The 113,996-nt window shown below is 60.3% G+C and carries 107 protein-coding genes, 6 pseudogenes and 1 riboswitch (1 of these 114 running past the window's edge); of the genes and pseudogenes, 32 read left to right on the plus strand and 81 right to left on the minus strand.

Translation table 11 applies throughout. The annotated features are described in order from the left end of the window. Positions 1 to 146: 146 nt before the first annotated feature. The 5 genes from CH74_RS02465 to CH74_RS02485 form a co-directional block, all read right to left on the minus strand. On the minus strand, positions 147 to 1,025 hold the full coding sequence (locus CH74_RS02465; protein ID WP_048305896.1) for an amino acid ABC transporter substrate-binding protein: 879 nt from the start codon (positions 1,023 to 1,025) through the stop codon (positions 147 to 149). Between the two features lie 201 nt (positions 1,026 to 1,226). Beyond that, positions 1,227 to 1,952, minus strand: coding sequence for an aspartate/glutamate racemase family protein (locus tag CH74_RS02470; RefSeq protein ID WP_048305897.1), 726 nt, complete (start codon positions 1,950 to 1,952; stop codon positions 1,227 to 1,229). Continuing rightward, positions 1,949 to 3,139 carry a DegT/DnrJ/EryC1/StrS aminotransferase family protein gene (locus CH74_RS02475; RefSeq protein WP_048305898.1) on the minus strand — a complete coding sequence of 397 codons (1,191 nt, stop codon included), beginning with the start codon at positions 3,137 to 3,139 and terminating at the stop codon, positions 1,949 to 1,951. The genes CH74_RS02470 and CH74_RS02475 overlap by 4 nt, the downstream gene beginning before the upstream one ends. 14 nt (positions 3,140 to 3,153) lie before the next feature. After that, on the minus strand, positions 3,154 to 4,470 hold the full coding sequence (gene hisD, locus CH74_RS02480) for a histidinol dehydrogenase (RefSeq protein WP_301280845.1): 1,317 nt from the start codon (positions 4,468 to 4,470) through the stop codon (positions 3,154 to 3,156). 34 nt (positions 4,471 to 4,504) lie between these two features. Further along, the gene (locus tag CH74_RS02485) at positions 4,505 to 5,482 is read right to left on the minus strand and encodes a pyridoxal-dependent decarboxylase (protein ID WP_216594696.1); all 978 of its coding nucleotides are present in this window, start codon (positions 5,480 to 5,482) and stop codon (positions 4,505 to 4,507) included. Positions 5,483 to 5,592: 110 nt separating this feature from the next. Here CH74_RS02485 and CH74_RS18910 point away from each other — a divergent pair, with 110 nt between their 5' ends. Both CH74_RS18910 and CH74_RS19915 read left to right on the plus strand, forming a co-directional pair. Continuing rightward, on the plus strand, positions 5,593 to 5,892 hold the full coding sequence (locus tag CH74_RS18910) for a hypothetical protein (protein ID WP_216594701.1): 300 nt from the start codon (positions 5,593 to 5,595) through the stop codon (positions 5,890 to 5,892). 323 nt (positions 5,893 to 6,215) lie between these two features. Continuing rightward, the gene (locus tag CH74_RS19915; protein ID WP_367379081.1) at positions 6,216 to 6,407 is read left to right on the plus strand and encodes a LysR family transcriptional regulator; all 192 of its coding nucleotides are present in this window, start codon (positions 6,216 to 6,218) and stop codon (positions 6,405 to 6,407) included. On the opposite strand, the gene CH74_RS02490 is transcribed toward CH74_RS19915, so the two are convergent. Beyond that, positions 6,377 to 7,009: a cell wall hydrolase gene (locus CH74_RS02490; protein ID WP_048305899.1), complete on the minus strand. Its 633-nt coding sequence runs from the start codon at positions 7,007 to 7,009 to the stop codon at positions 6,377 to 6,379. The two genes, CH74_RS19915 and CH74_RS02490, sit on opposite strands and share 31 nt — an antisense overlap. A gap of 225 nt (positions 7,010 to 7,234) precedes the next feature. Between CH74_RS02490 and CH74_RS02495 the strand changes: the two genes are divergently transcribed. Continuing rightward, positions 7,235 to 8,191, plus strand: coding sequence for a calcium/sodium antiporter (locus tag CH74_RS02495; protein ID WP_048305900.1), 957 nt, complete (start codon positions 7,235 to 7,237; stop codon positions 8,189 to 8,191). A 121-nt stretch (positions 8,192 to 8,312) separates the two neighbouring features. Here the strand turns inward: CH74_RS02495 and CH74_RS02500 are convergent, their stop codons facing one another. After that, positions 8,313 to 9,419, minus strand: coding sequence for a hybrid-cluster NAD(P)-dependent oxidoreductase (locus CH74_RS02500; protein WP_048305901.1), 1,107 nt, complete (start codon positions 9,417 to 9,419; stop codon positions 8,313 to 8,315). Between the two features lie 275 nt (positions 9,420 to 9,694). Here CH74_RS02500 and CH74_RS02505 point away from each other — a divergent pair, with 275 nt between their 5' ends. From CH74_RS02505 to CH74_RS02510, 3 genes are all read left to right on the plus strand, one after another. After that, positions 9,695 to 10,978 carry an SRPBCC family protein gene (locus tag CH74_RS02505; RefSeq protein WP_048305902.1) on the plus strand — a complete coding sequence of 428 codons (1,284 nt, stop codon included), beginning with the start codon at positions 9,695 to 9,697 and terminating at the stop codon, positions 10,976 to 10,978. 185 nt (positions 10,979 to 11,163) lie between these two features. Next, on the plus strand, positions 11,164 to 11,328 hold the full coding sequence (locus CH74_RS19920) for a hypothetical protein (RefSeq protein ID WP_367379076.1): 165 nt from the start codon (positions 11,164 to 11,166) through the stop codon (positions 11,326 to 11,328). Beyond that, positions 11,268 to 13,211, plus strand: a complete 1,944-nt coding sequence (locus tag CH74_RS02510; RefSeq protein ID WP_367379077.1) for an FAD-dependent oxidoreductase — start codon at positions 11,268 to 11,270, stop codon at positions 13,209 to 13,211. Before CH74_RS19920 ends, CH74_RS02510 begins: the two co-directional genes overlap by 61 nt. A 38-nt stretch (positions 13,212 to 13,249) precedes the next feature. On the opposite strand, the gene CH74_RS02515 is transcribed toward CH74_RS02510, so the two are convergent. From CH74_RS02515 to CH74_RS02665, 34 genes and pseudogenes are all read right to left on the minus strand, one after another. Then, positions 13,250 to 13,489, minus strand: a complete 240-nt coding sequence (locus tag CH74_RS02515) for a hypothetical protein (RefSeq protein ID WP_048305903.1) — start codon at positions 13,487 to 13,489, stop codon at positions 13,250 to 13,252. 51 nt (positions 13,490 to 13,540) lie between these two features. Continuing rightward, the gene (locus CH74_RS02520; RefSeq protein WP_048305904.1) at positions 13,541 to 14,374 is read right to left on the minus strand and encodes an electron transfer flavoprotein subunit beta; all 834 of its coding nucleotides are present in this window, start codon (positions 14,372 to 14,374) and stop codon (positions 13,541 to 13,543) included. Then, positions 14,364 to 15,647 carry an electron transfer flavoprotein subunit alpha/FixB family protein gene (locus tag CH74_RS02525; RefSeq protein WP_048305905.1) on the minus strand — a complete coding sequence of 428 codons (1,284 nt, stop codon included), beginning with the start codon at positions 15,645 to 15,647 and terminating at the stop codon, positions 14,364 to 14,366. Before CH74_RS02525 ends, CH74_RS02520 begins: the two co-directional genes overlap by 11 nt. Further along, on the minus strand, positions 15,644 to 17,650 hold the full coding sequence (locus CH74_RS02530) for a (Fe-S)-binding protein (protein ID WP_048305906.1): 2,007 nt from the start codon (positions 17,648 to 17,650) through the stop codon (positions 15,644 to 15,646). The genes CH74_RS02525 and CH74_RS02530 overlap by 4 nt, the downstream gene beginning before the upstream one ends. A gap of 13 nt (positions 17,651 to 17,663) precedes the next feature. After that, positions 17,664 to 19,751 (minus strand): dimethylglycine demethylation protein DgcA, encoded by a 2,088-nt coding sequence (gene dgcA / locus CH74_RS02535; RefSeq protein WP_048305907.1) that lies wholly within the window; start codon positions 19,749 to 19,751, stop codon positions 17,664 to 17,666. 12 nt (positions 19,752 to 19,763) lie between these two features. After that, positions 19,764 to 20,312, minus strand: coding sequence for a DUF5943 domain-containing protein (locus CH74_RS02540; protein ID WP_048305908.1), 549 nt, complete (start codon positions 20,310 to 20,312; stop codon positions 19,764 to 19,766). A gap of 239 nt (positions 20,313 to 20,551) precedes the next feature. Beyond that, the gene (locus CH74_RS02545; protein WP_048305909.1) at positions 20,552 to 21,529 is read right to left on the minus strand and encodes a dipeptidase; all 978 of its coding nucleotides are present in this window, start codon (positions 21,527 to 21,529) and stop codon (positions 20,552 to 20,554) included. A gap of 382 nt (positions 21,530 to 21,911) precedes the next feature. Then, positions 21,912 to 22,235, minus strand: coding sequence for a hypothetical protein (locus tag CH74_RS02550; RefSeq protein WP_048305910.1), 324 nt, complete (start codon positions 22,233 to 22,235; stop codon positions 21,912 to 21,914). Positions 22,236 to 22,373: 138 nt separating this feature from the next. Next, entirely contained in the window at positions 22,374 to 25,226 is a 2,853-nt protein-coding gene (gene fdhF, locus CH74_RS02555) for a formate dehydrogenase subunit alpha (protein ID WP_048305912.1), read from the minus strand. 12 nt (positions 25,227 to 25,238) lie between these two features. Next, entirely contained in the window at positions 25,239 to 26,969 is a 1,731-nt protein-coding gene (locus CH74_RS02560) for an NADH-ubiquinone oxidoreductase-F iron-sulfur binding region domain-containing protein (protein WP_048306004.1), read from the minus strand. 124 nt (positions 26,970 to 27,093) lie between these two features. Then, positions 27,094 to 27,813, minus strand: a complete 720-nt coding sequence (gene bluB / locus CH74_RS02565) for a 5,6-dimethylbenzimidazole synthase (protein WP_253272915.1) — start codon at positions 27,811 to 27,813, stop codon at positions 27,094 to 27,096. A gap of 106 nt (positions 27,814 to 27,919) precedes the next feature. Continuing rightward, on the minus strand, positions 27,920 to 29,383 hold the full coding sequence (locus CH74_RS02570) for a cobyric acid synthase (RefSeq protein ID WP_048305914.1): 1,464 nt from the start codon (positions 29,381 to 29,383) through the stop codon (positions 27,920 to 27,922). A 2-nt stretch (positions 29,384 to 29,385) separates the two neighbouring features. Next, the gene (gene cobO, locus CH74_RS02575; protein ID WP_048305915.1) at positions 29,386 to 29,997 is read right to left on the minus strand and encodes a cob(I)yrinic acid a,c-diamide adenosyltransferase; all 612 of its coding nucleotides are present in this window, start codon (positions 29,995 to 29,997) and stop codon (positions 29,386 to 29,388) included. Between the two features lie 21 nt (positions 29,998 to 30,018). Continuing rightward, complete coding sequence (locus CH74_RS02580; RefSeq protein WP_367379078.1) at positions 30,019 to 31,122, minus strand: cobyrinate a,c-diamide synthase; 1,104 nt, start codon at positions 31,120 to 31,122, stop codon at positions 30,019 to 30,021. Further along, entirely contained in the window at positions 31,119 to 31,334 is a 216-nt protein-coding gene (locus CH74_RS19925) for a hypothetical protein (RefSeq protein ID WP_367379079.1), read from the minus strand. The genes CH74_RS02580 and CH74_RS19925 overlap by 4 nt, the downstream gene beginning before the upstream one ends. Position 31,335: 1 nt before the next feature. Continuing rightward, positions 31,336 to 32,103 (minus strand): ABC transporter ATP-binding protein, encoded by a 768-nt coding sequence (locus CH74_RS02585; protein ID WP_048305916.1) that lies wholly within the window; start codon positions 32,101 to 32,103, stop codon positions 31,336 to 31,338. Beyond that, the gene (locus tag CH74_RS02590) at positions 32,103 to 33,050 is read right to left on the minus strand and encodes an iron ABC transporter permease (RefSeq protein ID WP_216594697.1); all 948 of its coding nucleotides are present in this window, start codon (positions 33,048 to 33,050) and stop codon (positions 32,103 to 32,105) included. Before CH74_RS02590 ends, CH74_RS02585 begins: the two co-directional genes overlap by 1 nt. A 43-nt stretch (positions 33,051 to 33,093) precedes the next feature. Continuing rightward, positions 33,094 to 33,993 (minus strand): cobalamin-binding protein, encoded by a 900-nt coding sequence (locus tag CH74_RS02595; RefSeq protein ID WP_048305919.1) that lies wholly within the window; start codon positions 33,991 to 33,993, stop codon positions 33,094 to 33,096. Positions 33,994 to 34,006: 13 nt separating this feature from the next. Next, positions 34,007 to 34,303, minus strand: a complete 297-nt coding sequence (locus CH74_RS02600; protein WP_048305920.1) for a hypothetical protein — start codon at positions 34,301 to 34,303, stop codon at positions 34,007 to 34,009. Then, a complete protein-coding gene (locus tag CH74_RS02605; RefSeq protein WP_048305921.1) occupies positions 34,300 to 34,752 on the minus strand; it encodes a MotA/TolQ/ExbB proton channel family protein in 453 nt (150 codons plus the stop codon). The genes CH74_RS02600 and CH74_RS02605 overlap by 4 nt, the downstream gene beginning before the upstream one ends. Next, complete coding sequence (locus CH74_RS02610; protein WP_253272916.1) at positions 34,749 to 37,688, minus strand: cobaltochelatase subunit CobN; 2,940 nt, start codon at positions 37,686 to 37,688, stop codon at positions 34,749 to 34,751. Before CH74_RS02610 ends, CH74_RS02605 begins: the two co-directional genes overlap by 4 nt. 50 nt (positions 37,689 to 37,738) lie before the next feature. After that, positions 37,739 to 38,578 (minus strand): cobaltochelatase subunit CobN, encoded by an 840-nt coding sequence (locus CH74_RS18915; RefSeq protein WP_216594699.1) that lies wholly within the window; start codon positions 38,576 to 38,578, stop codon positions 37,739 to 37,741. Then, positions 38,578 to 39,132, minus strand: a complete 555-nt coding sequence (locus CH74_RS18920) for a hypothetical protein (protein ID WP_216594700.1) — start codon at positions 39,130 to 39,132, stop codon at positions 38,578 to 38,580. Before CH74_RS18920 ends, CH74_RS18915 begins: the two co-directional genes overlap by 1 nt. Continuing rightward, positions 39,132 to 40,993 (minus strand): annotated as a pseudogene (locus CH74_RS02615) (TonB-dependent receptor). Before CH74_RS02615 ends, CH74_RS18920 begins: the two are co-directional and overlap by 1 nt. Before the next feature lie 207 nt (positions 40,994 to 41,200). After that, positions 41,201 to 41,579: riboswitch (cobalamin riboswitch) on the minus strand. 57 nt (positions 41,580 to 41,636) lie between these two features. After that, complete coding sequence (locus tag CH74_RS02620; protein ID WP_048305922.1) at positions 41,637 to 42,065, minus strand: bifunctional adenosylcobinamide kinase/adenosylcobinamide-phosphate guanylyltransferase; 429 nt, start codon at positions 42,063 to 42,065, stop codon at positions 41,637 to 41,639. Then, positions 42,017 to 42,658 (minus strand): histidine phosphatase family protein, encoded by a 642-nt coding sequence (locus CH74_RS02625; protein ID WP_048305923.1) that lies wholly within the window; start codon positions 42,656 to 42,658, stop codon positions 42,017 to 42,019. Before CH74_RS02625 ends, CH74_RS02620 begins: the two co-directional genes overlap by 49 nt. Continuing rightward, positions 42,610 to 43,368, minus strand: a complete 759-nt coding sequence (gene cobS / locus CH74_RS02630; RefSeq protein ID WP_048305924.1) for an adenosylcobinamide-GDP ribazoletransferase — start codon at positions 43,366 to 43,368, stop codon at positions 42,610 to 42,612. Before cobS ends, CH74_RS02625 begins: the two co-directional genes overlap by 49 nt. Further along, positions 43,368 to 43,910: a bifunctional adenosylcobinamide kinase/adenosylcobinamide-phosphate guanylyltransferase gene (locus tag CH74_RS02635; protein WP_048305925.1), complete on the minus strand. Its 543-nt coding sequence runs from the start codon at positions 43,908 to 43,910 to the stop codon at positions 43,368 to 43,370. Before CH74_RS02635 ends, cobS begins: the two co-directional genes overlap by 1 nt. Then, complete coding sequence (cobD, locus tag CH74_RS02640; protein WP_048305928.1) at positions 43,907 to 45,016, minus strand: threonine-phosphate decarboxylase CobD; 1,110 nt, start codon at positions 45,014 to 45,016, stop codon at positions 43,907 to 43,909. The genes CH74_RS02635 and cobD overlap by 4 nt, the downstream gene beginning before the upstream one ends. Continuing rightward, the gene (gene cbiB / locus CH74_RS02645) at positions 45,013 to 46,005 is read right to left on the minus strand and encodes an adenosylcobinamide-phosphate synthase CbiB (RefSeq protein WP_048305930.1); all 993 of its coding nucleotides are present in this window, start codon (positions 46,003 to 46,005) and stop codon (positions 45,013 to 45,015) included. The genes cobD and cbiB overlap by 4 nt, the downstream gene beginning before the upstream one ends. A 34-nt stretch (positions 46,006 to 46,039) precedes the next feature. After that, positions 46,040 to 47,094, minus strand: a pseudogene (gene cobT, locus CH74_RS02650) (nicotinate-nucleotide--dimethylbenzimidazole phosphoribosyltransferase). 271 nt (positions 47,095 to 47,365) lie between these two features. Continuing rightward, the gene (locus CH74_RS02655) at positions 47,366 to 47,764 is read right to left on the minus strand and encodes a DUF4168 domain-containing protein (RefSeq protein WP_048305931.1); all 399 of its coding nucleotides are present in this window, start codon (positions 47,762 to 47,764) and stop codon (positions 47,366 to 47,368) included. Positions 47,765 to 47,904: 140 nt separating this feature from the next. Next, on the minus strand, positions 47,905 to 49,245 hold the full coding sequence (locus CH74_RS02660) for a pyridoxal phosphate-dependent aminotransferase (protein WP_053070603.1): 1,341 nt from the start codon (positions 49,243 to 49,245) through the stop codon (positions 47,905 to 47,907). 39 nt (positions 49,246 to 49,284) lie between these two features. After that, positions 49,285 to 50,187 carry a MurR/RpiR family transcriptional regulator gene (locus CH74_RS02665; RefSeq protein ID WP_048305932.1) on the minus strand — a complete coding sequence of 301 codons (903 nt, stop codon included), beginning with the start codon at positions 50,185 to 50,187 and terminating at the stop codon, positions 49,285 to 49,287. A gap of 228 nt (positions 50,188 to 50,415) precedes the next feature. Here CH74_RS02665 and CH74_RS19260 point away from each other — a divergent pair. The 5 genes and pseudogenes from CH74_RS19260 to CH74_RS02685 all read left to right on the plus strand — a co-directional run. After that, positions 50,416 to 51,036: pseudogene (locus CH74_RS19260) on the plus strand (lipid A-modifier LpxR family protein); the annotation flags it as partial. Further along, entirely contained in the window at positions 51,018 to 51,428 is a 411-nt protein-coding gene (locus tag CH74_RS19265; RefSeq protein ID WP_253272910.1) for a lipid A-modifier LpxR family protein, read from the plus strand. The pseudogene CH74_RS19260 and the gene CH74_RS19265, both read left to right, overlap by 19 nt. Before the next feature lie 83 nt (positions 51,429 to 51,511). After that, complete coding sequence (locus CH74_RS02675) at positions 51,512 to 51,991, plus strand: DUF4174 domain-containing protein (RefSeq protein WP_048305933.1); 480 nt, start codon at positions 51,512 to 51,514, stop codon at positions 51,989 to 51,991. Positions 51,992 to 52,029: 38 nt separating this feature from the next. Next, positions 52,030 to 52,944, plus strand: a complete 915-nt coding sequence (locus tag CH74_RS02680) for a DMT family transporter (protein ID WP_048306006.1) — start codon at positions 52,030 to 52,032, stop codon at positions 52,942 to 52,944. Between the two features lie 104 nt (positions 52,945 to 53,048). Then, positions 53,049 to 53,837 (plus strand): EAL domain-containing protein, encoded by a 789-nt coding sequence (locus tag CH74_RS02685; protein ID WP_048305934.1) that lies wholly within the window; start codon positions 53,049 to 53,051, stop codon positions 53,835 to 53,837. Between the two features lie 77 nt (positions 53,838 to 53,914). Here CH74_RS02685 and mtgA read toward each other — a convergent pair whose 3' ends face one another. The 6 genes from mtgA to CH74_RS02715 form a co-directional block, all read right to left on the minus strand. Continuing rightward, positions 53,915 to 54,619, minus strand: coding sequence for a monofunctional biosynthetic peptidoglycan transglycosylase (gene mtgA / locus CH74_RS02690; protein ID WP_048305936.1), 705 nt, complete (start codon positions 54,617 to 54,619; stop codon positions 53,915 to 53,917). Positions 54,620 to 54,717: 98 nt separating this feature from the next. Continuing rightward, complete coding sequence (locus CH74_RS02695) at positions 54,718 to 55,851, minus strand: GlxA family transcriptional regulator (protein WP_048305938.1); 1,134 nt, start codon at positions 55,849 to 55,851, stop codon at positions 54,718 to 54,720. Positions 55,852 to 56,132: 281 nt separating this feature from the next. Beyond that, positions 56,133 to 56,987: an S-formylglutathione hydrolase gene (gene fghA, locus CH74_RS02700; protein ID WP_048305939.1), complete on the minus strand. Its 855-nt coding sequence runs from the start codon at positions 56,985 to 56,987 to the stop codon at positions 56,133 to 56,135. 47 nt (positions 56,988 to 57,034) lie between these two features. Continuing rightward, positions 57,035 to 58,144 carry an S-(hydroxymethyl)glutathione dehydrogenase/class III alcohol dehydrogenase gene (locus tag CH74_RS02705; RefSeq protein ID WP_048305940.1) on the minus strand — a complete coding sequence of 370 codons (1,110 nt, stop codon included), beginning with the start codon at positions 58,142 to 58,144 and terminating at the stop codon, positions 57,035 to 57,037. 198 nt (positions 58,145 to 58,342) lie between these two features. Next, positions 58,343 to 59,128, minus strand: a complete 786-nt coding sequence (locus CH74_RS02710; protein WP_048306007.1) for a Crp/Fnr family transcriptional regulator — start codon at positions 59,126 to 59,128, stop codon at positions 58,343 to 58,345. 254 nt (positions 59,129 to 59,382) lie between these two features. Next, positions 59,383 to 60,762 (minus strand): L-serine ammonia-lyase, encoded by a 1,380-nt coding sequence (locus CH74_RS02715; RefSeq protein ID WP_048306008.1) that lies wholly within the window; start codon positions 60,760 to 60,762, stop codon positions 59,383 to 59,385. Between the two features lie 256 nt (positions 60,763 to 61,018). On the opposite strand from CH74_RS02715, the gene CH74_RS02720 reads away from it, so the two are divergent. Then, positions 61,019 to 61,948 (plus strand): LysR substrate-binding domain-containing protein, encoded by a 930-nt coding sequence (locus CH74_RS02720; RefSeq protein ID WP_048305941.1) that lies wholly within the window; start codon positions 61,019 to 61,021, stop codon positions 61,946 to 61,948. A 70-nt stretch (positions 61,949 to 62,018) separates the two neighbouring features. Beyond that, entirely contained in the window at positions 62,019 to 62,669 is a 651-nt protein-coding gene (locus CH74_RS02725; RefSeq protein ID WP_048305942.1) for a hypothetical protein, read from the plus strand. Positions 62,670 to 62,807: 138 nt separating this feature from the next. Here the strand turns inward: CH74_RS02725 and rpoD are convergent, their stop codons facing one another. The 3 genes from rpoD to rpsU form a co-directional block, all read right to left on the minus strand. Then, entirely contained in the window at positions 62,808 to 64,661 is a 1,854-nt protein-coding gene (gene rpoD, locus CH74_RS02730; protein WP_048305944.1) for an RNA polymerase sigma factor RpoD, read from the minus strand. A gap of 199 nt (positions 64,662 to 64,860) precedes the next feature. Further along, the gene (gene dnaG, locus CH74_RS02735; protein WP_048305946.1) at positions 64,861 to 66,714 is read right to left on the minus strand and encodes a DNA primase; all 1,854 of its coding nucleotides are present in this window, start codon (positions 66,712 to 66,714) and stop codon (positions 64,861 to 64,863) included. Between the two features lie 126 nt (positions 66,715 to 66,840). Next, a complete protein-coding gene (gene rpsU, locus CH74_RS02740) occupies positions 66,841 to 67,056 on the minus strand; it encodes a 30S ribosomal protein S21 (RefSeq protein WP_048305947.1) in 216 nt (71 codons plus the stop codon). Positions 67,057 to 67,329: 273 nt separating this feature from the next. Between rpsU and tsaD the strand changes: the two genes are divergently transcribed. Then, on the plus strand, positions 67,330 to 68,361 hold the full coding sequence (tsaD, locus tag CH74_RS02745) for a tRNA (adenosine(37)-N6)-threonylcarbamoyltransferase complex transferase subunit TsaD (RefSeq protein ID WP_048305948.1): 1,032 nt from the start codon (positions 67,330 to 67,332) through the stop codon (positions 68,359 to 68,361). Between the two features lie 61 nt (positions 68,362 to 68,422). Here tsaD and plsY read toward each other — a convergent pair whose 3' ends face one another. Continuing rightward, positions 68,423 to 69,037, minus strand: coding sequence for a glycerol-3-phosphate 1-O-acyltransferase PlsY (plsY, locus tag CH74_RS02750; RefSeq protein WP_082140261.1), 615 nt, complete (start codon positions 69,035 to 69,037; stop codon positions 68,423 to 68,425). An 85-nt stretch (positions 69,038 to 69,122) separates the two neighbouring features. Here plsY and folB point away from each other — a divergent pair, with 85 nt between their 5' ends. From folB to CH74_RS19275, 3 genes are read left to right on the plus strand one after another with little or no spacing between them, the layout of a single operon-like run. After that, complete coding sequence (gene folB, locus CH74_RS02755; RefSeq protein WP_048305950.1) at positions 69,123 to 69,476, plus strand: dihydroneopterin aldolase; 354 nt, start codon at positions 69,123 to 69,125, stop codon at positions 69,474 to 69,476. Beyond that, entirely contained in the window at positions 69,476 to 69,700 is a 225-nt protein-coding gene (locus tag CH74_RS19270; protein ID WP_253272911.1) for a hypothetical protein, read from the plus strand. Before folB ends, CH74_RS19270 begins: the two co-directional genes overlap by 1 nt. 17 nt (positions 69,701 to 69,717) lie before the next feature. After that, positions 69,718 to 70,005, plus strand: a complete 288-nt coding sequence (locus CH74_RS19275; protein WP_253272912.1) for a 2-amino-4-hydroxy-6-hydroxymethyldihydropteridine diphosphokinase — start codon at positions 69,718 to 69,720, stop codon at positions 70,003 to 70,005. Between the two features lie 22 nt (positions 70,006 to 70,027). Here the strand turns inward: CH74_RS19275 and CH74_RS02765 are convergent, their stop codons facing one another. The 10 genes and pseudogenes from CH74_RS02765 to CH74_RS19935 form a co-directional block, all read right to left on the minus strand. Beyond that, positions 70,028 to 71,107 (minus strand): nitronate monooxygenase family protein, encoded by a 1,080-nt coding sequence (locus CH74_RS02765; RefSeq protein WP_048305951.1) that lies wholly within the window; start codon positions 71,105 to 71,107, stop codon positions 70,028 to 70,030. Between the two features lie 49 nt (positions 71,108 to 71,156). Then, positions 71,157 to 72,293, minus strand: a complete 1,137-nt coding sequence (locus CH74_RS02770; RefSeq protein ID WP_048305953.1) for a polynucleotide adenylyltransferase — start codon at positions 72,291 to 72,293, stop codon at positions 71,157 to 71,159. Further along, positions 72,290 to 72,616: a thiosulfate sulfurtransferase GlpE gene (gene glpE, locus CH74_RS02775; RefSeq protein WP_048305954.1), complete on the minus strand. Its 327-nt coding sequence runs from the start codon at positions 72,614 to 72,616 to the stop codon at positions 72,290 to 72,292. Before glpE ends, CH74_RS02770 begins: the two co-directional genes overlap by 4 nt. A 22-nt stretch (positions 72,617 to 72,638) precedes the next feature. Continuing rightward, positions 72,639 to 73,463 (minus strand): symmetrical bis(5'-nucleosyl)-tetraphosphatase, encoded by an 825-nt coding sequence (locus CH74_RS02780; RefSeq protein ID WP_048305955.1) that lies wholly within the window; start codon positions 73,461 to 73,463, stop codon positions 72,639 to 72,641. Positions 73,464 to 73,502: 39 nt separating this feature from the next. Beyond that, entirely contained in the window at positions 73,503 to 73,886 is a 384-nt protein-coding gene (gene apaG / locus CH74_RS02785) for a Co2+/Mg2+ efflux protein ApaG (protein WP_048305956.1), read from the minus strand. Beyond that, a complete protein-coding gene (gene rsmA / locus CH74_RS02790) occupies positions 73,883 to 74,686 on the minus strand; it encodes a 16S rRNA (adenine(1518)-N(6)/adenine(1519)-N(6))-dimethyltransferase RsmA (RefSeq protein ID WP_048305957.1) in 804 nt (267 codons plus the stop codon). Before rsmA ends, apaG begins: the two co-directional genes overlap by 4 nt. 27 nt (positions 74,687 to 74,713) lie before the next feature. Further along, positions 74,714 to 75,739, minus strand: coding sequence for a 4-hydroxythreonine-4-phosphate dehydrogenase PdxA (gene pdxA / locus CH74_RS02795; RefSeq protein WP_048305959.1), 1,026 nt, complete (start codon positions 75,737 to 75,739; stop codon positions 74,714 to 74,716). Next, positions 75,736 to 77,040: a peptidylprolyl isomerase gene (locus CH74_RS02800; protein WP_048305961.1), complete on the minus strand. Its 1,305-nt coding sequence runs from the start codon at positions 77,038 to 77,040 to the stop codon at positions 75,736 to 75,738. The genes pdxA and CH74_RS02800 overlap by 4 nt, the downstream gene beginning before the upstream one ends. A 19-nt stretch (positions 77,041 to 77,059) precedes the next feature. Then, positions 77,060 to 77,821, minus strand: a complete 762-nt coding sequence (gene lptD / locus CH74_RS19930) for an LPS assembly protein LptD (RefSeq protein WP_367379080.1) — start codon at positions 77,819 to 77,821, stop codon at positions 77,060 to 77,062. 35 nt (positions 77,822 to 77,856) lie between these two features. Then, positions 77,857 to 79,554 (minus strand): annotated as a pseudogene (locus CH74_RS19935) (LPS-assembly protein LptD); the annotation flags it as partial. Between the two features lie 77 nt (positions 79,555 to 79,631). Here CH74_RS19935 and CH74_RS02810 point away from each other — a divergent pair. The 4 genes from CH74_RS02810 to speD all read left to right on the plus strand — a co-directional run bounded on the left by CH74_RS02810 (position 79,632) and on the right by speD (position 82,842). After that, the gene (locus CH74_RS02810) at positions 79,632 to 80,672 is read left to right on the plus strand and encodes an aminoglycoside phosphotransferase family protein (RefSeq protein WP_048305962.1); all 1,041 of its coding nucleotides are present in this window, start codon (positions 79,632 to 79,634) and stop codon (positions 80,670 to 80,672) included. Continuing rightward, positions 80,669 to 81,340: an N-acetylmuramate alpha-1-phosphate uridylyltransferase MurU gene (murU, locus tag CH74_RS02815; RefSeq protein ID WP_048305964.1), complete on the plus strand. Its 672-nt coding sequence runs from the start codon at positions 80,669 to 80,671 to the stop codon at positions 81,338 to 81,340. The genes CH74_RS02810 and murU overlap by 4 nt, the downstream gene beginning before the upstream one ends. Positions 81,341 to 81,432: 92 nt before the next feature. Next, positions 81,433 to 81,852, plus strand: a complete 420-nt coding sequence (locus CH74_RS02820; RefSeq protein WP_048305965.1) for an OsmC family protein — start codon at positions 81,433 to 81,435, stop codon at positions 81,850 to 81,852. A gap of 195 nt (positions 81,853 to 82,047) precedes the next feature. Then, entirely contained in the window at positions 82,048 to 82,842 is a 795-nt protein-coding gene (gene speD / locus CH74_RS02825) for an adenosylmethionine decarboxylase (RefSeq protein ID WP_048305967.1), read from the plus strand. 22 nt (positions 82,843 to 82,864) lie between these two features. Here speD and CH74_RS02830 read toward each other — a convergent pair whose 3' ends face one another. After that, the gene (locus tag CH74_RS02830) at positions 82,865 to 83,740 is read right to left on the minus strand and encodes a LysR family transcriptional regulator (protein ID WP_048305968.1); all 876 of its coding nucleotides are present in this window, start codon (positions 83,738 to 83,740) and stop codon (positions 82,865 to 82,867) included. A 106-nt stretch (positions 83,741 to 83,846) separates the two neighbouring features. On the opposite strand from CH74_RS02830, the gene CH74_RS02835 reads away from it, so the two are divergent. Together CH74_RS02835 and CH74_RS02840 are read left to right on the plus strand one after the other, a co-directional pair. After that, on the plus strand, positions 83,847 to 85,430 hold the full coding sequence (locus CH74_RS02835) for a proton-conducting transporter membrane subunit (RefSeq protein ID WP_048305969.1): 1,584 nt from the start codon (positions 83,847 to 83,849) through the stop codon (positions 85,428 to 85,430). A gap of 14 nt (positions 85,431 to 85,444) precedes the next feature. Further along, positions 85,445 to 87,958 (plus strand): YbcC family protein, encoded by a 2,514-nt coding sequence (locus CH74_RS02840; RefSeq protein ID WP_253272913.1) that lies wholly within the window; start codon positions 85,445 to 85,447, stop codon positions 87,956 to 87,958. Here the strand turns inward: CH74_RS02840 and coq7 are convergent. After that, positions 87,955 to 88,596: a 2-polyprenyl-3-methyl-6-methoxy-1,4-benzoquinone monooxygenase gene (coq7, locus tag CH74_RS02845; RefSeq protein WP_048306011.1), complete on the minus strand. Its 642-nt coding sequence runs from the start codon at positions 88,594 to 88,596 to the stop codon at positions 87,955 to 87,957. The genes CH74_RS02840 and coq7 overlap by 4 nt on opposite strands. A 157-nt stretch (positions 88,597 to 88,753) precedes the next feature. Here coq7 and CH74_RS02850 point away from each other — a divergent pair. Then, positions 88,754 to 89,715 (plus strand): annotated as a pseudogene (locus CH74_RS02850) (carbohydrate kinase). Between the two features lie 131 nt (positions 89,716 to 89,846). On the opposite strand, the gene CH74_RS02855 reads toward CH74_RS02850, so the two are convergent. From CH74_RS02855 to phaR, 5 genes are read right to left on the minus strand one after another with little or no spacing between them, the layout of a single operon-like run. Then, positions 89,847 to 90,188: a histidine triad nucleotide-binding protein gene (locus tag CH74_RS02855; RefSeq protein ID WP_048305971.1), complete on the minus strand. Its 342-nt coding sequence runs from the start codon at positions 90,186 to 90,188 to the stop codon at positions 89,847 to 89,849. Positions 90,189 to 90,227: 39 nt separating this feature from the next. After that, a complete protein-coding gene (locus tag CH74_RS02860) occupies positions 90,228 to 91,100 on the minus strand; it encodes a phosphoribulokinase (protein ID WP_048305972.1) in 873 nt (290 codons plus the stop codon). Then, positions 91,100 to 91,549: a thioesterase family protein gene (locus tag CH74_RS02865; RefSeq protein WP_048305973.1), complete on the minus strand. Its 450-nt coding sequence runs from the start codon at positions 91,547 to 91,549 to the stop codon at positions 91,100 to 91,102. Before CH74_RS02865 ends, CH74_RS02860 begins: the two co-directional genes overlap by 1 nt. A gap of 55 nt (positions 91,550 to 91,604) precedes the next feature. Then, positions 91,605 to 92,888: a phosphoribosylamine--glycine ligase gene (purD, locus tag CH74_RS02870; RefSeq protein ID WP_048305974.1), complete on the minus strand. Its 1,284-nt coding sequence runs from the start codon at positions 92,886 to 92,888 to the stop codon at positions 91,605 to 91,607. Beyond that, on the minus strand, positions 92,885 to 93,343 hold the full coding sequence (gene phaR, locus CH74_RS02875) for a polyhydroxyalkanoate synthesis repressor PhaR (RefSeq protein WP_048306013.1): 459 nt from the start codon (positions 93,341 to 93,343) through the stop codon (positions 92,885 to 92,887). Before phaR ends, purD begins: the two co-directional genes overlap by 4 nt. Before the next feature lie 185 nt (positions 93,344 to 93,528). On the opposite strand from phaR, the gene CH74_RS02880 reads away from it, so the two are divergent. Then, complete coding sequence (locus CH74_RS02880) at positions 93,529 to 94,242, plus strand: 16S rRNA (uracil(1498)-N(3))-methyltransferase (protein WP_048305976.1); 714 nt, start codon at positions 93,529 to 93,531, stop codon at positions 94,240 to 94,242. Positions 94,243 to 94,323: 81 nt separating this feature from the next. On the opposite strand, the gene CH74_RS02885 is transcribed toward CH74_RS02880, so the two are convergent. The 3 genes from CH74_RS02885 to CH74_RS02895 form a co-directional block, all read right to left on the minus strand. Beyond that, positions 94,324 to 95,382, minus strand: a complete 1,059-nt coding sequence (locus CH74_RS02885) for a DUF748 domain-containing protein (RefSeq protein WP_048306014.1) — start codon at positions 95,380 to 95,382, stop codon at positions 94,324 to 94,326. Positions 95,383 to 95,465: 83 nt separating this feature from the next. Further along, the gene (locus CH74_RS02890) at positions 95,466 to 96,794 is read right to left on the minus strand and encodes a lytic murein transglycosylase (protein WP_048305977.1); all 1,329 of its coding nucleotides are present in this window, start codon (positions 96,792 to 96,794) and stop codon (positions 95,466 to 95,468) included. A gap of 78 nt (positions 96,795 to 96,872) precedes the next feature. After that, positions 96,873 to 97,340, minus strand: a complete 468-nt coding sequence (locus CH74_RS02895) for a DUF3429 domain-containing protein (protein WP_048305978.1) — start codon at positions 97,338 to 97,340, stop codon at positions 96,873 to 96,875. Positions 97,341 to 97,857: 517 nt separating this feature from the next. Here CH74_RS02895 and CH74_RS02900 point away from each other — a divergent pair. The 6 genes from CH74_RS02900 to CH74_RS02925 are packed head-to-tail and all read left to right on the plus strand — an operon-like array spanning position 97,858 to position 103,715. Then, positions 97,858 to 100,668, plus strand: a complete 2,811-nt coding sequence (locus tag CH74_RS02900; RefSeq protein WP_048305979.1) for a monovalent cation/H+ antiporter subunit A — start codon at positions 97,858 to 97,860, stop codon at positions 100,666 to 100,668. Next, complete coding sequence (locus tag CH74_RS02905; RefSeq protein ID WP_048305980.1) at positions 100,668 to 101,018, plus strand: Na+/H+ antiporter subunit C; 351 nt, start codon at positions 100,668 to 100,670, stop codon at positions 101,016 to 101,018. Before CH74_RS02900 ends, CH74_RS02905 begins: the two co-directional genes overlap by 1 nt. After that, on the plus strand, positions 101,015 to 102,538 hold the full coding sequence (locus CH74_RS02910) for a monovalent cation/H+ antiporter subunit D (RefSeq protein WP_048305981.1): 1,524 nt from the start codon (positions 101,015 to 101,017) through the stop codon (positions 102,536 to 102,538). The genes CH74_RS02905 and CH74_RS02910 overlap by 4 nt, the downstream gene beginning before the upstream one ends. After that, positions 102,535 to 103,032 (plus strand): Na+/H+ antiporter subunit E, encoded by a 498-nt coding sequence (locus CH74_RS02915; RefSeq protein WP_048305983.1) that lies wholly within the window; start codon positions 102,535 to 102,537, stop codon positions 103,030 to 103,032. The genes CH74_RS02910 and CH74_RS02915 overlap by 4 nt, the downstream gene beginning before the upstream one ends. Continuing rightward, entirely contained in the window at positions 103,026 to 103,295 is a 270-nt protein-coding gene (locus tag CH74_RS02920; RefSeq protein WP_048305984.1) for a K+/H+ antiporter subunit F, read from the plus strand. Before CH74_RS02915 ends, CH74_RS02920 begins: the two co-directional genes overlap by 7 nt. A 21-nt stretch (positions 103,296 to 103,316) precedes the next feature. After that, positions 103,317 to 103,715, plus strand: coding sequence for a Na+/H+ antiporter subunit G (locus tag CH74_RS02925; RefSeq protein WP_048305985.1), 399 nt, complete (start codon positions 103,317 to 103,319; stop codon positions 103,713 to 103,715). 15 nt (positions 103,716 to 103,730) lie between these two features. Here CH74_RS02925 and hemH read toward each other — a convergent pair whose 3' ends face one another. Beyond that, positions 103,731 to 104,720, minus strand: coding sequence for a ferrochelatase (gene hemH / locus CH74_RS02930; protein WP_048305987.1), 990 nt, complete (start codon positions 104,718 to 104,720; stop codon positions 103,731 to 103,733). 108 nt (positions 104,721 to 104,828) lie between these two features. On the opposite strand from hemH, the gene CH74_RS02935 reads away from it, so the two are divergent. Continuing rightward, positions 104,829 to 106,418: a cryptochrome/photolyase family protein gene (locus tag CH74_RS02935; protein WP_048305988.1), complete on the plus strand. Its 1,590-nt coding sequence runs from the start codon at positions 104,829 to 104,831 to the stop codon at positions 106,416 to 106,418. Here CH74_RS02935 and CH74_RS02940 read toward each other — a convergent pair. The 9 genes and pseudogenes from CH74_RS02940 to rnr form a co-directional block, all read right to left on the minus strand. Next, positions 106,415 to 106,717 carry a DUF6482 family protein gene (locus tag CH74_RS02940; RefSeq protein ID WP_048305989.1) on the minus strand — a complete coding sequence of 101 codons (303 nt, stop codon included), beginning with the start codon at positions 106,715 to 106,717 and terminating at the stop codon, positions 106,415 to 106,417. The genes CH74_RS02935 and CH74_RS02940 overlap by 4 nt on opposite strands. A gap of 129 nt (positions 106,718 to 106,846) precedes the next feature. After that, positions 106,847 to 107,146, minus strand: coding sequence for a hypothetical protein (locus tag CH74_RS02945; RefSeq protein WP_048305990.1), 300 nt, complete (start codon positions 107,144 to 107,146; stop codon positions 106,847 to 106,849). 12 nt (positions 107,147 to 107,158) lie between these two features. Next, entirely contained in the window at positions 107,159 to 108,547 is a 1,389-nt protein-coding gene (gene dnaB, locus CH74_RS02950; protein WP_048305991.1) for a replicative DNA helicase, read from the minus strand. Positions 108,548 to 108,649: 102 nt separating this feature from the next. Continuing rightward, positions 108,650 to 109,096, minus strand: a complete 447-nt coding sequence (gene rplI, locus CH74_RS02955) for a 50S ribosomal protein L9 (protein WP_048305992.1) — start codon at positions 109,094 to 109,096, stop codon at positions 108,650 to 108,652. Positions 109,097 to 109,111: 15 nt separating this feature from the next. After that, positions 109,112 to 109,963 (minus strand): hypothetical protein, encoded by an 852-nt coding sequence (locus tag CH74_RS02960; protein ID WP_048305993.1) that lies wholly within the window; start codon positions 109,961 to 109,963, stop codon positions 109,112 to 109,114. Between the two features lie 12 nt (positions 109,964 to 109,975). Continuing rightward, on the minus strand, positions 109,976 to 110,203 hold the full coding sequence (rpsR, locus tag CH74_RS02965) for a 30S ribosomal protein S18 (RefSeq protein ID WP_048305994.1): 228 nt from the start codon (positions 110,201 to 110,203) through the stop codon (positions 109,976 to 109,978). 24 nt (positions 110,204 to 110,227) lie between these two features. Then, positions 110,228 to 110,707, minus strand: a complete 480-nt coding sequence (rpsF, locus tag CH74_RS02970; RefSeq protein WP_082140262.1) for a 30S ribosomal protein S6 — start codon at positions 110,705 to 110,707, stop codon at positions 110,228 to 110,230. Positions 110,708 to 110,864: 157 nt separating this feature from the next. Further along, positions 110,865 to 111,580: pseudogene (rlmB, locus tag CH74_RS02975) on the minus strand (23S rRNA (guanosine(2251)-2'-O)-methyltransferase RlmB). A 116-nt stretch (positions 111,581 to 111,696) separates the two neighbouring features. After that, on the minus strand, positions 111,697 to 113,996 hold the 3' portion of the coding sequence (gene rnr, locus CH74_RS02980) for a ribonuclease R (protein WP_048305995.1). Its footprint extends 142 nt past the window's final position; 2,300 of the gene's 2,442 nt are visible here — the last part of the coding sequence; its start codon lies beyond the right edge, outside the window — the gene reads right to left on this strand; it ends in the stop codon at positions 111,697 to 111,699.

Raw genomic sequence — 113,996 nt, forward strand, 5'->3', positions numbered from 1 at the left:
AAACATCAACGGGCGGAAAACTCTAATCGGCGGTGCCACTAAAACAGGGGTGTTTACACCATGACGACATTCGCTATGCCTTCACCTTGCTGGGCTGCTCACAGGTCTGCTTCAAGCAACCCAAAAGGCAATGTTGAAAGGACTTCTTACTTCGGTAGGGCGTTGATCCTGAAGTTGGCGCGCAGGAGGTCGGACATGGGCACGCCCATGGGCTCGAACCACTCGCTGTAGATCGTCTCGATCTCACCGGTGCGAAACAGTGCGGCCAACCGGCGGTTGACCACCAGACGGAACTTGCTGTCGTTCTGCGGGAGCATAATGGCGTAGGGATCGTAGGACAGGAAATCGCCCACTACCTCGTAGGTGTCGGGGTCCCTCGCCTTCGCGATCAAACCGTAGAGCAGGATGTCATCGGTCGAATAGGCATCCACGCGGTCGGTCTGCAACGCCAAAAACCCTTCCGCATGATCCCTCACGGACACGACGTTCACGTCCTGGATACCAAGTTCCTGGATGGCGGTCTTGACCACGCGCTCATTGGTGGTGCCTTGGGCCAGCGCGATGGGCTTGCCTGACAGGTCCTCAACCGTGACGATGCCGCTACCCTTCTTGGTCAGCAGCTTCGTGCCGGTGATATAGGTGATAGCAGCGTAATCTACCTGCTGCTGGCGGGTCAGGTTGTTGGTGGTCGAGCCGCACTCCAGGTTGAGGGTGCCGTTGGTCATCAGCGGTATGCGGGTCTGGGGCGTCACCGGCACCCACCTGATGTTCAACTCGTCGACACCGATTTCGCTCTTGATCTCGTCCACGATCTGCATGCAGATGTCTATCGTATAGCCAACCGGTTGTTGGTCATCGCCGATATAGGAGAACGGAACCGAGGTCTCGCGGTGGCCGATCGTGATGACACCGCTTTGTTTGATCTTGCTGAGGGTGGGGCCGAATTCCTGGGCGCCGACGGTGCCGATGGTCGACAGGCCGATCACTGCGGCGGTAAACAATGTTCCGAGACGTGTTATTTTCATTTTCATCCCCTTGCTCGGTTGAGCAGGCAGTCAGTTATTGTTGGGTGTTCTACCATTCCTATTCAAAAGCCCGGTCGCAGGCGAGCCACCGTCCGCCACTGGCAACCTTATTCATCTTAGTACGCGCCGGCCAATGTGGCTCATGCCAAGATACTCAAGAGCAATTGGTTTATTGCATAGTCGATGGAAATCACTTTGGTTTCAGCCCTCGACGGCCCTCACCACTTCCTCCGCCAGGATCTGCAAGGAATCATGAACGGGCACGGCGGTGTTCAAGTCGCTTTGGATAACCGATAACTCGGTACAGGCCAAAACCAGCACATCGGCGCCTTGTCTATCCAGGTCGTCGGCAGCGCGATTGAAGCCATCCAGGGTAGCTGCGTGGCGTCTCTCGCCCCGCTTGACGGCGCGAATGACCTCGAGCAGCGCATCCTCATCCTGGGGATACATCAGCGTCAGACCGACATCATCCGCGTAGCGCTCATAGAGGCCGATCTTGCGCAGCGCCGGCGAGGCCAGCATGCCGATCCGTGCGCCAGGCGCTGCTGTGTGCACGGCACTCAAGGTCAACTGAATCATGTTCAGTACGGGAATGGCGACGGCTTCTTGAGCATAGTCCCAGTAGTAGTGGGCCGTATTGCAGGGCATGGCCAGAAATCGAGCCCCGGCGTTTTCGAGGCGCTGCGCCATGGCGGCGATCGTGGGGCCGGGGTTTTCGCCATCCCCTTCGATCAATGCCTTGATGCGGGACGGCACCTTAGGATTGTTGTCGACCAGCAGGTGAATATGATCCGAGTCGTCCCGGGCCGGAGTGGCGTTGATGACCCGCTGCATGAACTCGACGGTGGCATCCGGGCCCATACCGCCAATCACGCCGACGATGGGATGCGCTTTGGCAGCGGGGCTCGGAGCTCTGGCGTCGGTCATTCGCTTTCCTGCAGTGCTTCAATGATGAGCCGTGCGATTGCCCGGCAATCTTCCTCATCGAAGGTCAGCGGAATGCGTAGATCACAAAGTGTGGCCAGCATCTTTTCCGTGTTAGGGACTGATCGCGTATTGCCCAGATAGCGCCAGCTGTCGTAGCGACTGGTGTAATCCTCGGGCTCGTGCTGGCCGTACCACTTGAGCGGTATGCTGCGCCGTTCGCAACCCGCAATGAAGGCGGCGATGCGTTCACGCGACAGTTCAGGCAGACGAAATTGAATGGAGCTGCCGACGAAGCCTTCCTCCGGCGGCCTTGGAATCAGGACAACCGATTTCTCTTGGCCGAAACCTTCCTCCAGCACGCGATAGAGACGATTCCAGCGCTCTCGCCGATCCGGCATTTCTGCCAATTGAGGCCGCAGCACCGCAGCGCGCAAATTGTCCATGCGTCCGCTGCAATTGGGGGTCTGCAGGCGTACATCACCGAAGCTGTCAGCGCCTGGAGCCGCCAGATGGCGGTCATAAAGCATGTAGGAACCGGAAAGAATGACCGCGCGGCGCATGATCTCCGGATCGTCCGTGGTCAACAGCCCACCCTCGCCGGAGTTGAGGTGCTTGTAGGTCTGGGTGCTGAAACAACCGATCTTGCCGAAGGTACCGCTTGGCTGCCCTTTCCAGGAAGCGCCCATGGTATGAGCGCAGTCCTCGATCAGCACGATATCCAGTTCGTTACAGGCCGCGACGATGGCCTGCATGTCGCCGATATGACCGCGCATGTGGGAAAGCAGGAAGAAGCGGGCACCGCTTTCTTCGGCAGCTCGACGCAGGTCGTCGACATCAACCGTGGAGTCATCCTGAATATCGACCAGCACTGGGACGCCGCCGGCGCCGTGAATACTGCCCGGGACCGGTGACAGAGTGAAGGCGTTACACAGCACCTTGTCACCGAATTGCAACCCTGCAGCGCGCAGGGCGATCTGCATGGCGTAGCCACCGGAGGCGCAGGCCAGGCAATAAGGTACGCCAAGACTGTCGGCGAACTCCTGCTCGAGCAGCGCGGTTTCGCCGCGTTCCCCTTCCGCTAGGTTGTAGCGATGCAGGCGTCCGCTGCGCATCACAGCCACTGCTGCCTCGATGGCCGCCTCAGGTATCGGCTCCTGCTGGGTGAAGGATTTTGAAAAGATGTGCATGGCCGCCCCCTTGCTCAGTAGCGCTGCTGATCGTGAACCGGGAAGTCCCACTCCTGCTCGGGAAAGTACTTGCGCAGCCGCCAGTCGCAGGCGCGGGCGTGTCCTTCCATGCCTTCGGTGCGCGAGATACGCGACCCAGCGGCACTAAAGGTCAGGTTGGCCTCTTCGCTCAACTGCTGGGTGGTCAACACCTTCATGAACTTTTGGACGTTAAGGCCGCCGCTATACCGTCCAGCGCGCTTGGTCGGCAGGATATGGTTGGTGCCGGAGCACTTGTCACCGTGGGTCACGGTGCTGCCCTCACCCAAAAACAGCGAGCCGTAGTTGTTCAGATTATGCTTCCACCACTGAAGGTCTTCGCACAGCACCTGCAGGTGCTCGCAGGCGTAGCGATCACTGACCTCGACAACCTCTTCGCGACTGTCGCAGAGGATGACTTCACCGTAATCTTCCCATGCCGCATGCACCACGTCCGCGTTGGGCATATCGTCGGCGACCTTGGGCAGCAGTTCGATCACCGCGCGACCCACGCGCTCGGAATCGGTGAACAACCACACCGGGGAGTTGGGGCCATGTTCCGCCTGGGAAACCAGATCGACCGCGATGGTCATGGGGTCGGCGCTGTCGTCGGCAATGATCGCCGACTCCGTGGGCCCGGCGAACACATCGATGCCCACCTGGCCGAACAACAGACGCTTGGCCTCGGCCACATAGGCGTTGCCCGGGCCTACCAGGATATCCGCCTCGCGGCCGGTGAAGAGCCCGAAGGCCATGCTGGCCATGGCATGCACGCCGCCCATTTCGAGAATCATGTCGGCGCCGGCCACGTCGAGCGCGTAAGTCACCGCGGGATCGATGCTGTCACCACGCGGCGGCGAACAGGCCACCACGAAGGGCACCCCGGCGGCCTTGGCGGTAGCCACGCTCATCAGCGCCGAGGCGGCATGGGCGTAGCGCCCACCGGGAATATAACAACCTGCACACTGCACCGGCAGTATGCGCTGGCCCAGGATGACGCCCTGCTCGGTCTCGATCTCGAACCCCTGCAGGCTGTCCCGCTGGGCTTCGGCGAAACGGCGTATCTGGCGGTGTGCAAAATCGATATCGTCCTTGACCGTTTGCGGTACCTTGGCGATCAAGGCCTGGCGCTTGTCATCGCTGAGCACGAAGTCGCCGGTCCAGTTGTCGAATTTCTGCGCATATTCGCGCACGGCAACTTCGCCGCGCTCACGAATATCATCGAGCATGTCACGCACGGCCTGTGTGACGCGCTGATCTTCGGCGTCAGCGCCGGAGGATGCGGCGGCGGATTTCAAATGTCGTATTGTCACTGTTGTCACCTCTCTCGCATGCTATCCAGGAAAATTATAATTGATCCGCATCGGTGGCCAGCGTTGCTCCGATCCTGCCGATCTCTTTTACCAACAGATCGAGATCCTCGAATCGCGTGCGGTGGTTCGTGATGTTGACCCTGATCGCGGTGTTGTCGTGAATAATGGTGGTCGAGGGGGCAGCGATGCCCTGGAGTTGCAGCTGGATGACGATCTCTTCATTCAAGCGATTCAACGCAGATGAATCCAACTTGGGATGGACATAGCGAAAGCAGCAGATATTCATCGCGACCGGCGCCAACACTTCCATATTCGACTGAGTCGCGACCTGTTCTGCCAGATAAGCCGCCTGATCGCAGTTGCGCGTGATCAGCTGACCCAGTTTGTCAGTGCCGTGTTCATTGAGCTGGGCCCAGATCTTGAGCGCTCGAAAGCCACGGGACAGTTCGGGGCCATACTCCACCGGCCAAGGGTTGCCGGCGGCCATGCCTCGGTCAGCCCCCTTGAGGTAGTCAGGACGATCGGAAAATGTTCGGCGGTGGGCGTCTTCGGACCGGATGAGGACGAAGCCGGCGTCGTAGTTGACATGCAGCCACTTGTGAAAATCGAACGCCAGAGAATCGGCGCGTTTCAATCCGCTCAGGCGCGGGCGAAGCCGATCACTGAGAACGCCAGTGGCACCGAACGCACCGTCAACGTGAAACCATAGGCCTTCCTGGGCCGCGAGATCTGCAATGGCTTCCAGGTCATCGATCGCGCCGACATTGACCGCGCCGGCAGTGCCGATGATGGCAAACGGCGTGCGCCCTTCTGCCCGATCCGTGGCGATCGCGGTTTCAAGCGCGTCCACATCGATCTGGAAACGATCGTTGACCGGAATCTTACGTAAGGCATCCGCACCGAGACCCAGAATATCGAAGGCACGTGCGACGCAGGAGTGGGTCTGCGTAGACGTGTAGCCGACCAGCGGTGCGTCGCCGACGCCTGCGTGCGACTGGCAAAATCGAGACACCGATCCCTTGCCACCTTCAAGGCAATCACGGTCGCAATCGATGTACCGGACACGATCAAGCCGCTGGCGGTCTCGGGGAACTCGAACAATTCCCGGCACCATTTCACCACTTGTTTTTCCACGTACATCGCGCCGTGGTCTCGACCGCCCAGATTGGCATTCATCGCCGCCACCGCGATCTCGGCGATCAGGTTTCCCGGGGTGCCGGACCCATGCACCCAGCCAAAAAACCGCGGGTGGGTATTGCCGATGCCGTAAGGCAGCAAGGCCTCGATCTGCTGCTGGGTCGCTGCCGCCCCCTGGCCATTGATCGGCAGTTCAGCTTGAAGCAACTGCTTCATTTCCGGCGGCACTTCATTCCAGACGCGGCCTTGGCGGGCGACCTGCATCTTATCGACCGCGGCATCTAGCATCTTATGGGCAAGCGCTCGAAATTCATCCCAGTCGTCGGGATCAAGAGACAAGTCTTCGGGGGGTTGTGAGGAATTCATGAGGATATACCTTCGGAGGATCAGGAAAGCACAGGCGCGTTATCGGACGCCGTCTCGTACTCTCTATGCCAGCTCGTAAGTGTCGAAAACAACAGTACCATGAGCCAGGACCCAGCATACGGATTCATGCCAGCGGACAAGGTCGAGATCATGGGCTGCTTGTAAAGCTTTGCAGTAGTGAGCGTCGGCGTGCCAGATGATTACCACGCCGTGAGGGAGGATGTAGAAAACGTGTTGGCATCATCGAGACGGGCACGTTTTTCAAGGCAGCCGAACGACGCCATGTTACCCAGCCGGCCTTTTCGCGTCGCATTCGCCAATTGAAGGAGCGACCACAATGCAAGAGACACCGCCTTCGGTTTGATCGGGATAGGCTAGCGCCAACGTTCCTTATGAGCAGGCCTCAGGGTGCTACGCCTTCACGAAGTTTGTAGAAGACAAGATCACCAATTTGATTCGTCTTGATGAAGTTCCTGCCCCAGCCCGGCGATATTTGCCGCTGATGGAAATACAGGGCGCCATCGATTCTGTCTGGCAGTTGCCCATTGAGGGCTCGTCGCGCAATTTCCTTGGCAAAGGTATAAGACTGCTCGTTTTGCGCATGATCCATACGGCCATCGCACCACCAGGAGAACTGGCAGCTTCCCTGCTCGCCACCTTGCCTGACTACCTCACATACCGTTTCCGGAAAGCCTTCATGACCCAGGCGATTGATCACCACACTGGCGACGGCCTCCATGGTGGCAACGCTTTCGCCCCGGGCCTCCCAGTAGATGGCCCGGGCAAGACAGGTAATCGGATCATCCAGGGGGGCCGTCCCGGTCGGATCGACGGCTTGCACCCCGGGTTTGGTGATCACCAGGGAATCGGGAGGATTTATATCACTGCCTTCCGTCACAACCGTCTGCTCCAGTGCCTCCGCTTTTTCCTTGGCAATTTCCGCTTTCTGAGCCCGGTCAGCTGCAAATACTTGACTGGAAAAAGAAAGAAAAAGTACTGCAACAAAGGTCACTATCCATTTCCAGCCTTGATACATGATCAAACCTCTTGAAGGAACAAACCTGCTTGTGACGGCTCGACGCGCTAACGAAATCGAGTTTGCTGCCACCAGTATTTAGCCACAGCCAACCGCGCTTGGCACCTGCAGGGTAGCGATGAATTTCTTAGACGATCGAACCAATTTGGGGCTCATAAAATAATATTGCGCGCCCCAATTTTTGGTGATATTTGATTGCCATACCTATAGCTATTGGCAAACAGAATGCTCTACGCGCTTAGTCTGATCGTGGGTGTTATCGTCTTGACCCTCGGCGGTGAAGGCCTGATCCGGGGCGCCATAGCAGCAGCCAAGCGCCTGGGGGTATCGCCGCTTTTGACCGGGCTTGTGATCGTGGGTTTTGGCACTTCCATGCCGGAGCTTGTGGTATCGGTGAATGCGTCGCTCAACGCGCAGCCGGACATTGCCGTCGGTAACATCGTCGGCAGCAATATCGGCAACACCTTGCTGATCCTCGGGCTATGCGCGCTGATCACACCATTGACGGTGCAACCCCTGGCGCTGAGACGCGATGGGCTGGTAGTGGTAGCCGCCAGTATCCTGTTCCTCCTGCTCTCCATGAGCGGCACCCTGGGGCGCACCGATGCAGCCATCTTCCTTACCTGCCTGGTCGTCTATCTGATCTGGGCCTATCGTAGCGAGAGCGGCCAGCATGACCCCGCAGCGGAAGTGCATAACGCCGAGGCGGAGACGGTAAGTGCGCTCCCGCGCAGCTGGTTCTTCATCGGTCTTGCTCTGGTAGGGGGACTGGCGCTATTGATCGGCGGCTCGCGTCTGTTGCTCTACGGCGCCATTGGCATCGCCCAGGCCGCAGGCATCCCTGAGGCGGTGATAGGCCTAACGCTGGTGGCGGTGGGCACCTCCCTGCCGGAACTTGCCGTTTCCGCCATCGCCGCGTTGAGACGCCAGGCGGATGTAGCCGTGGGCAATATCCTGGGCAGCAACATCTTCAACCTACTAGGCATTCTCGGCGTCTCGGCGTTTCTGCAGCCCTTGCCCTTGGCAGCGCGTATCCAGGCGTTCGATCAGTGGATCTTGCTGGGTTCGGCAGGCGTGTTAATGGTCTTTCTCTACACCGGACTGCGCTTGTCTCGCATAGAAGGGGCTGTTCTGCTGGCGAGCTACGCCGTCTATATATGGCTGAGCTTCACGATGTTTTAATCGGCCATCTACCTGAGCTCATACACCAGGGCGTGCAGGATTGCTACAATGGTGAGTAGCAGCTAGCGCGAACCGGATGATTGCCTCGCTACTTGACATTGCTATATATCGGGCCGGTCGCTTAAAAATCCACCACCACATTGCCTTTTGGCCTACTGCAGCAAGAGAGGATATACCCCGCCTCGATATCATCGTCGGTAATGCCGCCGTTATGATCCATTTCCACCTCCCCGGATTTGATGCCTACCCGGCAGGTGCCACAGATGCCCATGCCGCAGGCCTTGGGAATGTGCAGGCCCAGCTTGGCAGCGGCAGCATGGATCGTCTCATCAGGTTGAATGCGCACGCTCTTGCCGGAGCCGGCAAATTCGATACTAAGCATTTCGGCATAGTCGATCTCTTCCGCGGCGGCTTCGGCCTGCTCTGCCAGCTCCAGCACCTCCTCGCGCACTTCCAACGGCGTGGCACCAAAAAGCTCTTCGTGGTAATGACTCATATCGAAGCCATTATTTCGCAGGATATGCTTGATCGCGTTCATGTAGGGCGCGGGGCCGCAGCAGAAGATCTCCCGTTCGAGATAGTCCGGGGCCATTAGCTCCAGCATGGGCTGGGTCAGGTAGCCCCGGTAGCCAGCCCAGGTTTCACCGATATCGTCCTTGTTTTCACAGATCACATGCAGCTTGAACTCCGGAAGCCGCGAGAACATGTGAATGAGTTCGCGATGATAGATCACATCCCGGGGCGCCCGTGCGCTATGGATGAACTCGACGTCGACACTGGCATTGGTATCAAACAGCCAGCGGGTCATGGACATCAGCGGTGTGATACCCACGCCTCCAGAGAGAAACAGCAGCTTGTCCGCGGGAAAATCCATGATGTTGAAGTTGCCTACGGGCCCATGTACCGCCAGCTCGTCTCCTTCCTTGAGCGAATCGTGCAGCCAGTTGGAGACCTTTCCCCCGGGCATGCGTTTGACGGTGATCGAAAAACTGTAGGGGATCGAAGGAGAGCTTGAGATGGTATAAGAGCGCATGATTTGCTCGCCACCGATATCAAGCTCCAGGGTGACGAACTGGCCGGGCTTGAAGAAATAAAGTAGCGGCTGCTCAGCCATGAAGCAGAAGGTGCGCACGTCCGCGGTTTCCTGGATCGTCTTGACACAGCGCACCAGGTGACGGCCATTGGTCCAGGTCTGGGTAGTAACTGGGTTCAAGAAATTCATTGCCATTGTTATTCCCGTCCTGTCCCTTTCAACCTGCTCATGCTCGCATTCTGCGCATACCGCTTGAGACCAACTTGTCTCTCAGCGACACCGGCATACCTCAAACAGCCAGTCGAACGGCGTATTTTTATCCCCCAGGTCGTCCATGAATCGTCCCGCGTCGCACATGGACAACTGCGCTATCAAGACTTGCTCCACACTCAGCTCGAATACCACCTAACAATAATATTGACATCATCACCGTACTTAACGCCCCCCGGTGATGGATGAGGACCCTCGACATGAATCTGATCGCTCATTCCGGTTTGAATGATTCTCTGGCCCAGGCACGCGAGGCCGCCACTGAACTGCTGAACACGCGCCTCCCGAAATTTTCGTTGCCTCAACCGCTCTACATCGACGAGCAAATCTACGCCCTGGACCTGCAAGAGATCTTCGAGAAGGAGTGGCTGTTCGCCGGCATGACCTGCGAGATTCCTGCCAAGGGCAACTTCATGACCCTGCAGATCGGCAACAATCCGATCATCATCCTGCGGGGCGACAACGGCGTCATACAGGGCTTTCACAACGTCTGCCGCCACCGCGGGTCACGCCTATGTGCCGCTGAAAAAGGCAAGGTCGCCAAGCTGGTATGCCCCTATCATCAGTGGACCTATGAGCTGGATGGCCGCCTGCTGTTCGCCGGCGACATGGGGAAAAGCTTCAATCCTGCGGACTACCGTCTGAAGCCAATTCATGTGAGCACCGCCGGCGGCTATATCTTCGTCAGCCTGGCTGAAGAACCCGCTGACAATAGCGAATTTCTGACTCAGCTCGAGCACTATCTGGCACCCCACCAGATGGACAACGTCAAGGTGGCGGCCCAGTCCCATATCGTCGAGGAGGCCAACTGGAAGCTGGTGGTCGAAAACAATCGCGAGTGCTATCACTGCAACGGTTCTCACCCGGAGCTGATGAACTCGCTGCTGGAGTTCGACGACACCGAGGACGTGCGTGCCACCCCGGCCTACAAGACCCAGGTTGCCCGTATGCGGGATAAGTGGGACAAGTTGGAGGCGGCCTGGCAGCTCCAGTTTTTCGGTCGTCAGAACCGGCTGACCCGCACCCCGCTGAAGGATGGCACCAGCTCCATGACCCTGGACGGCAAGCCAGCCTGCAAGAAGCTGATGGGCAACATGATGGACCCGGAAATGGGGGCGCTGCGCATCCTGCATCTGCCCAACTCCTGGAACCACTTCATGGCGGATCATGGCGTCGTGTTCCGCATCCTGCCGTTGGGCCCGCAGCAGACCCTGGTGACCACCAAATGGCTGGTGCACAAGGATGCGGTGGAAGGCGTCGATTACGACCCGGTGGAAATGCGCAAGGTATGGGATGCCACCAATCTGCAGGATCGGCGTATCACCGAGGACAACCAGCGCGGCATCAACTCCGTGGCCTATCAGCCCGGCCCCTACTCTGAGACCTTCGAGTTCGGCGTGATCGATTTCGTCGACTGGTACAGCGAGCGCATGCTGGCGAATCTCAGTGACGAAGCGCCTTCGCTGCACTTGGCCAGAGGCTAGCCCGGAAACGCCTGCTGGGTTGCCGGCAGGCTGATCCAGACGGAGGTCTTTTGCCATGGCCGGAAAATGCTCCATGCAATTCCGGCATTTCCGCCATCCATGGCGGTCAGATGGCAAAAGTAGATACGGCCTGTCGACGGAATTAGCCCCAAGAGATTTGCGCTGTTCTTGCCTGGAGTCCCCTGATGAACACCCGCGATCCGCTGCTGCAGCCTTTTTCGCTACGCCACCTGACCCTCAAGAACCGCATCGTCAGCGCCGCTCATGAGCCGGCTTATTCCGAAGAGGCATGCCCAAGGCGCGCTACCGGCTTTACCACGAAGCAAAGGCCCGGGGCGGCATGGCCATGACCATGGTCGGCGGCAGCGCAGTGGTCGCCCCGGACAGCCCCCCGGCCTTCGGCAATCTGTTGCTGTACAAGGACGAAATCGTTCCCTGGCTCAGTGAACTCGCCGACGCCGTGCACCACTACGATTGCGCGATCATGTGCCAGGTCACCCACCTGGGCCGACGCACCCGCTACAACGCCGGCGACTGGCTGCCGGTGATCGCCGCCTCTGGGCTGCGCGAGCCCGCTCATCGCGCCTTTCCCAAGGTCGCCGAGGAGCACGATCTTGAGCGTATCGCCAGGGCCTACGCCGATGGTGCCGCGCGCTGCCAGGCCGCCGGTCTCGACGGCATCGAGATCGAGGCCTATGGGCATTTCTTCGACGGCTTCCTGTCACCCTGGACCAACCGCCGCGACGACGCCTGGGGTGGAGAACTGGTCAACCGCCTGCGCTTCCCGCTGATGGTCATCGACGCCGTGCGCGCCGCGGTCGGTCCCGATTTTCTCGTCGGTATCCGCCTGGTGGTCGATGAGCTGTTGCCGCACGGTCTAGGGCGCGACGAAGGACTGGAGGTCTGCCGGTTGCTCGAACAGGGCGGGGCCATCGACTTCCTCAACGTGATTCGTGGCCACATCGACTCCGATGCAGGGTTGGCGGAGGTGATTCCCAACATGGGGGCGCCCACCGCGCCGCATCTGACCTTCGTCGGTGAAGTACGCCGCGCCACCGGGCTGCCGGTGTTGCATGCGTCACGCATCAACGACGTGGCCACGGCGCGCTACGCCATTCGTGAAGGCCTGCTCGATCTGGTGGGAATGGTTCGCGCCCACATGGCGGAGCCGAATATCACCGCGCTGATCGAATCCGGCGAGGAGGAACGCATTCGCCCTTGCGTGGGGGCCGGCTACTGTATCGACGGCATCTACGAGAACGGCGCCGCCTACTGCATTCATAACCCGGCCACCGGTCGCGAGGGAAGCCTGCCCCACGTGATCGCCCGGGACGTCGACGCACCACGCCATGTGGTGGTGATCGGCGCCGGCCCCGCGGGGCTCGAAGCAGCACGCGCCAGCGCCGAGCGCGGTCATCGGGTCACCCTGGTCGAGGCCAACGACATGGCCGGCGGCCAGGTCCGCATCGCCAGCCTGCTCGAACGTCGTCGCGAGATGCTCGGCATCACCGAATGGCGGCTCGCTGAATGCCAGCGTCTGGGTGTTGCGCTACAGTTCAACTGCTACGCCGAGGCTGACGACGTCCTGGCCTTCGAGCCCGACGTGGTGATCCTCGCCACCGGCGGCTTGCCCCAGGTGCATCCCGAACTCCAGGCCGGCGAGTCACTGGTGCAGTCGAGCTGGGACGCCCTGGCGGACCCGGTACGCGCCGGCGAGCGGGTGCTGGTGTTCGACGATCACGGTGGCTACCCCGCACTTTCCGCCGCGGAACATCTGATCAATCATGGCGCTCATGTCCACATCGCCACCCCGGAGCGCACCCTGGGTATCGAGGTCGGCGGCACCAACTTCCCTGCGTACTTTCAGGCGTTCGATCGTGGCGGGGCGCAGATTCATCTCAACCGCTTCCTGTGCCGGGTCGAATCGACCCCTGACGGCTTGCAAGCATCCCTGAGCAGCCCGTACTGCAGCGACACGCGGCAAACGCTGAGCGTTGATCGCGTTATCGTCGAGCATGGCACCGCCCCGCTGGATGAGCTCTATTTTGCGCTGAAACCCTTATCGAGCAACGGCGGCGAGCTGGACATCGACGCCTTCATCGCTCATGCCCCACAAGCAAAGCGCACCAACCCGCTGGGGCGTTTCCAGCTCTTTCGCATCGGCGATGCTGTCGCCAGCCGCAACGTGCATGCGGCGGTTTATGATGGGTTGCGCCTGGCACTGGGACTTTAGCCAGGTGTTTGGAGACTTTAGCCAAGTGCCTGGAGACTTTAGCGAAGTGCCGGTAGCAGGAAACGCTCAATGACTTGACGCACCTCAGGCAGCAGTATGTCGGACTTGCTCATCAGCTCCTCAACCAGCCTCTGCAAACCGGGCACCTCGCCTTGAATGTGCTGATGCAAGGTCCTGCGAGCGCATTCTTCGGGGTCCGCATCGGCGGGAATGGCAACCCCTAAGTTTACTAGTCGCGCCCGAAAATCATCATCATCGATCAATTCGGCAATCATCATGGCGTATCACCTTGTGCTGGTAATTTTAGCTGCGTGTCAGTATGCAACACGTCAGCGCAACACGCCTTCTTCCTGGAGCAATCTGAAGATCGCCTCGGCGCCCTGTTCCGGCGTCACATCCGCCAGTATCTGACCACCGCCGCCTTCGGCCTTGGCCGCGGCGGCCTTGAAGCGGTCCCGTGCCGAGGTCGCCTTGATGATCTTGAGGCGCTTGGGCCGTTTGCGCGCCGGCTGTACCCGCCACTCGGCGAAAGCCGCGTCCTGCACACTGGCATGTGCCACAGGCTCGAAAACGCCGCGCCGGGCCGGGCCAAAGGCGCTCTGGCGCGCGGCCGGCGCGCTGCTATCCACGGTGACAATCGCCGGCAGGCGCACCCGCAGGCGCCGTCGCTGGCCCCGGGGCAGTGCCTGTAGCAGCGTGGCCTCGCCCTGCTCGATGCGCTCTATCGAGGCCAGGCCGGCCACGATCGGCCACCCCAGGGCGTCGGCCAGCAGGTATGGCAGCAAACCGGACCCTTCACCGGTTTCCGCCCGGGCGCCGGTCAACACGAGTTGCGGGGCGGTTTCGCGCAGCCTGTCGCTCAGGGCCGCAATCACATCGGCCCCTTGTTCTTGCTCAATCAATTCGAGCGCATCGAACCCCATGCCCAGATAAGCTCGCAGGGCGGCCTCACTGTCCTGATCAAGCTGCCCCGCATGCAGCAATCGGGGCTGTGCGTCGCCCAAGGACAGTGCCATCTCCACGGCGCGCGCATCCTGATCGGCGCGCCGGGCCCGGCCGGTCAGCGGATGACGACCCAGCGAGATGAGCACCGCGACGCTTGGTTGCTCACTGATGTGTGCTTGCTTCCGAGCACTGGTCGGAGAGTTCGTATCATGCGGCATCACGTGACTCCTGCTGCTGTTGCCGATACTGCTCGACCAGCGCCACCAGCGCCTCGAGGATCTGGGACGCATCGCCCAGCACGGCAAGATCGGCGCGCTTGACCATGTCGCAGCCGCCATCGGAATTGATCGCCACGACCTTGTCGCAGCTCTGTATGCCTTGCAGGTGCTGAATGGCGCCGCTGATTCCTACCGCCACATAGACCCGGGCGGTGACCCAGGTGCCGGTCGCCCCGACCTGGCGATCCCGTGGCATGAAGCCATCGTCCACCGCCACCCGGGATGCCCCCTTGGTCGCCTGCAGCACCTCCGCGGCGCGGTGGTAGCCTTCCCAATTCTTGACGCCATTGCCGGCGGACAGGATAAACTCGGCCTCGGCGAGCGACACTCCTGCAGGATCGACGGCCACCGCGCCCATATCCCTGATGCGCGAGAGCGTCTCGGGCAGCTTCTGGGCAAGCTCAACGGGGCGCGCCGCATGACGCGCCTCATAGACCGGTTCGGCACATTCGGCAAGCGCCAGCACCACCCGCGGTAGCGGCCGCTGAATGTCGCTGGTCCCTGCCGCGCCTCGAGCGAGACACTGCCAGCCCCCGTTGCCTGCATCCGCATTCAGCTGCCAGACGCCGGTGGCCGGACGCTCGCCGAGTCGGGCCGCCAGCCGTCGTCCCAGGTCGGCACCGCCTAGGGCGGAGTCCGGCAGCAGCCAATAACGCGGCGCCCATTGCCGTTCTACTGCCAGCAACGCCGCCAGTCGCGCTTCCGGCGTGTAACCCGCAAAGGCGTCGTCATCGAGATGCAGCAGACGATCGATGCCGGCCTCACCCAGGCTATCCTCCTTGTGTTCGCCGAAGAGCACGGCCAGTACCGCCCCGGGACGCTGCGGATCCGCGTCGGCAAGCCTGCGCGCCAGGCCCAGCACATCGCGATCCTGGGACGACAGACGCCCTGCGCTCATGTCGGGCACTACGGCGACCACAAAGGCCGGCGTCTCGATGTCAATCCATTTGCGCGCATCCACCGCTGCGCCGCGCTGGCGGGTGTCGCTTGCCGTGGCGGCCTGCTGGGTGCCGCTGCGGTCGATACGCTTGAGGCCACTAGGGCCGATGAAGCCCACGGCATGCGGATCGCGGCGTGTCAGGCCGTTGGGGCCGAGCCATTCGGCAGACGCCGCCCCTCGCCCCAGCTCGGCCAGCACCCGCTGATGATCGGGATGCAGTCGGTTACGGGCAATCCACTCCTTACGCGGGTCGCGGCGTAGATCATCTTTCATGACACCAATGCCTCCTCGCTTTGCTGGGTACGATGGGTCGCGCGGCCTGGAGCGGGGTCTTCATTCAAAGCCTCGGCCACCAGCTCGGCGATATCGCGTACCTCGGCGCTGGTATTCACCACACCTTCCAGCATGACGGTGCACTGGGGGCAGCCCACCGCCACCAGCTCGGCGCCGGTTTCGCCTACGTCCTCCATGCGCATGTCGGGAATGCGCCGCTTGCCGGGAATGTCGGTGATCGGCGCGCCGCCGCCGCCACCGCAGCAGCGCGAGCGATAGCCCGAGCGCGCCATTTCCTTGACCTCGATACCCAGCGCCTGAAGCACGCGCCGCGGCGCCTCGTACTCGCCGTTGTAGCGGCCCAGGTAGCAGGGATCGTGATAGGTCACGCTGCCGCCTTTCCAGGCCTTCAGATTTAATCGCCCGCTGTCGAACAGCTCGGCGATGTAGGTGCTGTGGTGGAAGACGCTGTAGTGGCCGCCCAAGGCACCGTATTCATTTTTCAATACATGAAAACTATGCGGATCGCAGGTGAGGATATGTGTGAAGCGATACCGAGAAAGCGTGGCAATATTGCGCTTGGCGAGGCGCTGGAAGGTGGCCTCGTCACCCAGTCGCCGGGCCACATCACCGCTGTCCCGCTCTTCATTGCCCAGTACCGCGAAGTCGACCTCGGCGGCCCGCAATACTTTGGCCAAGGCGCGCAGGGTGCGCTGATTGCGCATGTCGAAGGCGCCGTCACCCAGCCATAGCAATACTTCGGCCTCTTGCCTGTCCGCCATCAGCGGCAGGTTCTGATCCGCCGCCCAGTTGAGCCGCGACCCAGGATCGAAGCCACCAGGGTTGTCGGTGGCGATCAGGTTGTCGAGCACGTCGCCGCCCTTGTTGGGCGTATTGCCGCGCTCCAGGGTCAAGAAGCGGCGCATGTCGACGATGGCGTCGACGTGCTCGATCATCATCGGGCATTCTTCGACACAGGCACGGCAGGTGGTGCAGGACCAGAGGGTATCGGCGTCGACAAGCGCCGTGCCGCCATTTGCAAAGGGACGCGCCACGATGGGCCCGTGGGGGTCGCCGGCATGCTCGCCGATCGGCTTGCCCGGGTAGGGGGAACCCGCGTAATGGGCATCGCTGCCGCCCACCATGCCCACCACCATGTCCTGGATCAGCTTCTTGGGATTGAGCGGCTGACCGGCGGCAAAGGCCGGGCAGACGGCCTCGCAACGCCCGCACTGTACGCAGGCATCAAAACCCAGCAGCTGATTCCAGGTGAAATCCTTGGGCGCCCCCACCCCAAGAGGCGCCCGCTCGTCATTCAGGTCCAAGGCCTTGAGGCCGGTGGAGCGCCCAGTCCCACCTTCTTTTGTGGAAAACCGTTCGGGGCGGCGGTGAAACGCCAGATGCAGGGCGCCGGCAAAGGCATGTTTCATCGGCCCGCCCCAGGTCATGCCGAACACCATTTCCGCCAAGCCCCAGGTCACGATGCCGGCCAGCACCAGCGCTGCTATCCAGCTGCCCAGATCCGCAGGCAATATTCCAACGCTTGGCAAGGTGATCACGAACACGCCCAGCGAAAACGCCATCAGACTCTTGGACAAACGCATCCAGGGCCCCTTTGAGAGCCGTGGCGGCGGCGGTCGCCGACGCTCGGCGACGAACAGACTACCAACGAACATGCAGGCACTCGCCGCCAGCAGCAACCAGCCCAGCACGCCCTCTAGCTTTTGTGAAGAACCGAGACCCAGGCCATGTACCAGGACCATTAGCACCGCCGCTGCCACAAATCCGCCGGCAGTGGCCACATGGGTGTTGGAGATGTACCTGTCCCGGGCCACCACATGGTGCAGATCGACCAGATAGCGCCGCGGCATCGCCGCCAGGCCCTTGGCAATGGGCACCGGCGAAGGACGCCCCTGGCGCCAAAGACGCACACGCCGTAGGGCACCGATGGCCGCCAGTGCCAGGGCAGCGAAGATCAAAATCGGCAGTAGGATATCGAGCATCGGGGTGGTCCTCTTAGAAGTCCTTGCATATCCGCAGGGCGTCGTAGATCGCCGCATGGGTATTGCGCGGCGCTGTACAATCGCCCAAACGGAACAGCAGGAAGCCGTCGCCGCCCTGCTCTTCATTCAGACTCGCCAGACAAGGCTGGGGCTGGATCGCGTAGAGCGCTTCTATATCGACCTGACCCTTGTTGCGGGATTGCTCCTTGAGGGTGTAGTAAAGCGTCTCATTGGGCCGCACGCCGTTCTCGACCACCACCTGATCGACCACCCGTTCTTCCTGGGCACCGGTGTACTCGTTCTCGAGTACCGCCACCAAGGAGCCGCCCTCACGATAGACTTTGTGCAGCATCAGGTCGGAGCTCATGATCACCTCTTTCTCGTAGAGGCTGCGGTAGTAGGTCGGGAAGGTGGTGCCCCCCACCGCGGCACCGGGCTTGATGTCATCGGTGACGATCTCGACCTTGGCGCCCTTGTCCGCCAGGTAATCCGCCACGGAGACGCCAGAGAATTCACAGATGGCGTCATAGATCAGCACGTTCTTGCCCGGCGCGACCTTGCCGCTGAGAATGTCCCAACTACTGACCACCAGGCTCTGCTCCGGGTGCTCCGAGTAGCCCCACTGCGGATGCTGCTCGAGGAAGGGATGGCCGCCGGTGGCCAGCACCAGGATGTCTGGACGCAGATCCTTGAGCGTGGCCTCGTCGGCGCGGGTGCCCAGACGCTGATCGACCCCGAGCCGGGTCAGCTCCAGCTGATACCAGCGGGTGATACCGGCAATCTGATCACGCTGCGGCGCCTTGGCCGCAATCGTAATCTGGCCGCCCAACTGCTCCTCGGCTTCGAACAAGGTGACGTCGTGACCACGCTCCGCGGCCACCCGGGCCGATTCCATGCCGCCGGGGCCGCCGCCGACCACCACCACCTTGCGCTTCGGGCCTTGGGACTTCTCGATGATGTGCGGCAGCCCCATGTACTCCCGCGAAGTGGCGGCGTTCTGGATGCACAGCACATCGAGGCCTTGATACTGGCGATCAATGCAGTAGTTGGCGCCCACGCACTGTTTGATCCGATCGACCTGCCCCATCTTGACCTTGGCGATCAGGTGCGGGTCGGCGATTTGCGCCCGGGTCATGCCCACCATGTCGACATAGCCGGCCTCGAGAATCCGCTCAGCCTGATTGGGGTCCTTGATGTTCTGGGCATGGATCACCGGTACGCTGACCACCTCCTTGATCCCCGCCGCCAGATGCAGGAAAGGTTCCGGCGGATAGGACATATTGGGAATCACGTTGGCCAGACTGTTATGGGTATCGCAGCCCGAGCCAATCACACCGAAGAAATCGACCTGGCCGGTGGCATCAAAGTAGGCGGCGATCTGCTTCATGTCCTCGTGGGTCAAACCATCCGGGTGAAACTCGTCGCCACAGATGCGCATGCCCACCACGAAGTCGTTACCCACTTCGGCACGCACCGCCTTGAGCACTTCCATGCCGAAACGCATGCGATTTTCGAAGCTGCCCCCCCATTGATCGGTGCGCTTGTTGACCCTCGGGCTCCAGAACTGATCGATCAGGTGCTGATGCACGGCGGACAATTCGACACCATCGAGTCCGCCTTCCTTGGCCCGGCGGGCGGCCTGAGCGAAGTTTTTGATGATGCGCCAGATCTCTTCCTCTTCAATGGTCTTGCAGGTCGAGCGATGTACCGGCTCGCGAATCCCCGAAGGAGACAGTAACGTCGACCAGTCGTAGCCGTCCCAGCGCGAGCGGCGGCCCATATGGGTGATCTGAATCATGATCTTACCGCCGTGCTTGTGCACCGCCTCTGCCAGATTCTGAAAATGCGGGATGATGCGATCGGTGGAGAGATTCACCGAACTCCACCAGCCTTGAGGGCTGTCGAGGGAGACCACCGACGACCCGCCGCAAATGGACAACCCGCACCCGCCCTTGGCCTTTTCCTCGTAATACTTGACGTAGCGCGCCGTGGTCATGCCGCCATCCGTGGCGTGAACTTCCGCGTGGGCGGTGCTGACCACGCGGTTACGAATGGTCTGCTTGCCGATCTGAATCGGCTCTAGAAGTGCGTCGAATGCCATGGGAAACGGTCCTCAGCCCTGGGGATGTTGAGCAAGCGGTGTGACGATGAAGAGGCCGTGATCGCAGCCTTCTTCGGCGGCGCTTTGTGTCTGCGCGGCCAGGGTACGCAGTTGGCTTCCTCGCGCCGCGAGAATCTGGTCCATGGCACCGGCGAACCAGCCGGTGAACATGTACTCGACTCGGTAGCCCGCCTTGCCCATTTGATACACGAAAGCGCTGTGCTCGAGATGCACTCGGGCAGTACCGGCCTCGAGATCGATGTCCTGGGTGATGAACTTGCCCCAGCCGCGCTGAGAAAGACGCGTCATGTAATGCTTAAACAGCGCTACACCGCTCAAGCCGTGCAGCTCGGCTTCCTTTTCGCACCAGTACCAGGCGCTCTTATAACCCGCGTGATAGAGAATCTCGGCGTATTTCTCCACCCCTAGCGCCTCTTCCACGGCGAGATGATTGTTAATGAAGAAATGGCGCGGCACATAGAGCATGGGCAGCGCATCGGTGATCCACACGCCGGTCTCGGCATCCACCTCGATGGGCAGTTCGGGGGCCATCTTGGTCACGGTCGTATTCCTCGGAAATAATTGTTCTGTCAGGTGAGCGGCGCCGGGGATAGGTCGTAGAGGGGGTCTTTTGCCATGGCCGGAAAAAGCTCCATGCAATTCCGGCATTTCCGCCATCCATGGCGGTCAGATAGCAAAAGTAGCGTCCAGGGAGGGATTCACAGCGCCCCCTCGTAGACCTATCGCCGGTAAAGCCGCATCTTTGGACGGGAGCCTACCCCACCACGGCGGCTTGCCCATCAGGCACCCCAGACATCCTTCAAGACACGCATCCAGTTTCCCCCCATGATCTTGCGCACCTGGGTCTCGCTTAGGCCACGCCGCAACAGCGCCTCGGTCAGATTGGGGAACTCGCCGATGGTGCGAATCCCCTCGGGATTGATGATCTTGCCGAAGCGGGTCAGGCGCCGGGCATAGCCCTTGTCATGGGTCAGCCATTCGAAGAAGTCAGGCCCATGGCCCTGGGTGAAATCCGTGCCGATGCCGATGGCGTCCTCGCCGACGATGTTCATCACGTACTCGATGGCCTCGACATAGTCGTCGATGGTGGCGTCGACCCCGGCGCGCAAGAAGGGCGTGAACATGGTCACACCGACGAAGCCGCCGTGGTCGGCGATGAACTTGAGTTCTTCGTCGGACTTGTTGCGCGGGTGCTCCTTGAGCCCCGATGGCAGGCAGTGGGAGTAGCACACCGGCTTTTGCGATTCGAGAATGACCTCCTCGGAAGTCTTGGCACCGACGTGGGACAAATCGCACAGGATACCGACGCGATTCATCTCGGCGACGATTTCGCGACCGAAGCCGGACAGGCCGCCGTCACGCTCGTAGCAGCCGGTACCCACCAGATTCTGGGTGTTGTAGCACAGCTGCACGACACCCACGCCGAGCTGCTTGAAGATCTCGACGTAGCCGATCTGGTCTTCGAAGGCATGGGCGTTTTGAAAACCAAAAATGATGCCGGTCTTGCCTTCTTCCTTGGCTCGGGTGATATCAGTGGTGCTACGTACCGGGCGCACCAGGTCGCTGCATTCGCGCATCAAGGCGTTGGTCTTGACGATATTGTCGACGGTGGCCTGAAAACCTTCCCATACCGAAACGGTGCAGTTGGCCGCGGTCAGGCCGCCTTTGCGCATGTCCTCGAGCAGTTCGCGGCTCCACTTGGCGATGATCAGGCCATCGATGACGATCGCGTCGTTGTGCAGGTCGGCAGGGGTCATGGTCGGCTCCAGCGCTAGTGGATAAAGGGCGTCTTGCGGCCAAGAATAGCGCTTTCCACCCGCCATCCGGCGCTTGGAAACGACAGTGAAAATTCTAAAAACGTCATGCCGGCCAATTTGCGACATCTGCTGACATGCACGATCGTCTATCAGCGACTAAAGGCTTTCTATGCGACTGCTCCACCATGAAACAGAGGGTGCGTACGTCCGTCGGCGGTTTCCTGTTCGCATCGGTGACGCGGTAGCCAGTCGCAATGTGCACGCGGAGGTCTACGACGGCCTGCGGCTCACGATGGATCTTCGCTGAACTGAAACAGCACTGGAACTAAAAGAGCCCGCTACCAACATTGTCGGTAGCGGGCTCTTTTCATGAGCAGAGTGACTATTCTTTCTTGCCTTTCCTTTGTTCCGGTGGCTCGGGTAGATCCGTACCCGGCATGGCTTCACCCCCGGAGCCAAAACCGGCCTTCTCCTGTTTGACCATACCACCTTCGGTATCGCCCTCGGGTTTATCCTGCCTTTTGCGGATATCCCCTTCCCCTTGTCTCGCTGATGCCTGGGGGCCGCTATCCTGCATCGCCGTCGTAGACTGTTGCGTGGGCTTGTCAGCCTCACTTTGCTCATCTTCGGCGAACGCCGGGGCTTCCATCGTCAATCCAAGTACGATTCCCAGCATTCCCAGTTCCTTGAGCAGTATCTTTGCCATCGTAACAAGCCCCCTCCATGATGATTGACTTGAGCGTAGACACTCCCTTTTTTGCTCGGGTTCACTGCTCGGCGTTTTAGCATCGCTTTTTGCACACTTGTTGTGCATTTCGCTTTATCGTTTCGCCTGCTGGCTTCTCTACTCCACGGCGGACAGTCGACAAGCCGCATACTTGAACTCGGGAATCTTGCCGTAGGGGTCAAGGGCCGGATTGGTGAGTAGATTCGCCGCCGCCTCAGCGTAGCAGAACGGCACGAACACCATGCCTTCCGGCATCAATGGATCGACCCGGGCGGTCAGGCTGATCTGTCCGCGTCGGGTGGTGATGACCAGCTGCTCCCCCGGCGAAAGTCCAAGGCGCGACAACTCCCCAGGCGCGAGACTTGCCACTGCCTCCGGCTCCAGGGCATCGAGCACCGAGGCACGTCGGGTCATGGAGCCGGTATGCCAGTGCTCGAGCTGACGCCCGGTGGTCAGCACCGTCGAGTAGACCTCATCCAGCGGCTCGTCCGGCGGCAGCGGCCGGGTCGGCGAGAACCTGGCACGACCCGAGTCGGTGGGAAACGCATCAGAAAACACCACATCAAATCCGGGCGCGTCTTCTGCGGGGCATGGATAGGTTACCGATTCTTCTTGTTCCACCCGTTCCCAGCTGATGTTATCCAGCGACGGCATGCCCCGGGTCATCTCGGCGAAGACGTCTTGCGGATGCTGGTAGTCCCAGGGCAGTCCGAAGCGCTTCGCAATTTGCTGAATGATCCACCAATCGGGCTTTGCCTCGCCGGGCAGCGGCATGGCCTTGCGGCCCATCTGCACCTGACGATTGGTATTGGTCACGGTGCCGTCCTTCTCCGGCCAGGCGGAGGCCGGCAGGATGACATCGGCGAACTGGGCGGTCTCGGTGACGAACAGATCCTGCACCACCAGATGCTCGAGCTTGGAAAGCGCTGCCCGAGCGTGATCCAGGTCCGGGTCGGACATGGCCGGGTTTTCCCCAAGAATGTACATGCCCTTGATGGTACCGGCAGTGATGGCGTCCATGATTTCCACCACGGTGAGGCCAGGCTTATCGTTCAGCGGCGTGTTCCACAGCTCTTCAAACGCGGCCCGCACCTGGGCATCGCCCACCGGCTGGTAATCCGGCAATACCATGGGGATCATTCCCGCATCCGAGGCGCCCTGGACGTTGTTTTGGCCGCGCAGCGGATGCAGGCCGGTACCGGGGCGGCCCGTCTGGCCGCAGGCAAGGGCCAAGGAGATCAGACAGCGGGCGTTGTCCGTGCCATGGGTGTGCTGGGAGATGCCCATGCCCCAGAAGATCATCGCCCGCTCGGCGTTGGCGTAAAGCCGCGCCACGTCGCGAATCTCTTCAGGAGAAATGCCGCACAGCCCGCTCATCGCCTCCGGGGTCATGTCGACGACGTGGGTCTTGAGCGCCTCGAAGCCCTCGGTATGCTCGGCGATATAGCGCGAATCAAACAACTCTTCCGTGACGATGACGTTGAGCATGGCGTTGAACAGCGCCACGTCCGACCCCGGGGTGAAGCGCAGGATCTTGTGGGCATAGGCATTCATGGCCTGGCCCCGCGGGTCGATGATGATGATCTTGGTGCCGGCCTTGGCGGCCTGCTTGAAGAAGGTCGCCGCCACCGGGTGGTTCACCGTCGGGTTGCAGCCGGTGAGAATCACCACATCCGCTTGGCTTGCCTGCATGAACGACGCCGTGACCGCACCGGAACCGATGCATTCCATCAGCGCCGCCACGGAGCTTGCGTGACACAGCCGTGTGCAGTGATCGACATGGTTGGAGCCGAAGCCGGTGCGCACTAGCTTCTGGAATAGCCAGGCCTCTTCATTCGAGCACTTGGCGCTGCCGAACCCCGCCAAGGCGTCGGGACCGTAGGCATCTTTCAAATTTACCAACCCGCCGGCGGCCAGTTCGAGCGCTTCTTCCCAGCTCGCCTCGCGAAAATGCGTGGTCGGGTTGGCCGGGTCGAAGTCCGGATCGAGACCCTTGGGCGCATCGGGAAGACGAATCAGCGGTACGGTCAAGCGTGAAGGATGGCGTGGATAATCGAAACCAAAACGCCCCTTCACGCACAGCCGATTGTGATTCGAGGGACCATCCCGGCCGGAAACGTGCAGGATGGCGTCGTCCTTGAGGTGATAGGTCAGCTGACAGCCCACGCCGCAATAAGGACACACGGAATCTACCGTCCTGTCGGCAATCTTCGAATCACCCCGGCCGCGTGCATCGATCAATGTCGCCGGCATCAATGCCCCGGTTGGGCAAGCCTGCACGCACTCGCCGCAGGCCACGCAGGTGCTCTCCCCCATGGGATCATCGAAATCGAAGACGATCTTGGACGACGCCCCACGATGAGCCAGGCCGATCACGTCGTTGACCTGCACCTCGCGACAGGCCCGTACACACAGATTGCACTCGATGCAGGCATCGAGATTGACGTTCATCGCGCTATGAGAGGCATCGTGATTCGAGCGCTGGGGCTTGCTGCCTTCCTTGTCGATCGCTTCGTCGATGAAGAATTCTTTCACGGGATTGCGCGCCGGCAGCCAGCTCTTGACCGCAGTGGCGTCAATGTCGAGCTTATCCGCCATGGCCCAGAAGTGGCTGGCGCGATCCGGGCTATCCTCCCGCGCCGGCTGGTCCGCGATCAAAAGCTCCATCACCCCTTCCCGCGCCACCCGGGAGCGCTCGGAGGTAGCACTCTTGACTACCATGCCGGGCCTGGCCTCACGAATGCAGCTCGCGGCCAAAGCCCGCTCTCCCTCGATCTCCACCATGCACACACGGCAGTTGCCATCGGCGCGGTAGCTATGGCTGTCCTTGAAGCACAGATTGGGAATGAAATCGCCGACCCGTTTGGCTACCTGCCACAGGGTCTCGCCGGGCAGGGCGGTAACTTTCTGGCCATCCAGGGTCAGCTCAAACGTCTCTACCGAGGATTCAGGAGAAACAAGGGTATTCATGATCGATTCTCCTCACTCTTTGACGATGACGTTCTGGGCGACCAGCACATCACGAAAATCTCGCAGCAAGCCCAGCACCGGATTGGGCGCGGCCTGGCCAAGTCCACAGATAGAGGCATCTATCATCACTCGGGAGAGCCGGGTGAGTTCCGCCATGTTCCATTCGTCCCGCTCGAGCAGCGCCAGCATCTTCTCGGTGCCCACCCGACACGGCGTGCACTGGCCGCAGGATTCGTCGGCGAAGAAGGCCAGCAGATTGGTGGCAACGAACTTGAGATTGTCCTGATCGGAAATCACCATTACCGCTGCAGAACCGATGAAGCTGTCGTGCACCTGCAGGGTGTCGAAATCCAGCGGAATGTCCGCTTTCGAGGCGGGCAGAATGCCACCTGACGCACCCCCGGGCAGATAGGCACACAGCACATGACCCTCCTGCATGCCGCCGGCGTATTCCTCGACAAGTTCGTTCAAGGTGATGCCCGCCGGGGCCAGATGCACCCCGGGGTTGGCGACCCGCCCGGACACCGAGAAGCTGCGCAATCCCTGGCGCCCGTTGCGGCCCTGGCGTGCAAACCACTCGGCGCCACGCTCCCAGATGATGGGAATCCAATAGACGGTCTCGACGTTATTGACCAGGGTTGGTCGATCGAACAGCCCTTTCTGGGCAACGAAGGGTGGGCGATGACGGGGCTTGCCGGGTTTGCCTTCCAGGGATTCGATCATCGCGGACTCTTCGCCGCAGATGTAGGCTCCGGCACCGCGACGCAAAATGATGTAATCCGACTCGACGATCCCGGCGATTTCCAGCTCTCCGATGGCATTTTTCAGTACCCGATGCAGCGCCGGGTATTCATCTCGTAGATAGATGTAGAGCGCCTTGGCCTCCACCGCCCAGGCGCTGATCAGCGCGCCTTCCAAGAAGCGATGCGGCGAGCGCTCCAGGTAATAGCGATCCTTGAAGGTGCCAGGCTCCCCCTCATCGGCGTTGATGGCGCAATAGCGCGGACCCGGTTCGGCCCGCACGAAGCCCCACTTCTTGAAGGTGGCAAAGCCCGCACCGCCCAGGCCGCGAAGGCCTGCCTGCTCTAGCGTTTGCACCAGCTGTTCGACGCTTAACTTGTCAGCCCGGCAGTCGTTCAATAGCGCGTAGCCACCCTCATCGCGGTAGGCGTCGAGGCGCTGCCAATCCAGGGTCTCGACGGGCAGTTCATCGGCTATCAAGACCTCGCCTATTTGGGCAAGGGTGGCATGGCCCATATGCCAATGATGGCCCTTGGAGGAAAGCTCCACCACCGGCGCGACGGCGCAGCGTCCCATGCAGGGCGCGCGGATGACGCGCACGGCGCTTGCGTCGGCACCGGCCTCGAGTTCCTGGCGCAAGGCATCCGCCCCGGCCAGCTGGCAGGACAGTGAATCGCATACGCGAATGGTGGTCGCCGGTGGCGGCGCCTGATCGTCATGGACGACATCAAAGTGGGCGTAGAAGGTTGCGGTTTCATAGACCGCTGCCATGGGCAGGTTCATGAAGGCACAAAGCGCCCGCAGGTGGCGCAATGAAAGATGACCATGGCGGTCCTGAATCACGTGCAGGTGTTCGATCAAAAGATCACGGCGCTTTAGAGCAGGATCTTTGGAATCGCCCAATAGCGCTTCGATTTCGGTCAGGGCGGCAGGATCAAGATTGCGACCGCGAGGTTTTCCTCGGGCGCCACGTCGCGGCGGCGTTACGGAACTGACGGTCATGGTCTGGCGCTCGTTGTTGTCGCTATCGACCCATGGTCGCACTGCCTCGCCCAATCGGCAATGACGATCCGAGACCTCTTCTCTCAATGTCGATCAGTGCCATTTCGATGTCGCTATGGGCACACTAGTCGCGCCCCTGGGTCATCTCTCGCACCGCCTTGCGCAACGCTTCACCGCCCTCGTCCGGGCACCCCTCCCAGCCATCGAAGTGCAGCAGCTCCTCAAGGGGAAGTCGCGACAGCCAGCCGGCCTTCTCCAGTTCGGGCCGCTCGTGGAAGTGACTGACATAGCCCACGCAGAGATAGGCGATGGGCATGATGTGGTGGGGGATGTCCAGCGCCTCACGTAGGGACGACTCATGAAAGATGCTGACCCAGCCCACGCCGAGCCCTTCGGCACGGGCGGCAAGCCACAGGTTCTGCACGGCGCAGACGACGCTGAAGACGTCCATCGTCTTGATGTGGGTACGGCCCACCACCACCGGCCCGTGACGCTTCCGATCGCAGGTGATACACAGATTGACCGGCGCTTCGACGATGCCCTCAAGCTTGAGACGCCGGTAGGCCGCCTGCCTCTCACCTTCGAACATCTTTGCCGCCTCCTCGTTGGCCTGGCGGTAGAGCGCCTGCACGCGACGCTTGACCGCCGGCGAGCGGATGACCAGAAAATCCCAGGGCTGCATGAACCCCACCGAGGGAGCATGGTGGGCCGCCATCAGCACCCGGGCCAGCACCTCATCGGGCACCGGGTCCGGCAGGAATTCGCGGCGCACGTCGCGGCGGGTGAAGATCGCCCGGTAGACGGCGTCGCGCTCATCGATGCTGAAATCCGGGGCGTGTTGCATTTCTGACCGGGTGTCGTCGTTCATGACCATGCCTCGTTGGTGTCAGGTATCAGTGCGCCAGGCGATTAATCGCTGGAGACCGGGGGGCAACCAGGAGCAGCTTGGCTCAGCGGCGGATCAGCGCCCACAGTTGGTCGATGTCCAGATGCGCCTCGACGGTGTCCGCCAGCCGGTCGAGCTCACGCTGACGATGCGCCGCATGGTCCACTGCTGCGCTTTTATCGGTCAGACCGCAGCGCGCCAGCAGTGCCGCACAGGCCTCGGGACGCTCGAATAGACCGTGCAGGTAGGTGCCCATGATTTGACCATCATCGCTGATTGCTCCATCCATGCGCGCTTGCTTGCCGTCTTCGAGGGCGATCAGCGGACGCGCCAGCGCCGCTCCTTCGCTCACGCCATTGTGGATCTCGTAGCCGTTGATGGGCACCGCCTCCGGCAGCAGCCTGCCCGCCACGTTTCTCAACTGCTTGCCGGCGACCATGCGGGTCTCGAAATCCAGCAAGCCTAGTCCCGGCGTGGAGCCCTCCGCCCCCTCCAGACCGTCGGGATCGTGGACGGCGCGCCCCAGCATCTGGAAGCCGCCGCAGATACCCAGCACCCGCCCGCCATAGCGCAGGTGACGCCATATGGTGGCCTCCCAGCCCTGGTCGCGCAGCCAGGCGAGGTCGTCTCGGGTGCTCTTGCTGCCGGGCAAGATGATCAGGTCCGCCGGCGGCGCGGGCTGATTGGGACCGACGAAGGTGAGTCGTACCCGGGGATGCAGACGCAGCGGGTCGAAGTCATTGTGATTGCTGATGCGCGGCAGCGCCGGGACCACGACGCGCAGCCCCGGCTCGCCCTCCTCTCTCCCCTCACGACCAATGCTGTCCTCGGCGTCGAGCAGCAGACCCTGCAGGTAGGGCAGCGTGCCGAGCACCGGCTTGCCGGTGTGGGCGGTGAGCCACTCAAGCCCCGACTCTAGCAGTGCCGGATCGCCCCGAAAGCGGTTGATCACTAGGCCTCGGGTGCGCTCCCGCTCACTTTCGCTGAGCAGCGCCAGGGTGCCCACCAGCTGGGCAAAGACCCCACCCCGGTCGATGTCGCCCACCAGCAGCACCGGGCAATCGACCATCTCGGCGAAGCCCATGTTGGCAATATCGTTGGCCCGCAGGTTGATCTCCGCAGGGCTGCCCGCCCCTTCGGCAATGATCACGTCGAAGCGGCTCGACAGGGCCTCCCAGGCGGCCAGCACACTGTCGCGCGCCTCGCGCTTGTAGGCGTGATAGTCGAGCGCATCCATGTGGCCGAGTACCTGGCCGCGCAGAATCACCTGGGCGCCGCGGTCGCTCTCGGGCTTGAGCAGCACCGGGTTCATGTCGCTGTGCGCTGGGATACCACAAGCCAGTGCCTGCAGCGCCGTGGAACGACCGATCTCGCCACCATCCATCGTCACCGCGCTGTTGAGCGCCATGTTCTGGGGCTTGAACGGCGCCACCGCCACGCCGTGGCGGGCCAGCATCCGACACAGCGCCGCCACCAGCGTGCTCTTGCCCGCATCCGAGGTGGTGCCCTGCACCATCAGGGTGGCCATGGTTAAAGCTCTATGCCTTTTTGCGCCTTGATACCCTGCTCCTTGAAGGCGTGCTTGACCACCTTCATCTCGGTGACGGTATCAGCAAGCTCGATTAGCTCTCGCGGCGCGTGGCGCCCGGTCACCACCACGTGCTGCATCGCTGGCCGCGCCTGCAGATCGTCAAGCACCCGGTCGAGATCCAGGTAATCGTGGCGCAGGGCAATGTTGAGCTCATCGAGCAGCACCAGATCGTAACTCTCGTCGGCCAGCATGCGCTGGGCCTCGGTCCAGGCGGCCTCAGCGCTGGCGACGTCTTTGTCGCGATCCTGGGTGTCCCAGGTGTAGCCCTCGCCCATAACCTGGTAGTCGACGTTCGGTTGCTGGCGGAAAAACGCCTTCTCGCCGGTATCGAAGGCGCCCTTGATGAACTGCACCACGCCCACCTTCATGCCGTGGCCGAGGGCGCGGGCGAGCATACCGAAGCCGGAGCTGCTCTTACCCTTGCCCGGGCCGGTAAGCACCAGCAGTACGCCCTGTTCCTTGTCGGCGCGGGCGATACGCTCTTGCATGATCTTTTGCTTGGCGGCCATACGCTGGGCATGGCGCTCCGGGTCTTTAGCGTTATCACGCATGTCGATTCTCCTGGGATGGCATCAGGGCCACGGCGACTGACCGTGGAAGAGTGCGGCCACCAGTTCCGGGGCCGAGGGAAAGTAGCCATGAAGGTAGCTGGCGATGAGGGAGCCGTCGCGATAGACCGGCTCGGCCGGGCTGCCCGCCAGGCGATGCGCCCGCGCCACCGGCTCGCGGTCAGTCTCCAGGCGCGAGTGGTGATAGGTGTGGCCGCGCAGCTCGCCAAGCGGCGTGACCAGGCTCTGCAAGCCTAAAGCAGCGAGCCTGCCGGTCATCCGAACGGTTCCGGGTAGCAGGCCAAGCATGGCGTGTGCTTGCCCATCGGGGTCGTTGAGCCACTCCATGCAGGCCATCAGCCCACCGCACTCGGCCAGTATCGGCTTGCCGGCGGCGTGGTGGGCGCGGATCGCCGCACGCATCGACGCATTGGCGGAAAGCCTGGCGGCATGCAGCTCCGGGTAGCCGCCGGGCAGCCACAGGGCATCGCAGGCCGGCAGTTCGACATCCGCCAGCGGCGAAAAGAAGGCAAGCTCCGCGCCCATGGCTGTGAGCAGGTCGAGGTTGGCAGGATAGAGAAAGGCGAAGGCAGCATCACGCGCCACGCCAATGCGCCGCCCTTCCAGCAGCCGCGGCGGCGAGGCAGGCAGCTCGGCTTCCAGCGTAACCGGCGCCGGCAGACGATCCAGGCCGGCCTCCTTGAGCACCTCCGCGGCGGCGTCCAGCTGCTGGTCCAGCCCCTGGAGTTCGCCGGCCTGCACCAGTCCCAGATGACGATCGGGAATCCGCAGGGCGTCACTGCGCGGGATGGCCCCCAACAGCGACAGCCCTTCCGGCATGCTGTCGGCGAGCAACCGACCGTGACCGGGACTGCCGACGCGATTGGCGATCACCTCATGGATCGCAAGCCCGGGATGGTAGTTCGCCAGCCCCTGAGCCACGGCGCCGAAGGTCTGGGCCATGCCTGCGGCGTCGATGATCGGCAGCGCCGGCAGGCCGACGAGAATCGCCAGATCGGCGCTCGACGGCTCACCGTCGAACAGTCCCATGGAACCCTCCACCAATACCACATCCGCCTCCCGGGCAGCCTGGGCAAGGCGCCAGCGGCACTCGGCCTCGCCGGTCATCCAGGTGTGTAGCTGATAGACCGCGCGCCGGAAGCGACCTCCAGCACCATGGGGTCCAGGTAGTCGGGGCCGTGCTTGAAAACGCGCACCTGGCGCCCGGCGTTGCGATGCAGGCGCGCCAGCGCGGCCGTCACCAGGGACTTGCCCTGGCCGGAACCGGGGGCGGTGATCAAAGCGGCGTGGGTCTCGCCGCGCATTAGAGTAGCGTTCATGTCACCTCACAGGGACGAAAACAGGGGCGCCGTCGACCTCGGCGGTAGCCAGGCGCTGACCGTAGAGGCGTTCCAGAACGCTCGGCACTAGCATGGCGTCGCGCGGGCCCCAGCACATGTCGCCGTCGGGATAGAGCAGCAGCACCTGATCGCACCAGCGTGCGGCCAGATTGAGATCGTGCAGGCACAGCATGACGGCCCTGCCGGCCCGGGCTTCATCAGCGAGCAGGGACATGGTTGCGGTCTGATGATGCAGATCGAGGTGATTGGTGGGCTCGTCGGCAAGCCAGATGGCCGGCGCCTGGGTGAGCACCGTGGCGATGGCCAGGCGCTGGCGCTCGCCGCCGGAAAGCGTGCTCACCAGCCGCTCGGCGAGATGGGCGATGTCCAGACGCTCAAGTGCTGCCTCCGCCAGCCGCAGATCCTCGCCGCCCTCCATCTGCCAGGGCGAAAGCCAGGGGTGGCGGCCGATCAACGCCGTCTCGCGCACCGTGGCGGGAAAGCCGTCCTGGCGCTCCTGGAAGATCAGGCCCAGGGCGCGGGCGATCCGGCGGCGCGGCAGCAGGGTCAGCGATTCCCCGTCGAGGCATACCATGCCACGACGCGGCGCACGCAGCCCCGCCAGGGTATGCAACAAAGTGGTCTTGCCGACACCGTTGGGACCCAGCACGCCCCATACCTGCCCCGGCTCCAGCGTCAGATCCAGCGCCCGACCGTCACGACGACCCGGCACGTCGATGATAAGCTCTCGCGCCTCGAGTCGGCTCATCAGCGGCTCCGGTAGAGCAGGTAGAGGAAGGTGGGTACGCCGAGCAGCGCGGTGATCACCCCCACCGGCAGCTGCTCTGGGGCGATGAGGGTGCGTGCCAAGGTATCGGCGAGCATCAGCAGGATGCCGCCGGCCAGGGCGCAGGCGGGCAGGATCAGGCGTTGGTCGTTGCCCAGCACCAGGCGCAGCATGTGCGGCACCACCAGACCGACGAAGCCGATGCTGCCGGCAGTGGTCACCGCCGCGGCGGTAAGCAGGCTCGCCGTGATGTAGATCATCCACTCCAGCGGGCGCACCGCCACTCCCAGAGCCACTGCCTGTAGCGCGCCCCGGGCCAACACATTGAGGCTGCGCCCCAAAGGGAAGGCGAGCAGGCACACCCCCAGCAGCAAGGCGAGGGGCAAGCCGGGGGTGCGGGCGTAGGAGAGATCGCCCATTAACCAATACAGCATGCCGGGCAGCCGCTCGGCGGGGCTCACCGCCAGCATCAGGGTGACCACCGCACCCCAGCCGGACGCCACCACCACGCCGGTGAGCAGCAGACGAGCCGGCGTCCAGCTGCCGGTGCCCTGGGCCAGCCCGAACACCAGCAGCGTCGAAGCGAGCGCCCCGACAAACGCCGAGCCGGAGATCACCAGGCCGCCCAGCCCGGCCAGCATGGCCGCCAGCGCCCCCACCGCAGCGCCGCCGGAGAGCCCCAGCACGTAAGGGTCCGCGAGAGGATTGCGCAACAGGACCTGCATCAGCGCCCCGGCCAGCGCCAGCAGACCGCCGGTGGCGAAGGCCGAGAGCGAGCGCGGCACGCGCAGCTCCAACACCAGAGTGCGCGACAGGGCATCGCCCCCGCCCAGCGCCACCCGCCACAGCTCGGCGGGGGTGACGGTGACGCTGCCGATCGCAACCGACAGCACCAGGGCGGCCAGGGCCGCTAGCGCCAGCACGCTCAAGGGGAAAGCCAGCCCGCGGCGCCCGACGGCGGCCACGTGATACCTAGCGACGTGCACGGGCGTCCTCCAGCTTCTCGCAGAACAGCCGGCTGCCCTCGAGCAGACGCGGCGTGGGGCGCTGGATCAGCGACGGTGGCACGAAGAAGAGATTGTCTCGGGTCACCGCCGTCAGGTCGGGATACTGCGCCCAGTGGGTGAGCCAGTCGCGATTCTCCTCACCCATGCCGCCCGCCAATATCGCCTCCGGGTCCGCGGCCAGCACCGAGGCGTCGCCGATACGCGGCACCAGGCGTTCGAGATCGCCAAAGACGTTGACCCCGCCGCAAACGGTCAGCACCTTGCCGATCAGATGGGTGTCGTTGATGGTCATCAGCGGTTTGTCCCACACCTGATAGAAGACCCGCACCGGCGCCCTGTGGGCATAGCGCTTACGAATCTCGGCCATGCCCTCGCGAAAGCGCCTGGCCTCACGGTTCGCCTCATCGGCGGTGCCGGCAAGCGTGCCCAGCCGCTCGATGGCGCTGGCAACACCTTCGAAGCTGCGCGGCTCGACGTAGAACACCGGTATCCCGAGTGCCTCGATGGTCTCAAGCTGCTCCGGGGGGTTGCCGGTCACCCATCCAATCACCAGCGTCGGGTGCAGGGCAACGAGGCGCTCTACGTCGATGCGCGTATGACTGCCAAGCGAAGGAACGTCCTGGGCCGCCGGCGGGTAGTTGCTGTAGTCGACTACGGCCACCACCTTGTTACCGGCCCCGGCGGCATAGACGAGCTCGGTCGCCCCCGGGGAAAGCGCGGCGATACGCGCGGCCGGCGTCGGCAGGCACACCTGGCGGTCCGCATCGTCGGTGGCGCACACCTCGGCCCGGGCGGGCAGTCCCAGGGCAAGCAGCAGTAGTCCAGCCCATAGCCCAAGCGCGCTTTTCCTCCGACAAACGCTCATGCCCTTCTTCCTTTTAGTTGCGACCCGATTCGTCGATCAGGATCAGCTTGCCGCTCTGCGGATCGCGGTAGACGCGCCCGACGCTTTCGTAACCACTACCGGCTGCCTCCATCCCTGCCGGCAGTTCCGGCATCTCGCGCCCGGCCTCGAGTTCAACGCCGCCGCTCGACCCGGTGTCACGTGAGGCAGCCAGCGCCACCATCAGCCCCACGGCGAACACCAGCATGATATCGGCAAGATTGGCGAGCGGCCCCAAGGGCTCTTCGTCCACACTGTCGAAACGACTGCGCCGGTAGTTGGGAATACTCATGCGGATGCCTCCAGGGTGGCCATGGCGGCGTCATACCAGCGCCGCCGCAGGCGCCCCAGCAGGAAGCCAAGGATGCCGATGAGCAGGCCCATGACCGTCGTATTGAAGGCCACGGTGACGGCCTGGGCCAGCACATCGAGCTGACCACTGCTCAGGGCGGCCAGGCCCGGCCCCAGCGGGATCAGAGTGCCCATCAGTCCCAGCATGGGACCGATACGCGCCAGCAGGTCGGCCCGGTCGATGGCGCGGCGCGCCCGTGTCGTCAGACGGTCGATGCGCCGCGCCGCGACCAGCCGGCGAATGCCGCCACTGCGCTCGCCGATGGCAAGCCCCGTCTCCCATAGCGACAGCGCCACCAGAACGAGCAGTGCCAGGATGACCGGCGTCAGCAGCCAGCCCACCAGGGTATCCATGATCTCCAGTGTGGCCTGTGTCAGATCCCATTTCATCTCGCACGTCTCCCGTAAAGCATGCCCCCAAGCAACAGCACCAGGGCGGCAAGGCCAAGCAGCCAAGGCAGCATGGCGACGCCCCCCTCGGCGATGGCCGAAGTTTCGTTTTCCTGCGCTTCGGCCCCGGAAGGCGCCGTCGGGGCCTCGTTCGGTGGCGTGGCCTCAGCGGGGCTGGGCTCGACTTCGCGAATGGTGGTTGGCGCCGACTCGGGCTTGCGAAACTCAAGCCGTGCCGCCTCGATCACCGCGTTGAAGGCTTCGCGCCGCTCGTCGTCAAGGCGCGCGGCGATCCACGGCAGCAGCGGGTGATCCGGGTGGGCATGACCGCTGCCCGGCAGGCCGTGTTCGATCACCGCTTCGGCAAACTCGCCGCTGAGTCGCTCGAGGGTCGCCTCGTCGGCGTCCCAGTAGCCGCGCTTGGCGGCAAGCAGGGCCGTGGCCTGCATATGTGTCTTGACGTGGACGTTGTGCCCTTCCGCCAGGAAGTCGTCCAGCCCCAGGTCATGACGATCCTGAAAGTAGACGGCGTCGACCTCATCCCACACCCAGGAGCGCACCACCTGCGGGCTCGTCACCTGCCAGCCCCAGAGGTTGTCGAGAAAGTCGCTGCCCATGGTGCGGGCGCCGGCGTAGCCGTGCTCCATCAGCGGGCGCAGCCATTGAGGGTTGAGATTACGCGAGCGCAGCTCTCCGAGCAGCGCTCGTTCCAGGCTCTCGACCTTTGGGTTGTCGGGATCGGCGTGCTGCAGCACGCGGTTGTCCGGCGGTGTGCCGGCAAGCTGCTCCACGGCATTGGAGAGCCCGCCCTGAAAGTCGAAGCCGTCGTCGTTGTCGAGCAGTCCGTAGAGATGGCTGGCACGCCCCAGGTAGGTGCGCCCCACCCGGGCGAGATTGGCGTCGAAGGCGGCGTGGGCCGACTCACCGCCCTGCTCTTGGCCGTAGACGTGCCCCATGCGCCGTCGGTAGGCGCTGCCCAGCTCGTCGCGCTCTTCCCAGGCACTGGAGCGCGAGGCCAGACGGTTGACGCCGGCGCCGTAGGCCCCCGGCGCGGTGCCGAAGACCCGCCAGGCCGCCTGATCGCCCGCCGCAGTGGCCGGCTCGCCCCGGGCCATCAGTTCACGAGTGTCGGCCACCCAGCGCGCCGCGACGCGGTTGTCGGCAAGCGCCTCGCGGCCCGGATCGCGCATCTCTTCGGGCAGCGGGTCAAGCGCCGCCGCCAGCGCCCCGGCAAGCTGTGGATGTTCGGCGCGGATGGTCTCGCTCGCTGCGTCGAGCGCCAGGCGCACGGCAAGATCGAGCCACACCAGCTGGTCCTCATAGAGATCGCGGAACAGACCCGAGGTGGTGAAGAGCACGTCGCGGCGCTCGCGCCCCTGCTCTGCGGCATCTTCATTCAAGTCTGCGTTCAAGGGCAGGCGTTCGAGCCCCTGGACGATGCCACGCGAATTCCAACGCGGCTTGACGCCTAGCATGTCGAAGCCGAAGGCAATCATCACCCCCTCGTCGCGCACCGTGTCCGAAGCCCATAGCACCAACGCCTCGCTGCCCTTGGCCGTCTCGGCGTCCCGGGAGCGGGCGGTAGCCGCCATCTCGCTGCCCAGCGACCAGGCTACCTGAGTCGGCACCAGATCGCTTGACAGGGCATGGAAGTTGCGCCCGGTGGGCAGCACCTCCGGCGTGCGCAGCGGGTCGTTGCCCGGTCCCGGTGGCACGAAGCGCCCCGCGAGGGCGCCCAGGAAATTTTCGCGCTCGTGGCGCGGCGAGGCCTCAAGACGCGCCTTCCGGCCTGCCTGCTCCTCGGCACCGGGCTCGGTATCGCCGGCCATGGAGGCGAGCATCGTCGCCACGGCCTCCTCGTCCCAGTCGCGGCCGAAGACGTGCAGCCCCAGGGGCATGAAGCGCTCCTGCATGTCGGTGACGTAGTGCCCGGCTTCGTGCACCAGCAGCTCGGCGGCGACCTCGTCCAGGTTCACCTCCTCGGCGGTCAGGCCCAGGTCACTGGCGATCTCGCGCTCGAAGGCCTCGGTCAACTCGAGGCCCTCGATGCGCTCGCGCAGCATCGTCACCGCCCGATGCCGCGTAGGGCTATCCGGATCGGTCGCCACCTCGAAGGTCTCGACCAGCTGGCGCAACTCGAGCAGATCATCGTAGAGTTCGGTGGCGGCCAGTGGCGGGGTCAAATGGCCGATCATCACCCCCAGGGCGCGCCGTTTGGCCTGGATGCCCTCACCCACGCCATCGACGATATAGGGGTAAATCAGCGGCAGGTTGCCGCCCAAAAGCTCCGGGTAATCGTCCTCGGCGAGCCCCGCCCGGCGCCGCGGCAGGAATTCGCGAGTGGAGTGACGCCCTACGTAGACCAGGGCATCGGCCGCGAAGCGGGTGCGCAGCCAATGATAGAACCCCAGGTACTGGTGGGTAGGCGGAAAGGTGGTGTTGGCGTGCAGCAGTTCCTCGTCCACCTCCCAGCCTCGTGGCGGCTGGGGGCCGATGAAGATGTTACCAAAGCGCAGCCCGGGAAAAAGCATCCTGTCGTCGACAATCATGGAACGCCCCGGCGGCTCGCCCCAGCCGGTCAGACCGGGAATACCCGTCGCCACCAGGGCGTCACGCAGCGATTCGAGCGTCTCGCTCTCGACCGCCTGCTCATGGTCGAGCCGCGCCTGCCAGCCTTGCACGTACTGATCCAGCAGGTCCAGCGCCCGCTCCCGGGCCGGGTGATCGTGCTGTTCGAGCAGATGGCGCAGATCCTTGGCCACCCGCGCCAGCACCTCGCGCACCAGCCCCGGCTCCCCCTGAGCATCGGCCTGGGCGAGGCGCGCGTGCAGATAGCCCAGCGGCCCCTGCACGAGCTCGCCGCGGATAGTCGACGGCAGCGTCGCGAAGTAGCGGCGGTACTCCTGGCCGGTGAGCGACGCCACCTGCCCGGCCATCGCCTCCAAGGCGCCGCGATCCTCGGGCAGGTTGACCCCGCGTGCCTGGATCAGGTCGTGGAGAGCTTCAGGCTTTCCGGGAGCTCGCCGGTGTCGTAGCCGGCCTCGCGCAGCCGGGTAAGCATCTCGTAGAGCGAGGCCGGCACGTCGAGATTGTCGGCGCCGACGTTCTGCCGCCCGGGCGGATGGTTGTAGTAGATCAGCGCCACCTTCTTATCGGCGTTGTCCAGCGCGCGCAGGCGCTGCCAGCGGGCGAAGCGCTCCGCAACGGCGTCGACGCGAGACGCCAGCGGCCGTGACAGCGTCAGCGCCACACCGGTGCGCGGGTCGATTTCGCGCGGGGCAGCCACCGCCAGCACCATCGGCTGGCTTACCCCCTGCAGCTCCGGCATCGCCAGCTGGTAGTGCACCGACTCGCGCGGCAGGCCATCATGGGAGAGTCGCCACTGCGCCTCGCTGCGCTCGGCAAGACGCAACCCCTTGATCACAGGCACGTCGAGCTGACCTAGCACCTGGGTGGCCGCACGTCGTCCCTCGCCCCCTCCCAAGGTGAAGTCCTGCAGGCTCAGCACCCCGGCCAGACTCGCCTCGCCAAGGGTCTCGGGCAGACTCTTGAGGGCTGCCAGGGTGGCCCCGCCCCAGCGCGCCAACACCGCCACGCACTGCAGATCGCGCTGCGCCAGCGCTGCGCAGGCGCTTTCGAGCAATTCGTGGTCGCCGGGACGATCGCCGCTATCGAGATCGAGGATCGCCACCGCCGGCCCGTCGTTCAGCCCCAGGGCGGCAGGATCTGTTGTGGGCGTATCGCTGTTACGACCCGGTCGGTAGTAGCGGATCGCCGCCCGCGGCGAGGGCTCGGGTACCGTCAGATCATGGCCGGCTGCGGCCATCAGCCAGCGCAGCAGGCCGTCAAGGTGCTCGGGCTACGCCCTTGGTAGTAGGCGCGTCCGGTCAGCCACTCGGCCTGGCCGGGAAAACGCTCGCGCTGCGCCGCCAGATGCTCGGTCGCCGCCTCCTCGGCGTCAGGGCTTGCCACCAGCTCGCCCAGGGTTGCCGCATCGAGTCCGGCCAGCGCCCACTCGCCGCTCAGCCTCGACAGTCGCGTCAAGCGCCGGTCACCGTTGACGGCGAGGATCGGAAAGTCGCGCCGGGCGGCGGCGGTCTCCACCAACCGCGCCAAGCGTCCTGTCTGCTCACCGAAAACAGCCGCCAACAGCAGCGCATCGGCGTCGTTGAGCAGCTCATCGAGCTCGGCGTCATCCGTCTTGGCCAGCTGCTCCGGTGTGCGCAGAACCACGCGATGGTCCGGGTAGGCGTCGAGAAAGCGTGCCGCGCCGGCGGCGAGTTCAGCGGCGGAGCGCTCCGAAACGATGCCCACCAGCGTGCCCGCCGATGCCAACGTTGGCAGCAGGACGAGCAGCAGTACCAGGCAAGCCCGCATCATCACAAGGCTCCGTAATCCACACTGAGAAAGACCGCGCGACCGGCGTTGATGTAGTTCCGGGCGGTCTCGTACTGCTTGTCGAGGGCGTTGTTCACCGTCAGCCGGGTCGACCAGTGCGGCGCAAACGCCCAGCCGGCGCGCAGGTTGAGCAGACCGAAGCCGCCCAGACGCTGCTCGTTGGCGGCATCGTTGTAGCGGTGGTTCTGAACGATCCAGGAGCCGCCCATGGACCAGTTGCCGAGCTCGCGATCAAGATCCAGGCGCAGGCTGCGGGTGGCCCGGCGCGCCAGATCGTTGCCGGTGTCGCGATCTTCTGGATCGAGATAGGTAAGCGCGCCCTGCAGGGTCCAGTCGCCCAGTTCCGCGCCGGCGGCAAGCTCTGCCCCGCGAATGCGCGCATCATTGACGTTGGTCGGACGGTAGCGCACCACGCTCGGCGCCGGTGAGTCGCTGGCCCAGTCGATCAGATCGTCGATGTCGGTCTGAAACAGCGCCAGATCCCAGTAGAACGGCTGGTAATCGCCGCGCACCCCCAGCTCATAGGAAGTCGACGTCTCGGCCTCGAGGTCTTGATTGCCTTCGGATATGGAGGTAGCGCCAGAAAAGGTGCTCTCGCTATAGGGGTAGTAGAGATCATTAAAGGTCGGCGCCCGGAAGGCGGTGGCGACGCTTGCGCGCAGCCTGTGCCAGTCATCGAGGGCGTAGCCCAGGGCCAGGTTGCCGGTCAGCTCGTCGCCGAAGGCCTCGTTGTCATCGTAACGCAGGCCGGCCTGCAGGCTGACAGGGTAGAAGTCCAGCAGCCCCTGGGCGAACACCGCAGTGTTGTCACGGCTGTCCTCGGCGTAGTTCTCGGTGGTCGTGATGTCGTCCCGGGTGAACTCCGTGCCCACGATCACCTCGTGGGGGCCGACATCCAGGGTGTTTTGCCAGCGCGCGGTGCGCTGGCGGGTATCGAAGGTAGAGTTGCCGAGGGTGCGCTGGCTGTCCTGCTCGTCCCGGGACTCGCTCAGGGTCAGGCGGCTGCGCCAACGATCGGTGACCGGCAGCTCTCCGTAAATCCCCGCGACCTGCTGCACGAAGTCCGTCTCGCCGCCATCGAATTCGGTGTTGCCCCGGGCCCGCAGCGCGAGCACGCCGACTTCACTACCGTCGTCGAAGGTATGCGAGAGGCGCGCCAAGCACTGGTGTTGTCGAAGCCCTTGTCCTCGCCGCCACGGCGAATGGGTGCGCCGTCGGTGGCGAAATGGCTGCCGGCGAAGCTGTAGCGCGTGCCCCCCTCGCTGCCGGAGAGCCTGGCGCTGAGCCGGCGGGAATCGAAGTTGCCACCTCCTACCGAGACCGCGGCGCCTGGGCTGCCCTCCTGCGCCTGATGAGTGAAGAGCTGCACCACGCCGCCTACGGCATCGGCGCCATAGAGGCTGCCAAGCGGGCCGCGCACGATCTCGGCGCGCTCGAACATGCGCGGATCCAGGTACTGCCAGGCAGAACCACCCGCGGTGGCCGAGCGCAGCCGGATGCCATCGATCAGCAGCAGCGAGCCTTCGTTGTCCACGCCGCGGATGAAGACGCTGCTCTGCTTGCCGAAGGAGCCGCTGGTGCTGACATCGACGCCGGGCTGGCCGCGAAAGAGCTCGGTGACGCTGGTGGGGTCATGGCGGCGCAGCGTCGCTTCGTCGAGCAATGTGACGGAGGCCAGCGTTTCGTCGGCGGTGCGCGGCGCCAGGGTGGCGGTGACCACCAGGGGATCGAGGTCGACGCGGGTAGCGTCGCTGCCGGTCGCAGCCTGAGCGTGAACGACCAGTGGAAAAAAGCCCAGACTAAAGACTGCCAGGCCGCGGAAGGTGTCGCCTATGATGATCATGCATGTCCCTTGCTCGCCGTGCCTGCCCGCACGACCATGGTGCTGCAATCACCGGGCGGCGAGGAACGAGAAAGGGCGAACGGCGGCGCCGGCCCTGGCTCTGAGTCGCCCACCGCAACCCGACATTGAGGAAAACACGCCACGATCTGGGCGAGCGAATGGCTGCAAGCGCCTTGCGCTTAACTCCGTTCGTCGATTTGATCGTGACGCGTTTCTAAGCTCTCGGGCCGGTCTCCGGGCTGACGAGTGGACGCAAAGCGTCCCGAAAGGCCACCTTCCCATGCCGAGGCACAGTGGTATAGGGCATTCCCAGGAGCCTGTCGGATTTGACCGATCGTCACGAGAGATTCGGGTTTCGAGACAAGTGCATCGATCTGATGAGGCGAATAGCTCGCTATTTAACGAGTCAGATCGAATGCAATTGGCCGAAAGGCCGGATCTAGCAGTAGATCAGCGTTAAGTCCGATAGGCTCCTAAACTCGATCACCGTTGCGGGGGCAGCGTCGGACTGGCACGAGGCGCACCGACTTCCCGTTTCACCCCGACGCGCCTGCGCGGCTGGGGCACCTGAGAGTGGGCGCTAAGCTAGCAGTCCGGCTTGACGGGGTCAACGACGGCGGCGAGCCGGACTGCAACACGCCTGTCATTTCAGGCGCTTGACGAGCCCATGGCGGACGTACCAGACGGCCTCGGCGCGCTCAGTAGCATCCTGGGCCAGCCAGCCGGCCAGGTCACGTAGACGCCGTTTCAAAGGCGACATGGGGACGATACCGCGCCCCATCTCTGGCAGGATCAGCACCACCGTCGGGCCACCTTTGCGCTCGACTGCGACCAGCTTATCGAGGGCGGCGGCGAGTCGCTCGCGTAGTCGATCGTCATTGGGCTCATTGTCCAGGGCCGCCTCGAGCCATGCCGTCCAGCCGGTCACCACCAACGGCAGGCTTGAGACGGCCGATCCACGCCAGCCATCTAGCGGCGCGCCGGCGTCCAGGCGATGCCAGTGGGCAGTGGGGTAGCGCTTGCTTACCGCGTCACGCTTGCCGGCGCAGGCACCGCCAATGAAGAGCTGCATTGCCACGCCCCTTTTTGTTGCAGGAAGATTAACCGGCGGCCCTCGGCCTGGCCCAAGCTGCCTTCCCAGAAGTCGATCGCCTCGAAGCGCCGGCGCAGTTCGCGGATCACGCCGCCATGGGTGACGACCAGCACCCGCTCAAGCGCCTGGGACGTTACCTCGGCGAACAGATCGCTAAGCCACGCATCGAGTCGCCTGCGCAGAGCTCGGGTGGACTCGCCCCCGGGCGGTGCCTGCTCGCCCAGGCTGTCGATCCAGGCGCGGTAGGCGGGCAGCGTCTTGAGTTCTTCATAGCATTTGCCCTCGTACTCGCCGAAATCGAGTTCGCGCAGCCGGGCATCGAAGTGTGGCATCACCGTATTGCTCCGCCCTGCCATGAGATGCGCCAGGGTCTGGCGACAGCGCGTCAGGTCGCTTGCATGAATGGCATCGAATGACTCCCCCTCCAAGGCGTCGCGCAGCCGATCAAGACCGGGTCGCGCCTCGGGCAGCAGCAGGGGAATGTCCCGCTGCCCCTGATAGCGGCGCTCACGATTCCAGGCCGTCAGGCCGTGGCGAACGACCACCAGCTCCAGGTGATCAGCAACAGCCATAGCTCTCCTCCTTCGATGGCGGCACCCAGGATATCGCCGTTGATGCCGTTGAAGCTTCGTGTCATGACAGTACCGTATAGCAGCAAAAAGGCGAGCAGCCCGGCCAACAGCCAGAGCCAGCCCGGCAGCAACCAAAACAGCGGGGCCAGCGTCAGCAGCGCCAGTGGCAAGTCACGCAAACCAAGGTGTTGGCGCCACTGCCACGCCAGCCCCTCGCGACGCGCACAAGGTGCCAGCCGCAGCAGCACCGCCGCGCCAAAGCGCGCCAACGCCGGCACCGCGATCAGCACGCCCAGGGGCGCTCCGGCGACAAGCAGCGCCCATAGCAGCATGGCCTTCCAAGCCAGCAGGAAAACCAACGCCAGAATGCCGAAGCTGCCCACCTGAGGGTCCTTCATGATCTCCCAGCGACGCGCCAGGGGCGCATTGCTGCCCAGGGCATCGGCCACGTCCATCAGCCCGTCCAGGTGCAATCCGCCGGAGAACGCGACCCATAGGCTGAGCAGCACGAGCGCCAGCAGCGGGGCCGGCAGCGCATCGGCTAACAGGACGGCGGCCCCAGCCAGCAGGGCACCGAGCGTCAGTCCTACCAGGGGGTAACTGCGCAGCGCCCAACGGCTGGTGGCCGGCGACCAGGGGCAGGCCACCGGTATCGGCAGCCGGGTCAGGAACTGAAAGGCCAGCAGCACGCCGAAGCCCGCGTCCTTCATCATGTCGCCTCCCTGCCCTCTGTCCAATCAATAGCCACGCCGGCTACCACCTCGATGACCCGGTCGGCTTGGCCAGCCAGCGCACGGTGCAGGTGCTGCAAAAAGGCTATATAGCGCCAGGTCTCGACGTCTTGCGGCAGAACGTCTTCGTTAAGATCATTGGAGACCACCACCAGGTCCAGCGATCGCACCCGGGCCGCGACCAGCAGCGCCTCGAGCTGGGTCAGGCCCGCGGCGGTGTCGTAGCGCGCCTCGAAGAGCGCCCGGGCGGCCCACAGCGTCAGGCAGTCGAGCAGTACGCTGGCGCCGGGTTCGACGTTATCGAGCGCCGTGCCCAACGCCAGGGGCGCCTCCCAGGTGCGCCACGCATCTCCCCGCTCGCGGCGGTGGCGAGCGATGCGCACGGCCATCTCGGCGTCCGAGGCGGTTGCCGTGGCCAGGTAGTAGAGTGCCCCGCCGCGGGCCCGGCAGCACTCCCGGGTCAAGCGCTCGGCGACTTCACTCTTGCCGGAGCGCGCCCCACCGCTGACGAAAACGATCATGCGGTCCTTTCCTCACTCAGCGCAGCAAGCAGCCGGGTATTGGCGTCACCCTCGCGCAGCGCCAGGCGCAGCCAGTCGCCGTCGAGTCCGGGAAAGCCATGGGTATGGCGGGCCAGGATACCGGCGCGCAGCAGTCGCTCGAAGAGGGCCGCGCTGGCTGTTTGAGCTGAGCCGACGACAGTTTCTAGAGGAGGCCGCACCAGAAAGAAGTTGGCGCGACTCGGTATCACCTCGAGACCCTTGGCGGCGAGACCGGCCTGCAGGCGCGGGTGCTCCCCACTCAACCACTGGCGGGTGCGGGCCTGGAAAGCGCCATCGGCCAGCAGCGGTGTCACCAGCTCCGCGGCCAGGTGGTTGACGCTCCAGGGCGGCTGGCAGGCCTGAAGCTCACGCACCAGTGATGCGCTTGCCAATAGGTAGCCCATCCGCAGCCCCGGCAGCGCATAAAGTTTGGTCAAGGAGCGCAGCAGGATGAGGTTGTCGAATCGCGCCAGCAGCGGGGCCAGGCTCTCATCAAAAGGCGTGACGAAATCGATGAAGGCCTCGTCGATCACCACGCGGCTGCCGCGCAACGCCGCCAGAGTCAGAAGCGCCTCAATCGTCTCCCGAGGCAGCAAGGTGGCGGTAGGGTTGTTGGGTCGGCACAAGAACAGCAATGTGCCGCGATCCAGGCTCACAGCAAGGCGCGCTGGGTCAAGGGAGAAGTCCGGCGGGGTCAGGCACACGTCGTCAATAGCGATGGCAAAGGCACGACAGGCTCGGGCGTACTCGGTAAAGGTGGGTTGGACGATCACCGCCTGCCCGCCGGCGTGGGCCGCTGCCACTAGAAAGATCGCCTCGGCGCCACCATTGGTCAGCAGCACCTGTTCCAGGCTCACGCCCGCCTCCCGGGCGATCGCTTCCCGGGCAAGGCGATAATCCGGGGTCGGGTAGCGCTCAAGGCCCTTGGCCGCGGCGGCCAGGCAGGAGGGCACCCAATCCGGCGCCCCCAAGGGATTCAGGTTGGTGCTGAAATCCAGCAGCGGATGGTCACATGGTAGTCCAAAGCGCGTCAGCAGCGGCGCTGCCTGTCCGCCGTGGGACGGCCAACGCGTATCCTGGGTCATGTCAGGCCCTCCTTGATCCACACCGCCAGCGCCATGAGCAGCAAAAACACCAGCCAGCCACCGTGCATATGACGGATGGCCTGCGGGATGTGCCCCACCGCCAGCGGCTCGCCGCCCTCTTTCAACGAGACGCCCAGCACCGCGCGCTGCGAGGCCACGCCGGAGTAGACATTGGTGCCGCCGAGCTGTACCCCCAGCAGCTGGGCCACCATGGCCTCCGGCCAGCCGGCGTTAGGGCTCGGATGGCGCGGCGCCTGGCGCCAGGTGGTGGTAAGCGTTTCCTTGCAGCGAGCACCGGGCATCGCCCAGGCAGCTAGCCACAGGGTCAGGGCGGTCAGCCGTGCCGGCAACCAATTGGCCAGGTCGTCAAGCTTCGCCGAAGCGTAGCCGAAGTCGGCAAAACGTGGACTGCGGTAGCCCACCATGGAATCCAGGGTGTTGACCGCCTTGTAGGCCAGGGCCAGCGGCGCCCCACCGAGCAATGCCCAGAACAGCGGCGCGGTGATGCCGTCGACGGTGTTTTCGGCCACCGTCTCCACGGCGCCGCGAACGAGCTCGGCCTCGTCGAGGCGCTCGGTATCGCGACCGACGATCATCGCCAGTGCCTCGCGGCTGGCCGGCAGGTCATCCCTCGCAAGCGGCGTTGCCACGGCCCGGGCGGCGTCAGCCAATCCCTTGATGGAAAGGGTCGTGGCCAGCAGCCATAGCTCGGCGGCGAACGCAAGCCAGAGATTAACCCGTGCCAGCAGTGCCAGCACTGCCCAGGCGAGCGTGTAGGTGCCGACCACTACCAGCGTCGTGAGCAGCGCACCGCGCCAGCGTCGCGCTCGCGATGTGCCATGGTTCCAGGCCTGTTCCAGGGCGGCGATCATATGGCCAATACCGACCACCGGATGGGGCAGTCGGCGTGGGTCGCCGATGCACAGATCAACGAGCACGGCTAGGCTTACCAGCGCCAGCAGCGCTAGCGACAGTGGTGGCAGACTCATGACCTGACCTCCTGCCCCAGTGACTTCGCTGTACTCAATTGGCGTTGCCGGCGCTGATAAGACCGGCGCTTTCGAAGGTCGCCATCTCCCGGAGAATGCGCGTGGCCGACTCTAGCAGCGGAAAGGCGAGCGCCGCGCCGGTGCCCTCCCCAAGACGCAGCCCCAGATCGAGCAGCGGCTTGGCATCGAGCGCGGCAAGCGCCTGGGCGTGCCCTGGCTCGCAGGAGCGATGGCCGAAGATCAGGTAGTCCCGCGCAGCGGGAGCCAGCCGGCAGGCAACGAGCGCCGCCACGGTGGCGATGAAGCCATCGACCAGTAGCGGCATGCCTCGCGCCGCGCCGGCCAAGTAAGCGCCAGCCATGGCGGCGATCTCCAGGCCGCCCAGCTTGGCGAGCACCTCGAGCGGGTCATCACGATTCGGCGCTCGCGCTGCCAAGGTGCGCTCGATGACCGAGCACTTATAGGCCAGGCGGCTCTCGGCGATTCCCGTCCCTCGCCCAACAAGGCCTGCCACCGGCGCCCCGGTCAGTACCGCCAGCAGTGCACTGCTGGCGGTGGTGTTGGCGATGCCCATTTCGCCAACGATCAGGCAGCGACAGCCAGCCTCGATGGCCCGTTCGGCGGCGCGAATGCCCGCCTCTATGGCCGCTACGGCCTCATCCTGGCGCATGGCGTCCGTCTCGACCATATTGGCCGTGCCATGACGCACCTTGTCATCGATCACACCTTCGCAGGTCAGATCACCCGCAACGCCGACGTCAATCACCTCGAGCCGGGCGCGATCTGGCGGGCGAAGACGTTGATGGCGGCTCCGCCGGCCACGAAATTGTCTACCATCTGCAGGGTGACGGTCTGAGGAAAGGCAGAGACTCCCTCGGCGGCCACACCGTGATCGGCAACGAACACTAGCACTCCGGGCGGCGAAACTTGGGGAAAGGCTTCGCCAGTCTGGACCGCAAGAGTCACGGCGAGCGACTCCAGCTGGCCGAGACTGCCCCTAGGCTTTGTGAGGTTGTTCAGGTGGGAGGTGACAGTCGTGGCGATGGTACGATCAGCGGGTTTCAGCGCAGCGAGGATATCGGTGAGCATGCAAGGCGTCCTGCTGGGGCATGAAAACATAGAAGGATGCCATCATAGCAGCCCGTCAACATCCACGACCATGCCGGGTACTGCTACGGTTCATGCCTGCCACAACAAGGTCTGCGTCACCATGCCCTTCTCTGACCCGCATGGGATTTCTCACCTGCCAACTCTCACTCAACAACTCTCACTCAACAACTCTCAATCAACAAAAAGGGCCGCCAACCTGGCGACCCTCATCATGCTCGACGTACTTCGTCTTCAGCCGAAGGCTGTGCGCTTACTGACCGTTCTGGGCCATGTCCTGCACACGCTTCATCAGTTCAGGGTCCTGCTGGATTGCCTGACCGATGGCGTTGAAGGTTTCTACATCCAAGCCACTGTCTTCGACGACACCGACCATCTTTTCATTGGCTTCCATGCGGATGTCCTGCTGCTTGGCCTGGTCGTCGCCCGCTTCCTGCAGACGCTGGGTGTATTCCTGGGAGATCTTGGCAATCTCTTCTGAGGTATCAGCAAACTGCTGAAGCTGCTCATCGGAGAAGTCCTGAGCCGTAGGCTGGGACTGTTGCGCTGCCGGGTCTTGCTGCTGGGCTGACGAATCCTGGGCCATCACTGGCGTGGCAATCATCCCTGCAGTCAGCAGAGCGGCGGAGAACAGGGCAGTCATCTTATGCATGTAGATACTCCATTACGGTTGTGTGTCCGATGTCTGATAATTCTATCGCACAGTGGTTCCCTTTTCTGTGTAAAGAAAAGAGGGTAAAGATTTTCCCATCCTTTACAAATGTCTATAAAAAGAGACGTTCAATAAAAAACTCAGCTCTTATGCCCATGGTTGAGCCATTCTACAATAGCGATTATTCCCTGAATGAGAGTCGTTGTCGTCGCCTGTTCGAGAATCGTTTGCTCACTTTTCATCAATGCTGAGCCATCGAAATCCACATAGGCCAGTCGAACGGTGAGTTGATCAGGGCGACAGCCGAAAGCGCTGCCTGGCAGCAAGGCCACGCCGGCGTCCTCGAGCAGCCGCGCGGTCAGTTCGGCGCTCGTCGTGATTCCCCTCGCCGCCAGACTTTCACGATGAGCCTCGAAGTCCGGGAAAAGATAAAACCCCCCGTCCGGTGCATGGGTACGTACATTCGCCTCATTCAGGCGTGCAGCGCACCACTGGCCTATCTCGCTCAACACGATGCGCTGACGCTCGATGTAGGCGTCAAGTTCCGGTGTGCGAGTGTAGGCGGTAATGGCCGCATACTGCACAGGGCTGGCGACGCTCGACCAGGTTTCGGAGGCCAGACCCAGTATGCGTGCGAAGAGCTCAGTGCCCAGCTCCGCGGGAACGTGCATCACCCCAAGGCGCCAACCGCCGGCGCCACACCACTTGGAAAGCCCGCTGGTGGTCACGGTGCCTTCCGGGTAGTCCAGGGCAAAGGCGCGATGCTCACCACGGTGATGCAACTGGCCGTAAATCTCATCCGCCAGTACCAGTACGCCGTGTCGACGCGCGACACTGGCCAGACGCTTTTGCGTCTGCATATCAAAAGAGAGTCCGGTGGGGTTACCCGGGGCGTTGAGAATCAACAACTTGAGTCGCCGTGGATTCTCGACGCAGTACGCCTCGAGCTGCTCGGGTGTTATCTGCCAGCGAGTCTCGAAGGAGGCCTCGAGCTTAACTGCCCGCTGATCTGCCATGCGTGCCTGGGGCGCATAGGACACCCAGGACGGCGCCGGGATCAGGATGTCCGCTTCGGGCAGGGATTTCATCAGGGCAAACAGCAATAGCTTGCTGCCGGGGCCGACGACAACGCGCTCGGGGTTCCAGGAGACATGATCGGTGTCGCTATGAAACCTGGCGACCTGCTCTCGCAATGCTGGCAACCCTTGCACCGGCAGGTAGGCTTTCTCGGCGGCATGCTCTGCAAGCGCCTGCACGGCGGGGTCAAATACCGGGAACGGCGATTGACCAAAACCGAATTTGAAAATGCGCTTTCCTCCAGCTTCGAGTAGCCGCGACTGCTCGTTGATCAGCAGGGTGTCGGAAGAGCGCGTTGCTTCACCTGCACCACCGTAGCCGTTCTCCAGACGATCGGCGACACTGGACTGGGTTTCCGATCCTGACAAGTCAGCGGAACTGGATGGATGAGAAGTAGGGGTCATGAAAGATCTCCTTGAGAATGTCGAATGGCCGCGGTGGCTTCATTCGATGCCAAAACGTGCAATCAGCGCCTCGCGCTGGCGGATGCTGGCAACCGCTTCGCTTCCAAGTTCCCGGGCAACTCGCGACAACACCAGTTCCACCAGTAGAAAAAGACTACTCATCGGGTTGAAGAAGAATGGCCCTTCCGCCGGCGCAACGAGACAGCGGTCGGTCAAGGCCGCCAATTGCGAGCCAGGATGGTTGGTCAATGCCACCAGGCTGGCGCCCTGCTCCAGGGCCAAGCGACAGTAGTCGAGACTGGCGCGGGTTTCGGGACGAAAGGCGATGCCGATGACCAGATCCTTTTCATCCAGCGGCAGCGCCTGCTCGATGCCGACGCCCGCCGAGGGTGAGATCAACTGCACGTCTTTGCGTAGATAGTCCAGGTAGTAGGCCAGGTAGTGGGCGGCGCCAAAACTGGCCCGCAAACCGATCACATGCAGCCGTCGTGCTGCAATGATGGCTTTCGTCACCTGCTCGAGCACGGTGCTGTCGAGATTTTCCACCGTGGCGGAAAGGTTGGTCATTTCCTGCTGCCACAGCGCCTGATCCTGACTCGTTGCAGGGGACGTCCGTGGTGTTTCACCGAAATCCAGCAGGCGCTCGGCCCGGGTCGAATAAAACGCGCTGCTGGCCAGACTCTCTCGAAAAAGCGCCTGGAATGTCTTGAAACCGGAAAAACCCAGCGCCCGAGCCAGCCGGGTCAGGCTGGAGGGATTCACCCGGTGGCGTTCTCCAAGTTGGGAAATACTCGACAGACCTGCCGTCTCCGGGGCTGCCAATAATGCATCGAGCAGTGCCAGTGCCTTCATCGACAAGCGAGGCGCGCCATCGGCTCCCGATCGACTACGCTCGGCAAGGGTCTGAAGCTCGGTAATACACGTCGGTGGCTGGGCGAGCATGGTTGTCTCATGAGTCAATGTTGCATGAGCATAAAAACTGCGGCACGTTTTTGCAAATTTATTTGCAGATAAAATATTTAATTTTCATTTTGCGCTCTTTAGCAAGATGCTCTCAGCCCCCAACCCGTGCCATGCATATTCACGTAGTTTTTTTTATCTTTTTTTGCTAAATTTTCGCCAAACATACAGCTATGTATGTTCTGGCCGATCATTACATAAGGAAGTGGCATGCACTCCCCTCTCGCTTTTCCTCGTCTCTTCTCCGGGACGGCACGCACAGGACTGCTCCTGGCAGGCATATTAAGCGCCCCCCTTGCTCTGGGAGCGGATCTTTACTCCATCAAGGTGGAAAACGATGCGTTCTCCAGCACCGACGAGGATGGCCACTACACCAACGGCCTGGAGCTGACGCGCATCATTCAACCGGACGCTGCCCATTGGTCCAGAACGCTGGCGGACTGGCTTCCGGGCTGGTCGGCAAGCGATCTTGACGCGGTGGGTTATCACTTCATTCATCAGATCTATACCCCGAGCGACATTGGCCGTGAGCGTCTGATCGAAGACGATCGACCCTATGCCGGCTTGTTACTGGGAGGGCTTTCGCTGTTCGACGATGAGCAGAACGAGGGCTGGCGAGAGATTACGGATTTACAGCTGCAAATTGGGTGGGTGGGCCCTGCCGCCGGTGGCAAGCCCATTCAGAAAGCAGTACACAAAGTGACCGGGAGCGAGAAGCCCGAAGGCTGGAGCAATCAGCTCGACAACGAGCCGATCGTCAATCTGGGGGTGAGCAAGTCCTGGTGGTGGCTTTCTCGTTTTGGTGGGCTGGAATGGGAGTATGGCCCCAGCGCCTCGATGAATGTCGGCAATCTTTACGATTACCTGGGTGCCGGCGGTGCGCTGCGCTTCGGCCGCGGCCTGGAAAAGAGCTTTGGCATTCCTGCGGTGGCGCCCGCCCAAGGCGGACGTCAGGCTTCGTACCGGACGCCGGCTTCGGCTGGTATGGCTTTCTCGGCACGGAAGGGCGCTTCATGGCTCACAACCTGCTGTTGGACGGCAATACCTTCGAGAGCAGCCACGACGTCGATCGCCGTGAATGGGTCGGCGATCTGACCGCTGGCGTGGTGTTCAGCTGGGATCGTTTTCAGGTCGCACTGACCAACGTTTGGCGCACCCGAGAGTTCGAATCCCAGGATGAAGCGGATCAGTTTGGCTCGATAACCCTATCGACCTGGCTATAAATTGGCTATCTCGCGATAAACTGGCGCTTTATCGAGCAATCTGTTGTGCTTGGAAGATTCTTCCCGCTACAGGAAGCCATGCCATGTCCCGTACTCGTGCTGCACTATTTTTCACGATCTGCTTGATCGTCTGGAGTCTTGCCGTGCCCAGTGCCTTTGCCGCCGATAACCCGGCCAATCCGCTGATCACCGATCGCGGCAAGTTCCGTCCGCTGATCCTGATCACGCCGGACATCGATAACGAAGACTACATTCGAATGCGCGAGCAGCTGCAGCGCCATCGAGAGGAGTTCGACGATCGACGAATGGTGCTCTACAGCGTCGAGGGCGGTAACGGTCATCGCGCGGGACGCCCCATGACGAGATTCGAGACTGAGGCACTATTCGAGGCCTTGGAGGTAGACCCCCAGGGGCCGATGAAAGTGATTCTGGTCGGATACGATGGCGGCAAGAAGATGCAGCTCGACGGTTTCGTCGATCCACGTCAGGTGTTCGACATCATCGACAAAATGCCCATGCGGCAGTCGGAACAGCGTCGGACGACGCCTCGCGAAAGTCGTTGATGAGTTCTTCGCGCAACCGTGTCGGTACAACCCCGGAGATGACCGAATCCGAACCTGATCGGCACCTGTGGCTTGCCATGATGCCTGGGGTCTTCGTGCTGCTCTGGAGCACCGGCTTCATCGGCGCCAAGTTCGGCTTGCCCTATGCAGAGCCCTTCACTTTTCTGTTCATCCGCTGTGTTCTGACACTGCTTATCATCATACCGCTGCTGGGATTGCTCAAAGCCCCCTGGCCTTCATCGCCGGTATTATGGGGGCATGCCGCCGTGACCGGCCTGCTGGTCCATGGCGCCTATCTGGGTGGGGTGTTCTATGCCATCTACCTGGGCCTGCCGGCAGGTCTTGCCTCACTGCTGGTCGGACTACAGCCACTGCTCACCGCTGCATTGGCCTTGCCTCTATTGGGCGAACGTCTTTCTTTCTGGCAATGGCTGGGGCTACTGCTGGGCCTGGTCGGCATTACTCTGGTGCTGAGTGGCAAGCTTGCTCCTGGAGAGTCGGGGCTTTTCGAGGGTTTTGGTCTGGGGGCGCTTACCTGCGTATTGGCGGCGCTACTGGGCATCTCCGCAGGCACCCTGTATCAGAAGCGTTTTTGTACCGGCATGCCGCTGCTCGGCGGAAGCACTGCCCAGTACCTGGCCGCCAGCACCCTTTTCGGCGTTGGGGCACTGCTGTTCGAGACCCAAGACGTTACCTGGACGCCCACCTTCGTGGCCACCCTGGCCTGGCTGGTGCTGGGACTCTCGATCGCTGCAATTCTACTGCTGATGGCGCTGATTCGGCGCGGCGCCGCTTCTCGGGTGGCCAGTCTGTTTTACTTGGTGCCGCCACTGACCGCCCTGGAAGCCTGGTGGCTGTTCGACGAGACCTTGAGTCCGGTGGCGCTAATTGGCATGGCGATCGCCATTACCGGGGTTGGCCTGGTAGTGCGTGGCAATCGCCCACCTCGTTGACTATCCTTTGTGTAGAAAAGATCTTAAGTATGCTGAACCGCTACCGATAAAACAGAGACTGGATGGCAACAAGCCTCTAGCGGTAAAGGATCAAGAGAACACTCATGCCCCATTGTGCTCGCGTCAAGGCGCGCTGCGGTCGTTGCGACGGCGACCTGCCCTTCGACTTCACCATGGCATTTCAGCCCATCGTTGATACGCAGCGGGCGCGCATCGTTGCCTATGAAGCATTGGTGCGCGGCGTTCAAGGAGAATCCGCCTACAGCATTTTGTCCCAGGTCACTCCGGAGTTGCTGTATCGCTTCGATCAGGCCTGCCGGGTACGCGCTATCGAACTGGCCAGCGCCCTGGGCATGCAAGAAGCGCTATCGATCAACTTCTTGCCCAACGCCGTCTATGATCCCGAGGCTTGCATACAGGCGACTCTAGAAGTATCAGCCCAGGTTGGCTGGCCCACGGAGCGCCTGATCTTCGAGATCACCGAGACCGAGCGGGTCGCGGATCGTCAGCATCTGCGCAACATCATCGATACCTATCGCAGCATGGGGTTTACCACCGCCATCGACGACTTTGGTACCGGCTACGCCAATCTCGATCTGCTCACCGATCTACAGCCTGACAAACTCAAGATCGATCGCGAACTGATCATGGGCTGCAACCAAGACACCCGCCGCCAGACCCTGATCAAGTCCCTCGTGCTGATGGCCCAAGAACTGTGCATTGGTCTGATCGCCGAAGGGGTGGAGACCCAGGCTGAGGCAATCTGGCTGACACATCAGGGCATTACTCGCCAGCAAGGATTCTACTATGCCCGTCCGGCCCTCGAAGCTCTGTGTTCGGGGCTTGATGACTCGTTATCAAGATTACACGATGCGGCGAACGTATCCCGCTAGCATGGACGTCTTCTTATCAAATGAAGCCGCCATCAGGGCGCCAACAATAGCCAACAATAGCCAACAATAGATAGCGACTACAGACGCTCAAGATAGCGGGTTCCGCCCAGCTGGCGCATTTGCCTGCGAATCCACTGGCTTCGCTGCTGGATGTAGGGAGAAGGATTGGATGCACTCCACTGCCGAGGATTGGGCAGGATGGCGGCCAGATAACTCGCCTGGGAGGCGCTCAAATTCGCCCCGGAAACACCAAAATAATGCCGTGCCGCGGCTTCCAGACCGAATACGCCGCTATCCCACTCGACGATGTTGAGATAGACCTCGAGGATGCGCTCCTTGGGCCACAGCAGCTCGATGAGCAGGGTAAACCATGCCTCCAAACCCTTGCGTAGCCAATTACGCCCCGTCCACAGAAATAGATTCTTGGCGGTCTGCTGGCTGATAGTACTGGCACCGCGCAGGCTATTGCCGGATCGCCAGGCAGATACGGCCTTACGCAGCTGGCCCAGATCGAAACCATGGTGAGCGGGAAACTTCTGATCTTCTGCCGCAATCACGGCAATCTTGGCCTGATCGGACAAGTTGCTCCAGGAAGCCCAGTCCTGGCGAATATTCAGGGATTCTCCCGATATCCAGGACTGCACCTTGCGCTCGACCATCACCATGGAACCGAATACCGGCACCACTCGAAAGATCATTACCAGTAATACGGAAAGGGCCACAAAGCCAACAATGGCAATCAGTGTGTAGCGCAGTAGCCGACGCGGCCAATCCTGGGTCATGCGGTTTCTCTATATTTGTGAAATGACCCAGTATAACAATGCCGCCTCCCCTGGCGGAAAGACGGCATCAAGAACCGCTTGATAGACTTAACTTCCGTTTATCTCAACGGCACGCTCGCATAGGTTGACTCGCCCCGCGCACTGGCGAGCGCCGCGACTGCCCTCGAAATAGGTTCTTTTTCTAACATGTCCGGCACCACCGCCAACCTCCCTTGCTCATCCTGAAGTTCACGACCCGAGCGTGTATACAGACGTTCTTGCCGAGGCGGCACGCCATAAAATTCGCGATAGCACTTCGAGAAGTGCGGCGTGGAGACGAAACCACAGGCGGATGCCACGTCGATGATCGGCATCGACGTCTGCTTCAAGAATTGCCGCGCACGGGTAAGCCGCAGACGCAGATAGTAGCGTGATGGCGAACAATGCAGATACTTTTGAAACAGCCGCTCCAGCTGACGGCGCGAAATGTCGACATAGGCTGCCAATTCATCGAACCCGATGGGCTCCTCTAGATTGGCCTCCATCAATGCGACGATCTCGAGCAACTTGGGCTGGGTAGTGCCCAACATATGTTTGAGCGGCATGCGCTGATGATCTTGCTCGTTACGTACGCGCTCGTAAATGAACATCTCGGAAATCGCCGCAGACAGGTCATGGCCATGATCACGCCCAATCAAGGTGAGCATCATATCCAGGGGCGCGGTACCGCCTGAAGCAGTGAAGCGGTTACGGTCGATGGAAAAGAGTCGAGCAGAGAGTGCAATGCGGGGAAACGCTTCCTTCATGGCGGCCAGACATTCCCAATGAACGCTTGCTTCGAAACCATCAAGCAGTCCAGCCCGGGCCAGGGCCCAGCTGCCGGTGCATACCGCTCCCATGCGACGTAGCTGTCGTGTCTGGGACTGCAGCCAGCTGACGTGTTCCCGGCTGATGCTTCGATTGGCGCCCACGCCACCACATACCACCACCCAGTCCAGGGTCAGGGGAATGGCAATGGACGCATCCGGCGTCACCTGTACACCGTCACTTGCATGGATCGGCAGGCCATCCTGACTCAAGGTATACCAGCGATACAGCTCGCGACCCGCAAGCTGATTGGCCATGCGCAGGGGTTCGATGGCGGATGCCAGCGAAATCAGCGTGAAGTTGTCCAGCAGTAAGAAACCGAGGGTCTGGGGAGTGGCGGTCTTGGGAGCTGCGGGTGCTGCCTTCGTCACGGTAGGCGTCGTCATAGGCCCCTCTCTTGAGGTGTTGCCCTCTATTTGATCAATGAGGGTCTTATTGTGATTGGGTGTCGCTATTTGATCATGCCGATCTCAATATTCACTGTAAGGGCCATGTCGTTTTGCGCCATCAAAATTTCATTTTTTTGATAAGAATGAGAAGTTTTGAGGCAGCCGTGTCGCTAATGAGCCTATGAATGTCGTTTTCAACTCAAAAAGCACCATGAAAAACGACGCTCCTGAAAGCAGGAGCGTCGTTTGCGTGCAAGTCGGCTTTGCGTCTATTGATGTCAGGCTATCTTGAGATGCTTGGCATGATAGCGCAGATGCTCTTCGATGAAGGTGGCGATGAAAAAGTAGCTGTGATCGTAACCAGGCTGACGCCTCAATGTCAGAGGATGATCGCGTTTCTCACAGGCAGCTTCAAGATTCTCTGGCTTCAACTGCTCTTCGAGAAAGTTATCGTCCTCGCCCTGATCGATGAACAGCGGCTGCCGAGAAGCGCCTTTGGCGACCAGCTCGCAGGCATCGTACTGGGTCCACTTGCCGCGATCGTCCCCTAGATAATTGCTGAACGCCTTTTGCCCCCAGGGCACTTCGCTAGGATTGACTACCGGAGAAAACGCCGATACCGAGGCAAAACGCCCCGGCTGGCGCAGCGCCATGATCAAAGCGCCATGACCGCCCATGGAGTGCCCACTGATGGACTCGCGCCCGTTGACCGGGAAGTGCTGGCGTACGACTGAAGCCAACTCCTCATTGACGTAATCGTACATGCGATAGTGCTTAGACCAGGGCTTTTGTGTCGCATTGACATAGAAACCGGCCCCGGAGCCGAAATCGTAACTATCGTGCTCGCCGGGCAGATCCAGCCCTCGCGGACTGGTATCCGGACAGACGATCGCCATGCCAAGCTCCGCGGCCACGCGCTGTGCCCCTGCCTTCTGCATGAAGTTCTCATCAGTACAGGTCAGGCCTGAAAGCCACCACAGCAGCGGCACCTTGCCCTGCTCTGCCTGGGGCGGCAGATAGATCGAAAAGGTCATTTCGCAATCAAGCGCTCGGGCGTGATGTTTGTAGCGCTTGAGCCAACCACCGAAACACTTGTTGGCGGACACCTGCTCTAGGGTTTCGGACATGCTCATGAACGACTCCTTGATCGAAATACTCGCTGTTCGGTTGCAGGCGCTTGTTAATAACTCAGCACGCTGCGAATGCTCTTGCCCTGATGCAGCAGATCGAAGGCTTCGTTGATCTGCTCGAAGGCCATATTCTGAGTAATGAACTCATCGATCTTGACCTTACCGTTCATGTAGTCCTCAACGTAGCCGGGCAATTCGCTACGCCCTTTTACGCCGCCGAAGGCAGAGCCTTTCCAGACTCGGCCAGTGACCAGCTGGAACGGACGCGTGCATATCTCCTCGCCGGCGCCGGCCACGCCGATGATGATCGATTCGCCCCAGCCCTTGTGACAGCACTCCAGGGCCGAGCGCATGACATTGACATTGCCGATGCACTCAAAGGAGTAATCTACGCCGCCATCGGTCATATCGATGAGAACTTGTTGAATGGGATCGCTATAGTCCTTGGGGTTGACGAACTCGGTAGCGCCGAACTTACGAGCCAGCTCGAACTTGTCCGGATTGACATCGATGGCGATGATGCGCTCGGCCTTGGCAATCTGCGCCCCCTGGATGACCGCCAAACCGATGGCACCGAGGCCGAACACAGCAACCGTCGAACCCGGCTCGACCTTGGCGGTATTGCGCACTGCGCCGATACCGGTGGTCACCCCGCAGCCCAGAAGACAGATCTTGTCCATGGGCGCTTCCTTGGAGACCTTCGCCAGAGAGACTTCAGGTACCACGGTGTATTCAGAGAAAGTCGAGCAGCCCATGTAATGATGAAGCTTCTTGCCCTCAAAGGAGAAACGCGTGGTGCCGTCCGGCATCAGGCCCTGACCTTGGGTTGCGCGCACGGCGCTACATAAGTTGGTCTTGCCGGATAGGCAGAACTTGCACTTGCCGCATTCCGCAGTGTAGAGCGGGATCACATGATCGCCAGGCTGCACGCTGGTCACACCTTCGCCGACTTCCTCCACGACTCCGGCGCCCTCGTGGCCAAGCACAGAGGGGAAAAGCCCTTCCGGATCGGCGCCGGATAAGGTGTAGGCATCGGTATGGCATACGCTGGTGGCAACGATGCGTACCAGTACCTCACCCGCTTTGGGGCCTTCAACATCGATTTCAGCAAGCTCCAAAGGCTTACCGGCTTCCAGGGCAATGGCAGCACGGGATTTCATGGCGACTCCTAATGGACGGATTGAACGAACGTCAAATGGATTCGGGTAATCGCTGATCGCTCCGAATCGTTCTCTAGTGTAGGCGAAAACATTATTTGAACAATACAACCCGGTCGATCCGGTAATGGCTCCCGAAGGACAGGCAGGAGTTTACTGGCGACTGTTGAGAAGCTGACGACACCTCGAGCGGTATCGGGCTTATTTGGTGGCCAGACTACTGGACTCGTTCTGGCGCTCCTGTCGCTCAGAATCGTCGAAAAGCGGCCTTAGGCTGTCATTGAGATAGCGATTGTCAAATTCCGCTACTTTCGCCAACGCCTGAGGATCCGGCAAGCACACACGATGACGCTCTCGCAGCACCAGCTTTTGTTCCCGCAGGCTGCTGAAGGTACGACTGACGTGCACTGAACTCAATCCCAAGGCATCACCGATCTGCTCCTGAGAAAGAGGCAGCCGGAAATGTCCGCCGTTGACCGCACAGGTCTGATTAAGGCGCTCATACATTTCATAAATAAAATGCGCCAGACGCTGCTGTGCCGAGCGCCGGGCCAGATTGACCAGGCGCTCGGTCAGCAGTGCCTGTTGGCGGCTGACGATGGCAAACAACACTGCAGTCAGCTTAGTGGAGGTGCGGAAAACTTCCATCAAGCGATGATGGGGAAAATGACAGATCACGCCGTCATCGATCATTGCGAGTCCGGTGAGCCGCTGGGAAAAGGCGAATTCACGCATGCCGATGATATCCCCGGGGAGATACAGCTCGAGAATCTGACGGCTGCCGTCTCCCATGTTGCGGAAAGCGTAGGCCCACCCCTTGCTAATCGTGCAAAATTCCGTCGCCTTATCGCCCTCCTTCCACAGTGTTTGACCGGCTTGCACCTCGACTGGACTCTCCTCGAGCCTGTGCAGCAAGCGCTTGTCCTCTTCCGATAGAGTGCAATAGTTGCTGAAAAGCCGAACGATACAGCTGTCTTCTTTTTCCACGATCAAACCTTCCTCGTCTTGATTGGCAATAGGGAACCTTCATCCCGAGTCTAGAATTCACGAGGTATTTGAATTACCTGCTTAGGCCGCCAAATAGCTTATGTAATTTTTATGGTCGCTTGACAATACTTCAGCAACTTTTTGTCAGCCATTCTACGCCCATCCAGCAGCATCGTATCACCAGTGCCAAAAATAAGCCTAAAGCATTAAAAAAGACGCTCTTCGGAGCGCCTTTATTTAGCAATTTTGTCTAATCAACACTCGATGGTGTTGACCGCTAGCCCCCCGCGAGAGGTTTCCTTGTACTTATCCTGCATGTCACGACCGGTATCGCGCATGGTCCGGATGACCTTGTCCAGGGAAATGAAATGCTCCCCATCACCTCTAAGCGCCATTTGAGCGGCATTGATCGCTTTCATCGACGCCATGGCATTGCGCTCAATGCAGGGAACCTGAACCAGGCCGCCCACCGGATCGCAGGTCAGTCCCAGATTGTGCTCCAGCCCAATTTCCGCAGCGTTTTCGACCTGCCCGGGAGACCCGCCCATGACTTCTGCCAATCCTGCCGCCGCCATGGCGCAGGCGGAACCCACCTCGCCCTGACAGCCCACTTCGGCGCCGGAAATCGAGGCATTTTTCTTGCACAGAACGCCCACGGCTCCTGCGGCCAGCAGGAACTCGACCACGTCTCGCTCACAGGCGTCAGGTTGAAACTTCATATAGTAGTGCAGCACTGCCGGAATGATGCCGGCTGCACCGTTGGTGGGCGCGGTGACCATACGATCGCCAGCGGCGTTCTCTTCGTTGACCGCCAAGGCAAAGACGTTGACCCAATCCATGGCCGAAAAGGTAGAGGTAATCAGACTTGGGCTCTCTTCGACGTTTTGCAGGCGCTGATGCAGCTGCTTGGCCCGGCGCTTGACGTTGAGACCGCCTGGCAGAACACCCTCTTGTTGCACGCCATGATCGACGCAGGCCTTCATGGCCTCCCAGATACGCCACAGCTCGCGGCGAATCTCATCCTCGTCTCGCCAGACTTTTTCGTTCTCCAGCATGATCTCGCTGATACGCATGTTGTGCTTACGACACATGGCCAGCAGTTCTTCCGCATTATTGAAATTGTAGGGCAAGACCGTCGTATCCGTGTCCAGCTCCCCGGCCTGTGCCTGTTCGTCATTGATGACGAAGCCACCGCCTACGGAATAATAGGTATTGCGGTAAAGCTCTTCGTTGTGACCATGGGCGATCAAACGCATGGCATTGGGATGATGAGGCAGATTCTCTTCGAGTAGCTGCATGTCTCGCGCCCAGACGAAAGCTACCGCTAGCCGACCGTCCAACATCAGGGTCTGGGCCTCGAGAAGTTCTTCGATACAGGGATTGATGATGGCGGGATCGATGACGTCCGGACGCTCTCCCATCAAACCCATGATGATGGCACGATCAGTGCCGTGCCCGATGCCCGTGGCGGACAACGACCCATAAAGCTGCACCTCGACGCGAGCCACTCGCTCGAGCATGTCCCGTTCACGCAGCTCTTCGACGAAGTCGTGAGCTGCCCGCATCGGCCCCACGGTATGTGAACTGGACGGGCCGATACCGATCTTGAAAAGGTCGAATACGCTGATAGCCATGATACTTTCCTCACCTTTGTCGCCGATGTACATCGGAAATCGAACCTGCAGAACAGGCTGACTGAGACAACTCGGCTAATTGTGGAATTTAGTTCCAGCCTGCCCAGGTCAACGCGTTAAGGCAATCGAAAATAACTGACCAACAGTTTAGTATAGCTATAGTGAAAACGTCAGACGCTGGGCTCAATACCATTAGAAATTCAAATATGGGCATAAAAATGCGTGTTTCATTACTGCGCTTCACCACCGCTAAACCATGAACCGTTCTCTCAATGGTCAAACCCATGCCTGGCTAAAGGTTTTTGCGGTCAGCGCCCATCATCTCTCCTTCACCCGTGCCGCGGAGGAACTACACGTAACCACTGGGGCGGTGAGTCAACAGATCAAGCAGCTCGAAGAGCGCTTGGGATTCAAGTTGTTCCGTCGCTTGCCGCGCCAGCTGGAACTGACCGATGAAGGGCGCCGCTTGGCGGCGGTGGTCGATGAGGCCTATCAATCCGTGGGACAGGAAGTGCGTCGCTTGCGCAGCGGCGTCATGAGCGGCGTGCTGCGGCTGCGCTCGGTGCCCTCCTTTCTCGACAAATGGTTGATGCCACGCCTGCCTCGGCTACAGGCTCGTTTTCCTGACATCGAGCTGCGTATCATTGCCGAAGACAGCAATATTTCGCTGCGGGCCGGTGAGTTCGATCTGGCGCTGGATCTCAACGATGGACGCTATCCCGGGTTTCATATTACGCCGTTGATGGACGAAGTAATCTTTCCGGTTTGCGCGCCTTCACTACTGCGCGGTAAACCGCCTCTCACTCGACCCGAAGATCTCGCCTGGTATCCTCTATTGCATGATGTTACCGCCTGGCGGGGTAGTCACGATTACGCGGAATGGGAGCACTATCTAAATGCCATCAAGGCCCCACCGATCAATCTGCGTCGCGGCTATACCTTCAATCGCAACCAGCTGACCATTGATGCCGCCATCGCCGGCATGGGGGTGGCCATCGCACGGCGCACTCTGATCACCAACGAACTCAAGACCGGCGCGCTGATCGCCCCTCTTTCGCAGCGGGTCGCAACGGATAAACGCTATGGCATCGTCTATTCTCAAGGCGCGTTGGACGATCGGCGAGTACGCGTCGTACACGATTGGCTGGTGGAAGAAGCCCAGCGCCACAGTGATTATCCGCACTAAGTATTTAAAGAAGTTGTGCAGCGACTGGGGTAAAATAGCTCGCTAACTAGTTAGTATCGAAAGGACTCGAATGACCCCAACATCTTTTCCGGGCCAGATAGGCTTTCGCTTCCTGTGCCTACGTGGCATCACCTACATTCTTCTGGTCACCGCCGTGATGCAGGGCGTATTTTACGAAACCGCTTCCCGGGCCGGAGGTCGTTTCACAGAGTACGGCATTACTGAAATAGCGCAGTCGCTGTTTTTGCTGATGGCGATAGTATTGGCCATCGTTGCAAGGATGATCGATCGAACCCTTGTGTCTCAGGTGAGCTTGCTGCTGATTGGTTTACTGGGCGCATCGCTCATTCGAGAACAAGACACCTGGCTCGACAAGCATGTCTTCGATGGTGCCTGGCAAATGCTGGTTGGTTTACTCGCAATACCCATTTTATTCATGGTGATTCGCAAGCGAAAAACCTTTGCCCTTCAAATGGAACGCTTGGCCAATACCTTCGCTTTCGGCATGTTCGCTGCCGGTTTTCTAACGGTCTATGTCTTTTCCAGGCTTTTTGGCAGAAGCGAGATGTGGAAAGCCGTTCTCGGTGAGCACTACCTGCGTATTTTCAAGGACGCAGTCGAAGAGACCGCCGAGCTGTTCGGCTATACCTTACTGCTGATCGCCATGTTCGAACTCGTGTTACTGATTCGTCGCTGGCAACGCGCGTCGGTAGCCCGTTGACGTTTTGAACGGTTTTGCTGTCCTTGACATGAAAAGCCAATGGCAGCACCAACGACACCGCCCGCGGTTTTATCCGCGGGCGGTGTCGTTTTATATCCACTTCAAGCCCTGAATTCAGAAGTCTGTGCTCTTTTTAACCTACTCGTCGAGAAAAGAGCGCAGCGGTTCGGAGCGGGAGGGATGACGCAGTTTACGCAGCGCCTTGGCTTCGATCTGACGAATACGTTCGCGGGTCACGTCAAACTGTTTGCCGACCTCCTCGAGGGTGTGATCGGTATTCATATCGATGCCGAAACGCATGCGCAACACCTTGGCTTCCCGAGCAGTCAAGCCGCCTAGCACGTTACGGGTCGCCTCTATCAGGCCCTCGCCGGTGGCGGAATCGATAGGCAGCAGCATGGAGCCATCTTCGATGAAATCCCCCAGATGCGAGTCATCGTCATCACCGATGGGCGTTTCCATGGAAATCGGCTCCTTGGCGATCTTGAGCACCTTGCGCACTTTGTCCTCAGGCATTTCAAGGCGCTCGCCAAGTTCTTCCGGAGTGGGTTCGCGCCCCATCTCCTGCAGCATTTGACGAGACACACGATTGAGCTTGTTGATGGTCTCGATCATGTGCACCGGAATACGAATGGTGCGGGCCTGATCCGCAATCGAGCGGGTAATCGCCTGACGAATCCACCAGGTGGCATAGGTGGAGAACTTGTAGCCCCGCCGGTATTCAAATTTATCCACCGCCTTCATCAGACCGATGTTGCCTTCCTGAATCAGGTCAAGGAACTGCAGCCCCCGATTTGTGTATTTCTTGGCAATCGAGATCACCAGGCGCAGGTTGGCCTCGACCATCTCCTTCTTGGCTCGGCGCGCCTTGGCTTCACCAATGGACAAGCGGCGATTGACTTCCTTGATTTCGGCGACGGTCAATTGACTCAATTGCTCTTCGAACGCAATCTTGCGTTGAGCGCGCTTGATATCATCACGAAACACCTCGAGCTTATCGGCATGCTTGGTGTTCTTGGCCAGGAATTCATCAAGCCACTCCGCGTTGGATTCATTACCCGGAAATGACTTGATGAAGGTCTTGCGTGGCACCTTGCCTCGCTTGACAAAAACTTGAAGGATCGTCTTTTCCTGCGTCCGCACCTGATCGACGCTGATACGCACCTGACCAACCAGCCGTTCGAAGTGCTTGGGTACCAATTTGATAGGGGAGAACAGCTCGGCTAAACGTGTCTGCTCCGCACGCCCTTCCGGCGACTTGGGCCCATGTTTCTCGAAAGCGGCTTTGGTTGCGGCATTCTGCTCGCGAATCTGCTCGAAACGCGCCTTGGCCTCTTCTGGATCGGGACCGCCGACACTCTCTTCTTCGGCTTCCTCATCGTCCTCGGCATCCTCGTCACCTTCCGCGTCCTCATCGCTGGCAACGGGTTCTTCTTCCGGCACCTCGGCCTCGGCAACCCCCGGGATACCTTCGTCGGGATCGATGAACCCGGAGAACAGATCCGATAGACGCCCCGGCGCCTCTTCGTCCTGAGTGGCGTCATAGGCGTCGAGAATGGATTCCACCGCACCGGGCAGATAGGCCAGCGCGGACATCACTTCCCGAGTGCCTTCTTCGATACGCTTGGCGATCGCGATCTCGCCTTCTCGCGTCAGCAGCTCCACGGTACCCATTTCGCGCATGTACATGCGCACCGGATCCGTCGTCCGGCCGACATCGCTTTCCACCGCAGCCAATGCCGCCACGGCTTCCTCGGCGGCCTGCTCGTCGGTGGATTGATCGGACATCATCAACGTGTCTTCATCAGGGGCTACTTCAACGACACTGATTCCCATGTCGTTGATCATGCCGATGATGTCTTCTACTTGATCCGGATCGGCGATATCCTCGGGAAGATGATCGTTGACCTCGGAGTAGGTTAGATACCCTTGCTCCTTGCCCCGTGCGATCAACTCCTTCAAACGCGATTGCTGTTGCGCATTTCCAGCCATAGAGACCCTATCTCGACGAAGAGGAATGAAACACCCGGATGAACCAATAGCCAGAATTCGATTAGCCGCGAATTATAGCGGCTAACATAACCAGCCCACCAGTATCCTGTTTGCACCTTCATCCAGGTGTGTTAATTTGATCAGTTGCGTTTATCAATATTGCCTTTAGATGGTGGCGATCAAGCATAATTCAACCCATTCAATGCTCGCCTGCATCGTTACCTTTCAGCAGCATCAACAATTTCATCAAACGCTGTTTCTCTTCCCTGGATAGTTTCTCGCCGTCCTTTTCCCTGGCCAGCAATGTGTCATATTCATTTTGCGGAGAACTGCGGTATAAATGCCGCTTGAAGTACTCGATCAGTCCATCCAGCTCCGCTGCCCTGGCAGCTTTCGGTATCAACAGTTCGCGTTGCGCCAATGTTTCCAGACGGCTGCCTTCATGAGTCCCGTGAAAATGCGCGAGCAAGACTTGAGAGCTACGATACCGCCCTGCTCGCAGTAATCGGATCACCTCACAGCATAGCGCACCATCGTCTTTGTCGATGCACCAGTCCAACGTATCCGGCAAACGCTCTACCAATTCTGGCTCATATAACAACAACTGCAAGGTGCGGGCCATGAGACTCAGCGGCCCATTACGTTCACGTTGTCGCCCAGTCGCCGAGGATGCACTGGCCTGGGACTCATGAGAAGTGCCCGTAGCCGACGCTTTCATGTCACTCAGAGCCTGCTTCCTGGGTGTTTCCTTAGCCTCTAGAAGCGCTTGAAAACGACTCTGTTCGACGCCGGTCCGGTTGGAGAGTTCTCGCAACAACAATGACTTGAGAACACCCTCCGGAAGCTGACCCAAGGAGGTGAGCACGCGACTGACGAAACGCTCACGATCTTCGACCTGCTGCAAGTTGCGCCCTTTTGCGGCCTGATCGAACAGAAACTCCGACAAGGGGCTGGCACAGGTGATGCGATCGTTGAAAGCGTCAGAACCTTCGCGTCGAACAAGCGTATCCGGGTCTTCTCCTTCCGGTAGAAACAGGAAACGTGCCTGGCGACCGTCGATCATCTGAGGCAATACCGTGTCCAGTGCGCGCAGTGCCGCCTGCCGTCCCGCATTGTCGCCATCGAAACAGAACACGACTTCATTGACCAGTCGAAACAGACGCTTGAGATGCTCTTCGCTGGTAGAGGTGCCCAAGGTCGCTACCGCATTGCGGATACCGAACTGCGCTAGGGCCACCACATCCATGTACCCTTCGACGATCACCAAGCGCTCGAGCTGCCGGTTGGCCTTACGCGCCTCATAAAGACCGTAAAGCTCTCGTCCCTTATGAAAAACCGGCGTTTCCGGAGAGTTGAGATACTTGGGTTTGGCATCTCCCAGTACGCGGCCGCCAAACGCAATCGTGCGCCCCTTGAAATCCCTGATCGGAAACATCACCCGATCGCGAAAACGATCGTAGCTGCGCCCGCTATCTTCATGCTGTACCAGCAGGCCATATTCAACCTGCACTGTTTCGGAAACACCCTGTCCTACAAGATGCCGCTTGAGCGCATCCCAGGCAGACGGCGCATAGCCTACGCCAAAATCCTTGAGCACATCCTGTGATAGCCCGCGCTGCTCCAGATAGGAGCGCGCCTCCTTGCCTTCCGCCATGGGCAAACGCTCACGAAAAAAGCTTGCCGCCAACTCGAGCAGATTGACGCCTTCCTTGCGCTTCTTCTCGCGCTCTTGAACCCGAGGATCGTCGGCGCCCTCTCGGGGAACCTCGAGCCCCAGGCGGGACGCGAGCTGTTCCACTGCCTCGGGAAAAGGCAAATTGTCGTACTCCATCAGAAAGCGCAGGGCATTACCGCCTACCCCACAGCCAAAACAGTGATAGAACTGTTTGTCTTGACTGACAGAGAACGACGGTGATTTTTCCTGGTGAAAAGGACAGAGCCCGGTGTAGTTACGGCCTGACTTTTTCAACTGCACCCGATCACTCACGACCTCGACCACGTCGATACGGGCAAGTAGATCGTCGATGAAGCTTTGAGGAATCTGGCCAGCCATAGGCTTAGGAGAACCCGAAAGGCGTGAAAAGGGAGGCGTGAAAAAAGCGTACTTACAAAAACAAACGGCCACCGAATGGTAGCCGCTTGGCATCCCTCTGAGGTAGCAAGCTACCCCCAGTACGGATCAATACATCCGTTCGAAACGCTTACGCTCACGCTGCAGCTTCTTCGCGTGACGCTTGACCGCTGCCGCCGCTTTACGCTTGCGTACCGCAGTCGGCTTTTCGTAGTTCTCGCGACGACGTACTTCAGACAGTACACCGGCTTTCTCGCAGGAACGCTTGAAACGGCGCAAAGCGACGTCGAACGGCTCGTTATCGCGTACTTTGACAGAAGGCATTAAGCACTCACCTACCTTGAAATCATGAGTTCGGTTTGACGTGCATCAGTTGGGCGCCGCTTGACATTATATGTTCTCGACTACCGAAGCAGCAGACGACAAATACAGATGCAAAGAATGATACATCGACACCGGGATACACGACCCAGTTTTGCAGAGCAGAGTATTTTAGTCCTCGCCATGATGCTTTGCAAATCGATTTGCCCACACCCCTGCCGGCTGCAGTCCAAAAGCCGTACCATAGGCGTTTTCAAGAACCTAAGAGCCAACACGATGCGCGTACTGGGGATCGAGACCTCCTGCGACGAAACCGGTGTCGCACTTTTTGATACGGATCACGGACTACTAGCGGATGCTCTTTACAGCCAGATCGTTATGCACGCCGACTATGGCGGCGTGGTTCCTGAGCTGGCCTCCCGGGATCATACCCGCAAACTGCTGCCCTTGGTTCAGCAAGTGCTCGATGAGGCAGGGCTCGCTCGACGCGATCTCGACGGCATTGCCTATACTGCCGGGCCCGGTCTGGTTGGCGCCCTGATGGTTGGCGCATCCACGGCTCACGGCATGGCCAAAGCCCTATCCATTCCGGTACTCGGGGTGCATCACATGGAAGGACACCTGCTCGCCCCCATGCTCGAAGATGAACCGCCCGAGTTCCCCTTCGTCGCGCTGCTAGTGTCCGGCGGCCACACCCAGCTGGTGGCAGTGCAAGGTCTGGGTCAGTATCGATTGCTGGGCGAGTCCGTGGATGACGCCGCCGGCGAAGCCTTCGACAAGGCTGCCAAGATGCTCGAGCTTGCCTATCCGGGTGGCCCGGAGGTAGCGCGTCTCGCTCAGCAAGGCGATCCGAAACGCTTCCGCTTCCCGCGCCCGATGACCGATCGCCCTGGGCTCGATTTCAGCTTCTCCGGCCTCAAGACTCACACTCTCACCACCGTCAATGGCCTGCGCAGTATCGGCGAACTCAATGAACAAGGGCGTGCAGACGTTGCCCGCGCCTTTGAAGATGCGGTCGTGGATACGCTGGTCATCAAGTGTCGGCGCGCGCTGGATCAGACGGGGCTTAAGCGCCTGGTGGTAGCCGGCGGCGTCAGCGCCAATACGCGACTGCGCGAACGCCTGGCCATCGAAGTAGGCAAGCGCGGCGCTCGGGCCTACTATCCGCGCGGACGTTTTTGTACCGACAACGGGGCAATGATCGCCTATGTGGGCGCGCAGCGCCTGCTGGCGGGAGAACGTGACGACTCTGCCATGAAAGCGGTACCCCGTTGGCCGCTGGATAGCCTAGCAGTCCCGGCTGCTTGATCGCACAAAAACCAGGTTTTATCTGAAAAGTCAGCGAGCGCAGGTACTTTTCGGGCAAAGCCTAGCCGCCCGGGAATCTCGGTTCACTCCCCTCCCCCAGCCGCTGAATGTTCCAGACATGGCGCACCAGCACCAGCAGCGTGAAAGCGATGATGACCCATACATAGTCGTGAGCAAGCCAGACGCTTGCCAAGGGCGCCAGGGCAGCGCTGGCAAGGGAGGCGATCGCGGCGGTACGCACCCGCCAGGCAAGCAGTGTCCAGCAGGCGGCGCATATCAGGGCCACCGGGGGTGTCAGTACCAGCAGCACGCCGAAGGCGCTGGCGACCGCCTTGCCTCCCCGGAAACGATGCCAGACAGGATAGCTATGCCCTAGTAGCACGCTGAAACCCACCAGCCCCTGAACCCAGATCGGCAGCCCGCTGTTCTTGGCCAACCATAATGCCGGCATGCCCTTGAGGGCATCGAAGGCCAGTGTCGCCAGCGCCAGTCGCTTGCCATACAGTCGCAGCACATTGGAAAATCCCGGGTTGCGAGAGCCTCTCAAGCGCGGGTCTGTGACGCCTGCCAGACGGCATAGCCATACTGCCCCCAGACAGGCAGCACAGAGATAGCCCATTGCCATTAAAAAGATGGCCTGCAGCGCGGCAGACGTAGCAAGCGAGGAAAACGACATAAGATCTTCGCTAACAAAGCGGAATCATGATTCTGCCAGCTCGCTGCCGTAGAATCGAAAAATCATACATTTTCAGGGAAGCGTCATGGATTGCGTGCTGATCGAGGGATTGCGGGTCGAGACCGTCATTGGAGCCTACGACTGGGAGCGCAGCATTCGTCAGCTTCTGGTGCTGGATCTGGAACTGGCAACCGACATCCGCCCTGCTGCAGAAAACGACGACCTGTCCAAGGCTCTGGACTATGCGGCCATCAGCACTCGCATCGATGAGTTCGCCAGGGCCAGTCATTTCGAACTGGTGGAAACCTTCGCCGAGCGGCTGGCTGCCCTGTTGCGTCAGGAGTTCAACATCTCCTGGCTGCGCCTGACCCTACGCAAGCCTGGCGCCGTAAGCCAAGCCACCGCCGTCGGGGTACGTATCGAGCGCGGCCAGCGCTAATGGCGCAAGTCATCGTTGGCATCGGCAGCCATGTCGATCGAGAACATCACATCAAGACCTGCCTGGACGCCCTGGAAGCCGAGTTCGGCGAGTTGCGTATTTCCCGAATTTTCAGCGGCCAGTTCGAAATCACGTCTGAAGACGACTACATGGCCACCGAAGCGCGCCATGCTGTCCATAATCTGGTGGTGCCTTCGAAAGCCAGGCTTCCGTCGGCGATTTGAAAGCGTGGTGCAAGAACGTGGAGCGGACCAATGGCCGAACCGATAAAGGCCCGGTGACCCTGGATATCGATCTACTCAGCGTGGGCGACCTTGCTGGTGTCATCGATGGAGTAAGCTTACCCCATGAGGATATTCTACGCCGCGCCTTCGTGCTCAAGCCGCTGGCGGAACTGCTGCCTCGGGAGTGCCACCCGGTTACCGGCCAACGCTATGCCGAGCTTTGGGCCCACTTCCACTCAGGAGATCAGTGCCTACGTCCGGTGGACTTCAGCTGGCGGGGAAGCGTAATTTCCAGGGCGAACTAGAGCGGCAGGTTTGAAGCCATCGTCAATCCGCCTCGTTCGAGCTTGCACCTCTCTCCTTTACAAGCTGCGCCATCAGCTCCGCTGCGGGCAGCTCCCGGGCCAAGGGTGCGCCTTGTCCGGCCCACTGGGCGGCAAATTCATGGTTCCCGTGCTTGGTGGCGGCCGCATTGAGCCGCTTGGTCGCGTCATAGGCGACCGGATAGTCCGCGGGAGACGGACTGCCCTCTGCTTCACCGAACGAGATCAGACGATTGGTCATGCCCCGGGCGGCTCGCCCGGATAGAACCCTGGTCAGGTGTGTCTGTGTGGCTCGTTCGCTTTTCAGGTTCTCGCGATAGGCGTCATTCGCCGAGGACTCCGGGCACAAGACGAACGCCGTGCCAAGCTGGGCGGCCGCCGCACCGAGTTCCAGCACGGATTTCACGCCCTGACCATCCATGATGCCGCCTGCGGCGATAACAGGGAGCCTCGTGTGCTGCAACAGCAGACGCACAAGCACCATCGTGCTCAGGCCCTCGTCCGTTGCCTTGGGATCGAACATGCCTCGATGCCCGCCGGCCTCGATACCCTGGGCCACGATGGCATCGATTCCTGCTTCTTCTATTCTTCTGGCCTCATGAAGACAGGTGGCCGTTGCCATCATGTAGATACCTGCCTCGCGCAGTGCGTCGATACGCTCGCGTGAAGGCAGGCCGAAATGAAAGCTGACTACGGCGGGCTTGAGGTCGAGCAGCATCTCGAAGGTATCGCTGTCCTCGAGAAAGGACGTGTAGATTTCATCGAGGGTGTCGGGTACTTCCGCGCCGACCTCGGCGAACAGCGGCGCAAGATAGTGAAGCCAGGCAGCCTCGGCTTTCGCGTCTCGACGGGCTGGCGCATGACAGAACAGATTTACATTGAACGGTCGTTCAGTCAGCGCCCGGATCTCTTCGATCACCTGCCGGGCCTTGGCAGCGTTACTGGCCCCGATCCCCAGGGACCCCAGGCCACCGGCATTGGAAACCGCCGCCGCCAATGCAGGTGTGGCAACGCCCGCCATGGGTGCTTGAATGATGGGATGGCGGATACCCAAACGTTCGAGAAATTGACTGGAGGATTGCATGGCGACTCCTTTACTTCCGAAAAATGAACAAAAGCCTACCGGGAGTCCGTCAACCGGTGGCCAAGGCCGCCTCGATCTCGGCTTGCCTGCGCCTGGCCAGCTCCTGGCCCAGCTCGCCGCCTTTGAACCCTTCATCGACCAGTTGGCGTGGCGATACCTGGGAGGCCAGACGCCAGGCCAGAGACAGATTCGCGGCCAAGGCGTCATTTTCGAGACTGACCAGGAAAAGCAGCGGCGTGACTCGCTCGCTACGCCGCCAGGCATCGATTCTGTTCAACCAGTCAAGGATACCCTCGGCGTTTGGCCCATGCTCACTTGTCTCATTCCACAGCTCTCTTGTCAGCATGACCTGACGCGCCAGGTCACGCCAGGCATTGGGAATACGCAGGCGCTCCTCCAAAACCTGGCGCACTGGATCGTCAAGATGCTCACAGAGTCGCGCCCAGCGCCAGCGCGCCAGCTGGCCGTTATCCTCCGGCAGACGTTCCATACGTGCCAGAGCCGCCTCTAGCCCGGCGTTTTCGGCAAGTTCGGGCATCAATGCTTCAAGCGCTTCACAATCGCGTAGGGTTTCAAAGTAGGCTTGGGGACAAGGTTCACCGAGAGCCTTTTCGGTCTCCTGCCAGACCCGCTCCGCAACCAGATGGGCAATTTCGCCGTTCAGCGCAAGCTGGCGCATCAGGGCCAGGGTGTCCTCGGCAATGACGAACCCAAGCCTCTGATAGCGGGCCAGGAAACGCGCGGTGCGCAGCACTCGCAGCGGGTCCTCGACGAAGGCCAGTGAGACGTGCCGCAGCACGTGGGCTTCTAGATCCCGCTGACCCTGGAACGGATCGATCAGTTCGCCATCAAGAGTCTCGGCCATGGCGTTGATGGTCAGATCTCGTCGGGCCAGATCCTCTTCCAGGGTGACCTCGGGGCTTGCGTGCACCTCGAAGCCAGTATAGCCGTGGCCCTGCTTGCGCTCGGTGCGGGCCAGCGCGTATTCCTCTTGCGTAACTGGATGCAGAAACACGGGAAAATCTCGCCCGACGGGCTTGAAGCCGCGCTTGCGCATGGCTTGCGGTGTCGCACCGACCACCACCCAGTCCTGATCCACCACCGGCCAGCCGAGACGTGAATCCCTTACCGCACCGCCAACGCGATAGACGTTGAGCCCCTTGATCGCCGAATCCCTGCCGGTCACCGCGCCACTCGCTGAGGATGTCTGACTTCCCAGTCGACGAAGCCGCCATCCAGACTGTAGACCTGATCGAAGCCCTGTCCCGCCAGCCAGCTTGCCGCCTGTTGGCTGGAGTGCCCGTGATAGCACACCACGACCAGGGGTTGCTCTCGAGAGATATCCTTTAACAGATCGCCTACCGTGGTGTTGTCGAGATGACGACTGCCGGGAATATGGCCCTGGGCATAGCTCAAGGGATCGCGAATATCCACCAGGGTCAGCGGCTGAGCATCGTCCAGCCACTGTTTCAAAGTAGCATGATCGAGATGTTCGAAAGATTGGCTCATGAGCACCTTCTACGTGATGTGATTAATCTTGCTGGCTGGGCTCGCTGATGCGTTGGCCACTGTCGAGATTCAAAGCGGTCAGGCTGCCGCCCCAGACACAGCCGGTATCCAGCGCCTCGGCTCGTACAGCGGTATCCGGTGTCTGTCCTTGCAAGGCCGCCCAGTGGCCAAAAAGAATGTGGGGATCGTCTTCTCGAGGATAGGTGAACCAGGGATGAAACCCAGGAGGTGCCGAATCGAGCCCTTCCTTGGCATCAAAATCAAGGGTGCCGTCCGCGGCGATGAAGCGCATGCGGGTGAACGCATTGACGATCATGCGCAGGCGATCGATGCCCTCAAGGCTGTCATCCCAGCGAGACGGCGAATTGCCGTACATGCATTCCAGGAAAGACCCCGAGCGCCCGCCTCCCAGTACCGCTTCGGCCTCCCGGGCGAGCGCCCGTGCCTTATCGAGAGACCATTGAGGCAGCACGCCGGCGTGGGTCATCAGCCTGCGTCGGTCACTGTCGCTATCGTCATCGACCCACAAGGGCTGGGCCTGCAGCCAGTCGAGGAGCGTTTCACGATCCGGCGCCGCGAGAATATCGTCCAAGGTGTCGGATCGCTTGGTGGAGGCTCCCCCCCTAGCGACCGCCAATAGATGCAGATCATGATTGCCCAGCACCACTCGCGCCGCCTCGCCCAGATCACGCACTTCGCGCAAGCACTCCAGGGAGCCTGGACCGCGATTGACCAAGTCGCCGGCCAACCATAGGCGATCCCGGCGCGGATCGAAGCTCAAGCGCTCCAGTAGTGCGACGAATTCACGGTGGCAACCCTGAAGGTCACCGATGGCATAGGTTGTCATGATCGCTTTTTCAAACCTGATGAATGCGGTGGAAAGTGTTCAATGCACCTGATTGGGGCCCGCCAGACGAAACGGCGGAATGGCGACTTCGAAGGATCGATGTACGGAGGTATCCACACAGGTGTAAGCGCCCTCCATGACCCCAACCGGACAATCCAATACCGCGCGACTGGTGTAACGAAAGTTCTGACCTGGCCCGATCATGGGCTGCTTGCCGACCACGCCCTTGCCGCGCACCTCCTGTACCTTGCCGCTGCCCTGAGTGATCTTCCAGTAGCGGGCCAGGAGCTGAACCGGGTGAGAGGAGTGGTTGTGTACCGTGATGGTATAGCTGAACACGAAACGCTGCTCGGTCACCGACGACTCATCGGCACGATAAGCTGGCTCTACATCGACCTGCACGTCCTGACCTTGTTCACTCATGCGCCTTCTCCCGCCAGATGATTGGCGATGTTCACAAACTCGGCCACGCTCAATGTCTGCGGCCGGCGACCCGGATCGATGTCCAGGGACTCGAGAGTGGCAACATCGATACGTTGCTTGAGATTATTGCGCAGCGTCTTGCGCCGCTGTCCGAAGGCTTCCCGCACCACGTCGGCAAACAACCCCTCGTCCCTTGCCGGATTGGGCAGCGTCTCATGGGGGACTAGCCGAACGATAGCGGATTCGATCTTGGGCTGGGGCACGAAGGCCTCCGGCGGCACGCTGAACAGCGAATCCACCCGACAATGGTACTGGGCCATGACCGACAATCGCCCCCAATCACTGCCGCCCGGTGCCGCCGCCAGACGCTCAACCACCTCTTTTTGCAGCATGAAATGCATGTCGGCTACCGCCCCTCGCGTTGCGAGCAGATGAAAGATCAGCGGTGTCGAGATGTTGTAGGGCAGATTGCCTGCGATACGCAGCAAAGGTCCCTCTCCCTTGAGGGCAGCGAAATCAAAGGTCAATGCATCGCCTTCGTGGATCACAAACTCAGGATAGTTGAAGAATTGAACGCGCAGGCCAGGAATCAGGTCTCGGTCGAGCTCGATCACCTCGAGCTTGCCGGCAGCTTCGAGCAGCGGTTCCGTCAGGGCACCTTGACCCGGACCTATCTCGATCAGACGCTGATCGGGCCGCGGGGCAATGGTTTTCACGATACGAGAAATGATACCGGGGTCACGCAGAAAATTCTGACCGAAGCGCTTGCGCGCTCGTGGCGTTGGGGGGCGAGATGCCATGGGAAAAAAGAGTCCTTGCTTGCCTATTTAGGGTCTAGAGGAGGCATTGGCCATTTCGATCGCCATGTCGATCGCCACCTGCAGGCTACCGATATCCACGTTGCCGCTAGCGGCAAGGTCCAGCGCGGTGCCATGATCCACTGACGTGCGCACGATAGGCAAGCCAAGGGTAATATTGGCAGCGCGTCCGAAGCCTGCGTACTTCAAGACCGGCAGCCCTTGATCGTGATACATGGCCAGCACTGCATCCGCCTCATCGAGATGTCTGGGCGTAAAAAGAGTATCCGCCGGCAAGGGGCCCTCCAGCAATAGCCCTTCTTCACGCAGCCGGGCCAGCGCCGGGATGATCGTATCGATCTCCTCTCGACCCAGGTGCCCGCCTTCACCGGCGTGAGGATTCAAGCCGCATACAGCAATACGCGGCTGGGAGACATCGAAATAGCGCGTGAGATCACGGGCAAGAATACGTAGCACCCGGCTAAGGCCATCGACGGTGATGGCATCCGCCACCGCCCGCAGCGGCAAGTGCGTGGTTGCCAGGGCCACCCGCAGCTCTCTCTTCATGGCGCGAGCTGTAGCGCGGGTAGCCAGCATCATCACCACTTCTTCGCTGCCGCAGGCGTCCCGCAGATATTCCGTATGACCGGTGAAATGCGGATGACCGCCCTCGATGATCACGCCCTTGTGCAGTGGCGCCGTCACCATGGCCTGGGCCTGCCCTTGTCGACAGGCCTCGATCGCCCGATCCAGCACGTCAAGCACATAGCCTGCATTGGCTGGATTCAGCCGGCCCGGTTCAGTCGGCGCCGCAAGCGTCACTGGCCAGACCGGTAGCATCCCGGGACGCGAATCCGGCACCTCGTCACTCTCCGCGAGTACGCAAAGCTCAACCTCCAGCCCTAACCCTGTAGCACGCTGCGCCAGCAGGTCCGGATCGCCGATCGCCACGATCCGCGCAGGTGACAACACCTTGGCGCATACTAGCTTTAGTATCAGATCCGGACCGATACCCGCAGGTTCACCGCTGGTCAGCGCCAGCACCGGCGCATTCATCCGGCGCTGTTTTCCAGACGGTTGTCGACGTAGGCTTCGTTGCGAATCTGCTGCATCCAGGTTTCCAGCTCGTCGTTGGCTTTGCGCTGGAAGAGCGTTTCGCGTATCTGGTTGCGCTGAGCCTCGTTGGTAACATCCTGCTGACGACGCTCCAGCACTTCGATCAGATGATAGCCAAAACGTGAGCGCACCGGCTGGGAAACTTCACCCACGGGCAGCGATGTCATGGCCTCTTCGAAACCCGGCACCATCTGCCCGGGACGCACCCAACCCAGATCGCCGCCGTTGAGAGCACTGCCCCGGTCGTCGCTGACCTCCTGGGCTACCGTGGCAAAATCCTCGCCGGAGGCGATACGCTGACGCGCCTGCTGCGCCAGGGCCTCGGCCTGCTGAGCATCCTGAGTGGGGTTGGTCTCGATGAGGATATGACGCACGCGCTGCTCGTCGACAACGGCTTGCTGTTGACTACCATCATCCCGCGCCTGCAGTTTGATCAGGTGATAACCGTTTGGGCTGCGAATCGGCTCGCTGACCTGCCCCACGCCAAGCTGTGGAATCGCGTCGGCGAATACGGCAGGAATCTCGGCGGCACGCTGCCAGCCCATGTCGCCGCCTTCCAGGGCATTGGAACCATCAGACTGAGCCGCGGCCAGTTCGGCGAAATCTGCACCGCTCTGCAACTGCTGATAAAGCGCCTCGGCTTCTCGCTGAGCTGCCTGAACCTGCTGCGGGCTCGGCGATTGGGGCAGTCCCACCAGGATATGGCCAAGCCGGTAGCGGGTATTGTCGCTACCTGTCTGCTGCTCTAGATAGCGCTGCACCTCCCGGTCGGAGACCTTGATACCACTGGCAACCCGGCGCTGCTGAAGCTGTCGCATCAGCATTTCACGGCGTATCTGCTCGCGTACTACCGCCAGGGAAAGACCGTCCGCTTCCAGGGTATCGGCAAACTGATCGAGACTCATGCCGTTGTTCTGAGCAATCGAGCGCACCGCGCGGTTGAGTTCGGTATCGTCTACGGACAGATTGGCCTCTTCCGCCATCTGCAGCTGAATCTGCTCGACGATCATGCGCTCCAGCACCTGATTGCGCAGCGCCTGTTCGTCCGGCACGGCGATATTGCGACCCGCAAGCTGACTGCGCGCTTGAGTGACGCGATCTTCAAGCTCGCTCGCCATGATGGCGTCATCGTTGACTACCGCCACGATGCGATCAAGCGGCTCGGCGGCCAGCACATAGCCTGTCGCGCTCAATGTCAGTGCCAATGTCAAACCCAACGATGCAAACATGCGTTTGCCCATGCAAAACCTCACTCACTATCTAGAATTGTGTCGGTTGATAACCCGGAATGGACTCTTCGAAGAAGGCATCGGTTCCTTGACCGACACCACCCAGTCCCTTGAATACGAAGGTCAGGAAAATACCGCGATCCCTGTAGTCATCTTCGATGGTATTGGCGGTATCGTTATCCTCGAGCCATTCCCGCCAGGCAACCTGCACGCCGTAACAGCAATCGTTCCATTGGATACCGGCCAACTGCTCGAGAGAGCGGCTGTTGGTGTTGTCATAAGTATAGCGACCGATCAGATCCAGGCTTGGCGTGGCCCGATAGGCAAAGGATACGTCGTACTCTTCCCGATCATAGCCTAGTTGATCTTCTGGATCGCCGGAGGGATCGAAGCCTTCGAGCTGCCAGCGATAGCCGAGATTGAGCACATGCCCGGCAGGATTACGGTAGCGCAGATAGGTGGCGGTACGTTCGGTCAAATTGCGGTCCGTGTCGTAGAACCACTCATAGCGGGTACTCCAGCGATCGTTTATCTGCCAATCGAGCTGGGTCACGACCGGTGAACGGTCCCGAGTGGCGTTGTACCACCGCTCGAAGTTCGTATCCCGGTCCGGCAAGGTATCCGGGTCGCCGTCCATGTCAACATTACGGTCTTCGAAGTAGGCGCTTTGCCCCACGGCCAAAGACAGCCGCTGCCGGCCGCTGTCGTCTTCGAGAAACCGCGTGGCCAGACCATAGGAAAGCTTGTTGGTATCGCCGATCCGGTCGCGCCGGTGAAGCGATAGGGCGACCACAGCTGGCTATAGGACAAGGCCTGCTCGTCCGTATCGAAGTCCGGGAAGTCGCTTTGATCCCGCTCCGGCACATAGGCGTAGTAAAGACGCGGCTCCAGGGTCTGACGCCAATTCGAGTCGAAGGCGCTCAGGTCCCGCTCGAAGATCAGGCCGCTGTCCACGGAGCTGACCGGCACGGTGCGATTCAGATCCGTATCACGGTCGGTATTGAGCCGATCGTAGTCCAGGCTGTAGCTGGTGTTGAGCAGTTCGAAACGCGGCTCGAAAAAGCCCCAGGATACATCCTCGCGCCACCCGACCGCCGGTGCCAGGTGCACTCGGGAGCCCGTCGCCGCCTCCTCTATCGGCACCTCGGTTTCATTGATGTCGCGCCAGAAATAGGTCGCGTTGGAGCGCCACTGCTGATACAAGCCATTGTCCTGGGACCAGGCCGCATTGGCGGTCAGACTCGGCAAGCGATAAAACGGCTTGTCGTTGTCGTTCAGCGGGAATTCCATGCGCTGATAGCCCTGGGTCTTGGCTTCCAGGAACCAGGTGTTGCCGGTGTAGTTCAGCTGAGCCAGGCGCGACAGATATTCGGTATCGTTTTCGGCGAAATTGCGCCCGAAGTCCTCGAAATAACGCCCGTCACTGGCGGCACCGTAGCGCAGATCATAGCGCAGACGCGGCGTGAAGCGACCACGATGGGCATAGTCGATATACCAGCGATCCTCGCCTTCAAAGGCGTCTCGGGGAACGTTGGGATTGTTGTCGTCGCCACCGTCATCGTCGGATAGATAGGCACCCTCGATCTGCCCTACGTCTTCAGAAAACAGATAACGAAACTCGCCCCCCAGCAGTAGCCCATGATTGGTGAGCCAGCGCGGCGTGAGGGTGGCGTCGTAATTAGGCCCCAGATTGAAATAGTAGGGCTGGGCGTAATCGAAGGAGTCGCCGGAAAAGCCAAGGGTTGGCCACAGGAAACCTGACTGACGACGATCGTCGAGAGGAAAACGCACCCAAGGCCAATAGAAGACCGGCACATGGCCGACTTCCAAGCGTGCGTTGGTGGCGGTGCCGACGCCTTTTTCACGATCCAGAAGCACGTCGTTGCCGATCAATCGCCACAGCTTGCTGTCCGGTTCGCAGGTGGTAAAACTGGCCTCAGACAGCCGATAACGACCATCCTCGAGCCGGGCCAGACGCTGGGCATCGCCCCGCAGACGCTGTCGATGTACGACATAGTGCGCGCCGTCGATTTGAGCGGCGTCACTGTCCAAGGCCATCTGCGCCGAATCACCGCGCACCAGCAGGCCCTGGTCACGCATCGTCAATGGCCCTTCGGCAAATATCGTGTCCCGGGCCGCATTGACGCGCACCTGGGAGGCTTCAAGTTGACTGGTGTCGCGACGCAACACCACATCCCCTCGCAGCAGTGTCTCGCCTTCGGTGCCATACTCGGCGCTGTTCGATGAGGACAGCACCTCTTGTGGCGTTTTGCCTGGGGCAAGCTGATATTCCGGAATGACATAGCGGCCTCGACATAAGGCATTGGCGGGGGCATCTTCACCCCAGGCCTGCCAATCGAGCTGATCTGCCGGAAGCGGCGTAGGCGGTGCCGCGTAGGCGCCGTTCGTGACCAGACCGGCGAGGGCAGTCCACAACAATCGCTTGCCCATGTATCCTCGGTGTCCTTGGCGGTTGGAATCGGTATTATACAGTCCCTGTGCCGCACGTCTTCTTCTCGTGGGCATGGCGCTAACAACAGGGATTGCGCTAAGAGGTCCTCAGCATGCGGCGACCAATCGATCCCGTCAACCAAGGAGTTCTAATGTCCAACGCAGGAGAAACCGCCCGCCTGGACGCTCTGCGCGAGTGGGTAACCGTCCGTCACCATCTTCCTGCGGATGCACGCCTGGAACTGGCCGCGGGTGATGCCAGCTTTCGCCGCTATTTTCGTCTATGGCTGGAAAACGGCCGCACTCGCATTCTCATGGATGCGCCACCGGAGAAGGAAAACAGCCAGCCCTTCGTGACCGTCGCCGAGGCCTGGCGAAGCGCCGGGCTGCCCGTCCCCACGCTGCATGCCACCCATCTTACCGCCGGTTTCATCGAGCTGGAGGATCTTGGGGATATGCCCTTGCATCTCTCTCTTGGCGAGTGCGAGGGTGCAAAGAGCCTTGCCTGGCACGAGCGTGCCCTGGCGCTGATCGGCGAGCTGCAAAATCGCGCTCCCTGTGACGCCCTGCCGGTTTACGACTCCAGCCTGTTCGCCCGGGAGCTGGATCTGTTTCCCGAATGGTGTCTCGACAGGCTGCTGGGTATCGCACCGCCTGCCTGCTGGCAGCATCTGCACCAGCGTCTGATCGCCCTGGCATTGGGTCAGCCCATGGCGGCGGTGCATCGGGACTTCGACGCCATGAATCTGATGCTGCGAGATGACGAGCTATGGCTGATCGATTTCCAAGATGCGGTGCATGGACCCATCACCTATGACCCGGTCTCCTTGCTGCGCGGGCGCTATTGTCGTTTTTCTCGAGAACGCTATACCGCCTGGCTGGAAGCATTCCGCCGCCAGGCCGTCGCCGATGGCCGCTTGAGAGCCAGTGTGGACAGTGCAAGCTTTCTGCATCTTGCCGATACTATGGCCGCCCAGCGCTCTCTCAAGGTATTGGGCATTTTCTGTCGCCTGACCCTGCGTGATGACAAATCCGGCTATCTGGCGCGCCTGCCCCACTTCCTGGATCATTTGTACGACAGTCTCACGCCCTGGCCTGAGTTCGATGAATTCGTCGAGTGGCTCGACGAGACCTTTGCCCCGGCCCTCACCCAGGAGCTGACTCGGCGCGGCATTCCGGGAGCGGCGTCATGAAAGCGATGATTCTCGCCGCAGGGCTGGGCACCCGTATGCGGCCATTGACGGACCACACCCCTAAACCGCTGCTCAAGGTCGGCGGCAAGCCTTTGCTCCAGCATCATCTCGAACGCCTGAAAGCCATCGGCATCGGGGATGTCGTCATCAATGTCAGCCATCTCGGCGAGCAGATCATCGAGGCGCTGGGAGACGGGGGGCGCTACGGCGTCCGGATTCAGTGGAGCCAGGAAGAACGACCACTGGAAACCGGCGGCGGTATTCACAAGGCGTTGCCACTGCTTGGTGAATCGCCGTTTCTACTGGTCAACGGCGATGTCTGGTGCGATCTCGACCCGGCCTGGCTTTCGCCCTTGAACGGCGATCTGGCCCGCCTGGTGCTGACGGATAACCCGGATCATCATCCTGGCGGCGATTTTCATCTCGACGCCGACGAACGCGTGCACGCCACGGGCGATCCATGTTTGACCTTTGCCGGCATCAGCCTCATCGATCCTGCGCTGGTGGCGAATCAACCCGCCGATGCCTTCCCGCTGGCGCCGCTTTTGCGTAACGCCATGGCGGAGGGCCGGGTCGGTGGCTGTCACTACACCGGGCTCTGGATCGACGTGGGTACCCCCCAGCGCTTGCAGGAACTCGACGAGCGGATTCGCGGCCAATCAACGTGACAGCGTCAGTGAATGAATCTATGTGCAACTATGCTGTGGCAGCCATGAGCGATCATCTGCCCGAGTAACCATCAAAAGGGAACGACAAGACAATGAAAGCCAGTGTCAAATGGACCGAGGGTCGCCAATTCGTCGCCGAATCCGGCAGCGGCCACAGCGTGGTGATCGATGGTCCACCGGATCATGGCGGTCGCAATACCGGTCCGCGCCCCATGGAAATGCTGCTGATGGGCATGGGCGCCTGCACGGCGTTCGACGTGCTCGAAATCCTGGAGAAGTCCCGAGCTCCGGTGAGCGACTGCAGCGCAAGCCTCGAGGCGGAGCGCGCCGACGACATACCCAGCGTCTTCACCAGGATTCACGTGCATTTCACCGTTATCGGCAACGGCTTGAAAGAAAGCCAGGTCAAGCGCGCCGTGGAGCTTTCCGCGGAGAAATACTGCAGCGCCTCGATCATGCTGACCCGTGGCGGCGTCGAGGTAACTCATTCCTACGAGATCGTCAGCGAATAACCTTCGACTTTTTACATCGCAACGAGTGCGCCCCGTGCCAAGGATGTGCATAATACGCGCCTTTCTCAAAGGTCAGCCTTAGAGGTAGGCCAAGGGCATATGCCGTGGCGCGCCTTCAGTATTACGGCTTGTCTTCCTCTGCTCCGGCGTCTGTTCGCCGGCTAGTCATCCTTCGATCGATTAGGAGGTTTGAACATGAGTGGAAATCTTCGACTCCACGGGTTCAACAACCTGACCAGCTCCTTGAGCTTCAACATTTACGACATCTGCTACGCCAAGACGGAAGAACAGCGTGAAGCCTATATCGACTACATCGACGAGCTGTACAACGCCGAGCGCTTGACCCAGATATTGAAGGACGTGACCAACATCATCGGCGCCCATGTGCTCAATATCGCCCGGCAGGACTATGAGCCTCATGGCGCCAGCGTGACCATCCTGATTGCAGAGCACGAACTCGACGAAACCGATGCGGATCAGACAGTACCTGGCCCAGGACCGCTCCCTCAAGCCGTCGTGGGTCATCTGGACAAGAGCCATGTCACGGTGCACAGCTATCCGGAATCCCACCCGGACAATGGCATCAGCACCTTTCGTCTGGACATCGATGTTTCGACCTGCGGCATGATTAGCCCGCTCAAGGCGTTGAACTATCTGATTCATAGCTTCGATTCGGACATCGTCACCACGGATTATCGCGTCCGCGGTTTTACCCGGGACGTGAATGGCCGCAAGCTGTTCATCGATCACGACATCACCTCGATCCAGGATTACCTGGCGGAGGACACCAAGCACGCCTATCAGATGATCGATGTGAATGTTTATCAAGAGAACATGTTCCACACCAAGATGCTGTTGAAGGATTTCGACCTCGACAACTACCTGTTCGGCACGTCCCGCCGGGAGCTTACCTTCGAGGAAGCGCGGGATATCTCGAATCGGCTGCGTAACGAAATGCTCGAGATTTTTTATTCTCGCAATCTGGAGTAGGGCCGGTCATGTCTAGCCTCGCTTACACTCTTGTCATCAGCTGACGTAACAGCGGATTGGGAAAGCGCCTTGACAGGGTGACCGCGTAGAACGTCTCACTGAGCCGAGGGAGCTGATCTGCCTCCACGAGCATGCCGCTGGCCAGCTCGTCCTGGACGACGATCGGGGGAACGACGGCCAGCCCGATACCCTCCCGAACCAGGAGTCGAATCATTGCCATGTCGTCGACTTCGGCGGCAATGCGCACTTTGATAGCCAGGCGATCGACGAGCGCATCGAACCCGGTGCGTACGCTGCTACCTAGGCTTGGCAGCACCAGCGGTTCACTAGCGAGCAACTGCTTGAGCGTTCTACCCTCGCGGACCCGCTCAGGCGTCCCCACCAGACTCACCGGCTGCTCGGCGATGGGGTGCGATATCCAGGGCGTCGCCGCATCCTTGAAGACCGGCACGTTGACCAGCACCACGTCAAGCTGATGCGCCCCTAGACTCTGCAGCAAATCCCTTAGCGCGCCTGAGCGCACCATCACTTCGACATCCTCCCGACCAAGCAGCGGGCGCAGAAACTCGAACTGGAAGTTTCTCGAAAGCGTGGCCAAAGACCCGACTCGCAGTATCAGGCGTCGCCCTTCCGGTCGGTCCCTCAAGGTGCTGACAAGCTCTTCCCCGGAAGCAAAGATGACATCGGCATGATCGAGGGCAATACGACCGGCCTCTGTCAGCAACAACTGCTTGCCCCGACGCTCGAACAGGTCGTGCCCCATCTGCTCCTCCAGCTTGCGGATCTGGATCGACAGCGCAGATTGAGAGACGCCCAGGCGGGCCGCGGTGCGAGTCAGATTCCCATCATGGGCAACGGACCAGAAATAGCGCAGATGCTTGTAGTTCAGGTTAGCCATGGAGTAATTCTATTTTTTATATCGATACGTTAATAACAATGAATTTTATAGAATCTAAACCGATCGATATGATACCGGCAATCCAAAATTCGTTGCCGGAGTCATGATGTCGTCATTTCTCGCCTCTCTTGTACTGCTGGCGCCCTTGGCGCTCATCACCGTGGCACTTCTTTCTTTTTCCGAACCCGGTCTCAGGCCTAACCGAATACTCAAGATGAGCCGCCTGGCCACCATAGGCGCCTTTCTGCTCGCCCTGGGAGGAGCCATTCTGGTGGCGCTGGCAGGGGCTCTTACGAGTCCTGTCATCGGTATCGGTGAGTTTGGCTTTTCCGTGCGCCTGGATGCACTCAGTGGCGTGATGCTGCTGCTCGTCTCTTTCGTCGGGGTGATCGTCGTTCGCTTCAGCCGCCATTATCTTGATGGCGATGCCCGACAGGGCGTCTTTATTGGCCGACTCTGCCTGACCCTGGCCGCGGTGATGCTGCTGGTGAGCGCCGGCAACCTGCTGCAGCTGGTCGTTGCATGGATCGCCACCAGCCTGGCGCTGCACAGCCTGCTGCTTTTCTATCCCGAGCGACCCGCCGCGATCATCGCGGCGCGCAAGAAGTTCATCACTGCCCGTATCGGTGATGCCTGTCTCATCGGTGCGGTCATACTGCTGTTCCAGGGCTTCGGCACCTTGGATATTGCCGACATTCTGACCCAGGCGCGTAATACCCAAGATGGCATGAGGCCGCCGGGGATTGCGCTCGCGACACTGCTGATCGCCATCGCTGCCCTGCTCAAGTCGGCTCAATTCCCGACTCACGGTTGGCTACCCGAAGTCATGGAGACACCGACACCGGTCTCGGCACTTCTGCACGCCGGGATCATCAACGCGGGAGGATTCCTCGTCATCCGTTTCGCCGACGTGATGCTGCTCTCCATGCCATCGCTGCATTTCATCGCCATTGTCGGCGGCTTTACCGCCCTCTTCGGGGGCGTGGTCATGCTGACCCAGCCCAGCGTAAAGGTCTCTCTCGCCTGGTCGACGGTGGCCCAGATGGGCTTCATGCTCCTGCAGTGCGGGCTGGGCGCTTTCTCGATGGCAGTGCTGCACATCGTCGCTCACTCGCTCTACAAGGCCCACGCCTTCCTTTCCTCTGGCAGCGTCATCGATATCGCCAAGACCGCCTGGACACCGGATCTGAAAGCCCGGCCATCCATGGGTCTTCTTTTCTTGAGCCTGGCGCTGGCCCTGGGACTCTATGCCGGCATTGGCGGCTTGTTCAGCGCCCTCGTCGATGAGGCTTTCACCGTTCTGGCGCTGGGAATGATCCTCATCATGGGGCTGACGCTGCTGATCGCCCAGTCGATGCAGGGCGAAACCCAGATGGAGGTCGTTGGTCGCACCCTCGTTGCGGCAGCCTTCGCAACGGGGATCTATTTCGTTCTGCAGGCCGCGGCAGGATGGCTACTATCACCTGCCCTACCTCCCATTCCGACCCCCGACATGGCCGGATTCGCCATCATGGCGCTGGCGGTCGTCTCTTTCGCCGCGGTGACCGTGTTGCAGGTCCTGGCGCCGGTGTGGCTGGACTCGCCCACCTGGCGAGCGGCCCGGGTTCACATCGCCAATGGCCTGTACGCCAACACTCTATTCAATCGTATTGTCAGCACTCGCAAGCTGCTGTCGCGCAATCCGTCCTGATGGAGACCATACACGTGAACACCTATACGGCCACTCCAGAGACGGACAAGAAGACGTCAATGACAACATCCTCTCACTCAGGCAATACCGATATTCTGACTGCGGCCCAGGATGCCACCCGCAGGATCGCCCCGCTCTGGCCCTTGAAGCACTTCGTGGCGGTGAATCCGTTTCTCGGCCTGACGGAGCAGCACTTCATCGATGCGGCCCAAGTCATGGCACGAACCGCCGGCGCTCGCATGACCATGCCACGCTCTTTTTATGCCGAGGCCATTGCGAGCGGCCGGATCACCGAGGCGGATCTCACCGCAGCGCTGGCTGATACCGGGTCAACGGCAACGCTACCCAAGGACCATGCCGCCTTGACGATGCTGGCCCAGCAAGCCGAGCCGGAACGTCCGGATATCATTGCCACCGTGGCGGATGTGATCACCCGAGTGACCGAACGGGATTGGGTGGGATTGGTTACCCAGCGCCTATCGAACTGGGCGGCGAGTTATTTCGATGAGGGGCAGGTAGCCTGGCGTTCGCCCTGGCGGGATCTGTCCCCCTATGCAGCCTGGCGCGCGGAGACCCTGATCGATCGCACACCGGAACTGATGGGCCTGAACGGCTTTCGGCAGATCGTCGCCGGCTTGCCAGAGACCGCAGACGACATGCTCATCGAGGGCGCTTCACGACTCGGCTTGGATGACGCGGGGCTAGAGCTCTGGTTCCACCGGCTGCTCATGAGCGTTGGCGGCTGGGCCAGCTATGCCCGTTATCGGGTCTGGGAGAGTGAACTCAACGGCGGCTCGGACACCACCCTCGTCGAACTCCTGGCAATTCGTTTGGCCTGGGACACGGCGCTTCTCGAGGCACAAGGCCACGACCCGAACGTGTTGGCCGCCTGGACTCAAGCTCGTGACAGCCTGTCCAAGAGCATGATGGGTGAGGAATCGGCGTTTGCCGTCGATGGCGTGCTGCAGCTCGCCTACGAAAAAGCCTGGCAGCGCACGCTGCTCGATAAACTCAGTGACCCTGCGACGCAAGATGATCTGCAGCGCCACGCTGTGCAGGCGGTTTTTTGCATCGACGTGCGCTCCGAGGTCTTTCGTCGTGCTTTTGAGGGCGTGTCGTCGACGATCGAAACCCATGGCTTCGCGGGGTTCTTTGGTTTTCCCATCGAATATGTGCCTCTGGGTCATGAACGCGGAGGTGCTCAATGCCCGGTGCTGCTGACACCGAAATTCACCGTTTGCGAAACCGTTCAGGCCGCGGGCGAGAATGAAGAGAAGGCGCTGCTCGGGCTCCGATTGATCCGCAGGCGTACGGCGAATGCCTGGAAATCCTTCAAGATGGCCGCGGTATCGTCTTTCGCCTTCGTCGAGACGATGGGGTGGACCTATCTCGGCAAGCTCGCCACTGATGCTTTCGGTCTCACTCGCCCAGTGCCCCATCCGGCGATCGACGGCATCGATGCGAACATTCAAACTCGGCTTGGCCCAAGAATCGATTCCCGGGAGATCGACGGACGGCACACGGGGTTCAGCGACGAAACACGACTCGACATGGCGACGGCGGTGCTCAAGGCCATGTCGATGCAGCAAGGCTTTGCGCGTCTCGTGCTGCTGGCGGGTCATGGTTCAACGACGGTCAACAACCCCCACGCCACCGGGCTCGATTGCGGTGCCTGCGGCGGCCATACCGGTGAGGCCAACGCCCGAGTCGCAGCGGCCATCCTGAACGACCCCAAGGTGCGTGCAGGACTCCTGGGCCGCGGTATCGCGATCCTCGAAGACACGGTTTTCCTGGGTTGCCTGCACGACACTACCACGGATGAGGTGACGATCTTCGATGAACAAGCGGCACCGGCAAGCCACGCTCAAGATCTCATCCGGCTCAAGAAATGGCTGAAGATGGCAGCACAGCGCACACGGGCAGAGCGCGCTGTGCTGTTCAACCTCGATGAGAACGCAGAGACCGATCGGCAAGTGATCGCTCGCAGCCGCGACTGGAGCCAGGTACGCCCGGAATGGGGGCTCGCCGGTTGCGCCGCCTTCATCGCTGCCCCTCGCAGCCGAACCGCGAGATGCGATCTGGGTGGCCGCGCCTTTCTGCACTCCTACGATTGGCGTCAGGACGAGGACTTTAGTGTACTCGAGCTAATCATGACCGCCCCGATGGTCGTGGCGAGCTGGATCAGCCTGCAGTATTACGGCTCGACCGTGGACAACCGAGCTTTTGGCAGTGGCAACAAGGTATTGCACAACGTGGTCGGCACCCTGGGCGTATTCGAAGGCAATGGCGGCGATCTAAGAGTTGGTCTGCCCTGGCAGTCGGTGCAGGACGGCACACGCCTGATTCACGAGCCGCTGCGCCTGTCGGTGTGCATTGCAGCACCGAGTGAAGCGATCAACGCAGTGATCGCCAAGCACGATAACGTGCGCCAGCTCGTCGACAACGGCTGGCTGCACCTGTTTGCGCTAGGCGATCCCGGCGACGCCATATCCCGCTACACCGGGTCGTTGACCTGGAAGACGGCTTAAAGACGAGAGACGCTGGACGTCATCACTTTCGATATCAATCGCATGCCCAGCTTGACCGGCAAAGGGAAGCGGCTGCCGCCGGCCTCCAGCGCCCAGTGTTCATGATGCGCCTCATCGATGCGCATCTGTTCGAGAATGGCGCGGGAGCGACGGTCGCCGCTAGGCAGCCGATCTAGATGGCTATCAAGATGCCGTCCCACCTGCTCTTCCGTCGCCGCGACGAAGCCTAGGCTGATGTTGTCGCCTACCGCGCCGGCCAGCGCCCCCATGCCGAATGAAGAGGCATAGAACAGCGGATTGAGATAGCTGGTGCGGCCATCAAGCTCTGTGAGCCGCGCATCGCACCAGGCCAGATGATCGATCTCTTCCCGGGCGGCCTTCTCCATTTGAGTCCGAGTATCAGCCAGCTTGGCGGTCAGGCCCTGGCCTTGATAAAGCGCCTGGGCGCAGACCTCGCCGGTATGATTGACGCGCATCAGACTTTCGGCCTGGGTGCGCTCGCTTTCGCTCATTTCGATGTCCTCATGACCCGCGGCCGGCGACGGGCGAGACGACTGAGCGGCATGGGGCACCAGTGTGCGCAGGATGGTGTCGAACTGATGTATCAGATTGTCGGTGCGGCTGAGCTTACGATCCATGATGAACTCCCGGGAAGTACGTTGCTTATTGTAGACGAGCATTGCGGGGAGCAGAAGCGACGGCTGTTCTCGTTCATGATCTACCGTTAAAGAAGCTGAAAAATATGCGCATTTTGGGTCACCATAGCAATGACATCCCAGGACAAGAGATGTTCTCATGATCCCGCTCATAGCCTTTGGCGAAGCCTCGTCGACATGCTCTCCAGCCGCCTGGGTAACGACACCCAAGAGGGAACGGAGACCTTCACGCCCTATGCCGGCGGTGCCCCGGCCAACGTGGCCGTGGCCTGTGCTCGCCTGGGTGTACCCAGCCGCTTCCTGGGCATGCTCGGCGCGGATCACTTCGGCGACTTCCTGGCCCGGGAGCTCGCCGCCCATGGGGTCGACATCTCGGGCGTAGTGAGGACGAACGATGCGCGTACGGCCTTGGCCTTCGTTTCCCGGGACGCGGACGGCGAACGCACCTTCGACTTTTACCGGCCGCCGGCGGCGGATCTGCTCTACCGCATCGAGCACCTGCCCGCGGGGGTTTTCGAGGCGCCGGCCATCTTGCACCTGTGCAGCAACAGTCTGACCGAAGAGGCTATCGCCGACACCACTCTGAGCCTAGCCAGGATGGCGCAGCGCGCCGATTGCCTGGTCAGCGTCGATGCCAATCTGCGTCATAACCTCTGGACCGAGGGAAGTGCCGACACCGCCTTGGTGACGCGCCTGCTGGATCACGCACGGCTGGTCAAGCTGTCCCGGGACGAACTTGATTATCTGCGCGGCGATCATCCGGCGGATGTCTGGCTATCCGGACGCCTGGCCGCGGGGGTGCGTCTGATCGTGATCACCGACGGCGCCGATGTGGTGGAAGCACGCGGCGTGAATTTATTGCTTAGCGTAACGCCACCCAAGGTAAAAGCCGTCGACACCACGGCGGGGGGAGACGCATTCATTGGAGGGCTGCTGGCCATGCTCGCCGAGGATGGCATCGACGGCGAGTGGTATCGCAACGAGCCGCGCCTGCGTCGGGCGCTGGATATCGCCTGTCGTTGCGGTGCCCATGCGGTGACCCGCCCCGGGGCTTACGCCGCTCTGCCTACCCGAGCCGATATCGCGCACTTGAAGGCGTGAACTCATCCACTGCAATCCAGCGCGGCACAATAGAAAAGGCCGCTCCCGATTGGGAACGGCCTCGTATGCACGGATGGCATCATACACCTGCAATGAATGCGCCGCACATGAGGTGAGACGCAAACTGCCGACTATCCCGCCGGCCAGGAGAAGCGACGACCGCCCATTAGATGCATGTGTATATGATAGACGCTTTGGCCGCCGTGTTCGTTGCAATTCATCACGACGCGATAGCCGTCCTCGGCAAACCCGAATTTCTTCGCCAGTTGAGCGGCGGTATATTGCAACCGGCCGATCAGGGCCAGATCGTTTTCCTCGATATCGTTCAGCGTCGAGATATGCTTCTTGGGGATGATCAACACGTGGGTTGGCGCCTGGGGATTGATGTCATTGAAGGCCAGCACATGCTCGTCTTCGAAAACCACGTCCGGCTCGATTTCCCGCGCGATCATCTTGCAGAACAGACATTCCATGAAACACTCCTTGTGTGACGCAATCACTTTTCGAAAAATTTACCGAAACCTGCGCTGATCCAACAAGTGTCGCATCACCGGCGCCAGAATCAACTCCATGGCAAGCGACATCCGCGCCCCGGGCACGACCAGAGTATGCGGCCGACTCATGAAAGCATCATGAATCATCGTCAACAGATAGGGAAAGTCCACCGTCGATGGATCGCGAAAGCGAATTACCACGAAAGACTCCGCATCCGTGGGAATGTCCTGTACCTCGAAGGGATTGGAGGTATCTACCGTAGGCACACGCTGAAAGTTGATGTGGGTGCGCGATAACTGGGGCTGAATGTAACGCACGTAGTCGTGCATGCGCCCAACGATGGTGTCGATCACCGCTTCTTGAGAGTAGCCGCGCAGCTTGGTATCGCGATCGATCTTCTGAATCCATTCCAGGTTCATGGTCGGCGCGACCCCGACCAGAAGATCGACATGGCGGGCAATATCGTGCTGACTCGTGACGAGCCCGCCATGCAGGCCTTCGTAAAGCAGCAGATCGGTGCCTCGCGGTAGCGCCTGCCAATCGGTGAAGGTGCCGACCTGATGGCCCGCCTCGATCATCTGCTTGTCGTCGGCATGAATATAGTGGCGATAGGTACCGCTACCGCGCTCGCCGTACTCCTGAAACAATGCCTCGAGCCGATCGAGTAGATTGGCTTCGACGGCAAAATGCGACAGTTCGTCCTTACGATCCGGCTCCTCGCGAAAGATGCGCGTCAGCTCTTCCTTGGTATAGCGGTGAAAGGCATCGCCGTCGACGAAGGCAGCATGCACGTCCTCTCGAGCGAACATACGCTCGAAGGTGCGACGTACCGTGGTGGTACCGGCTCCGGAAGAGCCCGTGACGGCAAGCACTGGATACTCCCGGGACATCAGTCGTCTCTCCGCTGCTTCATGGCATCCGTCGCCGCATTCAATGCGTCCGGTATCCTTACAGGCTTACCTGCCTGGGGATCGAGGAGCACCAGATTCAGTCGCGCCACGGCAATGGTGCGCTTGTCCGCGGGGCGCTGCAGACGCTGGTAAACGCAAAAACCATGCCCTTCGGCTGGAGGAATCGCCGTCTCTACTTCCAGCGCATCCGGCCATTTGGCCTCGGCACGATATTGAACCGCCAGATCCGCCACTACGCTTGGATAACCCGCCACATCCCACTCACGAAAACCCAGGGCGACAAACATCTGGGCCCGGGATTCGTGAAACAGTGTGATCACGGCATCGTGCCCCAAATGACGGCCGTAGTTCATGTCACCGATGCGTACGGAAAGTGGATATCGATGCACGAGATCCGTGTCCGGAAACTCAAGCTGCAAACGCTCCATGAAGCCCTCCAGTCGTTGTTATTAATAGTCATTCCACGTACAGACAGGCGCGCGATCAGCGCCGATCAATGGCCCGATGCGCGATATCTCGACGATAAAGCGCATCTTCCCAGGTAATCGAAGCCACACCTGCATAAGCGAGATCCCGTGCTTGCGAAACGGACTCGCCAAGGGCCGTCACACATAATACACGCCCGCCACTTGTGGCGAACCGACCCTGCTGGTCCAGATGGGTACCTGCATGGAACACCTTGCAGCCAACGGCTTCAGCCTCGTCGAGACCGCTAATCGCATCATTCTTGCGATACTCGCCGGGATAACCTGAAGCCGCCATGACAACGCCGACCGCGGGTCGCGAATCCCACTCACCGCTATGTTCATCGAGCCGTCCTTCAACGCCGGCCAGACACAGCTGCACTAGATCGCTTTTCAATCGCATGAGGATCGGCTGAGTTTCAGGATCGCCTAGCCGGCAGTTGTATTCGATGACCCTGGGCCTGCCGCGTTCATCGATCATCAGGCCGGCATAGAGAAACCCGGTGTAGGGGCGCCCTTCTTTCGCCATGCCCTGTACCGTAGGCAGGATCACTTCATCGAGAATGCGCTGATAGACCTCATCGGTAACCACTGGCGCCGGGGAATAGGCCCCCATGCCACCGGTATTGGGCCCGCTGTCGCCGTCACCCACACGCTTGTGATCCTGGCTGGTGGCCATGGGCAATATATGGTCGCCGTCCACCAGGACGATAAAGCTGGCCTCTTCCCCCTCGAGAAACTCCTCGATCACGACCCGCGCCCCGGCATCGCCGAAAGCATTGGCCTCGAGCATATCGCGCACCGCCGCGACGGCTTCGGCTTCGGTCATGGCGACAACCACTCCTTTGCCTGCCGCCAGGCCATCCGCCTTGATCACGATGGGCGCACCCTGTTCAGCGAGGTAATTCAGCGCCGGTTCGATCTCGGTAAAAGTGGCGTAGTGCGCCGATGGAATATGGTGTCGAGCAAGAAAGTCCTTGGTGAAGGATTTAGAGCCTTCAAGCTGAGCCGCTGCCTGGGTAGGGCCGAAAATCTTGAGCCCGGCAAGACGAAAACGATCGACGATCCCGGCGACCAAAGGCGCTTCCGGGCCCACGATGGTGAGATCGATTGCGTTGTCTCGAACAAAGTTTTCCAGGCCCTCGAGATCGTCCACGGCGATATCGACATTGGTCAACGCCGGCTCATGCTCAGTGCCGGCATTGCCCGGCGCCACATAGACGCCCTCCACCTGGGGCGATTGCGCCGTTTTCCAGGCCAGTGCATGTTCACGACCGCCGCCGCCGACGATCAGGACCTTCATTGCTTGCCCTCGTCATCGTCTTCCTTCTGCTGCGCCTTGGTGATGGTGTTTCTCCAGAAGCGCATATTGTCCTCGGCCATTTCACGCATCAGCTCCATGGGAGAATTGCGCATGGCTTGTTTCCATTGATCCTGCAGGCGCTTTTGCTGCTCCAGCATGAGCTGGGTGCCCTGCTCGAGATAACGCGCCAGCGGCAAGGGTCGGGCCATGGCGTAGACACGAATCAACTGCTGCAAAAGATCGTTGGAAAAGACTTCGGAATCACCGTCTGCCTGCTCCTGCTCGATGATGATCGAAAGTAAGATGGTGCGTGTCAGATCCTCTCCGCTCTTGGCATCTTCGACGCGAAACGGCTCCTCTTCGAGAATCAGGCAGCGCAGATCCTCGAGAGTGACATAGCGACTTTGCTGAGTGTCATAAAGCCGACGATTGGCATATTTGCGGATTACACGCACGGCGCCCCCTTTTTTCTTCATAGAATCGCATTTCATAGATTACGCATACTGCTTTTGTGTTGCGCCTCGTTGATACATTGTGCATCGCACTATGCTACTTGCAAACGCCATACTGCCATCGCTCTTGCCATTGACAAGACCAATGACGCTTAATGCCCTCAAACAACCGACTCATGGAGGCCGGCATGAATCTGATCCTGCTCGACCTTATGGATATCGACGCCGAGGGTTACGCCTGGGTCCGCGACCCGCGTCGAGTACGCCATTTGCAGGAGGTACAGAGTGCGGAAATTGGCACTGAAATGACCTTGGGTATCGTGAATGGCGCGATAGGTCGCGGCCGATTGATCAGCCTGGAGGAGCAAGGTGCCTGCTTTGACGTGACACGGCTTGAAATGTCACCACCTGCACCCTTGCCGGTACACCTGATATTGGCCTTGCCGCGCCCGCGTATGCTGGCGCGCTCGCTGGAACACGTGACCGCTCTTGGGGTCAAGCATATCACGCTCCTGCACACCTGCCGTGTAGAGAAGAGCTATTGGCAATCGCCGGAGCTTTCAGCGCAGAAGATTCACGAACATCTGGTGTTGGGTCTGGAACAGGCCAGGGATACGATACTGCCGAGTGTGACCCTGGAAAAACGCTTCAAACCTTTTATCGAGGACAGCTTGCCTGGGTTGTTGCGGGATCGCCGTGGTCTCTTTGCCCATCCTGGCATGCCGACGGCCTGCCCTCGCGGTCTAGCTGAGGCGTGCGTGCTGGTGGTGGGCCCCGAAGGAGGATTCATCCCTTACGAGGTGGGATGCTTGCTGGAAGCGGGCTGCGAGGGGATTCATATCGGCGAGCGAATCCTGAGAGTCGAAACTGCGGTGACTACCCTGCTCGCCAGGCTCTTTTGAATAACCCATTCAGGCGCCTGTTCACGTCCAGGAACATATCGATCCTGGGGTGTTGGCCCCGAAGCAGGCGCTAGCGGGCATTTACTCCTCCCTGCCAAAATTCGCCTGGTAGGCATCGACGAAAGCGTTGCGCAATACCGATACGAACGCCTGCCAGCCGCTGATGTCCTGCTGCTTGAGATTGCCGCTGATATCGATCTGGGTCGCGAGACGATCCTTTGATTTATTGCGAAATAGCCATCCAGCTCCGGCCACCAGGGACTCCCAGGCAGCGCTTAGCACCCCTTTCTCAGCGTCCTCTTCGAGATCGAGTATATCCACGTTGTTCAACAGCGGCTTGGCATAGCCCTGAAGCTGTCCATCCTTGGCATCGAGCTCCATGACGAAATCCCCGGAACCGGATTGAAAGTCGAAGTTGCCGTAAGCCTGAGTCAACTCATTGAGCCGAGTCAGATCCGCATCGCTCACTCGAAGCTTCATCGAGAAATCCTGCATGTCGCCCAGAGGATCGAGGCTTGCATGCAGTTCCGTCGCGGCCTGATTGAGCAGCAACCCTTGAACGTCGACGTCGGCAACCTGGGCGCCTTCACGGCGGTCCGCATTACTCAGGTTGGTGATGGTCGCATCGATCTCGGAGATCTCGAGATCTACCGGGGGTTGCGAACTGAAATTGCGAAAATGCACGCGTCCTTTATTGATGGTGATGCGGTTGAGCTCGATGGGCAGTAGATCCTGAACGGTTTTCTGCCAATCGGCCCCTTCTCCGGACTGGCTGTTTTCCTTCTGGGGAGCATCGACGAAATTGAGCACGGGCTTGAACACCGCAATTTCCGCCACGATCCTGCCTTTCCAGAGTGCGCTCCAGCTAACGGATAGATCCGTGGAATCGACGCTGACAAAAGGAACCGGTACCTCACCGCTGGTCTTGACGATATTCAGTCCATTGATCCCGTAGGCTCCTCGCCAGAGGTGGATATCCACGTCGTCGATATGGCCCTGATAGTCTCCCATGGCGGCAAGCTGATCATTGAGGTAATCCCGGACCAACCCAGGGAGTGCGGCTCTGAGCGCCACGAGCGCCACGAGCGCCACCACCAATACGACAACGACAACCAGCGGCCAGGTAAATCGTTTTTTCATCATTCGAACATTCCTGTTAGTTTCACGGGCTTCTTACAGCGTAGCCCTGCCCTTGACTCAGGGTAGTTCACCGTTGCCAGACATCATTCTTCGCTGCGTAAACGCTGCAATAGCGTCAAGGTAGCAAAGCCGTCCGGGGTTTTACCTAGATGACGCTGATACTCACGAATGCCCTGGCGCGAATTAGGACCCAGGATGCCATCGGGCTTACCCACGTCCATGCCTTTGGCGTTGAGTAGCGCTTGTAGCTCTTTCACCTGGGTGCGAGAGAGAGCCTTCTGTGCTCGCGGCCACTTGCCTTGAACACCTGCCTCTCCGGTAATGCGCTTGGCAAGCAGCCCCACCGCCAAGGCATAGCTCGTTGAGGCGTTGTAGCGCATGATGACGCGGAAATTATGTCCGACCAGAAATGCCGGCCCTTGAGCGCCGGCAGGAGCAATGATCGAGGCATTCTCCAAAGAAGGGAGCGTCGTTCCGTTTACCGCCGTCACCCCTTGGTCAGCCCAGGCCTGGCCCGATTGACGATTGGCAAGTTCGGTTTGAGCGTAGTCGAAATTCTCTGGCAGGCGCACTTCCAGGCCCCAGGGTTCATTCTTGCGCCACCCGGCCTTGGCCAGATAGTTTGCCGTAGAGGCCATGACGTCCGGGATGCTGCCCCAGATATCACGCCGCCCGTCATTGTCGCCGTCCTGGGCATAGGCTTCGAAGCTCGAAGGGATGAACTGAGTATGGCCCATGGCACCGGCCCAGGAACCACGCATGTGATCCCGATCGATATCGCCACGCTGCAAGATGCGCAGTGCCGCCATCAGCTCGCTGCGGGCAAAATCGGGACGGCGTCCGTCGTAGCCCAAGGTGGCCAAGGCATCAATGGTCGAAAAACTGCCGAAGTTGCTGCCGTAATTGCTTTCGATGCCCCAGATGGCGACGAGTATGCTGCCAGGAACGCCATAGCGCTCGCTGGCCGCTTCGATGGCGCGGCGGTGCTCGTTGAGTCGTGCCTTGCCTTGAGAGACCCGGGCGTCAGACACCGCGCTATCGAGATAATCCCATACCTGGCGACTGAATTCCGGCTGACTGCGATCGAGCTCGATGATACGTGGCTGCAACTGGATCGGATCGAAGGCGGCGTTCAAGGTGACGTCATTGATACCTTCGGCCCGGGCATCGCGTTTGAAGTCAGCGACCCACTCCGAGAACTCGACTTTATCGCTCTGGCTTGAATTTCTGGTCGAGGACCCGCGGGCTGCATCATCGGCTTCAGCTATAAGGGGGGCGCTGGCTTCGATATTGGCGCTGCTGCTGGTTTCGACATCGGTACCCGCAGTAGCCTTGGCGTGAGATTGGCAACCGCTCATCGAAATCAAAAGAGTCAGCGTCAATAGAGAAACGCTGCTGAAACGATAATGCATGAGATGTCCTCCCCGGTGGCAAAAGGGACATTCTCCCCCAGGACGGTAGCAACGACCAGCGTCTTTAATGCATTGAGATCACCCCATTATATTAAGCCGCACCAATACTGCGAGATGACAAAGAACCACCACTACCGTCAGTAAACTACGCAAATTCTGATACCACCGCGGTAAACGTTTGGTGCTGCTGGCTTGACGCTCATATAAGCGTATTAGAAGAAATCCGATCATCAGGACAAGAACGCCGGCAACGTAGTTGAGCAAAAGCGCCGGCCAGGCTAGCAGACTGGGCACCATGCTCAATACCAGCCGCACATTGAAGCCTTTAGTGCCCGGCGCATCCTGGCTCATTGCCACGCCCCAATGAATGCCCCCTAAAAAAGATAAAATGACAGCGCTATAGAAAAGAAACGCCTTGATCGCCAATGCCTGCCACAATATTGGTGCCACAAAGACACAAACGGCACCGACGAAAAAAGGAATCAGTCCTGCGCATCCAAGCCAAAAGGGTAAACCTGGCGATGGGGAGTGTTCTGGGTTGTTCATGCAGTTTTCTTGATACTCTGATTAAAATAGAACAGGGAAGAAGCGCGTATCGACACTGCATGCTAACGAGCTCGACTATCGGCCGCCAGTGTCGCGGCTGTAACGGTGCTGACCAATGATCGCCGCTGGCGAGGGGCTGGAGAGCCGTGGTAGAGTCGAACCATCGTTGAGGCGGCACCATTGATCGCAAGAAATCCCATTCACTTTCGGACTGTTAGAATTCGTACACGGGATATTTGAAGGCCATGTTAGGAGGTAGGAGTCCGTGACTGACCGCCATCACTCGAGATTGATTGATCCGCGTGTACATTGCCATGTCACGACCTTGGCTGACCATGCTTTCGACTGTATAGCGCTTTGGATACTGTCGCTGCGAGCGGCCAGACATCCTTTTCTGCCCGACCCTCCACCTTTGGATGCTTGATAGCCGGCGGATTACCGGCTGAACTGTGAACTGATCGGCTTGATGCTTGTTGCCTCGAGCCTGCGGAATGCTAACGATAAGAGTGGGTCGTTCATGCCATTGCTTCTGATAATACTGCTTCCTTTGCTGGGCAGTCTGATGCCCTTGTTGGGCTCCAACCACAAGCGCAATAACTGTGCCCTGCTCACGGCACTGGCGCCTGCGCTTGCGTTAGGCATTCTACTGACCCAGGCAGGCAGCGTTCTCGATGGTGAGGTGCTGCGCTTCTCACTACCCTGGGTTCCGGCACTCCATCTGGATCTGGCATTGCGCCTGGATGGCCTGTCGCTGCTGTTTACCCTGCTGATCCTGGGCATTGGCTTGTTGATCATCCTCTACACGCGGTTTTATCTATCGCCAGAGGACAGCATGCCACGCTTTTACGCCTTCTTGATGCTGTTCATGACCGCCATGCTGGGCATTGTCATGGCAGACAACCTGATTCTGCTGTGGGTATTCTGGGAGCTGACCAGCCTCACCTCATTTTTGCTGATCGGCTTCTGGTATACCCAGACCAACGCCCGTCGTGGTGCGCGAGCTTCGCTGACCGTCACCGCACTAGGCGGCCTTGCCCTGCTGGCTGGACTGTTGCTCATCGGTGATATCGTGGGTTCCTACGATATGCAGGTGGTACTCGATAGCCGCGAGATCATTCAGTACGATTCGCGCTATGTGCCGGCGGTGCTGCTGGTCCTGCTGGGCGCATTCACCAAGTCGGCTCAGTTTCCTTTTCAGTTCTGGCTGCCTCAAGCCATGGCCGCGCCGACCCCGGTGTCCGCCTTCCTGCATTCCGCCACCATGGTCAAAGCCGGCGTCTTTTTGCTGGCACGCCTTCATCCAGCCCTGGCGGGCACGGACCTCTGGCTCTACCTGGTCGGCCTGACGGGCCTGACGACCATGATCTATGGCGCCTACTTCGCCATCATCAAGTACGACATCAAGAGCATTCTGGCCTTTTCCACCGTCAGCCATCTGGGGCTCATCACCATGCTGTTCGGCTTCGACAGTCGCCTGGCGGTGGTAGCTGGAGTCTTCCACATTCTCAATCACGCTCTGTTCAAGGCCTCCTTGTTCATGGTGGCGGGTATCGTGGATCATGAATGTGGTACTCGGGACATCCGCAAGCTGAAGGGGTTATGGCGCTACATGCCCGTCACCACCCTACTGGCGACCCTGGGCTGCGCCTCCATGGCCGGCGTACCGTTGCTGAATGGCTTTCTGTCCAAGGAAATGATGCTTGCGGAAACCCTCGATACCCAATTACTTGGCGGACTTTCCTGGTTGATTCCGGCGTTGGCGACGTTGGGCAGCGTGCTCTCAGTCACCTATGCGCTACGCTTTGTCCGCAACATCTTCTTCGACGGCCTGCCTCGGGAAGTGGCCAAGACACCTCATGAACCGCCCTGGCCGATGCGGGCACCGGTCATTCTGATGATATCGCTATGCGTGCTGATCGGGCTCTTCCCGGCCATCACCGTGACTAGCTTGATCTACGCCGCCGCGGATGCCGCCTTGATGGCCTCCCCCCCAGAGCTGCACCTGGCGATATGGCATGGCTTCAATCTGCCTCTACTGATGAGCGCCATCGCCTTGATCGGCGGGGTAATCGTCTATCTGCTGCGTCAGCATCTATTCAACTTTCAGCGCCAGTTCGCTGCTCTCGATCCACTATCCGTCTACGAAGGCTTCATGCAGGCCATCGTGAAAGCCTTTCAATGGGGGCTTGAAACCTTAGAGAATGGCTCGCTGCAGCGTTATATGCTGTGGCTGGTGATTGCCGTGCTGGCCTTGGCCGGCAGCAGCCTGATGGAAGTGTCTTCACTTTATGGTGGCAAACCGCTGCAGCCGCTCGATGGCATTCTGATCATCGGCGGGGGCATTACCCTCTTTGCCGGCCTTGCTACTGCCTGCCTGCACCGTCGGCGTTTGATCTCGATTCTCATGCTGTCAATCGTCGGCCTGATGACGTCACTGATCTTTGCACGCTTTTCGGCGCCGGATCTCGCCTTGACCCAGTTAGCCGTCGAGGTGGTGACGATGATCCTGTTGATGCTGGCGCTCTTCTTCCTGCCCCAGCGCACACCCAAGGAATCCAACGGCCGACGCGTGGTGCGCGACATTCTCGTATGTACCGGTTTTGGCGGCATCATTGCCAGCCTCAATTACGCGGTGTTAACGCGGCCGGTATCGTCAATTTCCGATTTCTATCTGGAGAACAGCGTGCCCGGCGGCGGCGGTCACAATGTGGTCAACGTCATCTTGGTGGATTTCCGCGGCTTCGATACCTTAGGTGAAATCACCGTACTGTGCATCGCCGGTATCGGCATTTACAAGCTGCTCAATCGTTTGCGTCTATTCATGCCATCCAGTGATTTCGAGGGTCGCCCCTGGTCGCCGGATCGTCATCCCATGATTCTGGCCACGGTATCCCAGTCGTTGATGCCGATAGCACTACTGGTCTCGATATTCATTTTCCTGCGCGGTCATAACGCGCCCGGGGGCGGCTTCATCGCAGGGCTCGTTACGGCGGTTGTGCTGATCCTGCTGTACATCACTCGTGGAGTCGAATGGACACAGCAGCGCCTGGATTTTCAGTTTCAGCCGGTTGCGGTGGTCGGCGTTGGCATTGCGACGCTCACAGGACTTGGCAGCCTACTGTTCGGCTATCCCTTCCTGACCTCGAGCTTCGGGCATTTTCATATTCCGCTAATTGGTGACGTGGAGCTGGCCACCGCCTTGTTCTTCGATCTGGGGGTTTACTTCACCGTCATTGGGGCGACGCTGATGATCCTGGCCAACCTGGGCAAGATCACCACACCCCACCGGCCCACGACACAACCTACCCCGCAAAAGGAGCCAAGCTGATGGAAGCGCTTTACGCCACGATTACCGGTGTACTGGCAGCCTGCGGCCTTTTTTTGGCACTACGCGGGCGAACCTTTCCCGTGGTAGTCGGGCTGACACTGCTGTCCTATGCGGTCAACCTGTTTCTGTTCTCGACTGGAGGATTGAACACCGCCGCGGCGCCGGTCATCAACGGTCACGGCGGTCAATATACCGACCCGCTCCCTCAAGCCCTGGTGCTGACCGCCATCGTCATCGGATTTGCCATGACCGCCTTCTCGGTCATTCTCGCCATCCGTGTGCGAGGTGAGCTGGGCAGCGACGACGTGCATGCTGGTCGCACCAGCGAGTCCCGGGAGAACAAGTCCTGATGCAGCACTTGCCCATCCTGCCAATCCTTTTGCCGCTATTAGCCGGCTTACTGTTACTTGTCAATCGCGATGGTGCGACGCGTCCACGGCGTATCATCTCGCTGATTTCAACCTTGCTGCTGGTGGTCATTGCAGCCACGCTGATGTTTCAGGCAACGGACGATGAGATCCGTTACTACGCTCTCGGTGACTGGCAGCCCCCCTTTGGCATCATTCTAGTGGTCGACCGTCTGTCCGCCATGATGGTGATGCTGACATCGGTACTGGCATTGGGAAGCGTGATCTACGCCTGCGCCGGGGAGGATGATAAAGGCACGAACTACCACGGTCTTTTCCAGCTTCAGCTGATGGGTATCAACGGCGCGTTCTTGACCGGCGATCTGTTCAATCTATTCGTCTTCTTCGAAGTGCTGCTGATCGCATCTTATGCGCTGCTCATGCATGGCGGGGGCAAGACACGCATTCATGCGAGTTTCCATTATGTTGCGCTCAATCTGGCCAACTCGGCGCTTTTCCTGCTCGCCGTGGGAACTCTGTATGGCGCTACCGGCACTCTCAATATGGCCGACATGGCGATGCGCATCGAGAATCTCGAGCCCGAACAGACGGAGTTGGTCAAGGTCGGTGCCATGCTGCTGCTGGTGGTGTTCGGGCTAAAAGCGGCCATGCTGCCCCTGTATTTCTGGCTGCCCCGCGCTTATGCTGCAGCGCCTGCCCCAGTGGCCGCCTTGTTTGCCATCATGAGCAAGATCGGCGTTTACGCCATCATCCGTGTCTATACCCTGATATTCGGCTCTCATGCCGACCCCCTGCACAACCTCGCTCAACCCTGGGTCTGGTGGCTGGGGCTGGCCACCCTGGTACTGGGCACTATCGGCGTGGTAGCCGCCCGAGACCTGCGTGGCCAGATCGCTTACCTGATCATACTCTCCGTGGGCACGCTGCTGGCGGGTATCGGCATGAACAGTCTTGCGGCTCAGAGCGCCCTTCTCTATTACCTACCTCATACCACCTTGATCACCGGTGGCCTATTCCTGCTGGCCGACAGCATTGCGATGCAACGCGGTCAGGCAGGCTCACGCATCGTGCGGGCGCGGGGAGTGAAAGAACCGGTGCCGTTGGGATTGTTCTTCTTCATTGGTGCCATGGGCATCGCGGGTATGCCGCCGTTCTCCGGCGCCATCGGCAAAACCCTCTTGTTGCAGGCAGCGGTCGGACCGATCCAGCAGGCTTGGCTGTGGGGCGTGTTGCTGGTCAGCGGCTTGCTTGCCATCATTGCCATGAGCCGCGCCGGCTCGACGATATTCTGGCGTGCTTCGCCCAAAGACGAGACATCCGTTGCAAACCTCGGTATCAGGCGCGGCATCGCCATCGGCCTATTGATTGGCGCCTCGCCGATAATGGCGTTGTTTGCCGGCCCGGTGACTGAGTATACCCAGGCTACCGCAGAGCAATTAGCGGATCATGATGCCTATATTCGCACCATCATCGGGCCTCAGGAACCAGGAGAAGTGCCATGACTCGACCGCGTCGCTGGCTGCCCATGCCCATACTTTCGATTGTCTTGCTGGTGGTCTGGTTGCTATTGCAGCAAAGTTTTACCCTGGGCCACTGGTTGCTGGGTGGCATATTGGCTTTTTTGATTCCGCTGACGGTCGCCCCTTTCTACGAGCAGCCATCGATTCTCAAACGACCTGGATTGCTGACACGTTATGCGCTGCGGGTATTCGGCGACATCATCGTGGCCAATTTGCAAGTATCCTGGATCATCCTTGATCCGCGTGGGCGCATGAATCCCGCCTTCATTGAATATCCACTGCAACTCAAGGAAAAGTTCCCGATCACGATACTGGCCAGTACCATCACCCTGACGCCGGGCACCGTTTCCGCGCATCTGCGTATGGACGGGAAGAGCCTATTGATTCACGCCCTTGATGTGGATGATATCGATGCGGTGATTCATGAAATTCATGAACGCTATGAGCGCCCACTGATGGAGATCTACGAATGCTAGACGTGGCCCTGTGGATCAGCCTTGCACTGTTTGCGGCATCGGTTCTGCTCACTCTTTTTCGCGCCATCATCGGGCCGAGCTTGCCGGATCGTATTCTGGCCCTGGACACCATGTACATAAATTCCATCGGCCTGATCATTCTGTTCGGCATCTGGATCAATTCCAATATCTATTTTGAGGCGGCCCTGTTGATTGCCATGCTTGGCTTCATCAGTACGGTGGCGGTCTGCAAGTACTTGCTGCGCGGCGATATCATCGAGTAAAGATCGAGCAGGAGATATGTCATGATTGGCTTTTATACATTCATGGAGGGCGTGATCGCCTTCTTTCTCATCGCCGGGGGTATGTTCGCCTTCATTGGCGCCCTGGGGCTGACACATCTGAAAGATTTCTACATGCGCCTGCATGGCCCGACCAAGACCTCGACCCTGGGGGTGGGGTGCGTGCTGATCGCCTCGACTTGCTATTTCAGTCTGGCTCAAGGAGGAATCAGCGTTCACGAGTTGCTGATCACCATTTTTCTTTTCATCACCGCCCCGGTTTCGGCTCATCTGCTGGCCAAGAGTGCGCTGCATCAGAAACTACCTCACGACCCGCGCACGCAAGGCCATCCTGAAGAACTCGATGAAGAAGAAGAAAATCCCAAACCTCAGGAACGAACCGGGATTACACCACCCCCCTGATACCCATGGGTCGACTCACCAGCCTTGGGTATGTTGCTCCACTAGGCTTACGAACAGCGCAATATGATCGTCACGATCGTTCAGCGCCGGAATATAGCGATAGGTCTTGCCTCCGGCCTTCATGAAATTGTCTCGATTCTCTACCTCCAGCTCCTCAAGGGTTTCCAGGCAGTCCGAAGAAAAGGCCGGGCTCATGATGTCCACATGCTCGACACCCTGTTCTGGCAGCGCCATCAAGGTATGGTCGGTATAGGGCTTTAGCCACTCCTCACGGCCGAAGCGCGACTGGTAGGTCATTTGCCACTCGCCCTCTTGCAGGCCGAGCGCTTCGGCCAGCAGGCGGCTGGTGGTCTCGCAGTGTCGCGGATAGGGATCGCCCGTATCTGCATAGCGCTGCGGGATGCCATGATAGGACATCATCAAGCGCCCGCGCCGCCCGCCATGCTGCTGCCAGTGCTCCCGTACGCTGTTGGCCAGTGCCTCGATGTAGGCAGGGTGATCGTGATAGTCGCGAATGAAGCGCAGCTCCGGCAAGTGCGGACAGGGCTTGAGAGCCTTGGCCAGCCGATCGAAGACCGCCGCGGTGGTGGAGCGCGAGAACTGTGGATACAGCGGCAGTACCAGGATGCGTTCGACGCCGGCATCTCGCAACCGTAACCCGGCCTCTTCCATGCTCGGCTTGCCGTAGGTCATTGCCAGCTCGACGGGAATATCCTCTCCCAGTCGCTCCGCAAGTCGCGTCTTGAGCGCCTGCTGCTGACGACGTCCGAATACCAGCAGAGGCGAGCCCCCCTCTTCCCAGACCGCTGCGTACCCCTTGGCGACCTTGCGGGGTCGAAAACGCAAGATGACGCCATTGAGAATCAACCACCACAGTGGCCTTGATACGTCGACCACTCGCTCATCCCATAAAAACTCCGCCAGATATCGCCGCACTGCCTCGGGGGTGGGGGCATCCGGCGTACCCAGATTAGCCATCAATACGCCGAAACGAGGGGTGGACATCAGCTCTCTCCTAACCCTGGTGAAATAACGAAAACGTTAACCGCATCCTGTCAGAATGGGCAATGACGCTATACTATCAGACAGTCTTGTATAACTTGTGGTTAATTCATGTCAAAGCCATTGATTCTCGTGCTCGGCGATCAACTCAGCCTCGATCAGGCAGCTCTTCGCGATGCCCCGGCGAATGCGGTGATTGCACTGTGCGAGGTTACAGAAGAAGGACGCTACGTTCCTCATCATCCTCAAAAAATTGCGCTGATCTTCGCCGCCATGCGCCACTTGGCACAGCAGCTGAGGGACAAGGGCCGACAGGTTCACTACAGCGCGCTGGAGGATGATGACAACTGTCAGGACCTGCTCGATGAGGCCGAACGCCTGACAACGCTTTATGACTGCGATGAAATCCGCGTCCTGCATCCCGGAGAATGGCGACTCTTGGCGCGGATGAAGACGCGCAAGGCGAACTGGACGATCATCGAGGACGATCGCTTTTTTTGCCGTCTAGAAGACTTTGCGGCCTGGATCGAGGGACGAAAGCAGCCGCGCATGGAGAACTTCTATCGCTATATGCGTCGAAGCACGGGGCTTTTGATGGAGGACGGCGAGCCTGCCGGCGGGCAGTGGAACTTTGATCACGACAATCGTCAACCCATTGATCGTAACCTCGAGGTTCCAGACCTGCCTCGTCATCGTCACGATGATACGACTCGTCAGGTGCTCGCCCTGGTCGAAAATCACTTTGGCGAGCATTTTGGCTCGCTGAAAGGTTTCAACTGGCCTGTCACGAGACGCCAGGCCCTGGCCGATTTACGCCACTTCATCGAACATGCCCTACCGGATTTCGGTCGCTATCAGGACGCCATCAGCGATACCGAGCCCTATCTTTTCCACGCCAGACTTTCGGCGGCCATGAACATCGGTCTGCTCGATCCTCGGGAAGTCTGCGAAGCCGCCGAGGCGACCTATTACCAGGGTAATGCGCCGATCAACGCGGTAGAGGGATTCATTCGACAGATACTTGGCTGGCGGGAATACGTACGCGGCATCTACTGGCACAAGATGCCGGGCTACAAACGTGAAAACCATCTACATGCCAAGCGCAATCTGCCCGCCTTCTACTGGACTGGCGACACCGACTTGCGCTGCCTTAAGCGCGCCTTGGAAATGACGCGAGACAATGCCTACGCCCATCATATCCAGCGCCTGATGGTCACCGGCAACTTCGCCCTGCTGTGCGGGGTCAAGCCGGAGGCGTTGTGCGACTGGTATCTGGCGGTGTACGCCGATGCCTTCGAATGGGTCGAGCTACCCAATACCCTGGGGATGGTGCTGCACGCGGACGGCGGCTTGATGGGCTCGAAGCCTTACTGCGCCTCGGGTAAATATATCGATCGCATGTCGGATCATTGCAGCCAATGCCGCTATGACGTCAAACAGGTGACCGGCAAGAATGCCTGTCCCTTCAACAGTCTGTATTGGCATTTTCTCGAGGAACATGCTGAGCATCTGGAAAAGAATCACCGCATGAAACTGATCTATGGCTCACTCAAGCGCATGAACGACGATAAACGTGCCGCCATGCGCGACCAGGCCCAGAGCTTTTTGAAAAGTCTGGCGTGGGAGCCCGCCTATGGCCAGGGTGATCATTTAGACGGCTATAGACGCGCTCGAGACAGTGAACGCAAATCAGTGGATTAGAACGCAAGCGGAATGCGGGAGCTGAGCGGTTCGCGATAGTGAGGTTCGCGGCCGATCATTTCATCATTGGCCACGAACTGAACCAGATAGGCCCGATGAATACCGGCGCGCTTGAGTTCGAGATAGACATCATCCAAGGCACGAAACAACATCGGCTTGTCACGTTGAGTCAATGAGTGTCGTTCGCCCTCCATGTCCTCGAGCTCGACCTGATAGCAACGGCTGCCCGCATGGCTGATTACGCGAATCTCGAAATTATCGTGATAGCGTGCATAACGTTTCAGTTCTTTAATTTCCATGGCTCTACTCCCGGTCAATGAATGGAATGCGGCGAACCGCATTCCCAGGCGTCGAGCCTGATCCGCGCCTATTACGATTTCATTAACCCAGGATGGTTCAGCGTCTACCAACGCCAGCGCGCCCCCACCTCATTCCGACTGATAGCTCGACGGATCAATTGCTACCCCCAAGGAATTGCGATCCACCCAGTTACCTGCCTTGGTTTCCTTATAGCGGAACACCACTTGATCGCCGGTCGTCACCGGCAGCTCCTTGTCTTCGGTCTGATAGCTATAAGCCTTGCCATCAACAACCAGATGGTAGCGATACAGATCCGGCATCCCTAGCCACTCCTTGAAAGGCCCTTCTCGTTCTACACTTTCAAGCTCACCCCGCGCTTCGAGCTTGGGGATGCGTTTACGATTACCGCGCCGAAAGCCGCTTGCCATGGGGTCGTTCCTCTATTCGCCAAAATGCTGTCCGTAGCTGTCCGGAGCCAGATCCTCGAAGCGGGTATACTTACCAATGAAGGCCATATGCACGGTCCCAATGGGACCATTACGCTGCTTTCCGATGATCAGCTCAGCCAGCCCTTTATTATCCGGGTTATCGCTATTATAGACCTCATCGCGGTAAACGAAGGCGATGACGTCTGCATCTTGTTCAATTGCGCCTGATTCGCGTAGATCCGACATCACCGGGCGCTTGTTCGGGCGCTGCTCCAAAGAGCGGTTGAGCTGAGACAGCGCAATCACGGGGCAACCGAACTCCTTGGCCAGGCCCTTGAGCGAACGGGAGATCTCCGATATCTCCCCGGTACGGTTTTCAGAAAACCCTGGAATCTGCATCAGCTGAAGGTAATCGATCATGATCAGGCCCAGATTGCCCTGCTCGCGTACCACCCGGCGAATGCGTGAACGCATCTCGTTGGGCGAAAGCGCCGCCGTATCGTCAATGAAGAGCTGCTTGTCCTTGAGCAGGTTGACCGCCGAGGTCAGGCGTGGCCAATCCTCGTCCTCGAGTTGCCCGGTACGCATCCGGGTCTGGTCGATGCGGCCAAGAGACGACAGCATGCGCAGCATGAGGGAATCCGCAGGCATCTCCATGGAAAACACCATCACCGGTTTATCACTGGAAATGACCGCATGCTCTACCAGGTTCATGGCAAAGGTGGTTTTGCCCATGGAGGGGCGTCCGGCGATGATCACCAGATCCGAGGGTTGCAGGCCCGAAGTCATGTCATCGAGATCGCGAAATCCCGAGGACAGACCCGTCATCTGACCCTGCATGTTGAACAGCTCGTCGATGCGATCGACCGCCTTTGTCAATAGCTGGCTCATGCCCACGGGGCCACCGGTCTTGGGCCGGGACTCGCTGATTTGAAAGACCATGCGCTCGGCCTCGTTGACCAGTTCATCCGAAGGCCTTCCCTGGGGGCTGAAGGCGCTCTCGGCGATCTGATTCGCCGCCTGGATCAGCTTTCTCAACGTGGCACGCTCGCGCACGATGTCCGCATAGGCGCGAATGTTTCCCGCCGAGGGCGTATTACGGGCCAGCTCGGCTAAATAGCCCAACCCACCCACGGTATCGAGCTGATCGCGATTCTCCAACGCCTCAGATAGCGTTACCACGTCGAGTGGATGGGAGGATTCCGCCAGCTGGATCATGGCGTTGAACACCAGCCGGTGCTCATAGCGATAGAAATCGTCCGCCACCAGTCGCTCAGAGACGGTATCCCAGGCATCGTTGTCGAGCATCAACCCACCCAGCACCGACTGTTCGGCCTCCAGAGAGTGCGGAGGCACCTTGAGCGCCGCGGTTTCCTGGTCAAGTTCGTGGGTGTCACTCATTGAATGTTCCGCAGGATTGGTTCGGCTTATGATGCGTCATGCATTCTACCCAAAAAAAAACGCGGCAGACGAGCTGCCGCGTTTCGATGCATCCAGGACCAATTATTCGGCCACCACTACCACGCGAATGGTTGCGTTGACTTCAGGATGCAAGTGCAGCTGAATATCGTACTCGCCGGTAGCGCGAATCGGACCTTCCGGCATACGAACTTCGCTCTTGGAGACTTCGATGCCGGCTTGATACAACGCATCCGCCAGATCGCGGGGGCCGATCGAGCCAAAGAGCTTGCCTTCGTCACCGGCTTTGGCGACCAGAGACAGCTCGATGTCGTTGAGCTGTTCGGCGCGATTCTCGGCTTCGCTCTTGCGCTCGGCTGCCTGAGCTTCGAGTTCGGCACGCTGCGCTTCGAAAGCTTGCACATTTTCCTTGGTTGCCGGTACGGCCAGGCCGTAGGGCACCAAGTAGTTACGACCATAACCGGGCTTGACGGTGACCTTGTCACCTAGCGCACCCAGCCTGCCAATATTGTCGAGCAGAATGACTTCCATCTCGTTAACCTCTTGTCATTGGCTGCGGGCCATTCGGCCGCGAAAATCCGCGAAGGTATCGATTAAACCCAGCAGCAGCACAATCAAAATCATGGGCCATGTCGTCAGCAGCAGTATATAAAACGCCACTAGCCACAGCTTGTTCATACCCTTGAGACCGACAAAACCGTGTATCAGCGCGACGCCACTTACCAATAGCGGTATCCAGGCCAGCATGGCGAGAGCAGGTAACGCCAGCACCATACCTATGACGCCCAACCCCACCAGCAGCGCCAGTTCCTTGACCGTAAGCCGCAGTGCATGGAACTCACTGCGAAAACCGCCGGGATTGTACAAACCCGCCTGCCAACTACGCGCCAGCGCAAGACATGCCACCGCTGCCAGCAGTACGATCAATCCCGTGACGCCACCGATTATCAAGCCAGCCAGTTGCTCGGTAGCAACCCCCTGCGCGTTGAGCTGCCCCAACATACGCTCGATTTCCGGCGAGCTTTGCTGCAGCTGTTCAAGCAGCGGCCCCGCTCCGCCGGGTGGCAGGAAGATTCCCAATTGAATCATCACCGCACCAACCAGGGCACCTACGATCAACGCCTCGTTCCAACGCATGCGGGCACGCAGCACGGTGGCCATCAGTGTCACCAGCAGCAGGCTTGCCAAGGGAATGACATCTCCTTGGCTCCACCACCAACCTGCGGGCACCGCCGCAGCGATGATCACTACAAGCGCTGAACTCAGTCCAAGACGTAAAGTGACCAAAGCAGCTACCGCAGCGCTGAACCAGAATAGCCAAGGCACGATAGCCGCTAGTGCAGCAGCACCGGCTGCCTGGGGAGTACCGCGCATTACCCAGCGGGCCAGAGGAAGCATCACGCCAACGTCTTACTGGTGACTATCGGTATAGGGTAGTAGCGACAGATAACGAGCACGCTTGATGGCAGTCGAAAGCTGGCGCTGATAACGCGCTCGTGTGCCGGTGATACGGCTCGGAACGATCTTGCCGGTTTCCGTGATATAGGCCTTGAGCATGTCGATATCCTTGTAATCGATATGCTTTATGCCTTCTGCGGTGAAACGGCAGAACTTACGGCGACGGAAAAAACGTGCCATGAATCATCCTCCTAGAAGTGCGGATCACTGGGCGTCGGCGGTTTGCGGACGCTCGGAGCTATCGTCTGAGTGCTCACGACTATCGTCGGAACGCTCACGGCTGTCATTGGAACGCTCGCTGCTGTCGTCAGAACGCTCGCCACGGGGCTTGTCGGAGCGATCTTCACGACGCGGACGACGATCGTCAGCGGGCTTCATCATCGGTGATGCTTCGGTGACAGCTTCCTTGCAGCGCACGACCAGGCTACGGATGATCGCATCGTTGAAGCGGAAGATATTCTCGAGTTCGTCGAGAGTCTCGCCGCGGCATTCGATGTTCATCAGCACATAGTGGGCTTTGTGGATCTTGTTGATCGGGTAAGCCAAGTGGCGGCGGCCCCAATCCTCAAGACGGTGAACGGTACCGCCGTTGTCGGTAACGAGCCCGGTGTAGCGCTCGACCATGGCAGACACCTGCTCGCTCTGGTCCGGGTGGACCATGAAGACGACTTCATAATGACGCATGAACTCTCCTTTCGGTTTGACAGCTTCCTAGGGGCAGGGAAATCCCACCGCGGGAAGCAAGGAGTCGTGGTTTACTAGATGAACTAGATAGGGTGTTCGAAGAACCGCATTATTGTAGTGATCGCTCCCTCTTCTTGCAAGAAAAGGCAGCAGCCTGTCAACGCCGTTGACGCACCACTTCATACAGACAGATACCGGCGGCTACCGATACATTGAGACTGGAGACACTGCCGGCCATGGGTAACGTGATCAGCGTGTCACAGGCTTCCCGGGTCAGGCGCCTCAATCCCTTGCCTTCGGCGCCCATCACCAGCCCGCAAGGCCGGTCAGATCGATGTCGAACAAGCTTGTTTGCGCTTCACCGGCCGTTCCACTCAGCCAGACTCCGGCCTCTTTAAGTCTTGCCATGGCCCGCGCCAGATTGGTGACTTGATAGACCGGCACGCTCTCTGCCGCACCCGAAGCCACCTTGCGTACCACTGCATTGAGAGGCGCGGACCTGTCCTTGGGTAAAATCACGCCATGGGCGCCCGCCGCATCGGCGCTGCGCAGACAGGCGCCGAGATTGTGCACGTCGGTCACGCCATCGAGGATCAGCAACAAGGGCGGTTCTTGATGCGGCCAGCCGTTGAGCCGCAGCATCAGCTCTTCTTCACTATGGACCGTGAGCGGCGTACAAAAAGCAACGACGCCTTGATGAGTGCCACCCTGAGCGACCTCATCAAGTACTTCGCGAGGGTGATGGGTCAAATGCGTGCCAGCATGGCGCGCTTTTTCAACTAGCGTGGATAAGCGCGTTTCCGCCTGTCCTTCCTGCACCCACAGCTCTCGCGGCATAGCATCCTGACTGAACAGAGCCTCGACCGCGTGCATGCCAAACACGGCATCCAAGCCGTTGGGTCTGGCCACCCCGGTCGATGGCGGGTTTTTGAAAGATTTATGCCTTGAACCCCGGGGTGAATTGCGGGGGCGGGATGAACCAGCGCGACTCACGACTTGTTGCCTGCGGACTTGCGCCTACCCCGCCGGGAACGGCTTGGCGTACCGTCCTTGCCTTTTTCGCGCTCTTTCTTGCCCGGCCGTGGCTTGCGTTTATTGGGCTTCGCCTGCTCCGTCTTTTCGCTCTCGGACGCCGGGGCACCTGCAGCACCGGCCTTGGGCTTGCGCGGCTGACGCTGCTTGCGAGGCTTTTCATCGATCAGCTCGAAGTCGATCTTGCGATCGTCGAGATCGACCCGAGCCACCTGCACGGTGACCCCATCCCCAAGACGATAGGCCATACCGCCACGTTCACCCTTGAGACGATGCTTCTCGGGCTCATAGTGATAGTAGTCCGAGGGCAATGAAGTGACATGGACCAGCCCTTCCACATACACATCATTGAGTCGCACGAAGATACCAAACCCGGTCACCGAGGCGATGGTGCCCTCAAAGATTTCGCCTACCTTGTCGGACATGAATTCGCACTTGAGCCAGTCGGCGACATCTCGGGTGGCGTCGTCGGCGCGGCGCTCCGTCATCGAGCAATGCTCACCCAATTCGACCATCTGCTCGAAGGTATAAGGGCACCATTGACTGGGTTTCTCCACGGGCGCCCCTTCGATTCGCTGTACCGTCGCGGTCTTGCGCGGCCCTCGAATTACCGAACGGATCGCCCGGTGCACCAGCAGATCCGGGTAGCGGCGAATCGGTGAGGTAAAGTGGGCATAGGCTTGATAGGCCAGTCCGAAGTGCCCTTCATTTTGGGGAGAATAAACCGCTTGGCTCATGGAGCGCAGCATCACCGTCTGAATGATATCCGCATCCGGTCGATCCTTGATCACTTCGCGCAGCGCCTGATAATCCTGAGGCGTGGGATCATCGCCACCCCCTAGGGACAAGCCCAGCTCGTTGAGAAACAGGCGCAGCTTGTCGAGGCGCTCAGGGGATGGCGGCTGGTGAATACGATACAGCGCCGGCAAGTCATGCTTATCGAGGAAACGCGCGGTCGCCACGTTGGCCGCCAGCATGCACTCCTCGATCAGCTTGTGGGCATCGTTTCGGGTGCGTGGGACGATGGCCTCGATCTTGCGCTCGGCGTTGAACAGGATTTCCGTTTCCGTGGTTTCGAAATCGATGGCGCCGCGTTGGCTACGGGACTGCCGCAGTATCTTGTAAAGCGCATGCAGGCTTTTCAATGACGGCAACACTGAGCGATAGCGATCGCAAAGCGCCTGACCTTCGGCGCTGTCCGGCGACTCGAGCATTTCCCCGACTTGGGTGTAGGTCAGTCGAGCATGGGAGCGAATGACCGCTTCATAGAACTTGTAACGACTGATCGCCCCGGTCTGGGAAATGTTCATCTCACACACCAGGGTCAAACGATCGACGTCAGGATTCAGCGAACAGAGGCCATTGGAGAGAAGCTCGGGCAGCATCGGCACCACCTGACCAGGGAAGTAGACCGAATTGCCTCGAGTATGCCCTTCCTGATCCAGCGCCGAACCGATGCGCACATAATGAGACACATCGGCAATGGCAACCAGCAGCTTCCAGCTCCCGGACTTGGTCTTCCAGGCACAGACCGCGTCGTCGAAATCCTTGGCGTCCTCGCCATCGATGGTGACCAGCGGCGTATCTCGCAGATCGACCCGATGCTGCTTGTCCGCCTCGAGTACTTCCGCGGAAATACCGGCAATCTCGTCTTCGACTTCCGGCGGGAAATCCGCGGGGATATCGTGACTACGAATAGCAATGTCGATCTCCATGCCTGGGTCCATACGCTCTCCCAGCACCTCGACGACTTCACCCACCGGCTGCATTCGGGTGTCCGGCTGCTGGGTGATCTTTACTGAAACGACCTGCCCATCCTTGGCACCACCCGTCGCCTTGTTGGGAATGATCACTTCGAGCGGAATACGCGAATTCTCGGGAATCAGTACACTGAATTCGCTGGAGCGTTCACGATAGATACCCACCAGTGTCTGAGTATTACGCACCAATATCTCGACAATAGTGGCCTCGTCGCGGCCACGCCGATCCCGGCCACTCACACGCGTCAAGACATGGTCACCATGAAAGACCCGGCGCATCTGGCGAGGCGGCAGCACCAGATCCGGTTTCTTACCGTCGTCACGAATCAAGAAACCAAAGCCGTCGCGATGCCCCAGCACCTTGCCCTTGACCAGATCGAGCTTGTTGATCAGGGCATAATTGCCACGCCGATCCCGCAATATCTGGCCGTCGCGCTCCATGGCCGCCAGGCGACGACGCACGGCTTCGAGTTGGTCCTCGTCTTCCAGGCCCAACA

It is taken from the genome of Halomonas sp. PR-M31 (assembly GCF_001039575.1).
Classification (GTDB): Bacteria; Pseudomonadota; Gammaproteobacteria; order Pseudomonadales; family Halomonadaceae; genus Modicisalibacter.

Bases quoted from the DNA above. Each gene is read 5' to 3' on its own strand.
- CH74_RS02465 (WP_048305896.1), bottom strand. From the start codon at position 1,025: ATGAAAATAACACGTCTCGGAACATTGTTTACCGCCGCAGTGATCGGC.
- CH74_RS02470 (WP_048305897.1), bottom strand. From the start codon at position 1,952: ATGACCGACGCCAGAGCTCCGAGCCCCGCTGCCAAAGCGCATCCCATC.
- CH74_RS02475 (WP_048305898.1), bottom strand. From the start codon at position 3,139: ATGCACATCTTTTCAAAATCCTTCACCCAGCAGGAGCCGATACCTGAG.
- CH74_RS02490 (WP_048305899.1), bottom strand. From the start codon at position 7,009: ATGTATCAAGGCTGGAAATGGATAGTGACCTTTGTTGCAGTACTTTTT.
- CH74_RS02495 (WP_048305900.1), top strand. From the start codon at position 7,235: ATGCTCTACGCGCTTAGTCTGATCGTGGGTGTTATCGTCTTGACCCTC.
- CH74_RS02500 (WP_048305901.1), bottom strand. From the start codon at position 9,419: ATGGCAATGAATTTCTTGAACCCAGTTACTACCCAGACCTGGACCAAT.
- CH74_RS02505 (WP_048305902.1), top strand. From the start codon at position 9,695: ATGAATCTGATCGCTCATTCCGGTTTGAATGATTCTCTGGCCCAGGCA.
- CH74_RS19920 (WP_367379076.1), top strand. From the start codon at position 11,164: ATGAACACCCGCGATCCGCTGCTGCAGCCTTTTTCGCTACGCCACCTG.
- CH74_RS02510 (WP_367379077.1), top strand. From the start codon at position 11,268: ATGCCCAAGGCGCGCTACCGGCTTTACCACGAAGCAAAGGCCCGGGGC.
- CH74_RS02515 (WP_048305903.1), bottom strand. From the start codon at position 13,489: ATGATGATTGCCGAATTGATCGATGATGATGATTTTCGGGCGCGACTA.
- CH74_RS02520 (WP_048305904.1), bottom strand. From the start codon at position 14,374: ATGCCGCATGATACGAACTCTCCGACCAGTGCTCGGAAGCAAGCACAC.
- CH74_RS02525 (WP_048305905.1), bottom strand. From the start codon at position 15,647: ATGAAAGATGATCTACGCCGCGACCCGCGTAAGGAGTGGATTGCCCGT.
- CH74_RS02530 (WP_048305906.1), bottom strand. From the start codon at position 17,650: ATGCTCGATATCCTACTGCCGATTTTGATCTTCGCTGCCCTGGCACTG.
- dgcA (WP_048305907.1), bottom strand. From the start codon at position 19,751: ATGGCATTCGACGCACTTCTAGAGCCGATTCAGATCGGCAAGCAGACC.
- CH74_RS02545 (WP_048305909.1), bottom strand. From the start codon at position 21,529: ATGACCCCTGCCGACCTGCACAACGACGCGATCGTCATCGATGGCCTG.
- CH74_RS02550 (WP_048305910.1), bottom strand. From the start codon at position 22,235: ATGGCAAAGATACTGCTCAAGGAACTGGGAATGCTGGGAATCGTACTT.
- fdhF (WP_048305912.1), bottom strand. From the start codon at position 25,226: ATGAATACCCTTGTTTCTCCTGAATCCTCGGTAGAGACGTTTGAGCTG.
- CH74_RS02560 (WP_048306004.1), bottom strand. From the start codon at position 26,969: ATGACCGTCAGTTCCGTAACGCCGCCGCGACGTGGCGCCCGAGGAAAA.
- bluB (WP_253272915.1), bottom strand. From the start codon at position 27,813: ATGCAACACGCCCCGGATTTCAGCATCGATGAGCGCGACGCCGTCTAC.
- CH74_RS02570 (WP_048305914.1), bottom strand. From the start codon at position 29,383: ATGGCCACCCTGATGGTGCAGGGCACCACCTCGGATGCGGGCAAGAGC.
- cobO (WP_048305915.1), bottom strand. From the start codon at position 29,997: ATGCGTGATAACGCTAAAGACCCGGAGCGCCATGCCCAGCGTATGGCC.
- CH74_RS02580 (WP_367379078.1), bottom strand. From the start codon at position 31,122: ATGACCGGCGAGGCCGAGTGCCGCTGGCGCCTTGCCCAGGCTGCCCGG.
- CH74_RS19925 (WP_367379079.1), bottom strand. From the start codon at position 31,334: ATGAACGCTACTCTAATGCGCGGCGAGACCCACGCCGCTTTGATCACC.
- CH74_RS02585 (WP_048305916.1), bottom strand. From the start codon at position 32,103: ATGAGCCGACTCGAGGCGCGAGAGCTTATCATCGACGTGCCGGGTCGT.
- CH74_RS02595 (WP_048305919.1), bottom strand. From the start codon at position 33,993: ATGAGCGTTTGTCGGAGGAAAAGCGCGCTTGGGCTATGGGCTGGACTA.
- CH74_RS02600 (WP_048305920.1), bottom strand. From the start codon at position 34,303: ATGAGTATTCCCAACTACCGGCGCAGTCGTTTCGACAGTGTGGACGAA.
- CH74_RS02605 (WP_048305921.1), bottom strand. From the start codon at position 34,752: ATGAAATGGGATCTGACACAGGCCACACTGGAGATCATGGATACCCTG.
- CH74_RS02610 (WP_253272916.1), bottom strand. From the start codon at position 37,688: ATGGCCGGGCAGGTGGCGTCGCTCACCGGCCAGGAGTACCGCCGCTAC.
- CH74_RS18915 (WP_216594699.1), bottom strand. From the start codon at position 38,578: ATGGCCGCAGCCGGCCATGATCTGACGGTACCCGAGCCCTCGCCGCGG.
- CH74_RS18920 (WP_216594700.1), bottom strand. From the start codon at position 39,132: ATGATGCGGGCTTGCCTGGTACTGCTGCTCGTCCTGCTGCCAACGTTG.
- CH74_RS02620 (WP_048305922.1), bottom strand. From the start codon at position 42,065: ATGCAGCTCTTCATTGGCGGTGCCTGCGCCGGCAAGCGTGACGCGGTA.
- CH74_RS02625 (WP_048305923.1), bottom strand. From the start codon at position 42,658: ATGGCTGTTGCTGATCACCTGGAGCTGGTGGTCGTTCGCCACGGCCTG.
- cobS (WP_048305924.1), bottom strand. From the start codon at position 43,368: ATGAAGGACGCGGGCTTCGGCGTGCTGCTGGCCTTTCAGTTCCTGACC.
- CH74_RS02635 (WP_048305925.1), bottom strand. From the start codon at position 43,910: ATGATCGTTTTCGTCAGCGGTGGGGCGCGCTCCGGCAAGAGTGAAGTC.
- cobD (WP_048305928.1), bottom strand. From the start codon at position 45,016: ATGACCCAGGATACGCGTTGGCCGTCCCACGGCGGACAGGCAGCGCCG.
- cbiB (WP_048305930.1), bottom strand. From the start codon at position 46,005: ATGAGTCTGCCACCACTGTCGCTAGCGCTGCTGGCGCTGGTAAGCCTA.
- CH74_RS02655 (WP_048305931.1), bottom strand. From the start codon at position 47,764: ATGCATAAGATGACTGCCCTGTTCTCCGCCGCTCTGCTGACTGCAGGG.
- CH74_RS02660 (WP_053070603.1), bottom strand. From the start codon at position 49,245: ATGACCCCTACTTCTCATCCATCCAGTTCCGCTGACTTGTCAGGATCG.
- CH74_RS02665 (WP_048305932.1), bottom strand. From the start codon at position 50,187: ATGCTCGCCCAGCCACCGACGTGTATTACCGAGCTTCAGACCCTTGCC.
- CH74_RS19265 (WP_253272910.1), top strand. From the start codon at position 51,018: ATGGGAGTATGGCCCCAGCGCCTCGATGAATGTCGGCAATCTTTACGA.
- CH74_RS02675 (WP_048305933.1), top strand. From the start codon at position 51,512: ATGTCCCGTACTCGTGCTGCACTATTTTTCACGATCTGCTTGATCGTC.
- CH74_RS02680 (WP_048306006.1), top strand. From the start codon at position 52,030: ATGACCGAATCCGAACCTGATCGGCACCTGTGGCTTGCCATGATGCCT.
- CH74_RS02685 (WP_048305934.1), top strand. From the start codon at position 53,049: ATGCCCCATTGTGCTCGCGTCAAGGCGCGCTGCGGTCGTTGCGACGGC.
- mtgA (WP_048305936.1), bottom strand. From the start codon at position 54,619: ATGACCCAGGATTGGCCGCGTCGGCTACTGCGCTACACACTGATTGCC.
- CH74_RS02695 (WP_048305938.1), bottom strand. From the start codon at position 55,851: ATGACGACGCCTACCGTGACGAAGGCAGCACCCGCAGCTCCCAAGACC.
- fghA (WP_048305939.1), bottom strand. From the start codon at position 56,987: ATGAGCATGTCCGAAACCCTAGAGCAGGTGTCCGCCAACAAGTGTTTC.
- CH74_RS02705 (WP_048305940.1), bottom strand. From the start codon at position 58,144: ATGAAATCCCGTGCTGCCATTGCCCTGGAAGCCGGTAAGCCTTTGGAG.
- CH74_RS02715 (WP_048306008.1), bottom strand. From the start codon at position 60,762: ATGGCTATCAGCGTATTCGACCTTTTCAAGATCGGTATCGGCCCGTCC.
- CH74_RS02720 (WP_048305941.1), top strand. From the start codon at position 61,019: ATGAACCGTTCTCTCAATGGTCAAACCCATGCCTGGCTAAAGGTTTTT.
- CH74_RS02725 (WP_048305942.1), top strand. From the start codon at position 62,019: ATGACCCCAACATCTTTTCCGGGCCAGATAGGCTTTCGCTTCCTGTGC.
- rpoD (WP_048305944.1), bottom strand. From the start codon at position 64,661: ATGGCTGGAAATGCGCAACAGCAATCGCGTTTGAAGGAGTTGATCGCA.
- dnaG (WP_048305946.1), bottom strand. From the start codon at position 66,714: ATGGCTGGCCAGATTCCTCAAAGCTTCATCGACGATCTACTTGCCCGT.
- rpsU (WP_048305947.1), bottom strand. From the start codon at position 67,056: ATGCCTTCTGTCAAAGTACGCGATAACGAGCCGTTCGACGTCGCTTTG.
- tsaD (WP_048305948.1), top strand. From the start codon at position 67,330: ATGCGCGTACTGGGGATCGAGACCTCCTGCGACGAAACCGGTGTCGCA.
- plsY (WP_082140261.1), bottom strand. From the start codon at position 69,037: ATGTCGTTTTCCTCGCTTGCTACGTCTGCCGCGCTGCAGGCCATCTTT.
- folB (WP_048305950.1), top strand. From the start codon at position 69,123: ATGGATTGCGTGCTGATCGAGGGATTGCGGGTCGAGACCGTCATTGGA.
- CH74_RS19270 (WP_253272911.1), top strand. From the start codon at position 69,476: ATGGCGCAAGTCATCGTTGGCATCGGCAGCCATGTCGATCGAGAACAT.
- CH74_RS02765 (WP_048305951.1), bottom strand. From the start codon at position 71,107: ATGCAATCCTCCAGTCAATTTCTCGAACGTTTGGGTATCCGCCATCCC.
- glpE (WP_048305954.1), bottom strand. From the start codon at position 72,616: ATGAGCCAATCTTTCGAACATCTCGATCATGCTACTTTGAAACAGTGG.
- CH74_RS02780 (WP_048305955.1), bottom strand. From the start codon at position 73,463: ATGACAACCTATGCCATCGGTGACCTTCAGGGTTGCCACCGTGAATTC.
- apaG (WP_048305956.1), bottom strand. From the start codon at position 73,886: ATGAGTGAACAAGGTCAGGACGTGCAGGTCGATGTAGAGCCAGCTTAT.
- rsmA (WP_048305957.1), bottom strand. From the start codon at position 74,686: ATGGCATCTCGCCCCCCAACGCCACGAGCGCGCAAGCGCTTCGGTCAG.
- pdxA (WP_048305959.1), bottom strand. From the start codon at position 75,739: ATGAATGCGCCGGTGCTGGCGCTGACCAGCGGTGAACCTGCGGGTATC.
- CH74_RS02800 (WP_048305961.1), bottom strand. From the start codon at position 77,040: ATGGGCAAACGCATGTTTGCATCGTTGGGTTTGACATTGGCACTGACA.
- CH74_RS02810 (WP_048305962.1), top strand. From the start codon at position 79,632: ATGTCCAACGCAGGAGAAACCGCCCGCCTGGACGCTCTGCGCGAGTGG.
- murU (WP_048305964.1), top strand. From the start codon at position 80,669: ATGAAAGCGATGATTCTCGCCGCAGGGCTGGGCACCCGTATGCGGCCA.
- CH74_RS02820 (WP_048305965.1), top strand. From the start codon at position 81,433: ATGAAAGCCAGTGTCAAATGGACCGAGGGTCGCCAATTCGTCGCCGAA.
- speD (WP_048305967.1), top strand. From the start codon at position 82,048: ATGAGTGGAAATCTTCGACTCCACGGGTTCAACAACCTGACCAGCTCC.
- CH74_RS02830 (WP_048305968.1), bottom strand. From the start codon at position 83,740: ATGGCTAACCTGAACTACAAGCATCTGCGCTATTTCTGGTCCGTTGCC.
- CH74_RS02835 (WP_048305969.1), top strand. From the start codon at position 83,847: ATGTCGTCATTTCTCGCCTCTCTTGTACTGCTGGCGCCCTTGGCGCTC.
- coq7 (WP_048306011.1), bottom strand. From the start codon at position 88,596: ATGGATCGTAAGCTCAGCCGCACCGACAATCTGATACATCAGTTCGAC.
- CH74_RS02855 (WP_048305971.1), bottom strand. From the start codon at position 90,188: ATGGAATGTCTGTTCTGCAAGATGATCGCGCGGGAAATCGAGCCGGAC.
- CH74_RS02860 (WP_048305972.1), bottom strand. From the start codon at position 91,100: ATGTCCCGGGAGTATCCAGTGCTTGCCGTCACGGGCTCTTCCGGAGCC.
- CH74_RS02865 (WP_048305973.1), bottom strand. From the start codon at position 91,549: ATGGAGCGTTTGCAGCTTGAGTTTCCGGACACGGATCTCGTGCATCGA.
- purD (WP_048305974.1), bottom strand. From the start codon at position 92,888: ATGAAGGTCCTGATCGTCGGCGGCGGCGGTCGTGAACATGCACTGGCC.
- CH74_RS02880 (WP_048305976.1), top strand. From the start codon at position 93,529: ATGAATCTGATCCTGCTCGACCTTATGGATATCGACGCCGAGGGTTAC.
- CH74_RS02885 (WP_048306014.1), bottom strand. From the start codon at position 95,382: ATGAAAAAACGATTTACCTGGCCGCTGGTTGTCGTTGTCGTATTGGTG.
- CH74_RS02890 (WP_048305977.1), bottom strand. From the start codon at position 96,794: ATGCATTATCGTTTCAGCAGCGTTTCTCTATTGACGCTGACTCTTTTG.
- CH74_RS02895 (WP_048305978.1), bottom strand. From the start codon at position 97,340: ATGAACAACCCAGAACACTCCCCATCGCCAGGTTTACCCTTTTGGCTT.
- CH74_RS02900 (WP_048305979.1), top strand. From the start codon at position 97,858: ATGCCATTGCTTCTGATAATACTGCTTCCTTTGCTGGGCAGTCTGATG.
- CH74_RS02905 (WP_048305980.1), top strand. From the start codon at position 100,668: ATGGAAGCGCTTTACGCCACGATTACCGGTGTACTGGCAGCCTGCGGC.
- CH74_RS02915 (WP_048305983.1), top strand. From the start codon at position 102,535: ATGACTCGACCGCGTCGCTGGCTGCCCATGCCCATACTTTCGATTGTC.
- CH74_RS02920 (WP_048305984.1), top strand. From the start codon at position 103,026: ATGCTAGACGTGGCCCTGTGGATCAGCCTTGCACTGTTTGCGGCATCG.
- CH74_RS02925 (WP_048305985.1), top strand. From the start codon at position 103,317: ATGATTGGCTTTTATACATTCATGGAGGGCGTGATCGCCTTCTTTCTC.
- hemH (WP_048305987.1), bottom strand. From the start codon at position 104,720: ATGTCCACCCCTCGTTTCGGCGTATTGATGGCTAATCTGGGTACGCCG.
- CH74_RS02935 (WP_048305988.1), top strand. From the start codon at position 104,829: ATGTCAAAGCCATTGATTCTCGTGCTCGGCGATCAACTCAGCCTCGAT.
- CH74_RS02940 (WP_048305989.1), bottom strand. From the start codon at position 106,717: ATGGAAATTAAAGAACTGAAACGTTATGCACGCTATCACGATAATTTC.
- CH74_RS02945 (WP_048305990.1), bottom strand. From the start codon at position 107,146: ATGGCAAGCGGCTTTCGGCGCGGTAATCGTAAACGCATCCCCAAGCTC.
- dnaB (WP_048305991.1), bottom strand. From the start codon at position 108,547: ATGAGTGACACCCACGAACTTGACCAGGAAACCGCGGCGCTCAAGGTG.
- rplI (WP_048305992.1), bottom strand. From the start codon at position 109,096: ATGGAAGTCATTCTGCTCGACAATATTGGCAGGCTGGGTGCGCTAGGT.
- CH74_RS02960 (WP_048305993.1), bottom strand. From the start codon at position 109,963: ATGCTTCCTCTGGCCCGCTGGGTAATGCGCGGTACTCCCCAGGCAGCC.
- rpsR (WP_048305994.1), bottom strand. From the start codon at position 110,203: ATGGCACGTTTTTTCCGTCGCCGTAAGTTCTGCCGTTTCACCGCAGAA.
- rpsF (WP_082140262.1), bottom strand. From the start codon at position 110,707: ATGCGTCATTATGAAGTCGTCTTCATGGTCCACCCGGACCAGAGCGAG.